Source organism: Shewanella sp. M-Br (assembly GCF_036245925.1).
Lineage (GTDB): Bacteria > Pseudomonadota > Gammaproteobacteria > Enterobacterales > Shewanellaceae > Shewanella > Shewanella oncorhynchi.
Map to the genome: position 1 here is coordinate 57,672 of NZ_BJBV01000010.1, position 113,753 is coordinate 171,424.

General features: G+C 46.0%; 125 protein-coding genes and 1 tRNA gene (2 of these 126 cut by a window edge). 87 read left to right on the forward strand and 39 right to left on the reverse strand.

Annotation, left to right across the window (positions count from 1 at the left end):
* The 5 genes in view from lptB to AAA952_RS10200 are tightly spaced (each overlapping or abutting the next) and all read right to left on the reverse strand, a layout consistent with a single transcriptional unit that may run on beyond the window.
* Positions 1-525 carry the 5' portion of an LPS export ABC transporter ATP-binding protein gene (gene lptB, locus AAA952_RS10180; RefSeq protein ID WP_105251392.1) on the reverse strand. It extends 207 nt beyond the left edge of the window, so 525 of the gene's 732 nt are visible here — the first part of the coding sequence; its start codon is at positions 523-525; its stop codon lies off the left edge, out of view.
* A complete protein-coding gene (lptA, locus tag AAA952_RS10185) occupies positions 522-1,076 on the reverse strand; it encodes a lipopolysaccharide transport periplasmic protein LptA (protein WP_105251393.1) in 555 nt (184 codons plus the stop codon). The genes lptB and lptA overlap by 4 nt, the downstream gene beginning before the upstream one ends.
* Complete coding sequence (gene lptC, locus AAA952_RS10190) at positions 1,063-1,623, reverse strand: LPS export ABC transporter periplasmic protein LptC (protein WP_338256681.1); 561 nt, start codon at positions 1,621-1,623, stop codon at positions 1,063-1,065. The genes lptA and lptC overlap by 14 nt, the downstream gene beginning before the upstream one ends.
* Positions 1,620-2,171, reverse strand: coding sequence for a 3-deoxy-manno-octulosonate-8-phosphatase KdsC (kdsC, locus tag AAA952_RS10195; RefSeq protein WP_338256682.1), 552 nt, complete (start codon positions 2,169-2,171; stop codon positions 1,620-1,622). Before kdsC ends, lptC begins: the two co-directional genes overlap by 4 nt.
* A complete protein-coding gene (locus AAA952_RS10200) occupies positions 2,171-3,148 on the reverse strand; it encodes a KpsF/GutQ family sugar-phosphate isomerase (protein WP_107946538.1) in 978 nt (325 codons plus the stop codon). The genes kdsC and AAA952_RS10200 overlap by 1 nt, the downstream gene beginning before the upstream one ends.
* Before the next feature lie 643 nt (positions 3,149-3,791).
* On the opposite strand from AAA952_RS10200, the gene mlaF reads away from it, so the two are divergent.
* Genes mlaF through murA form a run of 7 tightly spaced genes read left to right on the forward strand, consistent with a single transcriptional unit; the run spans position 3,792 to position 8,423 of the window.
* Positions 3,792-4,610, forward strand: a complete 819-nt coding sequence (mlaF, locus tag AAA952_RS10205; RefSeq protein WP_063882287.1) for a phospholipid ABC transporter ATP-binding protein MlaF — start codon at positions 3,792-3,794, stop codon at positions 4,608-4,610.
* Positions 4,607-5,392, forward strand: a complete 786-nt coding sequence (gene mlaE / locus AAA952_RS10210; RefSeq protein ID WP_105251396.1) for a lipid asymmetry maintenance ABC transporter permease subunit MlaE — start codon at positions 4,607-4,609, stop codon at positions 5,390-5,392. Before mlaF ends, mlaE begins: the two co-directional genes overlap by 4 nt.
* Positions 5,393-5,448: 56 nt before the next feature.
* Positions 5,449-5,922, forward strand: a complete 474-nt coding sequence (gene mlaD / locus AAA952_RS10215) for an outer membrane lipid asymmetry maintenance protein MlaD (protein WP_028759401.1) — start codon at positions 5,449-5,451, stop codon at positions 5,920-5,922.
* Between the two features lie 11 nt (positions 5,923-5,933).
* A complete protein-coding gene (locus AAA952_RS10220) occupies positions 5,934-6,596 on the forward strand; it encodes an MlaC/ttg2D family ABC transporter substrate-binding protein (RefSeq protein WP_105251397.1) in 663 nt (220 codons plus the stop codon).
* On the forward strand, positions 6,593-6,877 hold the full coding sequence (locus AAA952_RS10225) for an STAS domain-containing protein (protein ID WP_338256690.1): 285 nt from the start codon (positions 6,593-6,595) through the stop codon (positions 6,875-6,877). The genes AAA952_RS10220 and AAA952_RS10225 overlap by 4 nt, the downstream gene beginning before the upstream one ends.
* Before the next feature lie 19 nt (positions 6,878-6,896).
* Positions 6,897-7,154, forward strand: a complete 258-nt coding sequence (locus AAA952_RS10230) for a BolA family protein (RefSeq protein ID WP_338256693.1) — start codon at positions 6,897-6,899, stop codon at positions 7,152-7,154.
* A gap of 9 nt (positions 7,155-7,163) precedes the next feature.
* Positions 7,164-8,423 carry a UDP-N-acetylglucosamine 1-carboxyvinyltransferase gene (gene murA, locus AAA952_RS10235; protein ID WP_105251399.1) on the forward strand — a complete coding sequence of 420 codons (1,260 nt, stop codon included), beginning with the start codon at positions 7,164-7,166 and terminating at the stop codon, positions 8,421-8,423.
* Positions 8,424-8,521: 98 nt separating this feature from the next.
* Here the strand turns inward: murA and degS are convergent, their stop codons facing one another.
* Both degS and degQ read right to left on the reverse strand, forming a co-directional pair.
* On the reverse strand, positions 8,522-9,604 hold the full coding sequence (gene degS / locus AAA952_RS10240; protein WP_105251400.1) for an outer membrane-stress sensor serine endopeptidase DegS: 1,083 nt from the start codon (positions 9,602-9,604) through the stop codon (positions 8,522-8,524).
* A gap of 115 nt (positions 9,605-9,719) precedes the next feature.
* A complete protein-coding gene (degQ, locus tag AAA952_RS10245) occupies positions 9,720-11,072 on the reverse strand; it encodes a Do family serine endopeptidase DegQ (RefSeq protein WP_131524126.1) in 1,353 nt (450 codons plus the stop codon).
* A gap of 412 nt (positions 11,073-11,484) precedes the next feature.
* Between degQ and zapE the strand changes: the two genes are divergently transcribed.
* The 8 genes from zapE to rlmB all read left to right on the forward strand — a co-directional run bounded on the left by zapE (position 11,485) and on the right by rlmB (position 19,387).
* Positions 11,485-12,597, forward strand: a complete 1,113-nt coding sequence (gene zapE, locus AAA952_RS10250; protein ID WP_338256698.1) for a cell division protein ZapE — start codon at positions 11,485-11,487, stop codon at positions 12,595-12,597.
* 290 nt (positions 12,598-12,887) lie between these two features.
* Positions 12,888-13,316: a 50S ribosomal protein L13 gene (gene rplM / locus AAA952_RS10255; protein WP_105251403.1), complete on the forward strand. Its 429-nt coding sequence runs from the start codon at positions 12,888-12,890 to the stop codon at positions 13,314-13,316.
* A gap of 14 nt (positions 13,317-13,330) precedes the next feature.
* A complete protein-coding gene (gene rpsI / locus AAA952_RS10260) occupies positions 13,331-13,723 on the forward strand; it encodes a 30S ribosomal protein S9 (RefSeq protein WP_006083052.1) in 393 nt (130 codons plus the stop codon).
* 138 nt (positions 13,724-13,861) lie between these two features.
* Complete coding sequence (locus AAA952_RS10265; protein WP_198573776.1) at positions 13,862-14,050, forward strand: DUF2065 domain-containing protein; 189 nt, start codon at positions 13,862-13,864, stop codon at positions 14,048-14,050.
* Between the two features lie 72 nt (positions 14,051-14,122).
* A complete protein-coding gene (locus AAA952_RS10270) occupies positions 14,123-15,418 on the forward strand; it encodes an adenylosuccinate synthase (protein ID WP_028759421.1) in 1,296 nt (431 codons plus the stop codon).
* A 112-nt stretch (positions 15,419-15,530) separates the two neighbouring features.
* Positions 15,531-16,187 (forward strand): flagellar protein MotX, encoded by a 657-nt coding sequence (gene motX, locus AAA952_RS10275; protein WP_105251405.1) that lies wholly within the window; start codon positions 15,531-15,533, stop codon positions 16,185-16,187.
* Positions 16,188-16,226: 39 nt separating this feature from the next.
* Positions 16,227-18,650 (forward strand): ribonuclease R, encoded by a 2,424-nt coding sequence (rnr, locus tag AAA952_RS10280; protein WP_338256708.1) that lies wholly within the window; start codon positions 16,227-16,229, stop codon positions 18,648-18,650.
* Positions 18,647-19,387, forward strand: coding sequence for a 23S rRNA (guanosine(2251)-2'-O)-methyltransferase RlmB (gene rlmB / locus AAA952_RS10285; RefSeq protein WP_028759536.1), 741 nt, complete (start codon positions 18,647-18,649; stop codon positions 19,385-19,387). The genes rnr and rlmB overlap by 4 nt, the downstream gene beginning before the upstream one ends.
* 126 nt (positions 19,388-19,513) lie before the next feature.
* Here rlmB and AAA952_RS10290 read toward each other — a convergent pair whose 3' ends face one another.
* Together AAA952_RS10290 and AAA952_RS10295 are read right to left on the reverse strand one after the other, a co-directional pair.
* A complete protein-coding gene (locus AAA952_RS10290) occupies positions 19,514-20,956 on the reverse strand; it encodes an MFS transporter (RefSeq protein WP_338256712.1) in 1,443 nt (480 codons plus the stop codon).
* A gap of 242 nt (positions 20,957-21,198) precedes the next feature.
* Positions 21,199-21,942: a DUF481 domain-containing protein gene (locus tag AAA952_RS10295; RefSeq protein ID WP_338256715.1), complete on the reverse strand. Its 744-nt coding sequence runs from the start codon at positions 21,940-21,942 to the stop codon at positions 21,199-21,201.
* A 213-nt stretch (positions 21,943-22,155) separates the two neighbouring features.
* Here AAA952_RS10295 and rpsF point away from each other — a divergent pair, with 213 nt between their 5' ends.
* The 4 genes from rpsF to rplI are packed head-to-tail and all read left to right on the forward strand — an operon-like array spanning position 22,156 to position 23,594.
* A complete protein-coding gene (rpsF, locus tag AAA952_RS10300; protein WP_105251410.1) occupies positions 22,156-22,551 on the forward strand; it encodes a 30S ribosomal protein S6 in 396 nt (131 codons plus the stop codon).
* A gap of 8 nt (positions 22,552-22,559) precedes the next feature.
* Entirely contained in the window at positions 22,560-22,865 is a 306-nt protein-coding gene (gene priB / locus AAA952_RS10305) for a primosomal replication protein N (protein WP_105251411.1), read from the forward strand.
* A gap of 12 nt (positions 22,866-22,877) precedes the next feature.
* The gene (gene rpsR, locus AAA952_RS10310) at positions 22,878-23,105 is read left to right on the forward strand and encodes a 30S ribosomal protein S18 (RefSeq protein ID WP_006083042.1); all 228 of its coding nucleotides are present in this window, start codon (positions 22,878-22,880) and stop codon (positions 23,103-23,105) included.
* Between the two features lie 36 nt (positions 23,106-23,141).
* Complete coding sequence (rplI, locus tag AAA952_RS10315; protein WP_113939970.1) at positions 23,142-23,594, forward strand: 50S ribosomal protein L9; 453 nt, start codon at positions 23,142-23,144, stop codon at positions 23,592-23,594.
* 533 nt (positions 23,595-24,127) lie between these two features.
* On the opposite strand, the gene AAA952_RS10320 is transcribed toward rplI, so the two are convergent.
* Complete coding sequence (locus tag AAA952_RS10320; protein ID WP_338256720.1) at positions 24,128-26,326, reverse strand: S46 family peptidase; 2,199 nt, start codon at positions 26,324-26,326, stop codon at positions 24,128-24,130.
* Between the two features lie 125 nt (positions 26,327-26,451).
* On the opposite strand from AAA952_RS10320, the gene dnaB reads away from it, so the two are divergent.
* Both dnaB and alr read left to right on the forward strand, forming a co-directional pair.
* Positions 26,452-27,858, forward strand: coding sequence for a replicative DNA helicase (gene dnaB, locus AAA952_RS10325; RefSeq protein ID WP_105251415.1), 1,407 nt, complete (start codon positions 26,452-26,454; stop codon positions 27,856-27,858).
* Positions 27,859-27,961: 103 nt separating this feature from the next.
* Positions 27,962-29,038 carry an alanine racemase gene (gene alr, locus AAA952_RS10330; protein WP_219250590.1) on the forward strand — a complete coding sequence of 359 codons (1,077 nt, stop codon included), beginning with the start codon at positions 27,962-27,964 and terminating at the stop codon, positions 29,036-29,038.
* Positions 29,039-29,462: 424 nt separating this feature from the next.
* Here alr and AAA952_RS10335 read toward each other — a convergent pair whose 3' ends face one another.
* Entirely contained in the window at positions 29,463-29,927 is a 465-nt protein-coding gene (locus tag AAA952_RS10335; RefSeq protein ID WP_105251417.1) for a chemotaxis protein CheX, read from the reverse strand.
* A 989-nt stretch (positions 29,928-30,916) separates the two neighbouring features.
* Positions 30,917-31,054 carry a hypothetical protein gene (locus AAA952_RS10340; RefSeq protein ID WP_338256725.1) on the reverse strand — a complete coding sequence of 46 codons (138 nt, stop codon included), beginning with the start codon at positions 31,052-31,054 and terminating at the stop codon, positions 30,917-30,919.
* Positions 31,055-31,467: 413 nt separating this feature from the next.
* On the opposite strand from AAA952_RS10340, the gene AAA952_RS10345 reads away from it, so the two are divergent.
* From AAA952_RS10345 to AAA952_RS10360, 4 genes are all read left to right on the forward strand, one after another.
* Positions 31,468-32,316: a putative phage abortive infection protein gene (locus AAA952_RS10345; RefSeq protein WP_338256727.1), complete on the forward strand. Its 849-nt coding sequence runs from the start codon at positions 31,468-31,470 to the stop codon at positions 32,314-32,316.
* Between the two features lie 88 nt (positions 32,317-32,404).
* Positions 32,405-32,638, forward strand: a complete 234-nt coding sequence (locus tag AAA952_RS10350) for a hypothetical protein (RefSeq protein WP_338256729.1) — start codon at positions 32,405-32,407, stop codon at positions 32,636-32,638.
* A gap of 123 nt (positions 32,639-32,761) precedes the next feature.
* On the forward strand, positions 32,762-33,736 hold the full coding sequence (locus tag AAA952_RS10355) for a hypothetical protein (RefSeq protein ID WP_338256731.1): 975 nt from the start codon (positions 32,762-32,764) through the stop codon (positions 33,734-33,736).
* Between the two features lie 64 nt (positions 33,737-33,800).
* Positions 33,801-34,760: a hypothetical protein gene (locus AAA952_RS10360; RefSeq protein WP_338256733.1), complete on the forward strand. Its 960-nt coding sequence runs from the start codon at positions 33,801-33,803 to the stop codon at positions 34,758-34,760.
* Positions 34,761-35,019: 259 nt separating this feature from the next.
* Here AAA952_RS10360 and AAA952_RS10365 read toward each other — a convergent pair whose 3' ends face one another.
* Both AAA952_RS10365 and AAA952_RS10370 read right to left on the reverse strand, forming a co-directional pair.
* Positions 35,020-35,229 carry a hypothetical protein gene (locus AAA952_RS10365; protein ID WP_037459281.1) on the reverse strand — a complete coding sequence of 70 codons (210 nt, stop codon included), beginning with the start codon at positions 35,227-35,229 and terminating at the stop codon, positions 35,020-35,022.
* Positions 35,230-35,271: 42 nt separating this feature from the next.
* Positions 35,272-35,886, reverse strand: coding sequence for a LexA family protein (locus tag AAA952_RS10370; protein WP_259590743.1), 615 nt, complete (start codon positions 35,884-35,886; stop codon positions 35,272-35,274).
* 155 nt (positions 35,887-36,041) lie between these two features.
* On the opposite strand from AAA952_RS10370, the gene AAA952_RS10375 reads away from it, so the two are divergent.
* From AAA952_RS10375 to AAA952_RS10430, 12 genes are all read left to right on the forward strand, one after another.
* Entirely contained in the window at positions 36,042-36,278 is a 237-nt protein-coding gene (locus AAA952_RS10375) for a transcriptional regulator (protein ID WP_259590742.1), read from the forward strand.
* Entirely contained in the window at positions 36,275-36,538 is a 264-nt protein-coding gene (locus AAA952_RS10380) for a pyocin activator PrtN family protein (RefSeq protein ID WP_113939957.1), read from the forward strand. The genes AAA952_RS10375 and AAA952_RS10380 overlap by 4 nt, the downstream gene beginning before the upstream one ends.
* A gap of 37 nt (positions 36,539-36,575) precedes the next feature.
* Positions 36,576-36,773 (forward strand): hypothetical protein, encoded by a 198-nt coding sequence (locus AAA952_RS10385; protein WP_259515472.1) that lies wholly within the window; start codon positions 36,576-36,578, stop codon positions 36,771-36,773.
* A gap of 37 nt (positions 36,774-36,810) precedes the next feature.
* A complete protein-coding gene (locus AAA952_RS10390; protein WP_338256746.1) occupies positions 36,811-37,167 on the forward strand; it encodes a hypothetical protein in 357 nt (118 codons plus the stop codon).
* A 14-nt stretch (positions 37,168-37,181) separates the two neighbouring features.
* A complete protein-coding gene (locus tag AAA952_RS10395; protein WP_338256748.1) occupies positions 37,182-37,421 on the forward strand; it encodes a hypothetical protein in 240 nt (79 codons plus the stop codon).
* A gap of 2 nt (positions 37,422-37,423) precedes the next feature.
* Positions 37,424-37,693 carry a hypothetical protein gene (locus AAA952_RS10400; protein ID WP_012197347.1) on the forward strand — a complete coding sequence of 90 codons (270 nt, stop codon included), beginning with the start codon at positions 37,424-37,426 and terminating at the stop codon, positions 37,691-37,693.
* A complete protein-coding gene (locus AAA952_RS10405; RefSeq protein WP_338256754.1) occupies positions 37,690-37,917 on the forward strand; it encodes a hypothetical protein in 228 nt (75 codons plus the stop codon). The genes AAA952_RS10400 and AAA952_RS10405 overlap by 4 nt, the downstream gene beginning before the upstream one ends.
* 62 nt (positions 37,918-37,979) lie before the next feature.
* A complete protein-coding gene (locus AAA952_RS10410) occupies positions 37,980-38,294 on the forward strand; it encodes a hypothetical protein (RefSeq protein ID WP_338256756.1) in 315 nt (104 codons plus the stop codon).
* Positions 38,291-40,555, forward strand: a complete 2,265-nt coding sequence (locus AAA952_RS10415) for a replication endonuclease (protein WP_338256758.1) — start codon at positions 38,291-38,293, stop codon at positions 40,553-40,555. The genes AAA952_RS10410 and AAA952_RS10415 overlap by 4 nt, the downstream gene beginning before the upstream one ends.
* Before the next feature lie 54 nt (positions 40,556-40,609).
* Positions 40,610-40,801, forward strand: coding sequence for a hypothetical protein (locus AAA952_RS10420; protein WP_338256760.1), 192 nt, complete (start codon positions 40,610-40,612; stop codon positions 40,799-40,801).
* Entirely contained in the window at positions 40,798-41,163 is a 366-nt protein-coding gene (locus AAA952_RS10425; RefSeq protein ID WP_338256762.1) for a PapB/FocB family fimbrial expression transcriptional regulator, read from the forward strand. Before AAA952_RS10420 ends, AAA952_RS10425 begins: the two co-directional genes overlap by 4 nt.
* 57 nt (positions 41,164-41,220) lie before the next feature.
* Entirely contained in the window at positions 41,221-41,598 is a 378-nt protein-coding gene (locus AAA952_RS10430; RefSeq protein WP_338256767.1) for an Ltp family lipoprotein, read from the forward strand.
* Positions 41,599-41,943: 345 nt separating this feature from the next.
* On the opposite strand, the gene AAA952_RS10435 is transcribed toward AAA952_RS10430, so the two are convergent.
* Together AAA952_RS10435 and AAA952_RS10440 are read right to left on the reverse strand one after the other, a co-directional pair.
* Positions 41,944-42,990, reverse strand: a complete 1,047-nt coding sequence (locus tag AAA952_RS10435) for a phage portal protein (protein ID WP_338256769.1) — start codon at positions 42,988-42,990, stop codon at positions 41,944-41,946.
* Complete coding sequence (locus tag AAA952_RS10440) at positions 42,990-44,759, reverse strand: terminase ATPase subunit family protein (RefSeq protein WP_445190375.1); 1,770 nt, start codon at positions 44,757-44,759, stop codon at positions 42,990-42,992. Before AAA952_RS10440 ends, AAA952_RS10435 begins: the two co-directional genes overlap by 1 nt.
* 152 nt (positions 44,760-44,911) lie before the next feature.
* Here AAA952_RS10440 and AAA952_RS10445 point away from each other — a divergent pair, with 152 nt between their 5' ends.
* The 12 genes from AAA952_RS10445 to AAA952_RS10500 all read left to right on the forward strand — a co-directional run bounded on the left by AAA952_RS10445 (position 44,912) and on the right by AAA952_RS10500 (position 51,249).
* The gene (locus AAA952_RS10445) at positions 44,912-45,721 is read left to right on the forward strand and encodes a GPO family capsid scaffolding protein (protein WP_338256771.1); all 810 of its coding nucleotides are present in this window, start codon (positions 44,912-44,914) and stop codon (positions 45,719-45,721) included.
* 9 nt (positions 45,722-45,730) lie between these two features.
* Positions 45,731-46,735, forward strand: a complete 1,005-nt coding sequence (locus tag AAA952_RS10450; RefSeq protein ID WP_014358041.1) for a phage major capsid protein, P2 family — start codon at positions 45,731-45,733, stop codon at positions 46,733-46,735.
* A 2-nt stretch (positions 46,736-46,737) separates the two neighbouring features.
* Entirely contained in the window at positions 46,738-47,442 is a 705-nt protein-coding gene (gene gpM, locus AAA952_RS10455) for a phage terminase small subunit (RefSeq protein ID WP_338256775.1), read from the forward strand.
* Positions 47,443-47,543: 101 nt separating this feature from the next.
* The gene (locus AAA952_RS10460) at positions 47,544-48,005 is read left to right on the forward strand and encodes a head completion/stabilization protein (protein WP_113941701.1); all 462 of its coding nucleotides are present in this window, start codon (positions 47,544-47,546) and stop codon (positions 48,003-48,005) included.
* Entirely contained in the window at positions 48,005-48,223 is a 219-nt protein-coding gene (locus AAA952_RS10465; protein WP_113941700.1) for a tail protein X, read from the forward strand. Before AAA952_RS10460 ends, AAA952_RS10465 begins: the two co-directional genes overlap by 1 nt.
* A 2-nt stretch (positions 48,224-48,225) precedes the next feature.
* On the forward strand, positions 48,226-48,603 hold the full coding sequence (locus AAA952_RS10470) for a putative holin (protein ID WP_012197334.1): 378 nt from the start codon (positions 48,226-48,228) through the stop codon (positions 48,601-48,603).
* Positions 48,600-48,923, forward strand: coding sequence for a phage holin family protein (locus tag AAA952_RS10475; RefSeq protein ID WP_338256787.1), 324 nt, complete (start codon positions 48,600-48,602; stop codon positions 48,921-48,923). The genes AAA952_RS10470 and AAA952_RS10475 overlap by 4 nt, the downstream gene beginning before the upstream one ends.
* A gap of 5 nt (positions 48,924-48,928) precedes the next feature.
* Positions 48,929-49,750 (forward strand): N-acetylmuramidase family protein, encoded by an 822-nt coding sequence (locus tag AAA952_RS10480; protein WP_338256788.1) that lies wholly within the window; start codon positions 48,929-48,931, stop codon positions 49,748-49,750.
* Entirely contained in the window at positions 49,734-50,174 is a 441-nt protein-coding gene (gene lysB, locus AAA952_RS10485) for an Rz-like lysis system protein LysB (protein WP_338256790.1), read from the forward strand. Before AAA952_RS10480 ends, lysB begins: the two co-directional genes overlap by 17 nt.
* A complete protein-coding gene (gene lysC / locus AAA952_RS10490; RefSeq protein ID WP_338256792.1) occupies positions 50,074-50,337 on the forward strand; it encodes an Rz1-like lysis system protein LysC in 264 nt (87 codons plus the stop codon). Before lysB ends, lysC begins: the two co-directional genes overlap by 101 nt.
* Positions 50,330-50,803: a phage tail protein gene (locus tag AAA952_RS10495; protein ID WP_338256796.1), complete on the forward strand. Its 474-nt coding sequence runs from the start codon at positions 50,330-50,332 to the stop codon at positions 50,801-50,803. The genes lysC and AAA952_RS10495 overlap by 8 nt, the downstream gene beginning before the upstream one ends.
* Positions 50,785-51,249, forward strand: coding sequence for a phage virion morphogenesis protein (locus tag AAA952_RS10500; RefSeq protein ID WP_338256798.1), 465 nt, complete (start codon positions 50,785-50,787; stop codon positions 51,247-51,249). The genes AAA952_RS10495 and AAA952_RS10500 overlap by 19 nt, the downstream gene beginning before the upstream one ends.
* A gap of 213 nt (positions 51,250-51,462) precedes the next feature.
* Here AAA952_RS10500 and AAA952_RS10505 read toward each other — a convergent pair whose 3' ends face one another.
* Both AAA952_RS10505 and AAA952_RS10510 read right to left on the reverse strand, forming a co-directional pair.
* Positions 51,463-52,293, reverse strand: coding sequence for a hypothetical protein (locus AAA952_RS10505; RefSeq protein WP_338256801.1), 831 nt, complete (start codon positions 52,291-52,293; stop codon positions 51,463-51,465).
* Positions 52,277-53,632, reverse strand: coding sequence for an AAA family ATPase (locus AAA952_RS10510; protein ID WP_338256803.1), 1,356 nt, complete (start codon positions 53,630-53,632; stop codon positions 52,277-52,279). The genes AAA952_RS10505 and AAA952_RS10510 overlap by 17 nt, the downstream gene beginning before the upstream one ends.
* Positions 53,633-53,970: 338 nt before the next feature.
* Here AAA952_RS10510 and AAA952_RS10515 point away from each other — a divergent pair, with 338 nt between their 5' ends.
* The 15 genes from AAA952_RS10515 to AAA952_RS10585 all read left to right on the forward strand — a co-directional run bounded on the left by AAA952_RS10515 (position 53,971) and on the right by AAA952_RS10585 (position 66,027).
* Positions 53,971-54,597 carry a phage baseplate assembly protein V gene (locus AAA952_RS10515; RefSeq protein WP_338256806.1) on the forward strand — a complete coding sequence of 209 codons (627 nt, stop codon included), beginning with the start codon at positions 53,971-53,973 and terminating at the stop codon, positions 54,595-54,597.
* Entirely contained in the window at positions 54,594-54,950 is a 357-nt protein-coding gene (locus AAA952_RS10520; protein ID WP_338256808.1) for a GPW/gp25 family protein, read from the forward strand. The genes AAA952_RS10515 and AAA952_RS10520 overlap by 4 nt, the downstream gene beginning before the upstream one ends.
* Positions 54,943-55,872, forward strand: coding sequence for a baseplate assembly protein (locus tag AAA952_RS10525; RefSeq protein ID WP_338256810.1), 930 nt, complete (start codon positions 54,943-54,945; stop codon positions 55,870-55,872). The genes AAA952_RS10520 and AAA952_RS10525 overlap by 8 nt, the downstream gene beginning before the upstream one ends.
* Positions 55,865-56,617 carry a phage tail protein I gene (locus AAA952_RS10530; RefSeq protein WP_338256812.1) on the forward strand — a complete coding sequence of 251 codons (753 nt, stop codon included), beginning with the start codon at positions 55,865-55,867 and terminating at the stop codon, positions 56,615-56,617. Before AAA952_RS10525 ends, AAA952_RS10530 begins: the two co-directional genes overlap by 8 nt.
* Positions 56,617-57,147 (forward strand): hypothetical protein, encoded by a 531-nt coding sequence (locus AAA952_RS10535; RefSeq protein WP_310187346.1) that lies wholly within the window; start codon positions 56,617-56,619, stop codon positions 57,145-57,147. The genes AAA952_RS10530 and AAA952_RS10535 overlap by 1 nt, the downstream gene beginning before the upstream one ends.
* 2 nt (positions 57,148-57,149) lie before the next feature.
* Positions 57,150-58,382 (forward strand): SUMF1/EgtB/PvdO family nonheme iron enzyme, encoded by a 1,233-nt coding sequence (locus AAA952_RS10540; protein WP_338256818.1) that lies wholly within the window; start codon positions 57,150-57,152, stop codon positions 58,380-58,382.
* 28 nt (positions 58,383-58,410) lie between these two features.
* On the forward strand, positions 58,411-58,695 hold the full coding sequence (locus AAA952_RS10545; protein WP_113941715.1) for a hypothetical protein: 285 nt from the start codon (positions 58,411-58,413) through the stop codon (positions 58,693-58,695).
* 128 nt (positions 58,696-58,823) lie between these two features.
* Entirely contained in the window at positions 58,824-59,993 is a 1,170-nt protein-coding gene (locus AAA952_RS10550) for a phage tail sheath protein (RefSeq protein ID WP_445190376.1), read from the forward strand.
* Positions 59,994-60,002: 9 nt separating this feature from the next.
* Positions 60,003-60,521, forward strand: coding sequence for a phage major tail tube protein (locus AAA952_RS10555; RefSeq protein WP_338256824.1), 519 nt, complete (start codon positions 60,003-60,005; stop codon positions 60,519-60,521).
* Between the two features lie 123 nt (positions 60,522-60,644).
* Entirely contained in the window at positions 60,645-60,974 is a 330-nt protein-coding gene (locus tag AAA952_RS10560) for a phage tail assembly protein (protein ID WP_219235425.1), read from the forward strand.
* 8 nt (positions 60,975-60,982) lie between these two features.
* Entirely contained in the window at positions 60,983-61,114 is a 132-nt protein-coding gene (locus AAA952_RS10565) for a GpE family phage tail protein (RefSeq protein ID WP_338256829.1), read from the forward strand.
* A complete protein-coding gene (locus AAA952_RS10570; RefSeq protein WP_338256834.1) occupies positions 61,107-63,947 on the forward strand; it encodes a phage tail tape measure protein in 2,841 nt (946 codons plus the stop codon). Before AAA952_RS10565 ends, AAA952_RS10570 begins: the two co-directional genes overlap by 8 nt.
* Before the next feature lie 18 nt (positions 63,948-63,965).
* Positions 63,966-64,409 carry a phage tail protein gene (locus AAA952_RS10575; protein WP_445190378.1) on the forward strand — a complete coding sequence of 148 codons (444 nt, stop codon included), beginning with the start codon at positions 63,966-63,968 and terminating at the stop codon, positions 64,407-64,409.
* Positions 64,406-65,623, forward strand: coding sequence for a phage late control D family protein (locus AAA952_RS10580; RefSeq protein ID WP_338256837.1), 1,218 nt, complete (start codon positions 64,406-64,408; stop codon positions 65,621-65,623). The genes AAA952_RS10575 and AAA952_RS10580 overlap by 4 nt, the downstream gene beginning before the upstream one ends.
* A gap of 140 nt (positions 65,624-65,763) precedes the next feature.
* Positions 65,764-66,027 (forward strand): ogr/Delta-like zinc finger family protein, encoded by a 264-nt coding sequence (locus AAA952_RS10585; protein ID WP_338256840.1) that lies wholly within the window; start codon positions 65,764-65,766, stop codon positions 66,025-66,027.
* Between the two features lie 51 nt (positions 66,028-66,078).
* Here the strand turns inward: AAA952_RS10585 and AAA952_RS10590 are convergent, their stop codons facing one another.
* Positions 66,079-67,152 (reverse strand): site-specific integrase, encoded by a 1,074-nt coding sequence (locus AAA952_RS10590; protein ID WP_338256842.1) that lies wholly within the window; start codon positions 67,150-67,152, stop codon positions 66,079-66,081.
* Positions 67,153-67,262: 110 nt separating this feature from the next.
* On the opposite strand from AAA952_RS10590, the gene dusA reads away from it, so the two are divergent.
* The 3 genes from dusA to AAA952_RS10605 all read left to right on the forward strand — a co-directional run bounded on the left by dusA (position 67,263) and on the right by AAA952_RS10605 (position 69,135).
* Positions 67,263-68,282 (forward strand): tRNA dihydrouridine(20/20a) synthase DusA, encoded by a 1,020-nt coding sequence (dusA, locus tag AAA952_RS10595; protein WP_338256845.1) that lies wholly within the window; start codon positions 67,263-67,265, stop codon positions 68,280-68,282.
* Positions 68,283-68,492: 210 nt separating this feature from the next.
* Positions 68,493-68,783: a hypothetical protein gene (locus AAA952_RS10600; RefSeq protein ID WP_131524117.1), complete on the forward strand. Its 291-nt coding sequence runs from the start codon at positions 68,493-68,495 to the stop codon at positions 68,781-68,783.
* A 151-nt stretch (positions 68,784-68,934) separates the two neighbouring features.
* Positions 68,935-69,135: a PspC domain-containing protein gene (locus AAA952_RS10605; protein WP_131524116.1), complete on the forward strand. Its 201-nt coding sequence runs from the start codon at positions 68,935-68,937 to the stop codon at positions 69,133-69,135.
* 131 nt (positions 69,136-69,266) lie between these two features.
* Here the strand turns inward: AAA952_RS10605 and AAA952_RS10610 are convergent, their stop codons facing one another.
* Positions 69,267-70,004 carry an enoyl-CoA hydratase gene (locus AAA952_RS10610; RefSeq protein WP_028761866.1) on the reverse strand — a complete coding sequence of 246 codons (738 nt, stop codon included), beginning with the start codon at positions 70,002-70,004 and terminating at the stop codon, positions 69,267-69,269.
* A 33-nt stretch (positions 70,005-70,037) separates the two neighbouring features.
* Here AAA952_RS10610 and AAA952_RS10615 point away from each other — a divergent pair, with 33 nt between their 5' ends.
* The 3 genes from AAA952_RS10615 to AAA952_RS10625 are packed head-to-tail and all read left to right on the forward strand — an operon-like array spanning position 70,038 to position 72,240.
* Complete coding sequence (locus AAA952_RS10615; protein ID WP_028761867.1) at positions 70,038-70,520, forward strand: copper chaperone PCu(A)C; 483 nt, start codon at positions 70,038-70,040, stop codon at positions 70,518-70,520.
* An 11-nt stretch (positions 70,521-70,531) separates the two neighbouring features.
* A complete protein-coding gene (locus tag AAA952_RS10620) occupies positions 70,532-71,500 on the forward strand; it encodes a DUF2333 family protein (RefSeq protein ID WP_105251468.1) in 969 nt (322 codons plus the stop codon).
* A 2-nt stretch (positions 71,501-71,502) separates the two neighbouring features.
* Entirely contained in the window at positions 71,503-72,240 is a 738-nt protein-coding gene (locus AAA952_RS10625) for a TIGR04219 family outer membrane beta-barrel protein (RefSeq protein ID WP_173497181.1), read from the forward strand.
* 75 nt (positions 72,241-72,315) lie between these two features.
* Here AAA952_RS10625 and tolC read toward each other — a convergent pair whose 3' ends face one another.
* Positions 72,316-73,623 carry an outer membrane channel protein TolC gene (tolC, locus tag AAA952_RS10630; RefSeq protein WP_105251469.1) on the reverse strand — a complete coding sequence of 436 codons (1,308 nt, stop codon included), beginning with the start codon at positions 73,621-73,623 and terminating at the stop codon, positions 72,316-72,318.
* Between the two features lie 244 nt (positions 73,624-73,867).
* On the opposite strand from tolC, the gene nudF reads away from it, so the two are divergent.
* From nudF to parC, 7 genes are read left to right on the forward strand one after another with little or no spacing between them, the layout of a single operon-like run.
* Positions 73,868-74,470 carry an ADP-ribose diphosphatase gene (gene nudF / locus AAA952_RS10635; protein ID WP_028759445.1) on the forward strand — a complete coding sequence of 201 codons (603 nt, stop codon included), beginning with the start codon at positions 73,868-73,870 and terminating at the stop codon, positions 74,468-74,470.
* A gap of 6 nt (positions 74,471-74,476) precedes the next feature.
* The gene (locus AAA952_RS10640) at positions 74,477-74,917 is read left to right on the forward strand and encodes a DUF1249 domain-containing protein (protein ID WP_105251470.1); all 441 of its coding nucleotides are present in this window, start codon (positions 74,477-74,479) and stop codon (positions 74,915-74,917) included.
* Positions 74,918-74,932: 15 nt separating this feature from the next.
* Entirely contained in the window at positions 74,933-75,772 is an 840-nt protein-coding gene (gene cpdA, locus AAA952_RS10645; RefSeq protein ID WP_338256859.1) for a 3',5'-cyclic-AMP phosphodiesterase, read from the forward strand.
* A 26-nt stretch (positions 75,773-75,798) separates the two neighbouring features.
* Positions 75,799-76,374 carry a YqiA/YcfP family alpha/beta fold hydrolase gene (locus tag AAA952_RS10650; RefSeq protein ID WP_263142818.1) on the forward strand — a complete coding sequence of 192 codons (576 nt, stop codon included), beginning with the start codon at positions 75,799-75,801 and terminating at the stop codon, positions 76,372-76,374.
* A 56-nt stretch (positions 76,375-76,430) separates the two neighbouring features.
* Entirely contained in the window at positions 76,431-78,317 is a 1,887-nt protein-coding gene (gene parE, locus AAA952_RS10655; protein ID WP_219255122.1) for a DNA topoisomerase IV subunit B, read from the forward strand.
* Positions 78,318-78,369: 52 nt separating this feature from the next.
* Positions 78,370-79,542: a PQQ-dependent sugar dehydrogenase gene (locus AAA952_RS10660; RefSeq protein WP_105251474.1), complete on the forward strand. Its 1,173-nt coding sequence runs from the start codon at positions 78,370-78,372 to the stop codon at positions 79,540-79,542.
* A complete protein-coding gene (gene parC / locus AAA952_RS10665; RefSeq protein WP_105251475.1) occupies positions 79,535-81,811 on the forward strand; it encodes a DNA topoisomerase IV subunit A in 2,277 nt (758 codons plus the stop codon). The genes AAA952_RS10660 and parC overlap by 8 nt, the downstream gene beginning before the upstream one ends.
* A 166-nt stretch (positions 81,812-81,977) precedes the next feature.
* Here the strand turns inward: parC and AAA952_RS10670 are convergent, their stop codons facing one another.
* Both AAA952_RS10670 and AAA952_RS10675 read right to left on the reverse strand, forming a co-directional pair.
* A complete protein-coding gene (locus tag AAA952_RS10670) occupies positions 81,978-83,036 on the reverse strand; it encodes a porin (RefSeq protein WP_105251476.1) in 1,059 nt (352 codons plus the stop codon).
* A 435-nt stretch (positions 83,037-83,471) separates the two neighbouring features.
* Positions 83,472-84,536, reverse strand: coding sequence for a porin (locus AAA952_RS10675; protein WP_338256875.1), 1,065 nt, complete (start codon positions 84,534-84,536; stop codon positions 83,472-83,474).
* A gap of 426 nt (positions 84,537-84,962) precedes the next feature.
* Here AAA952_RS10675 and tcdA point away from each other — a divergent pair, with 426 nt between their 5' ends.
* Entirely contained in the window at positions 84,963-85,772 is an 810-nt protein-coding gene (gene tcdA, locus AAA952_RS10680) for a tRNA cyclic N6-threonylcarbamoyladenosine(37) synthase TcdA (protein WP_263142810.1), read from the forward strand.
* A gap of 86 nt (positions 85,773-85,858) precedes the next feature.
* Here the strand turns inward: tcdA and AAA952_RS10685 are convergent, their stop codons facing one another.
* Entirely contained in the window at positions 85,859-87,484 is a 1,626-nt protein-coding gene (locus AAA952_RS10685; RefSeq protein WP_105251479.1) for a sensor histidine kinase, read from the reverse strand.
* A 168-nt stretch (positions 87,485-87,652) separates the two neighbouring features.
* Between AAA952_RS10685 and AAA952_RS10690 the strand changes: the two genes are divergently transcribed.
* Positions 87,653-88,264, forward strand: a complete 612-nt coding sequence (locus tag AAA952_RS10690; RefSeq protein WP_105251480.1) for a superinfection exclusion B family protein — start codon at positions 87,653-87,655, stop codon at positions 88,262-88,264.
* Between the two features lie 141 nt (positions 88,265-88,405).
* Here AAA952_RS10690 and AAA952_RS10695 read toward each other — a convergent pair whose 3' ends face one another.
* Positions 88,406-88,537, reverse strand: a complete 132-nt coding sequence (locus AAA952_RS10695; protein WP_105251481.1) for a DUF3149 domain-containing protein — start codon at positions 88,535-88,537, stop codon at positions 88,406-88,408.
* Between the two features lie 311 nt (positions 88,538-88,848).
* Here AAA952_RS10695 and AAA952_RS10700 point away from each other — a divergent pair, with 311 nt between their 5' ends.
* Positions 88,849-90,438, forward strand: coding sequence for a bacteriohemerythrin (locus AAA952_RS10700; RefSeq protein ID WP_338256881.1), 1,590 nt, complete (start codon positions 88,849-88,851; stop codon positions 90,436-90,438).
* A gap of 146 nt (positions 90,439-90,584) precedes the next feature.
* Positions 90,585-90,671, forward strand: a tRNA-Leu gene (locus tag AAA952_RS10705).
* A gap of 87 nt (positions 90,672-90,758) precedes the next feature.
* Here AAA952_RS10705 and modC read toward each other — a convergent pair.
* The 3 genes from modC to modA are packed head-to-tail and all read right to left on the reverse strand — an operon-like array spanning position 90,759 to position 93,383.
* Entirely contained in the window at positions 90,759-91,844 is a 1,086-nt protein-coding gene (gene modC / locus AAA952_RS10710) for a molybdenum ABC transporter ATP-binding protein ModC (RefSeq protein WP_113941538.1), read from the reverse strand.
* Entirely contained in the window at positions 91,838-92,545 is a 708-nt protein-coding gene (gene modB / locus AAA952_RS10715; RefSeq protein ID WP_373317015.1) for a molybdate ABC transporter permease subunit, read from the reverse strand. Before modB ends, modC begins: the two co-directional genes overlap by 7 nt.
* A 46-nt stretch (positions 92,546-92,591) precedes the next feature.
* Entirely contained in the window at positions 92,592-93,383 is a 792-nt protein-coding gene (modA, locus tag AAA952_RS10720; protein WP_338256886.1) for a molybdate ABC transporter substrate-binding protein, read from the reverse strand.
* Positions 93,384-93,588: 205 nt separating this feature from the next.
* Between modA and AAA952_RS10725 the strand changes: the two genes are divergently transcribed.
* From AAA952_RS10725 to AAA952_RS10740, 4 genes are all read left to right on the forward strand, one after another.
* Positions 93,589-94,368 (forward strand): TOBE domain-containing protein, encoded by a 780-nt coding sequence (locus AAA952_RS10725; protein WP_198573545.1) that lies wholly within the window; start codon positions 93,589-93,591, stop codon positions 94,366-94,368.
* 513 nt (positions 94,369-94,881) lie between these two features.
* The gene (locus AAA952_RS10730) at positions 94,882-96,114 is read left to right on the forward strand and encodes an efflux RND transporter periplasmic adaptor subunit (RefSeq protein WP_212601354.1); all 1,233 of its coding nucleotides are present in this window, start codon (positions 94,882-94,884) and stop codon (positions 96,112-96,114) included.
* 2 nt (positions 96,115-96,116) lie between these two features.
* On the forward strand, positions 96,117-98,150 hold the full coding sequence (locus tag AAA952_RS10735) for a MacB family efflux pump subunit (protein ID WP_338256892.1): 2,034 nt from the start codon (positions 96,117-96,119) through the stop codon (positions 98,148-98,150).
* A 7-nt stretch (positions 98,151-98,157) separates the two neighbouring features.
* Positions 98,158-99,621 (forward strand): efflux transporter outer membrane subunit, encoded by a 1,464-nt coding sequence (locus AAA952_RS10740; protein ID WP_263201791.1) that lies wholly within the window; start codon positions 98,158-98,160, stop codon positions 99,619-99,621.
* 133 nt (positions 99,622-99,754) lie between these two features.
* On the opposite strand, the gene AAA952_RS10745 is transcribed toward AAA952_RS10740, so the two are convergent.
* From AAA952_RS10745 to AAA952_RS10790, 10 genes are all read right to left on the reverse strand, one after another.
* Positions 99,755-100,897, reverse strand: coding sequence for a site-2 protease family protein (locus tag AAA952_RS10745; RefSeq protein ID WP_173913176.1), 1,143 nt, complete (start codon positions 100,895-100,897; stop codon positions 99,755-99,757).
* A 231-nt stretch (positions 100,898-101,128) separates the two neighbouring features.
* Entirely contained in the window at positions 101,129-101,506 is a 378-nt protein-coding gene (locus tag AAA952_RS10750) for a DUF4144 family protein (RefSeq protein ID WP_028759298.1), read from the reverse strand.
* Between the two features lie 233 nt (positions 101,507-101,739).
* Positions 101,740-103,428 (reverse strand): DUF342 domain-containing protein, encoded by a 1,689-nt coding sequence (locus AAA952_RS10755; protein WP_338256899.1) that lies wholly within the window; start codon positions 103,426-103,428, stop codon positions 101,740-101,742.
* Positions 103,429-103,907: 479 nt separating this feature from the next.
* The gene (locus AAA952_RS10760; RefSeq protein WP_338256902.1) at positions 103,908-104,951 is read right to left on the reverse strand and encodes a methyltransferase; all 1,044 of its coding nucleotides are present in this window, start codon (positions 104,949-104,951) and stop codon (positions 103,908-103,910) included.
* Between the two features lie 183 nt (positions 104,952-105,134).
* The gene (locus AAA952_RS10765) at positions 105,135-106,457 is read right to left on the reverse strand and encodes an alkaline phosphatase (RefSeq protein ID WP_028759459.1); all 1,323 of its coding nucleotides are present in this window, start codon (positions 106,455-106,457) and stop codon (positions 105,135-105,137) included.
* A 74-nt stretch (positions 106,458-106,531) separates the two neighbouring features.
* A complete protein-coding gene (gene gshB, locus AAA952_RS10770) occupies positions 106,532-107,485 on the reverse strand; it encodes a glutathione synthase (protein ID WP_168826802.1) in 954 nt (317 codons plus the stop codon).
* Between the two features lie 93 nt (positions 107,486-107,578).
* A complete protein-coding gene (gene rsmE / locus AAA952_RS10775; RefSeq protein WP_263208292.1) occupies positions 107,579-108,310 on the reverse strand; it encodes a 16S rRNA (uracil(1498)-N(3))-methyltransferase in 732 nt (243 codons plus the stop codon).
* 8 nt (positions 108,311-108,318) lie between these two features.
* A complete protein-coding gene (gene endA / locus AAA952_RS10780) occupies positions 108,319-109,095 on the reverse strand; it encodes an endonuclease EndA (RefSeq protein WP_173913177.1) in 777 nt (258 codons plus the stop codon).
* A 173-nt stretch (positions 109,096-109,268) separates the two neighbouring features.
* Positions 109,269-109,928, reverse strand: coding sequence for a SprT family zinc-dependent metalloprotease (locus tag AAA952_RS10785; RefSeq protein WP_338256907.1), 660 nt, complete (start codon positions 109,926-109,928; stop codon positions 109,269-109,271).
* Positions 109,929-110,174: 246 nt separating this feature from the next.
* A complete protein-coding gene (locus AAA952_RS10790; protein WP_338256909.1) occupies positions 110,175-111,329 on the reverse strand; it encodes a hypothetical protein in 1,155 nt (384 codons plus the stop codon).
* 329 nt (positions 111,330-111,658) lie between these two features.
* On the opposite strand from AAA952_RS10790, the gene blaOXA reads away from it, so the two are divergent.
* The gene (gene blaOXA, locus AAA952_RS10795) at positions 111,659-112,483 is read left to right on the forward strand and encodes a class D beta-lactamase (RefSeq protein WP_338256911.1); all 825 of its coding nucleotides are present in this window, start codon (positions 111,659-111,661) and stop codon (positions 112,481-112,483) included.
* Between the two features lie 164 nt (positions 112,484-112,647).
* On the opposite strand, the gene AAA952_RS10800 is transcribed toward blaOXA, so the two are convergent.
* Positions 112,648-113,559 carry a LysR family transcriptional regulator gene (locus AAA952_RS10800; protein ID WP_105251501.1) on the reverse strand — a complete coding sequence of 304 codons (912 nt, stop codon included), beginning with the start codon at positions 113,557-113,559 and terminating at the stop codon, positions 112,648-112,650.
* Between the two features lie 121 nt (positions 113,560-113,680).
* Between AAA952_RS10800 and AAA952_RS10805 the strand changes: the two genes are divergently transcribed.
* Positions 113,681-113,753, forward strand: partial view of an ATP-binding protein gene (locus AAA952_RS10805; protein WP_338256914.1) — the 5' portion only. 4,481 nt of this gene lie beyond the right edge of the window; the window shows 73 of its 4,554 coding nt (coding positions 1-73); the start codon lies at positions 113,681-113,683; its stop codon lies beyond the right edge, outside the window.

Sequence of the window (113,753 nt, forward strand, 5' to 3'; positions counted from 1 at the left end):
AACTGAAATAGGATCGACGCCGGCAAACGGTTCATCGAGCAAAATGAACTTAGGATTAGCGGCTAAAGCCCGCGCAATTTCGACGCGACGACGTTCGCCACCCGACAATGACATGCCTTGGCTGTCACGGATGTGGGTGATATGAAACTCTTCGAGCAGATGTTCTAGTTCTTCTTCTCGTTCTTCGTTTTTAAGTTCTTTACGAGTTTGCAGTACGGCCATGATGTTGTCATGAACAGTTAGCTTACGAAAGATACTGGCTTCCTGCGGTAAGTAACCTATGCCTTTGCGGGCACGCAGATGCATAGGATCTGCGGTTAAATCATCATCGTCGATAAAGATATGTCCCTTATCGCTCTTCACTAGCCCGACAACCATGTAAAAGGTCGTGGTTTTACCTGCACCGTTTGGACCGAGTAGGCCAACGACTTGACCGGTTTTTACCGTCAGACTGACGTCTTTAACCACTTGGCGACTCTTGTAACTTTTCGCCAGATTTTGTGCTCTTAAGGTGATTTGGGTCATTTAGAGTCCTGCTTTTTCACAGGTTTATCCGCTGGAGCATCTGATTTAGCATCATCTTGATAGTTTTCTGGCTGAATAATAGTGATCACGCGATCGTCACCACTGCCAGTACTCTCGGCCATCAATTTCTGTTGAATCATGTTATAGCGGATTAAATTGCCTGTAACTTGGCTACCCGCTTGATCTAATGACGCCATACCTTTCAGTGTTAAGGTGCGGCTTGCCATATCGTAACGAATTTCTTTCGCGCTGGCCGATGCAGGACGGCCATCGTCTAATATCTGGCTATACGTAGCAGGGTTGCCTGTGGCGACTAAAGTTTTGCTATTTTCACCTTCAGCGGAAAATGCACGCAGTTCATTTGCTTGGATTTTTATTGAGCCTTGGGTAACTTCAACCGGACCAAAGAAGATGATCTGGTTGTTTTTGATATCCGCAGTTTGGCTCACAGCTTTAATTTTGACTTCTTGCTTTAAGTCGCCCACTTTCGCGAAAGCACTCATGCTCATAATTAGCATTAGGCTGGCAAGTAATACGTTATTTTGCTTCATATGTTCCTACTACCTGACTGGTCAATTGCACTTCTTGCGCGTTGAGGTCGGCATAAAGGCCTTGGCCTTGAATATTAAAATCTTTCCCTGTGACGTAAATGGTGCGGTCAGAGGTCATTATCATCGTATTGAGATCGAGTTCCAGATAACTGGTGGACAAGGTCTGGATCGGTTCTTCTGGGCTAATGGCATCAATAATAACATTGTTTTCTAATACAACCTTGCCCGTTTCCTTGTTTAGCTTGCCCTGATCTGCTCTGAGTTGCCATTGTGCTTTACCTTGGTCTGGATAAACAAGATAAACAGGTTGAGTAAAGTAAGTTTGATTCGTTGAATCATAATGTTCCATGTGTTTCGCCGTCACACGGCTATTGACTAGCCCTTGTTCATTGAACTCAACACTGCGCAGATCTTCAACGATGAAATCTGGGGTATTTTGATCTTTTACTCTGTTATCGGTATCACCGCTGTGTTTGTTCTGGACCTGCCAGTAAAGCGCTAGTGCAGTTCCAAAAAAAGCGATAATCGCGAGTGTCACACGACTCATATACTCATTCCATGGGCCGAAGTGAATTTATTTTGACTTAGGAGTAACAGATCTGTGAGTTCACGCAGTGCACCGTGGCCACCATTGAGCGTAGTCACAAAATGGGCGTATTGGCGTACATAGGGGTGGCCGTCAGCAACACTGACCGCTAAACCGACGACATTCATCACTGGCAGATCGACAATATCATCACCGATATAAGCCACTTCTTCTGGGGTAACACCATAGAGTGCGAGCAATGCTTCATAGGGCTCGAACTTATTGTCTACGCCTTGGTAGATATGGGTAACCCCAAGCGCCGTCATACGGTTTTCAACGATTTTGGATTGACGTCCAGTGATAACCGCAAGATTAAAACCGCTGGTGAGTATCGAGCGCACGCCATAGCCATCGCGAGTGTGGAAGGCTTTTAGCTCTTCGCCGCTATTGCTTAGGTAAATACGACCGTCGGAAAACACCCCGTCGACGTCACAGATCAACAGTTTAATCTTTTGCGCGCGTTGCCACACATCATCACTGATTGGGCCGTAAAATCCTTGCTGTGGCATTAAATGACTCCTGCTTTAACCATGTCTAGCATGTTAAGAGCGCCGATTGGATGGCGGTCTTTATCGATAACAATTAATCCGTTGATGTTTTTTGAGTCCATCACTTGCAGCGCTTGAGCGGCCAACACACCGTCTGTGATGGTCACGCAGTTACGGGTCATCACATCGGCGATGGGTGTAGTGCGTAGATTTACTTCGGCATCGATAACGCGGCGTAAATCACCATCGGTGAAGATACCAACCAGCTTGCGCTGATCATCGATAATCGCCGTCATGCCTAAGCCTTTTTTGGAGATTTCGTACAGGGCTTCTGTGATGCAAATATCGTGGTTAACGAGCGGTAAGTCATCACCGCTATGCATGACATCGCAGACTTTTAACAATAACTTACGCCCTAAAGCGCCGCCAGGATGGGACATAGCAAAGTCATCACGGGTAAAGCCTTTCGCTTGTAGTAGCGCAATGGCAATCGCATCGCCCATCACTAAGGTCGCGGTAGTGCTTGACGTTGGGGCGAGTCCCAGTGGGCAAGCCTCTTCTGGAACTTCAATACATAAATGCACTTTAGCTAAGCGCGCCATGTTCGATTCGGGTTTGCCTGTTACCGCAATAACGGGTACGCCCATACGTTGGATGACGGGCATTAAGGTGAGGATTTCGCTCGACTCACCAGAATTAGAAATCGCTAAAATCACATCGTTATCGGCTAATACACCGAGATCACCGTGGCTGGCTTCACCCGGATGCACAAAAAATGCGGGCGTTCCTGTGCTGGCGAGGGTGGCAGAAATCTTATTGCCGATATGGCCCGATTTGCCCATTCCCATGACAATCACTTTGCCTGTGCAGTTAAGGATCAACTCGCAAGCTTCTGCAAATTCAGCCGAATCAACATATTGATAAAGATTGTCTAGGGCTGACTTTTCAATGTCGATAACTTTACAGCCCCATTGGCGCAGTTGTGATTTGTCTACCATGTCTATCTCTCTTTTTGCATTGTCTTTGTCGCCCCATTGATGGGATTGGAATAGCACAATTTGGTACGCGATAAAGATGATATGTAATAGGCTTTCTGCCAAGTTTTAGTTTGTTTTCAGACGATTTAGCTTATGTTTCGTTGTGGTGAATTCCCTAAAACAACAAAACAATTGCGGCAGGCTAGAGCGATTGATCCGACTCGTCAAGTTCAGCTGCGGCAGCTATGCATGCACAATACCCTGTTTAGCGGTATAAGGTCTTGAGCAATATCATCGTCTTTGTCGTTTATTTCAATGGATTTATCCCATATCGCAGCGGGTATTACCCTATAGGATGCCTCTTTTGCGCAATTGCGGATCGACTCTCCCCGATAAAAGTGGGCGAAGAGTGAGCTAAGTGCGAACGAATTAGCCAATACTGCCAATTCTGCAACTAGGTTGAAAACATTAAGTAACATTTTACCTGTGCAGAGTGAAAACTTAGGGCGCATTTTCGCTGTAAATGAGGCAAATTGAAAGTATCGCAGGGCGATAGTGTCGATTCGGTTGTAGGTTAAAGCGCAATTACGTACAATTTGCGGCTCTTCGATTGGTCAGTCTCGGAAGACTAGGATCACCTCATTTGCAAATGTCGGAATCAAGCATGACTCAAGAACAAACGCCGTTGGTTGAGATCCGTAATTTGGGGTTTAGCCGCGGTCAGCGTGTGATATATGAAGATATTAGCCTGTCTATTCCAAGGGGCAAGGTGACGGCGATCATGGGGCCGAGCGGCATAGGCAAAACGACCCTGTTAAAGTTGATCGGCGGCCAATTAACGCCTGACCACGGACAAGTGCTATTTGATGGCCACGATATCCATGGCGTGAGTCGCAATGAATTATTTAGTCTGCGTAAGCGGATGAGCATGCTGTTTCAAAGTGGCGCGCTGTTTACCGACATTAATGTGTTCGATAACGTGGCGTTTGCGCTGCGCGAACATTCTGGTCTGCCAGAAGACATTATTCGCACTATCGTGCTGATGAAGCTTGAAGCCGTAGGCTTGCGTGGCGCCGCCCAGATGATGCCAAGTGAGTTATCCGGTGGTATGCAACGCCGCGCAGCATTGGCTAGAGCCATCGCGCTTGAGCCTGAAATGGTGATGTACGATGAGCCTTTTGCCGGCCAAGATCCAATCTCTATGGGCGTGTTAGTGAAGCTTATTCGTGAGTTATCGGATGCGCTCAATTTGACCTCCATCGTAGTGTCCCACGATGTGGATGAAGTCCTCGGCATTGCCGATTATGTATATGTGGTGGCTGACAAAAAAGTCATCGCCCACGGTACCCCTGAAGAATTAAAGTACGCTGATAATCCGCAGCTGAAACAGTTTATTCAAGGTGCTCCGGACGGCCCTGTGCCGTTCCATTATCCGGCAAATGATTACCAGCAAGAATTAATGGCAAAAGGAGTTGGCAAGTGAAGTTAATCGACAGTATTGCCGACTTAGGCCGCAGCGCGATTGAGCTAGTGCTCGGTTTTGGCCGTGCAGGCCTTATGCTGTGGGGGGCGATTTTTCGCTGGCCACGCGTGCGTAAAGGTTTTCCATTATTAGTGCGCCAGATTTATGTGGTCGGTGTGCAATCCATGGTGATTATTTTAGTCTCAGGACTCTTTATCGGCATGGTGCTCGCACTGCAAGGCTATAACATCTTAGTTGGTTTTGGCACCGAAGAAAGCTTAGGTCCTATGGTGGCGCTTAGTTTACTGCGTGAGTTGGGGCCAGTTGTTACCGCGTTATTGTTTGCGGGACGGGCGGGTTCAGCATTAACCGCTGAAATTGGTTTAATGAAAAGTACTGAGCAGCTTTCCAGTTTAGAAATGATGGCGATTGACCCATTAAGGCAGATTATTGCACCGCGCTTTTGGGCTGGAGTGATCAGTATGCCATTGCTGGCGTTGATGTTTACCGCTGTAGGTATTTATGGCGGGCACCTTGTTGGTGTGGAATGGAAAGGGATCGACAGTGGTGCGTTTTGGTCGATTCTGCAGGCGTCTGTCGAATGGCGTCAGGACATAGTTAACTGCTTGATCAAAAGTGGTGTGTTTGCCGTAGTGGTCACTTGGATTGCGTTATATCGCGGTTATCAAGTGATCCCAAATCCGGAAGGCATCAGCCGTGCAACGACCCAGACTGTCGTTCAGTCGAGCCTCGCTGTATTGGCATTGGATTTTTTACTGACAGCCCTGATGTTTGGCCGCTAACGGAACACTGCGGATTTCGACACAGGTTAGATGGATTAACAGAGTGGTAGCTGAACATGTTGACACGAAAAATTGAATTATTAGTGGGTGTGTTTCTTTTAACAGGATTGGCCGCTTTTTTGGTCTTAGTCTTTAACGTCGCCAATATTGAAGTGAAAAGCAGCGATAGCACTTATACCATACAAGCCAATTTTACCAACATTGGTGGTTTGAAGGTGCGTTCGCCAGTCAAGGTTGGCGGTGTTGTCGTTGGCCGAGTGAGCAGCATAGATTTAGACCCAGTTAAGTTAGTGGCTGTGGTCACATTAGTGATGGACAAGCGTTACGATAAATTCCCTGAAACCAGTAGTTTAGCCATTTTGACTTCGGGGTTGTTGGGCGAACAATTCTTAGGGTTAACACCGGGTTTTGTCGACGATGATGTCAGTATGCTGAAAGATGGCGATAAGATTGACGACACTCGCTCGGCATTAGTGTTGGAGGAGCTGATTGGTCAGTTCTTATATAGTATGGGTTCGAAGGATAAATAGGGGTTACCGCTATGTTTAAAAACTTATCTCGTTTTTTATTGCCGTTAGTGATGGTTTTAGGGGCAACGAGCGCAGTCGCCGCTGATGTGGTTGTCGATACGACAGATCCGTATGCCATGGTGAAAGCCGTTGCCAATAAAACCTTCGATCGTTTTCACAAAGATAAAGCATTAATCGATGCAAATTCAGACCATTTAAAGGTGATTGTTCGTGAAGAACTCATGCCTTATGTCGATTATAAATACGCTTCTTATAAGGTATTAGGCCAATATCTTAAGGATTCAACCGAAGAGCAACGCAATCGTTTCGTCAATGCTTTTGAAGGTTATTTAATCTCTACTTATGCTCAAGCCTTTACTGAATATACTAATCAAAAAGTGGAATTCTCACCTGGGATTGATTTCAGCAAAGAGAAAATGGTCGATGTAAACGTGCAGATCATCGAAGCCGGTCGCCCACCGATTAAACTGTTGTTTAAGGCGCGCCGTTTAAAGGATGACTCATGGAAGGCATTTGATTTAGTTGCCGAAGGTGTGAGCTTACTGTCTTCTAAGCAGTCGGAAATCTCTAATCTAATTCGCCAACAGGGTATCGATCCCGTGATTAAGATGCTCGAAGATCGCACAAAAGAGAAAGTGGTCATGAAGGCTAAATCAGGGAAGTCACAGTCGTGATTGAATTTGTGCAACAGGGGACAGTTTGTCATCTTAAAGGGCGCATAACCCAAGCCGATGTCATTACACTTTGGCCACAGCGGCAACAACTGCTACATGAGTCAACCCAGATATTGTCTCTGTCTGGGCTCGAATACAGTGATAGCGCTGGCATGGCATTTTTGCTGGCGTTAGTGCGTGAACATCGCAGCCAACTTGTATTGAGTTCTGCTTCACCACAACTTAAAAAACTAATTGATTTATATGATTTAGATGCCTTCTTTACCGAAGAAGCGCATTGAGAATAGGGTAATAGATTTCATGGAATGCAGCTTAATCGAACAGATTTTACGTGATGCGTTAGGGCTTGAAGAAGTTCACGCTAGCTCGGATGGTAGCCATTATAAAGTGATCGCCGTAGGTGAATGCTTCGATGGTATGAGCCCAGTCAAACAGCAACAAGCCATTTATGCACCGTTGACGGCACACATTGCCAGCGGTGAATTACATGCATTAACGATCAAAACTTTCACGCCGACTCAATGGAAACGCGAAAAAGTTTTCAACATGCCTAGCTAGTGAGGAAAAGTGGATAAACTAACAATTCAGGCAAGCCCCCCGCTTGCCGGTGATGTGATTATTTCGGGTGCTAAAAATGCAGCTTTGCCTATTCTGATGGCGGGTGTATTGGCTGAAACCGATTTTGTGGTTTCTAACGTGCCCAATCTGCGTGATGTGAGTACGAGCTGTAAATTATTACGCTGTCTCGGCGCTGAAGTGACTGAACTCGGTGACGGACAGATCCGCATTTCTACCACTAATCTGAATGAGTTTTGCGCTCCCTATGATCTAGTGAAAACCATGCGTGCTTCTATCTTGATCTTAGGGCCGTTATTGGCTCGTTATGGTACTGCTGACGTGTCATTGCCTGGTGGCTGTGCCATTGGCGCAAGACCAGTGAACTTGCACTTACATGGCCTCGAAATGATGGGCGCCAAGATTGAAGTGAAAGAAGGTTATATCAAGGCCCGTGTTGATGGTCGTCTTAAAGGCGCACATATCTTTATGGACATGGTGAGTGTTGGTGCCACCGAAAACTTACTGATGGCCGCAGCATTGGCCGATGGCGAAACCGTGATTGAAAACGCGGCCCGTGAACCTGAAGTGATCGATCTCGCTAATTGCTTAATTGCCATGGGTGCAAAAATCACTGGTGTAGGCAGTGCGACATTGCGTATTCAAGGGGTTGAGCGTTTACAGGGCTGTAATTACCGAGTGATGCCAGATCGTATCGAAACCGGTTCCTTCCTCGTTGCTGCCGCGGTAACTCGTGGCCGTATTCGTTGCTTAAAAGCAGATCCTGCATCACTTGAGTCGGTTATCGCAAAACTTGAAGATGCAGGCGCGACGATTACTACGGGCGAAGATTGGATTGAGCTCGATATGCAGGGTAAACGTCCGAAGGCAGTGAATATCAAGACGGCACCTTATCCTGGTTTCCCAACCGATATGCAGGCGCAGTTTTGTGTACTCAATGCCTTAGCGCAAGGCACGGCAACCATAACTGAGACTATCTTCGAAAATCGTTTTATGCATGTGCCTGAACTTATCCGTATGGGCGCTACCATGGAGCTTGAAGGCAACACCTGTATTATCCAAGGGATTGAATCTTTAAGTGGTGCTCAGGTAATGGCGACGGATTTACGTGCGTCAGCGAGTCTAGTGATTGCGGGCTTAGTGGCCGATGGTAAGACGATTGTCGATCGTATCTATCACTTAGATCGTGGCTATGAGCATATTGAGAATAAGTTTCAAGGTTTAGGCGCACAGGTTGTGCGTATTCAGTGATCTGTTACTGATTTAAGCTAATTTTGAATCATTAAAAAAACCAGCTAAAAGCTGGTTTTTTGTTTTCTGCAGTTGAGCTTGTAATACTGAGTGGCGCTCTAGTTATCGATCACAACCTTCTCATCGATAATCACAGGTAACTCTTGTTGTTTACCTTGGCGTATCACAGTCATCATCACTTTTTTACCCGGTGTGGTTTCAGCGATGCGGTCCATTAGCATTTCAACGCCTGGCACATCTTCACCATCGTATTTAATAATCACATCCCTTGGCATTAGCAGGGCTCGGGCCGCAGGGCCATTAGGATCGACACCCGTAACGAGCACACCTTTTAGATCGGGTAGATTAAGGATTTGTGCTACCACAGGATTAATCGGCTCGCCAGAAATTCCTAAGGCACCACGGATCACGCGACCATTTTTAATCAATTTACCCATAATGCTGTGGGCTAATTTAATCGGGATAGCGAAGTTAATCCCGTGGCCGCCGCCTTCTTCACCCACTTGGAATGCTGCGGTATTAATACCTATGAGGCTGCCGTTAGTGTCAATGAGTGCGCCACCCGAGTTACCCGCATTAATCGCTGCATCGGTTTGTAGGAAGTCTAAGTAACCTGAACTTAAGCCGTTACGCCCCGTGGCACTGATGATGCCTTGGGTAATGGTCTGGCCTAAATTGTAGGGATTACCAATAGCGAGTACGACATCACCGACTTGAGGCGGACTGTCGAGATTAACGGGGACAATTGGTAAGTTATCGCCTTCAATTTTAAGTACCGATAAATCGGTTTCAGGATCGAAACCAACCACTTCAGAGGTAAATTTGCGTCCATCTTGCAGGGCGACAACAATCTCATCGGCTTTCTTAATGACATGATAATTAGTGAGAATATAACCTTCTTTACTCATTATCACCCCAGAACCTAGACCTTGAAGTGAGCCTGAATTAAGTGGCCGATTCTGATCTATGCTGAGGCTATAAATATTCACAACGGCAGGAGCTGCACGGCGTACCGCCTTGGCAAAGGATAGCTCGACTGTGTTGTTGGCACGGGTTTGTAGCAGACTACTACCGAGGGATTGGTTATCGAAATAACGTGTCACCAATAAAAACATGGCCGCCATGATAAGGCCGAAAAGGGTGGCTTTACCGAGATATAACAGAGTGTCTTTTATAGTCATGGCAGGATGGATCTAGAAAAAGGTGAGTTAGATTAACATGTTTAATCGATGTAAGCATAGGGAACCTAAGCTCCCTATGCTTATCTATGGCAGAAAAAATGGCCTATTTTGTCGATTAACGTAGGACTAAATACAACATGCTCTTATCACGCATTATCTTCAGTGCAACGGCACCTTCTTGATCTTTAAGTTGTGCTTTAAGTGTCTTAAGATCTTTAATCGCAGTACGGTTAATACCGACAATCACATCTCCTTTTTGTAAGCCACTCATGGCCGCGGGTGAGCCTTGCGCTACATCGGTAATTTCAATGCCCTTAGATGAGTTTTCTAAGGACGCACCTTGCAGCATAGGATGCACGGCACCAGCCGCTGTTTCACTGGTTTGGCTCGCTTCACCTAAGGTCACTTTAACTGTTTTCTTATCACCGTCACGGATGAGTCCTAACTCAACGTTAGCACCTGCACCCATAGTGGCGACTTTAGCCCGCAGTTCTTGGAATGACTTAATACCACGGCCATCAACGCTGATGATGATATCACCTGCTTTTATACCGGCCTTCTCTGCGGCACTGCCCTTGGCTACTTCATTCACGAAGCCACCGTGTTGAGTGTCTAAACCGAAACCTTGGGCGAGTTGGCTATCGAGATCACGTCCCGAAATACCTAATACACCGCGGCGTACTTCTCCGTGTTCGGCAATTTGTGCCACGAGGTTTTTCACCATATTAGCAGGGATGGCAAAGCCAATACCGACGTTACCGCCGCCCGGTGCTACGATTGCGGTGTTAATCCCAATTAACTCGCCGTTAAGATTGACGAGTGCGCCGCCCGAGTTACCACTGTTAATCGCGGCATCGGTTTGAATAAAGTTTTCTAGCATTTCAATGCCTAAGCCGCTACGGCCTAAAGCACTAACAATGCCCGAGGTGACGGTTTGACCTAAACCGAAGGGGTTACCAATGGCAACGGCAAAGTCACCTACGCGTAAATCATCGGAATCAGAGGATTTGATTGCGATGAGATTTTTCGCTTCAATTTGCAATAATGCGATATCTGACTCTGAGTCAGTACCAATCAGTTTTGCTTTTACTTCACGGCCATCGTGAAGACCAACTTGAATATCATCAGCACCGTCAATCACATGGTTGTTCGTGACGATATAGCCTTTTTCTGCGTCAATAATGACGCCTGAGCCTAAGCCTCTAAAAGGACGTTCTTGCACTTGCTCTTGTGGCGCATTAGGGCCGAAAAAGTAACGGAAAACATCAGGTACTCTTTGCTTAGAAACATGAGTCCCCGTTACCGCTACTGATACGACTGCGGGCGTCGTACGCTCAAGCATAGGCGCAAGACTTGGAATGGATTGTCCCTCAACCGTCTGTGGAATGGCGGCCTGTGAGACGACAGGCATTATAGTCAGGGTCGCGGCTAACATTGCGGCTGAAAGTACAGATAATTTTGTTTTCATCTATTCATAACTCCAAATAAGGGTTGAAAGATCTGGATGTAATGCATCAGCAATCGTGCGAGTGCCAGATCAAATCTGTATCGGTACCGGCTATTTGCCTAGGTAATCACTCTGACTCGCACCTTATTGAAAAAGTTCATTATATTAATAAATGTTAATTTTTTTAGCCTATTTTGTCGGCTGTTTCATACTTGTTTCTGAACAGAAATCTGTGGGCGAGATTAGGATTTTTCAAGCCCCAATATTAGCGGATTTTGCCGATTAAAATGACCTACAGCATAGATGCTTATTAGACGTTTGTATGCAGTTTAGCGTTAAGGTAAAAGTCGTATTCTGCATTAATATATCCTGCGTCATATTGGGCGTGCTAATATCGTCACAGTTTTAATAAAGGACATAAGAGAATTTAAACGTGCCTCAGTTAAGCCCTTGGCAGCATTATCAAAAAGATCTTACCCGCGACGGTTTTTCCCATGATCCGGCTCAAGAAATTGCCGTTAAGGCTTTACAACGCGTCTATGAAGACTTAACTACGGCAGAAGAACCGAGTTCTATTGTGGGGAAATTGTTTAGCGCATTAGGCTTAAAATCGGCACCAGCATCACCTAAAGGTCTGTATCTTTGGGGCGGAGTTGGGCGCGGTAAAACCTACCTGATGGATACTTTTTTTGATGCCTTGCCTGGTGAACAAAAATTGCGGGCTCACTTCCATCGCTTTATGCATAAATTGCATTTAGATTTGGACGAGTTAAAAGGCGTTCGCGATCCCTTGTTGGTGATTGCGAAAAAGATGGCTGCAAAATATCGCGTTATCTGTTTCGATGAATTCTTTGTCTCTGATATTACCGATGCCATGCTATTAGGTACGCTGTTTCAAGCGTTATTTAAAGAAGGTGTTGTGCTGGTTGCAACTTCGAATATTATCCCCGACGACTTATATAAAAATGGCTTACAGCGCGCACGTTTCTTACCTGCGATAGCCTTAATTAATCAACATTGTGAAGTACTCAATGTGGATTCTGGCATTGACTATCGATTGCGTACCCTTGAGCAAGCAGAGATTTATCATCATCCGTTAGATGCACACGCTGATGCCAATCTGATACGTTATTTTAGTCAGTTAGCGCCTGAGTCTGAGGTGCTTACTGGTGACATCGAAATAGAAGGCCGCAGTATTAGTATTCGGCAGCAGGCGCAGGGCGTATTGTTGGCCGATTTTAGAGCGCTCTGTGATGGTCCACGAAGCCAGCGTGATTACATGGAACTTGCGCGGATTTATCACACTGTTCTCGTGAGTGGCATAGAACAAATGGGTGCCTTTTTGACTGGCGATGACATCGCTAGACGTTTTTTAGCTATGGTCGACGAATTTTACGAGCGCAATGTAAAGCTGATTGTATCGGCTCAAGTGCCACTCGAAGATATTTATGCCGATGGTTTGCTTAACTTCGAATTTAGGCGTTGCCGTTCACGCTTAATTGAGATGCAATCCCACGATTATTTAAAAACCGAACACCTGCCGTAACCCAGTAGTGTAAGAGTTTTGCATTAGCTGCGGCCTTAAATCACCAGAGGCTTGTTAATCCTTAGGATGACAAGTCCGATTGGTCGATATTTTATAATTTTTATCAAAATATCAGGTGATTTTTAACTCAGCTTTGTCTATACTCCGCCACCTGCCCACGTTACTCCGCCAATTGGGCGGAAGTTGTAAGCCGAAGTCGGTGCTCGAAGGGGTACTAAAAGGCAATTTTGTGTTGTTTGCAAATGCAGGCAGCATGTGAGACAGAAAATTAACTTTGGGTTTTTGTAATAATGAAGACTTTTACTGCTACACCAGAAACTGTAACTCGTGACTGGTTCGTCGTCGACGCAGACGGCAAAACTTTAGGTCGTATCGCTACTGAAATCGCTGTCCGTTTACGCGGTAAGCATAAGCCAGAATACACTCCACACGTTGATACCGGTGATTACATCATCGTTGTTAATGCTGAAAAAGTGACTGTTACTGGTAACAAAGCGAAAGGCAAAACGTACTACTCGCATTCAGGCTTCCCTGGTGGCATTAAGCAAATCAGCTTTGAAAAGCTGCAAGCGCAAAAGCCAGAAATGATCATCGAGAAAGCAGTTAAGGGTATGTTACCAAAAGGTCCTCTGGGCCGTGCCATGTTCCGTAAACTGAAAGTTTACGCTGGCGCAGAACATAACCACACTGCACAACAACCTCAAGTTCTTGATATCTAAACGGGATTAAGCAAATGGCTGCAACTCAGTACTACGGCACTGGCCGTCGCAAAACCTCTACAGCTCGCGTTTTCGCTAAAGCAGGTAGTGGCAACATCGTTGTAAATCAACGTCCTTTGGATCAGTATTTTGGTCGTGAAACTGCTCGTATGGTTGTTCGTCAACCTTTAGAGTTAGTTGAAATGACTGACAAGCTGGACATCTATGTAACTGTTAAAGGCGGTGGTATCACTGGCCAAGCAGGCGCAATCCGTCACGGTATTACCCGTGCTCTGATGCAATTAGATGAAGCACTGCGTCCATCACTTCGTTCTGCTGGTTTCGTTACCCGTGACGCTCGTAAAGTTGAGCGTAAGAAAGTGGGTCTACGTAAAGCACGTCGTAAGCCACAATTCTCTAAGCGTTAATTCGTTTTTGGAATATCAAAAAACCCAGCCTGTGCTGGGTTTTTTATTGGCTAAAAATTGACGGTATAAGAAAACTCTTTGGTTGGAGTATGCTGATATACAATAAATTTATATTAAGCGAGTGAGTTTGAGGTAAGCATGACTTTTCAGATTTTTATGCTAGCAGTGGCACTTGTGTTGGTTTTGGAAGGCCTTGGGCCATTATTATTCCCAAATAAATGGCGTCGTTATTTAAATGAACTCTCCCATCAAAATCAGCAAGTTATCCAGCGACTTGGTGGGGCATTAGTCACGGCTGGAGTCGTTCTTTGGGTTATTTTTGCATGAAAAACAGCCTGCTTGCCCTTATTAACTAAGATCTGTTAAAATTCTTTTTTAACCGCAACCTTGCAGCAAATAATGGGCAAAAACGTAGTTGTTCTCGGCACCCAATGGGGTGACGAAGGAAAAGGTAAGATTGTCGACCTTCTAACAGAACAGGCAAAATATGTAGTTCGCTATCAAGGCGGCCACAATGCTGGTCATACCTTGGTTATCGACGGTGAAAAAACCGTTCTTCATCTGATCCCATCGGGTATCCTGCGCGATAATGTGAAATGCATTATTGGCAACGGTGTGGTGCTTGCACCTGACGCCCTGATGAAAGAGATCAACATGCTGAAAGATCGTGGAGTTCCTGTTGAGGAACGTCTGTTGATCTCTGAAGCGTGTCCGCTGATCCTTCCCTTCCACTGTGCCCTTGATATTGCCCGTGAAAAAGCGCGCGGTAATAAAGCTATTGGTACAACTGGCCGTGGTATTGGACCTGCGTATGAAGACAAGATCTCTCGTCGCGGTCTGCGAGTAGGCGACCTGTTCAATGCTGAACTGTTTGCTGAAAAGCTGAAAGAAGTTATGAAATACCATAACTTTATGCTGACAGAGTACTATCAAGTCGAAGCGGTTGATTACGAGCAAACGCTAGCAGATGCTTTGGCTATGGCCGATTATCTGAAGAGCATGTGTGTTGATGTGACTGAACTATTGGATACTGCGCGTAAAGCGGGTGAGCCAATTCTGTTCGAAGGCGCTCAAGGTACATTACTCGACATCGACCACGGAACATACCCATTTGTAACCTCTTCAAATACCACTGCCGGTGGTGTTGCGACGGGTTCAGGTTTTGGTCCGCGTCACTTAGACTATGTCTTAGGTATCATGAAGGCTTACACCACTCGCGTAGGTGCAGGTCCATTCCCAACTGAACTATTATGTGAAGTCGGCGATCATTTAGGTACTAAAGGTCATGAGTTTGGTGCAACAACGGGTCGTAAGCGTCGTCCAGGTTGGTTGGATGCTGTGGCAATGCGCCGCGCAGTTCAAATCAACAGTGTTAGCGGCTTCTGCTTGACTAAGTTAGATGTACTTGATGGTCTGAAAGAAGTGAAGATTTGTGTCGGTTATCAGAATCCTGATGGCACTATCTCTAAAGTCACTCCGCTGGCCGCTGAAGGTTATGAACTGGTTACGCCGGTTTATGAAACTATGCCGGGTTGGAGCGAGTCGACTTTTGGCGCGACATCAATTGAGCAACTGCCTCAAGCAGCGATCAATTATATCAAGCGTCTTGAAGAGTTATTAGAAACACCTATCGACATTATCTCTACGGGTCCTGATCGTAACGAAACCATGATTTTGGTTAATCCGTTCAATTAAGATCTGTTAAGGCCGTGTTTCACGGCCTTTTTCTCTGCTTCTTTATGCCTTTCTCTGTTTTATTCTGCGGTTAGAAATTCAGCTCAAGCTCAAGAAATAGGTTATACTGCCGATGCAAGTATTCATCCTACTGTCATTGAGAGTCGTTATGCTACGTACAGCACTCGTTGCGCTACTGCCTTTAGTATCTTCAATGTGCTTTGCTGAAACGCAGGCGGTGGATATTTATAGTCAAGATCAATTGCTTGATTTGATCCGTAGCAATCAATACTTAGCGAAAGTGAAACGTGATGATTGCCAGTTAGTCCAAGACATTGAGGCGCGAGCCCAAGTCTTAAAACAGCCTTTATATCAATTTCTTTGGGGCGAAATGCTCAATCATGGAACGTGTGTGAAGGCTAACCCTGTGAAGGGTATTGCTTTGTTACGTGACTCGGCCGAACAAGGTAGCTCAGAAGCGATGTTAAAGCTTGCCGAGTATTATCAGAGTGGGAAATTTGTCATCCGCAATAAAGACAGAGCAGTGCATTATTTACTGCCTGCGGCTGCAAGTGGCAGTTTATCCGCTCGTATGATGTTAGTTCGTTTATTCGGTGAAGGTTATGGTAGTCCTAGGGATTACGAGATGGCCTATCATTGGTTATATAACGATGTATTTGCGGACGAGGCGACTAAGAAAAAAGCCTTGTCTTTACTGCAGGTGTTAGCAGCTAAAATGCCCCCCAGTGCAGTGGCGCGGGCCCAGCAAGAACAGTTGCGAACCCGTTAAGTGGTCTCTTAATCTAGAGACACATTATTTGGATATTGAATGATCAAAGACCCTCATTTTGAGCGTGAACAGGATAAGTACGAAAACCCTATCCCAAGCCGTGAGTATATTCTCGATTACTTACGTTCTCAAAAATCACCTATCACCCGTGACAGCATTGCCGCGGCGTTAAACATCCAAGAGGAAGAACAACTTGAGGCCTTGCGCCGTCGCCTACGTGCGATGGAACGCGATGGCGAACTGGTGTTCACTCGTGGGCAGAGCTATGGCTTACCCGAGAAAATGGATCTGATCCCCGGCACTGTGCTCGGACACAGAGAAGGCTTCGGCTTTTTCAAACCAGATGAAGGCGGTGATGACTTATTTATTTCGAACCGCGACATGCTGATGTATTTCCACGGTGATAAAGTGCTGGCGCAAAAAGCGGGCACAGATCGTCGTGGCCGTCGCGAAGCGCGTTTGGTGCGTCTGATCCAGTCGCGCAGTGCCGCGATTGTTGGCCGTTATCATGTTGATAGCGGTATGGCATTTGTCATTGCCGATGATAAGCGTATTACCCAAGAAATCTTAGTCGCGAATGAAGATCGCAACGGCGCCCGTCAAGGTGATGTGGTTGTGGTTGAATTAACGCGTCGCCCAGGCCGTTTTGTTAAGGCTGCGGGTAAAGTGACTGAAGTGCTCGGTAAGCAAATGGCGCCGGGGATGGAAATCGAAATTGCCCTGCGTAATTATGATTTACCCCATACTTGGTCACCTGTGATTGAGAAGAAACTGCGCCGTATTCCCGATGAAGTAACCGACGCCGATAAAGTCGGTCGTGTGGATTTACGTCATCTGCCATTAGTGACTATCGACGGTGAAGACGCCCGCGATTTTGACGATGCCGTGTACGCGGAGAAAAAAGCCGGTGGCGGCTGGCGTTTATGGGTTGCGATTGCGGACGTTAGTTATTATGTCCGCACTGATTCTGCCTTAGATACCGAAGCACGTGCCCGTGGTAACTCTGTGTATTTCCCATCGCAAGTGATCCCTATGCTGCCGGAGAAAATCTCCAATGGCCTATGTTCGCTTAATCCTCACGTCGACCGTTTATGTATGGTCGCCGAGATGACCGTATCTGCTAAAGGTAAGTTGTCGGGTTATAAGTTTTATCCGGCTGTAATGTATTCCCATGCCCGTTTCACTTATACCCAAGTGGCAGCAATGTTAGAAGGCGGCCCAATTGCGCCTGAGCATGAAGTCTTGTTCCCGCATTTGCAGTGTTTACAGTCATTGTATTTAGCACTAGATGAGCAAAGAGCCGAGCGTGGTGCGATTGCGTTTGAAACCATGGAAACGCAGTTCATTTTCAATGAGCAGCGCAAGATTGATAAAATCGTGCCGTGTGGCCGTAATCAAGCCCATAAAATCATTGAAGAATGCATGATTTTAGCCAACGTATCTGCGGCTAAATTTGTGAAGAAACACAAAGGCGACGTGCTGTACCGAGTGCATGAAGCGCCATCTGAGCAAAAGTTGGCGAACTTTAAAGAGTTCCTTGCTGAGCGTGGTTTGACTATGCCTGGCGGACTTGAGCCAACGCCGTCAGATTACCAGAACGTGATGCTGCAAATTGCCGACCGCCCTGATGCTGAACTTATCCAAGTGATGTTACTGCGCTCTATGCGTCAGGCAATTTACACTCCGGATAACGAAGGTCACTTCGGTTTAGCCTTAGAAGAATATGCGCATTTTACCTCGCCCATTCGCCGTTATCCGGATTTAGTGTTACATCGTGTGATCCGTTATTTACTGGCGAAGGAAAGAGGTGAAGCTACTGAGAAGTGGACGCAGGATGGTGGTTATCACTATCAGCTCGATGAGCTCGACCAATTGGGCGAAGAGTGTTCGACCACAGAACGTCGTGCCGATGAAGCGACTCGCGATGTTAGCGATTGGCTGAAATGTGAGTTTATGCAAGATCACGTCGGCGATACCTTTGAAGCTGTAATTGCCTCAGTGACCAGTTTTGGTTTGTTTGTGCGCTTAAATGAACTGTTTATCGATGGCTTAGTGCATATCTCAAGTCTTGGTAGCGATTACTACCAATTCGACCCTATGCGTCAACGTCTTATCGGTGAGCACACAGGTCAAGTTTATCAAGTCGGCGATCCTGTGACGGTTAAGGTCGCTGCAGTTAACCTAGATGACAGACAGATTGATTTGGTTATGCTGGGTGATGACGGCAAAGGTGGTAAGCGTAAAGCATCTGCCAGCCGTGATAAGCCGATGACAGCCCGTGAGCGCGTTAATCGTGAAGGCGCTAAGCAAGGTAAAGCAGGCAAAACCGCGGCATCTAGCGCCAAGGCTGAAACAGGCAAAACCAAACCTAAGGCCAAAGCTGGCACTAAAGCTAAAAAAGCAGCAGTAAAAGATCCGGCTAAAAAGCCAAAAGCCGCTAAGCGGAGCACGAGAAATAAATGAAAAAACAAGATATTATTTTTGGGATCCACGCAGTTGAAGCCCTGTTAAAACACAGCCCTGAGCGCATTATCGAGTTATGGCTGTTACAAGGCCGTGACGATGAGCGCTTAACTGTGCTGGCCGATCAGGCTAAAGCCTTTGGCACGACGATTCAAGTCGCTTCTCGTAAAGCCTTAGATGACAAAGCGGAAAGCAGCCAACATCAAGGCATAGTCGCGCGCGTTAAAGCGGCGAAAGTATTGAATGAGCAAGATTTAGATGTGCTGCTTGCTAACACTGAGCAAGCATTCCTGTTGATCTTGGATGGTGTGACGGATCCCCATAACTTAGGCGCTTGCCTACGTAATGCTGATGCGGCTGGCGTACAAGGTATTATCGTGCCTAAAGACAATTCAGTTGGCTTAACGGCGACTGTGAGTAAAGTGGCATGTGGCGCTGCGGAAACAGTGCCTTTATTCCAAGTGACTAATCTTGCGCGCACTATGCGTCACCTGCAGGATAAAGGTGTGTGGATTGTGGGCACTGCAGGCGAGGCAGATTGCGAGCTTTATCAAGCCGATCTCAAGGGGTCATTGGCGATTGCCATGGGAGCTGAAGACAAAGGCTTACGCCGATTAAGCCGTGAGTCTTGCGATTCACTGATCTCTATCCCTATGGCCGGTAGTGTGTCTAGCTTGAACGTATCGGTTGCAACGGGTATTTGCTTATTTGAAGCGGTGCGTCAGCGTCGTAGCTAATACGCTCACGTTTGCCTGATCTCACACATGCAGTATCAGGCTTTTAGTCACAACCTTCAGTAACAACTGGTCGTAATAAAAAGGCGGATTAACGATATAAAGTTAATCCGTTTTTTATTGGCCTTTTTACGTCAGCGCTTTGTCTAGGTTAACCTGCTTGCTATCAGTTTCATCAATTTGAGCGGCTTCAGGCTCTGCTTGCTCAATATCGAAACTAAAGGCGAGTTGCTCCTCATCACTCTCATTATCATCGATAATATCGTCATCGACGCCATCGGCCCCTAAATCATGCTCCGATTCATCTAAGTTAGCGCTTGGCGTCATATGCTCTTGAATTGATTCAACATCAACCCGTGGGTCCAACGCTGCCGCTAGTGGTGACGAGACTAAATCGCCCGTCGCCATTATGTAGTCTTGGGTGACATTGGTTTCGACTTTTTGCTGTGAATGTACATAACGTAAACGCACAAAGAGTATTAAGGTACAGGCTGACATAAAGCCATATAACATGTTATTGCCAAACCATTGCATTAATGTCGATGCGATAAGCGGACCGATACTGGCGCCTAAGCCGAAGGTTAATAATATTGTTGCTGATAAGCCTACTCGCTCATTTTGCTCTACTCGAGAGTTGGCAAGCGCTGTGGCGAGTGGATAGAAAGTGAAACCTAAAATACCAAATAGGAAAGTCATCACCAGCGAAATCACCGGATGATAGGGCGTTAAGGCGATAGCTAAGGCTAAGATACCGAGCAATATACAGTTGATACGGATAAGGCGACTGCGGGACATAATGTCGGACAATTTTCCCATTGGCCACTGTGCCAGTAATCCCGCTAAAATCGTTGCCGTCATATACGTGGCGACTTTTTCAGGCGGTAAACCTAAGTTACTGGCGTAGGCGGGAGCGAGACCATAAAACGAACCCACTATCATGCTACCAATCGCGATTGTCGTGAGTGCTTGTGGTGCTTTTTTCCAGTAATAGGCAATTTTGAGTGGGGCAGGGACTAAGGGCGCAGGGTGAAGACGACGCGTGAGTGAAATCGGTACGATACAGAGTGAAAAACAAATTGCGATAAGCAGTAGTGGCTCTAGTCCTAATTCGGGGAAAATACTGATCGCACCTTGGCCCAAGATTAAGCCGAAGTAAGATACGATCATATAACTCGCAAACACTGTGCCCCTTTGATTACTTTCAGCTTGTTCGTTAAGCCAACTTTCTAACACCATGTATTGGCACATCATCCCCATGCCGACCACGAGTCTGAGGAGCAGCCAAACCGCTAGCTCATCCACGAGTGCATGGCCTAATGCCGATGCAGCGACTATGCCAGCACTGGCGACAAAGGCGCGGATATGACCCACTTGAGCGATAAGTCGATGACCAATCTTAGAGCCTGCCACTAGGCCAACATAGTAGGCCGACATCATGCCGCCAATCCATATTTGTGGCACATTCATCACTGAGAGCCTGAGCCCAAGATAGGTGGTAAGCAAGCCGCCGGCTAATACCATTAATAACGTGGTGCTATATAAAGAGGCGAAAGTGCGCAGCGGATTAGACATATACAACTCCGAAAACACAAACTAGATTGATAATGAGGAGTGAGTATATCAGGGGTTAGTGTTTATGTTGTGTTGCAAATTGTTGGTAAATCTTGATTAATTGCGCATTTCTGCTCAAAAAATCACTGAATTATGTCGGGACAACTCAAGGGGATGCTTGTAAAGCATTCACATAGACGCCAGCAGAGTAGGCTGTGAGCGTCATGTTAGTCTATGTATTTTTTCGTATTTTTTAAAAGGAGTTATCTAAAAGTGTAAAGCAAGTTGAAGGTGGTGATGGTATCCATGGGTTGGCTTCCTTCTGGTACCACTTCAGTGTATTTGATGTTCATACCGATCTTAAATGCCCAATCTTGGAACACCAGATTTTTATAGTTCATATCTAAGGTGAGGGTGTTGTTGTTCTCGCCCACTTCCGCGGTGAGATCGGCATTGAGACTGCTGTATTCCTGTAGTTTTTGAGAGAATTTGGCAGCGGTACGAAGAATGACATCTTTTTCGGCATCAGGGCTGGGGATGGTTACCGATTCTGCAGGTAAGTTATATCGATAACCTGGGCCGAACTCGAGACTGAGTTTTGTTTTATAACTACTGATAGCATTGAAACCGTAACCACTCGAAAGCGTTGATATTTGCGTGTAACTACCGAATTGATCCCAAGTAAAATCACCACGTCCGAAGATATAACCCTTAGTGAGTTTATAGTTCGACTGGAGTTGGAGTTCGTATTTTTCGGAAGTCGTCTTGCTTTTTTCTGAGGCAAAATAGGCTTTTAGTGTGGCTTCTTGCTTGGTTTGCTTTGTATCGTAAATCAGTTGGGTTCGACCATTAAAACTGCTGGATTCGGTATTGCCTGTGTTCAGTTGCAAGCCAGCTTCGATTTCCGCCGTAAAATCGCTGGGCGGTTCCTGATAATCAGGTGGAACAAGCGCAAGCGCAGGAAATGAAAGGAAAAACAAACTGATTGGCGCAATAACTTTTAGCATTATGTTTTATTCTTGGTTAGCTGATTTCAGACGTCCGAATGTAGGCGAACTGCCATCATACCTGTATTGATTGGCGAGGCAAAGTTATTGCTTGAGTTTCTGGCTTGCTTTCTGTACTATCTCGCGCTCAAATCAGTCACTATTTTTCGTTCCTTGCCTCCATTTGGTTTGACTGAGCCAATACCGAGGCTACATAACCGTAAGGAGCAATAAATGCGTCATTACGAAATCGTATTTATGGTTCACCCAGATCAAAGTGAACAAGTACCAGGTATGATTGAGCGTTACACAGGTGTTATCACCGAAGCTAACGGCACAATCCACCGTTTAGAAGATTGGGGCCGTCGTCAACTGGCTTACCCAATCCTTGACCTGCATAAAGCTCACTACGTTCTGATGAACGTTGAAGCTAAAGCAGAGACGATCGAAGAGCTAGAAACAGCTTTCCGTTTCAACGACGCAGTTCTGCGTAACATGGTAATGCGTACTAAAGTTGCCGTTACTGAAGCATCTCCAATGGCTAGAGCTAGAGATGAGCGCGATTCACGTCGTGGCCCAGCTGGCGAACGCTCATATGATGAAGCTCACGCTGAAGAAATCGCTGAGTAAGGTAATCTGTGACCACCAATAACTTGGTGTTGTCAGGAACGATAACTCGTTCAAGACGCTTTAAAAGCCCTGCAGGTATTGCACACAGTGTAATTATGTTGGAACACAAATCGCAGCGTTATGAAGCCGAAATGCTCCGCAACGTCTATGTACAAATTCAAGTGATATTGAGTGGCCCACGCTTTGAAAGCGTCGCAGAAGATCTGAAAGCAGGTGTGGAAGTACAAGTGCAAGGCTTTATGACGCTTCAACAGGGGCGTAATGGTCAGAACCGCTTAGTCATCCATGCCGAAAATGTCGAATTGAAAACTTAGGAGACTGTCAACATGGCACGTTATTTCCGTCGTCGCAAGTTCTGCCGTTTCACCGCTGAAGGTGTTGCAGAAATTGATTACAAAGATATCGTTACTTTAAAGAACTACATCACTGAAAGCGGCAAGATTGTTCCTAGCCGTATCACTGGTACTAGTGCTAAATATCAGCGCCAACTAGCTCGCGCTATCAAGCGTGCTCGTTATCTTTCTCTACTGCCATACACTGATTTACATCAGTAATTGCAGTATTCCTAATCGAATATAGAGGATTTGATAATGAACGTTATTCTGCTTGATAAAATCGCTAACCTAGGCAACTTGGGTGACCAAGTTACTGTTAAAGCTGGTTACGCTCGTAACTACCTTTTGCCACAAGGTAAAGCTGTTGTTGCTAACGAAAGCAACGTTAAAGTATTTGAAGCTCGTCGCGCTGAATTAGAAGCTAAATTAGCTGCTGAATTAGCTGCTGCTAACCTACGTGCTGAGAAAATCACTGCACTGGAAGCTGTTGTTATTGCTTCTAAAGCGGGTGATGAAGGCAAACTGTTTGGTTCAGTTGGCAACCGTGACATCGCTGATGCAGTGACTGCTGCTGGTGTTGAGCTGGCTAAATCAGAAGTTCGTTTACCATTAGGCGCTCTGCGTACTACTGGCGACTTCGAAGTTGAAGTTCAGTTACACACTGAAGTTAAAGCTGTTGTTAAAGTTTCTATCGTTGCAGAAGCTTAATTACTCCTTGCTTTAATCTTAAGAGAAACACCGCTTCGGCGGTGTTTTTTTATGGCTGAAATTCAGTATTTAGCTGTGGTCAATATGGTTTGATATTGGTTTGCGATGGATTAATACCAATCACATTAAATATCTAATCAGTTCAGAGCCTCACAGGCATCTCAATCCAAGGCGCATTGACGCAGAAATGGTTATTTCCTTTTAAGTCAATGTAACACGGGAGTGGGATGCCTGTGAGGCTCCCGAAGGGCGGCTGATGTTAACGGCATGGCAAAGCGCTTTATACTGCGTTTAAGGCTTTCGACAGAGCACCACTATGCCTTCAAGCCTTCGCCTTGTCTAAAGCGCGTTGAACTCCCGCTGAATGAACAGATATTTAATACGATTGGTATAATGCGGCAAGTGATATGTCTACTCATTCAGTCTCAAAGCGTATCCGCGTTTAAAATACTAGCCCAAATAAAAGCCGCTTACTGTCATGACAGTGAGCGGCTTTTGACTAGATGGGTTAAATCCGTGTTTGGCTCAGAGTATTAATTTCTCACTAAATCCAATTCTTGGATTAAGTTATCGGCATGATCCACTTCATCCATCATCCACAGGATATAGCGAATATCCACGTGCACTGCACGGGTGATGGTTGGGTTAAAGAACCAATCTTTAGTGATAGCTTCATAGGTTGAGTCGAAGTTAAGGCCCACTAACTCACCTTTTCCGTTGAAGACTGGTGAGCCGGAGTTACCACCTGTGGTGTCCACGCTGGATAAGAAATTAACCGGTACTGAGTTAAATTCCTCTGGTTTATCTAAACAAGAGAAGAGTCTGCAAATCCAGCCACGGGGATCTTGATACACCGACTTCACCAGATGATCGCCAAAACGTTGTTCGCTAATCGCATCGAGGAGTTTTTTCGGGGCATTATAGGGCTCAACGCCGGTATGCTTAGCCACTATCCCATCAAGACGTGTAAATGGCTGTTTGTACAGCGCATCGCGGGATTGATAACCATCGACCATACCGTAGCTGATGCGTAGCGTACCGTTGGCGTCAGGATAGACTGGCCAGTTGTTTGCTTTGTAGTATTCGATCACGGCCGCCATATAATCAGGGCGAGCACTAGACAGCTTGCCGTCTAAGATTTTTTCTGACTTTTCCTGTGCCATATTCGTGTCATAAAGTGCTACGGCTAAACGAATAAAGGGATCGGCACTGGTTTCGAAAGCGCTAGCATCGGCATTCATCCACGCGAGGCGCTTAGCTTGGTCTGTGAGCGTAGTGAGTGAGTACAAACCATCGAGTTTAGCTGCGAGATCGGCATCTTTAGTGTTCGCACTTAGCATTTCATCGAGTGCAGCTACGCGATTTGATTGGCTAAGGTAAGCATTTAAATCCTGTAGCCACAAAGTCTTATCAACAGTGACATCAAAACTTGAATCGATACGTTTAAGACGTGAGCTTAGCATAGCAATATCACGTTCTTGGTAGCCTTGCTCACGCTCGGCATCGGGCTTTTGTTTTTCTTTAGCAAGACGGTAGAGGCTGTTTGCTGCGGTTAACAATGTGCTAGATTGGGCATTGGTAAAGTAGTAATTACTTTGGAATGCTTGTTGTTGCTCGGCGAGTAACACTTCTAACTCAGCAATGAGATTTTGATTTAGCTTAGGGTTTTGTTTAAGCCAAGCTAAAAAATTATCTTCACGGCTTTGCTTAATGCCAATGATATCCGTTGCTTTAAAACCCGCTAGTAGGCCGTTGAGTTTCTTCATCCGGTTGGCCATTGAGGCCATATTACCTGCGTACTTAATGGCGATATCGGCATCTTTTTGTCCCATAGCCTCGATAGTATCAATCTGTAATTGATAACGCTTAGCTTGAGTTGGGTACAACCAATCACTGGCAAATTTAAGTTCACTGGTCAGGTTGTAACGGCTAGTCGTGCCTGGGTAACCCGCCACAAACACGCCGTCACCGGCTTTTACGCCATCGGCATTGACCTTAAGGTAACTCTTTGGCTGGTAAGGAATATTATCGTCGCTATACACGGCGGGTTTGCCATCTTTTCCGACGTAAGCCCGTAGGAAGGCAAAATCACCCGAATGGCGTGGATATTCATAGTTATCAATATCGCCACCATAGCCCCCAACACTTTCAGGTGGTGCGTAGACTAAGCGCACATCGCGGATCATCAATTGCTTGATTAAGTAGTATTCTAAGCCGTTATGGAAACTGCGCACATTACAACGATAGTTAGCATCGGCTTCACAGCTTTTGATGAGCGCTTTACTGTGATTTTGGATGTCTTCGTAACGACTTAGCGGGTCTTGGCTGAGGTCTTTATTGATTTGCGCGGTGACATTGGTCACTGCTTCTGTGATGTATAAACGTTCGTTAGGACCGGCAGAGGGCTCCTTGTCCATCGATGTTGCTAAAAAGCCTTGTTCTAGGTAGTTATGCTCTTGCTTAGTGTTATATTGTATCGCCTTGTAGGCACAATGGTGGTTTGTCACAACTAGCCCTTGGGGGGAGACAAAACTGGCGGTACAATAGCCCAGCCCAACCACAGCGTTCATTGGATAACTTGTCAGATCTGCCAGTTTTTCTGCCGGAATATCAATTCCGCGTTCACTGAGTTTGTCTGCAATTGAAGGCATTTGATAAGGTTGCCATTGTCCTTCGTCGGCAGTTGCTATGCCGGATGTCAGTACTAAGGCTGCAACCAATGCAATACGCATGTTCTTTCCTTATTGATTGTTAGAGTGTCCGTTGGAATGAAATAACAGGCGAGTGTAAACATCCTGTTTGCTTGACGCGGGTTTTATATCATATTTTGTTAAGTTGTTGGAAATCGGGAGCGTTAATGTCACAACAAGGTGCTTTTAAGCCTAAAAGTAAGCCAAGAGATTTGCAGCTTGATGGACTCAAGCTGCCACCGCATTCAATTGAGGCTGAACAATCGGTATTAGGCGGCTTGATGTTAGATGCCGAAGCGTGGGACAGGGTCGCAGAGGCTGTCGTAAAAGAGGATTTTTACTCTCGCTCACATAAGATGATCTTTTCTGCCATGCACAGATTGGTCGATTTAGGGCAACCGATCGATTTGATCACGGTTTCTGAACAGCTCGAAGTTGAAAATCAATTAGAAGATGCCGGTGGTTTTGCCTATTTAGGTGAGATTGCGAAAAATACCCCAAGTGCGGGTAACATTTTATCTTACGCTGAAATCGTCCGTGAGCGGGCCGTGGTCCGTGACATGATCCGCGTCGCACATGAGATTGCCGATGCGGGCTATAACCCAGAAGGTCGGGACTCGGGTGAATTACTCGACTTGGCTGAGAGTAAAGTCTTTAAGATCGCCGAGATGCGAACTAATGCTAATGAAGGTCCAGAAGGCATTAAAACCATTCTGGAAAAAACCGTTGATAAGATTGAGCAGCTTTACAATAACCCCCACAACGGTGTGACTGGAGTGTCGAGCGGCTTTAACGATCTCGATAAAATGACCGCTGGTTTCCAGTCTGGCGACTTGATTATCGTTGCGGCGCGTCCTTCTATGGGTAAAACCACCTTTGCGATGAACTTGTGCGAACAGGCCGCAATGAATGAAGATAAACCCGTACTTATTTTCAGTCTCGAGATGCCGTCAGAACAGATTATGATGCGTATGCTGGCCTCCTTGGGCCGTGTTGATCAAACTAAGATCCGTACTGGTCAACTCGATGACGAAGATTGGGCGCGGGTTTCATCGACCATGGGTATCATGCTCGAACAAGGTAAAATGTATATCGATGACGGTTCGGGGTTAACGCCGACCGAAGTCCGTAGCCGCGCGCGTCGTATCGCCCGTGAGTACGGTGGTTTATCTATGATCATGATAGATTACCTGCAGTTAATGCAGGTGCCCGCCTTAAAAGATAACCGTACCTTAGAAATTTCTGAAATTTCACGCTCGCTGAAAGCATTAGCCAAAGAGTTGGAAATCCCGATTATTGCCCTGTCGCAGCTTAACCGCTCGCTCGAACAAAGGGCCGATAAACGTCCTGTCAACTCGGATTTACGTGAATCGGGTGCTATCGAGCAAGATGCGGATCTCATCATGTTTATTTATCGCGATGAAGTGTATAACAACGATTCTCAAGATAAAGGCACGGCAGAAATCATCATTGGTAAGCAACGTAACGGCCCCATTGGTCGGGTGCGGCTCACTTTCCAAGGCCAATTTTCGCGTTTCGATAATTATGCTGGGCCGCAGTTTGAAGAAGATTAATTGACGTTTAAAAACAGTCAGTTTGCGTTTGCAGAAGATGAGCTGTATTGATGTATTTTTTTATATCCGTGACTTTTTATTTCCTGAGTAAACAAGGTAAATTTTGAACCCTTTTCCCCGTGCAGAAATTAGCAGTAGTGCACTGCAAACCAATCTCGCTGCGTTGCGTCAACAGGCACCAGCGAGTCGTGTGATGGCCGTCGTTAAAGCGAACGGTTATGGTCATGGATTATTGAATGTCGCCAATTGTTTAGTCAATGCCGATGGTTTTGGCCTAGCGCGATTGGATGAAGCCTTAGAATTACGAGCGGGCGGCGTGACAGCGCGTTTGTTATTACTAGAAGGTTTTTTCCGTGCCACCGATCTTCCGTTACTCGTCGGGCATGATATCGACACTGTAGTGCACCACAGTTCTCAGCTTGAAATGTTAGAGCAAACTGTGTTGTCAAAACCTGTCACTGTCTGGCTTAAAGTGGATTCAGGCATGCATCGTTTAGGTTTTACGCCCGAACAATTTTCAACGGTTTACGCAAGGTTAATGGCCTGTCCAAATGTGGCAAAACCGATCCATTTGATGACACATTTTGCCTGTGCGGACGAGCCTGAAAACACCTATACCTCAGTACAGATGGCGGCTTTTAATACGTTAACGGCAGGCTTGCCCGGATTTAGAACCTTAGCAAACTCTGCTGGTGCCTTGTATTGGCCTCAGAGCCAAGGCGATTGGATCCGTCCTGGTATTGCACTCTATGGCGTATCTCCTGTTACTGGTGATTGCGGTGCGAATCACGGGCTAGTTCCTGCGATGGAATTGGTATCACAGTTGATTGCGGTACGGGATCATAAAGCCAATCAGCCAGTGGGCTATGGTTGTTTCTGGACCGCGAAGCAAGATACTCGTTTAGGTGTAGTGGCGATTGGTTATGGTGATGGTTATCCTCGCAATGCACCGGAAGGCACACCCGTGTGGGTCAATGGTCGCCGCGTACCCATAGTCGGCCGTGTTTCTATGGACATGTTGACTGTTGACTTAGGCCAAGGGGCGCAAGATAAAGTTGGTGATAGTGCATTGCTGTGGGGTAAGGCATTACCCGTGGAGGAAGTCGCTGAACATATCGGCACTATCGCTTACGAATTAGTCACTAAGCTTACGCCAAGGGTTGCTGTTTGCTTAGCTTAACCCTGACAGATAGAATTATTCTGGGACACTTTTTAGCAAGAAAACGGTGATTAAACACCGTTTTCTTTTATGTAAAGTGTCAGGATGAATAATTGCCACTACACGAATGGTTACTGCAAATAACACTATGAATTATAGTTATTTGTTAGCGGGAGAAGTGTCGAACCTGTAGGGCTGAGATAAGCAAAATAGTGGTTTGCAGTTCACAGTTGGCGACGCAATATGTTTTGGACCTGAGGATGAAGCTGTGCTGAACTGGTGTTAGGTGGCAAAATGGACGATAAAAATACCTCAATTCAGGCTACGTTAAACCAGCCGTTCTGATCTTTGTTATCTGGCTTTAAATAAGCGAATGAAACATAAGATCCAGAGCGACAGGATAGTTAATGTATTTTGAGCTGACTGGCTTGATGCATTTTAGCTATTAGTTTTCAAAACATATTTCAATATAAGCAGTACCATGCGGGCTTGTAAATGGCATGATAATCTTAGTGCCATTAGCTTTATGGGAAATAGTATGGCCTTTTCCTGATACGACCATAGGAGTGGCCATTTCAAATTCATAGCCTTTTTGACCCAAAAGATTTTTTGCGCCACCAGTCACCATGTTCGTGATTTCGCCTACTAAATCAGTCACTTCCTCGTTAATTTTACCCGGGTTTTCGCCCAGCATATTCTGCATTATCTGCAAAACAAGCTTTTGTTCGAAGGTAATCGACAGTGATCCTTTTGTTTGGGGTCCAACAAGACCTATTAGGCCGGATACATCACCCTTTGCTAAGTTATCTACTTTGATTTGGGGTTTGCCCGGCGTCAAATCCATGCTCGCCATCGTAGATATGACATTGAGCAAAGATTGGAGGAAAGGATTAATAAAATTAACGTTCATGCCTAAGTTTGTCCTCTTTTGAGCCTAAACCATGGAGTAATGGCATTGCTTAAGGCTATTAGAAAAGTTGCTTATCGACAGCAATCTTGATCACACTCTATCAGCTTAGATGAGACAGCTATAAATGTGAGGCTAATTTAAAGATATTCTTATCATTTATCTGAGTTATAGGCAGTTAAAGCTCCATATAACCGTGTCCTTTATTGTTTAGACCGTTTTGTATGATGGTTCATAAGTTTGCTTGGAAGACGCTTATCGTCAAATAGCGTTGTTTTACGTCTCATACATACAAAAAATGGCAATATATCGGCTGCATTAGCCCCATTCATAGTGGCTCATGAGTGCCGATGCTGCAAAGTTTTTTAGCCTTTTTATGGAGTAACTCGACTTTTATTAGTACTTGAACTTGTGAGAAGGCGTTGCTACTCAACTCTCTATCCCATCGCGTCTTACTTAATCCAATTTTATATGGCTATTTTCGGCATTGTGGAGTGCTATCAAAAAGGCGTCTTGGCCTTGAGTGTCTTAGCTGACTTTGTAAAAGTACGATGTTCGCTGTAAACTGTCTCACTTTTTGCTTCACCCTAACGACGCATTTGTAGTGTGTTGTTCAGTACGTGTTCCCGAGTCAATTACTGGGAACACCATCTTGAGTACTCAATCTTATAATTTGGGATACCTCACAGGATGCCCAGCAATTAGACAAATGCACAGATGTGTGAAAACCGCTTAATAGAATGTGAGAGTGATGATTCAATCTAAAATGAGTAAACCCCCTGTTATATCAGCTATTCCAATCGATAGAACATTTTCCATTGCGCCCATGTTGGATTGGACTGATTTTATTGTTTCCAGCGGGCTGTGGGCTAGTATGGGAGCCATATGGGGGATTAGTGATTTGTTTTGTTATCAATGGGGCACCGTTAAATGATTGGGGCCCCATTAGGTTTAGGTCGGTTAGATTACAAATGCAGTTAAACAAATTTAGATTATAGGCTGAGCCAAGCACCTTCCCATTCATCAATACTCAGTAACTCGACAGTGTCCCACAAGATGATACGTCCACAAATATTGTCAAGCTTAAATATCCGCGTCACTTCTTCCGTCCTGATGCTGTAACCACGCATGCGCATTTCTTCTTGAACACTGCTTTAAAAGGAGCTTTCATACTCATGATAGTAACTTCTTTAGTGCTTTTTATATATGCAGCATTATCTACAAATCGCTGAGTTCAAGGAGGACGTAAAAATTTTTTTCGCGTTTGTACTTATGTTTATTTAAATATTGTATTAATTATCAATAAGTTATTTTTTGGCCGTGTGTGTTAATAGGTTTGGAAAACGCACATGCGCGTTTTTCGAATAGTCTATTTGATGAAAATCTGATAAGTTCTTCTAATACAAATAGTTAACTGTACTCGTTTTTACTGGTCTGACGACGTAAACGTGCATGCGGACTAATAAAATGTTCAAGCGATTTATGCCCTGCAAACAACGCAGCGCATAAATACTAAGACGTTAGACACCAAGTGAGGGATCACGTGAATCTACAGAAATACGCCGCCTTAGCAATCGGAGCCATTCTATTATGTATCGTAACCTACGGCTCTATTGTCATTTTCCTTATTTGGCCAATGTCTGAGTTTTCGATAAGCAACGCTGGGGCTTTTGGGGATACGTTTGGACTGACTAATTCCCTATTCTCGGGGTTAGCGTTTGCAGGAATTGTCATAACAATTTTGCATCAACGACAAGAACTGACAGAATCGAGAGAAATATTTAGAATTCAACGATTTGAAGGTTCATTTTACCGTCTTCTTGATCTATACCGCGAGAACCTTGCGAGTATACGTATTGTCGAAGAGGATTCCGTTTATGCCGGTATTGACGCTCTAAACCACACGTGTAAGCGACTCAACCGCACAATGCAAAAATATACGAGTTTTCTGGAGATCGAGGAAAAGCGGCCGCTGTATGAAGTTCAGTTATTTATAGAAGTGCAAAAGCAACTAACCCGTCAAGCCCGTTATCTGGGTACACTACGGGCGATTCTAGAGCTAGTTGAGCGCGACTTAAAAGATGATATTGAACGTGAGCCCTACTGGGACATTGTAGCAAGCCAAATAACATCAGCAGAAGCCAAATACATCTTCTATTGCTGCTTGGTCTCTACGAAGAACGATAAGCTCCGCGAGCTAATGCATTTATCTGGTCTAATTAAATTTCGAGTACGGTATTCTAATCTAAGCACAACGCATCGTGAACTTTATAAGCGCATCCATGGTGTTGAAATTATCAAAGTGCCAACTGCCCTAGTTATGCCTCATGATCGAAATGAGATGAAATTATTGAGAAAGAAACTAAAGGCTGCTGCCCGTGCAGGCGTCTAACAAGTGATTGAAATTGTTCGCTTCGCTCACAGGAACGGGCTAAAGCCCGTCCCTTAACCAAACGTAAAGCTTCAAAGAGGAAAATGTCATGTACGAACTAATAACAATAGATATTTCATCGGGTTCGCCTGAAGGGCTTGGATGTAAGAATTATAAAACGCACCCTCGAATTGGCGAGTGGGTAGAAATGGATGTTAACGAAAAAGGAACCATGTTTGAGGTTGTCATGGTTGCCCATTCGGATTGTGGAGCTGGCTCTGATATTTATGTGAAAAAATTAGGTATTACTTCAAAAGTAATTATGAGTCTTTGCAAGAAATAATGCCTAACAAGTTGCTGCATGCGGACTCGATACAGTTGTCGCCGGTTTTTCGCTAAAAAAAGCCGCAAAAACAGCACCAACTTACTCGCCGGTGAGCAAGGCGTTATGCCTTAGAGGGAATATATGGCAAGTAAATCTGAAATTGCTAAAGAAGCCTTAACATTAGCTGATGAAGCTCTTAGAGAATTAGAGCTATCAGAAGCCACTTTAACTTCTATTGCGCTAAAGGCTAGCCGAATAGCTCGAATCAGAGGCGACTTTGATATGCAAAATATTTTTCTTTATGAAGTTGGGGGATTCCCTTCGGAACCTGGCGGCGTATCTAAAGATGTATGGCGACTAGCTGATAAAGCTGGTCGCATTTACAGAAAAAATAAAGATGGTGAAGTTAAAAACTACGCAAAGCTAGAATCAATTGAAAATCTAGAAAGTAGAATTGAATCTCATAGAGAGAGCTTAAAACGCTCCGCACATGCAGGCGAAAGAATACAATTATCTCAAAAAATAAGTGATTCATCAGACTTAATTGGTCAGCGAAGAGCATTTATCTATAAATATCTCAGTGATATTTATTATGAGTTGAAATATTCTATCGCCACAGAAGATAGCTTCTCTCGAATTAGGTTGCTAGTTGACAACAATATTGCTGATCTAGTACCAGCATCACTACAAAAGTTTTCAGCTATTTACGATAATCTCGAATCAGAGAACTCTGAAGATTGGTCGAATGCTGTTCATAGCTGTCGCAGAGTCCTGCAAGAGTTAGCTGATGTCTTATACCCAGCAAGAGAAGATGCCAAAATAGATGTAAATGGTAAAGAAAAAGTTATTAAGCTTGGACCAGACTCATACATCAATCGATTGGTAGCTTATGCCGAAGAGCATTCAAATTCTGAGCGCTTTCAAGAGATCGTTGGCTCTCATATGAAGTTTCTAGGTGAGCGGCTGGATGCAGTTTTTAAAGCAGCTCAAAAAGGTTCTCACTCTGAGATTGTTACAAAAATGGAGGCCGATCGTTACGTGGTATATACCTACATGATAGTTGGGGATCTTATGTCATTAAAACAAGAAGTAGAACTTCAACTGACAACAGCATAACAAGGCCAGGTTTCGGACAAGCAAAGCTTGCCGCAACTGGCGGCGTTAGCTCCAAGGAGAGATTGTGAGCATAATCAAGAATGCGATAGACTCGATTCAAGTTGGAATTGAAGACTATCAGGATACAGATGATAGAAGAAGTGTCTCAGCAGTAAGAAATATTTCTGCTGGAATCCTTCTTTTGTACAAAGAAAAGTTGTGTCAGCTATCTCCTGAAGACAATAAAGAGCTTTTGATTAAACAAAATATTCGACCTGTTCAGAATGAAGACGGTGAAATTTCTTTCGAAGGAAAAGGCCATAAAACAGTAGATGTTCAGTCGATAAAAGAGCGCTTTAAGAGTCTAAAAGTAACCGTAGATTGGACTCGCTTCGATGAAATAAACAAATTAAGAAATGAATTAGAACACTACTATACTTCTCAGTCTCCAGATGCTGTTAGGGAAATTGTAGCCAAGTCCTTCCTATTAATACGAGATTTTCTCTCTGAAAATCTTGAATTAGACCCACAAGAAACCTTAGGGCAAGATGCTTGGTCAACTTTACTCGAAGTGAGCGATGTATACTCCGCAGAAGAGAAAGCCTGTCAATCAACAATTGAAGCAATAGATTGGAAATATGATTCTGTTAAAGATGCTTTAAAATATTTGAGATGTGAGAGTTGTCATTCTTCTCTAATAGAGGCTCCTGATTCTGGTGATTCTTATCCTTCAATCAATCTACATTGTAAGTCATGTGATAATAATTTCAGCTTTGATGAAGTAGTTGAGCAATGTATTGATGACTCTCTCGCTGGTGAAGCAATTTATAATGCGATGAATGGTGGTGAGTCACCATACGATACATGCTTAAGTTGTGATCAAGCTACGTTTATACATGAAGAAGGAAAGTGTGTTGCTTGTGAATATGAGTTGGAATACACAAGCTGTGAAATGTGTGGGGAAGGATTAGGTCTTGAAGACCAATACAATGAAGGAAAGTGTGGCTATTGTCAGTATCGCTGGGAAAAAGTCATGGCGGAATGAGCTAACAAGCAGCAACGGACTGTCAAACCTATCACTCAAATTGCTGCGTAATTACGTGCCAGCTTTGCCAGCCGCTGTGCTGGGCGTTAATCCATAGAAATTTTAATCTGTTCTCCACCTGTGCCTCGGGATCTACATCAATCAAATCGCCCGGTTTAAAGTCGGGCGATTTGCTCTCGCCTTCCACCCTCACAATAAACGAGCGCTTACTGCATTTGATCGGGTAGGGTAAAGCTTTACATCGAGGGGAGAGGGTTATTTACTTTTTAGGCAAGCGCCCACCGCTGGCTAAGCACTCTTTGATTGTTTCGTATGGGGTATAGTTTTTAGTGCGTTTATAAGAGCGACTGGATTTGTCGTGGCAAATATCATTTTTGCTCTTTTTTACATTGGGTTCACTGGCATCTTCATTGGCAAAGGTGGCGGGGGCAAATAAACACAACATTAAGCAAGCTGATATCCATCTCATCCATTAATTCCTTTTAATTACTACTCACTATTTAAAAAATCATTACAGCGCTTTGCCTGTGAATACCACTTTGCCAACGATGGTGCAGTTACCATTGATTTCGACAAATTTATTCGGCCAGTCGGGGTTTAGGGCTTTGAGGTATTTTTTATTGCCATCGATGATCAGCTGCTTGAAGGTGGCTTGGTTTTCATCATCCAGGCGCGCCACTACGTAACTGCCGTTCTCCACCTGTGCGTCGGGGTCGACATAAATCAAATCGCCTTCTTCGAACTTCGGCAGCATGCTCTCGCCTTCAACCCTCACAATAAACGATCGTTTGCTGCATTTGATCGGGCAGGGGTAAAGCTCAACATCGAGAGGGGCCACTTCGTGAATATCTGTCCACACACCTGCTTGTACCATGCTTATCAGTGGTAAATAGTTGCCCGCACTGGCGACCACGGTCGCGTTATCCATTTCTCCAACACCAAACTGTAAGTACTCAGGCGTTGTTTGTAGTGCTTCCGCTAGTTCTTTGATTTTTCTTGGTTTTTCTATTTTCCCAGACTCTACAGACTGTAAAGATTGTTGAGCCATTCCAACTAATTCGGCTAGCGCCGCCTGAGTTAAGTTTAGTTTCGTTCTTCTTTTTTTTATTCGTTCACCAATACACATCAAAGATTCCTTTTTAATTGAAAAAACAAAATCTTAAAACAGCAGAGAAAGCAAAGTCTACAGTTAAAAACTATTTTTACAGTTTTAACTGGTATTGACAATAATGTTTAAGCGGTATTAAATACAGTTTAAAGAGGTAAGTAGGGTTTATTTAGATGAATTACATAACTAAAGCTGTAGCTGTCATCGGCGGCCAAACAAAGACAGGGAAACTGTTGGGTGGTGTAAAACAAGCATCGGTTTGGGATTGGATGAATAAATATGGCCAAGCCCCAGCCAAGTACATCAAACAAATCTCTGAGTTAACGAATAACGAAGTCACGGTTGAGCAGTTGCTTGCCGACCATGAGAAAAACCTAGTCAAGGGCAGCAAGGAAGGAATGCAGCAATGAACATGGCTTTTGCATTACTGGCGCGGTTTGAGTCACCAGTGGTAGCGCTTAAGGATATTAGCGACGAGTTTTTAGGCTTAACCCCTAAAACCGCAGAGCAAAAGGCAAAGGCGCAAGATTTGCCGTTCCCGACCTTTAAGTTGCGCGACTCTGAGCGCTCACCCTCGCTGGTGAATGTGCAGGATTTGGCGGCGTACATGGACAGCCAGTATGCGTTATCGCGTAAAGACTGGGACACGATTCAGCAAGCCAAGCGCTAATACAACAGCTTATAGGCACGGCAACGCAGGAGGATTTATGAGTTATCGGCAAATAAAAGGCACCACGATTGAAGTACCAGATTGGGTACAAGTACCGGCTTTTGCAGAGTTTAGTGAAGCAAAGTTGGAGAAGAGCCGCCGCGCGATTGCGTATCTACGCAGCAAGTATTTTGGGAATGGAGTTGGTAAACGAAAAACCAGAGTAGCAGAAAAAACAAAGCCACAACTGCGCTAACAGTTATGGCCGATATCACTTAATGAGGACACACCAAATGATGGCAAGAAGCATAGCAGTAACTTCCCCTTTAATTCAAGCACCCGCCCTAATTTTGTCGGCGCTGACCACAGCGCAGGAGGCTAATGCCTTTATGAACCAATTTAATTTTGATCTTAACAATCATTACCACAGCAGCATGCGCCGGCTAATGGTGGATGTGCATACCCGCCATGGTGATGCGCTCGCGGAAGCAAACCCTATCAGCGCTGCACGTTATCGCGGTATGGCCCAAGGGCTTGAGCGCGTTGCGTTATTGGTGCTGAACGATTCCATTTTGTACCACGCGTGTAGCGAGCTGGGTGATGAGCTTGAGCGGCTACATGAAGAAATGATGGCTGAGCCTGAACACTAAAAATGGGGGGATGTATGAAATTAGCCAATGTCGATTTATCAGAAATCAGAGTTGTCTCGCTTTATGTGATCACCTGTTTCATGTGTGAAAAACAACTCCATCTAGCAGCGAGTGAAATTGATGCCAGCGTTGGTGATGCAGCAGCAATGGCAGCATCACAGGGCTGGCATTGCTACGAAACCAGCGATGAAAGCTGTTCTGTTGCCTGCCCAAGCTGCATTAAAGAAGCGCAGGAAAACGAAGGGGAGGATTAAGCATGTGTACGTTAGCCGCAGCAGAACGAATGTTAGCTACTGGCAAGTTTTACAGCGCCGGTACGTTAGCCGCCGAGTTGGGAATTTCGGCCACGAGTGCGTCGGGCAAGTTATCGAACATTCGATCTTCAAAAAAATATCAGTGCGTGGTGACGCCTTTGCCTAATCGCAAGGTCAAGGTCGTAGCCATTAACGGTAAGTCTGTTTCTAAACAATCGATGTGGGATTTAGTGCTGTTCAAACGGCCATTACCGCAGGGAGTGCACGCATGAGCCAGCATTGCCAAATACTCGCCGAACTCGGCTCAGCACCGCGCCCTGTTTTTAATGGTCGCCACCCAGCAGGTTTGCGCAGTGATGGTTTGCCTTATGCCAGCCGCTGCAAGGTGAGCGATGCAAAACGTGCAGAACGCGCGCGGACTCGTCGTATTGAAGATATGGCGTTAGCCAAAGAACTGGGCATTAGCCTAGAAGAATTACAGGGCGGTGAGCTATGAATGATCACCAATCCGTCACTGAATTTAGTCGTCCCACTCACTCTAAAAATGGTGGCTGAGTCATGGCTAAAAAGTCCCATTTGTTTGCGCATTTACTCAGGCACTTTCGTTCCCGTCGGGAAGACCTGCTTACTCTGTTTAGGCAGCATCACGAGGACCCAAACGATCTGAGCTTAATCAAACTTGCAGAGGTATTTGGCGCGCTTGATTGCCTTTACTGGCAGTCGCTTGGCTGTGGTGAAGTGTTGCTGGCTAAAAAAATAGCCCGCACGATTAAGGATCCGTTCGAGGTTTTTTTGGTAGCTGGTCACGTTTCAACCGTTACTTCACATCGCAACTTCAGTAAGACAACGAGTGAGAGCTGTAACCCTCAATGAGCGCGCGCACCACTTCTAATCCACTTCCTTTTAAGCGGCGTTTGCAGCATTTGCCAACGCCGCTTGCTGATGACGTACTGGCAGCATTTGCTGTTGCAGCTGAGCGCTTGCCTGCCGCACCGGTGGACTTGTGGGAGGATGAGGTTGCTAGCGTGCGGGAAAAGATTGATACCGCTCGTTTGTATCAGCCTATTTTCGATAAGCCAGCAGAGCGTTTTACCGCGGTAAAAGGCTTTGAAATGCTTGCGCCGCTGTCATTCCATGTGCGCAATAAAGTACAAAATACCTATCAGCAACGTGTTAATAGTGGCGGCATTGCTGCTGGCTCGGCGTATTTACGCGAAACCATTCAAAAGTTAATAGTGGTTTGGCATAAGTACCCATTTCATAAAATATCGGGCATGAAGTTTGTTAAGCAACCAGAGCCAGTTGAGCAAGATGATGTTGTTGATAAGGATGAGATTGAAAGCAGATTATTAGCTAAAGCTTCGCCCTTCAGCGCTTTTAGACTATTACGCCATCGCAAGTCAACTGAACTAAAAAAGGCTTCAGCAATCATTGCGGATACTTGTATGCAGCAGGTTAAAGAGATTGCTGCTAGTGCAGACAAGGATGCTGCTTATTTTGATGCCTATGACGCTGCCGCCAAAATATGCCAAACATGGGGTGTTATTCCGCCCTACTGGAACGCAGTAAAACGTGATCATATCGAAGATGCTGCCGAGTGCGCCATATTGCGCATGACTTGTGCAAAGTGGTGGGGCAGGCAGTTGCTAAAGTTGCGTGACCAATGCTGTGAGCATTTATGTATTGTTGTCGGCTTAGTTAATCAACACACGCCTTTTGTGAGTGACGAGTGCTTTAGCGAGTGGACCTCGCAGCAACGTACTGCGATGCAATGGCTTGAAAGCACAATGATTGAAAACGAAGCGGGGGTGATATTGCCGCTGATTGAAGCGGCGATGGCCGGTAATGCGAACCCTTCTAACCGCTTAGTTGAGTTAATTGTGCGTGCTCGTGGCTTAGATGAAATGGCTGAAGAGTCGGGCAAAATTGGCTTTATGGTCACGCTTACTTGCCCAAGTAAGTTTCACATGAAATCCCACAAATGGGATTTGAACAACGCCAAAACCGCCCAACAATATCTGGTAAACGTGTTTGCTAAAATCCGCGCTGCATTAAGTTACCGCAATATTCCCTTTACTGGCTGCCGCGTCACTGAGCCGCATAAGGACTCAACCCCACACTGGCACATGCTGTGTATGGTCAAGCCTGAGCATGAGCTGGCAGTAAAAGCCATTATCAAAAAATACGCCTATGAAGTTGACGGCGACGAGCCAGGCGCAAAAGAGCACCGCTTATTAATCGAAGCGATTGATAAGCAAAAGGGTTGCGCTGTGGGTTACATCATTAAGTACCTTTCAAAAAACATCATGGGCGAGCACATGCAAGGCGAGTTAGACCTTGAGACGGGCAAGCCTGTTAATGAGGTTGCGCCACGCGCCACAGCTTGGGCAAACCGCCATCGGATCCGCCAGTTTCAATTTTACGGCACATCATCAGTGCAGGTTTGGCGTGAGCTACGTCGGCTAAAAGTCGGGCCACAATCGCCAGAGATTGAGGCCGCTAAGGCCGCTGCATGTAACTCGGACTGGAAAGCTTTTGAATATGCGATGAAAAACGCCCAGCTATCACTCAATTATGAAGTCACGCCGCAAGGCAATGAATACGGTGAGGTGACTAAGCGGGTGCAAGGTATTAGCGGCATTGCCTTTGGCGAAAAGCGCTTAATTATCACCCGTGGCGAGCGCTGGAAACTGCGCAAGGCCAATGATGATGAACTGGAGGCATACAAGATTTTAAAGCAGCGCCGCAAAGACTTATTCACCGTTAATCGTGCCATGAATGCTGAAAGCCGGTTTTCAAGAAAAGAACTCAAAGACGCCATGCCGAAGTGGAGCATGGCGCTGTTGCCGTTGCCTTTTGGCTCTCCTTGGACTTGTAGGAATAACTGTACAGACCCTGTTTTGGAGGAGGTTGATAGCCGAATTATCAGGCACCTTGCGCAGGTGGGTATTACTGACCCTGCCAACATTGAACGGTTATTGTTCGATGGTTGCAGGGTGATGGATGCTGATGGCGGTGAGTGGTGGGTTGATGATGGCCAGCTGCGTAACGAACCGTATCGATATCATGAAATTAGGGATCTTCCGCTTGATGAGCTTGTCTCAGAAATGCAGTCGTGGGGGAAAACGGTATAGACGAACTTAACTTTAATACGCCCAACACTAGCTAGTAGAACGGAGAGATAAACCATGAAACTTACCCTAGAAGATTTAACCCAAGAAGACCACAACACCATTTTGGCATATGTCACCGCTAAGCACCGGGCAAATGGTTACAGAGGGCCATGCTTTATTTTCTTGCCACGCCTAGCAGAACTTCACCTTGTTAACAGCATCGTTTGTGCTGAATTGGCTATCGACATCATGCGGGCAAGCGTATGAAAACTCTGATTCAAGGTTGTGAAAGCGATGAGCAGTTTGAGGTATTGCTTAAGCTAACGGGCATCAGTAGCGAAGATAAAAAAAATGCGCTGCGCGCTCACTTAGTTGAAGGTCTACCAGCTAAGCGTGCGTATGCCCGCTTTCATGTTACCCAGCAGCATTTTAGCCAGGCATTAATGTTGCTAAACAAAAAAGCAGACTTGGCCATGCAGTATGCGGCGTTACAAAAAAGCAAAGGTGAGCAGAACTTTAACGAGCTGCGACAGCGAATCATTGAAGCAAAGCAAGCTGGCGGATATCAGCCGCTATTGACAGACGGTCATAGAAATCCGTCAAATGATGAATTGCTAAAATCACACTAAATAAGTAGTGTAAAAATTGAGTGAAAGCTTTTTATACTTACACATGGAGAAATGAGTATGGATGTTTTTAAAATAACAATAATTGCTGCTTTTTTTGCTGCCGCGCCTGTATTAGCCGATAGCCTAACTGGGCCTCAAAAAAATGCCGTAAGGTCTGCAAAGTCATACCTCAGCATGCAAGGTTTTTCACGTGACGGACTGATTGATCAACTCTCGTCAGAGTATGGTGAAGGTTATAGTGTTTCTGATGCAACGATAGCGGTTGATAGCCTGAACGTTGATTGGAATAAAAATGCAGTAAAATCTGCGAAGCAATACCTTAATATGCAAGGTTTCTCCTGCAAAGGTCTCATTGAACAGCTTTCATCTGATGCTGGAGATAAGTACACCGAAAGTCAGGCAACTTACGGCGCAGAACAAGCAGGTGCTTGCTAAACAGCAAAGCGTGATAAAGGCCGCTAAGGAGCTGGAACGCCGATCCTTAGTGGCTTATTGCACCAAGCTTTACTCATACAGAAACATATCTAACTTTTTAATTGATCGCGGGATCGCTAAATGATCGCTAATGCGTTTTTTTGCGTTTTTGGTAACTGGGTTACATTACTGAAAGCCGCCAGCGCTGGCGAGGTTTTAGGGGATCGCGCTATTGCGTTTTTTTCACCCGATAAAGCGCGCAGGCGTGGCGTGGGTCTGACGGCGCGCGCTGGGTTGAAAGTGGGGGTAAACTGCAGGCAATAAAAAACCGCCCGAGGGCGGTTGATGGGAATGGGGTTCCGATCGTTACTTGGTTTCGGTTGCGACTGCCAGTTGGTAAGGCTTGAAGCGGACTATCTCTTCGCCGGCCCATTCGTTGATGGCCAGTAGTGATTGGCGAATGCAATCCAGCTCGTTAGCATCAAATACCTGTGCTGCCTTGCCGGCATCACCAAAGCCGCCGGTGTTGTTGGGCACAATCCCCATGAGTTGAGGCGGTACGCGGTGCGATGCCAGCTGGTCGTCACGGCTGACGTTCTTAATACTCAAAAACTCATCATTCGCTGCAACTTCTGCCACTGGGATTAATTTGATCCCATCCTTATTGCCACCTGGTGCATGCAGAAATAGATTGCGGAAGTTGCCAGGGCCTTTGCTGTTTCTAAGCGATTCACGCAATTTACTAACATCTTTCTCGTTCACTGTTGAGTCGGTAAGGTACATGATAAATCCAGCGTGACTGCCGTTCTCGTAGTACCGACGCCTAAACAGTGTCGCACTCTCATTCAGCAATGACGAGTTCATGCTGGCGACATAGTCGGGAATGCCATAAACCTCTTGGTTTAAGTCTGGATCCTTTACGTGAAAAATTGATGATTCAGAAAACTCCATCTCTTCGTGAAAGTTAGGCACCCACCAAAATTGATTAGGTTTAACACCTACCCGCGTGTATTTAGCCGGCGAGGCTTGATACTTCAATGCACCGCCAAGGCGATTCTTAATGACCTGCACATAAGCATTATTAAAAACCAGATAATCGAGAACAATGGCGCTGAACTCGTACAGGCTAAGCTTAGGGTGTGGAATAAAACAACTTTTTAGAATATTGCGCTTTACCTGAATCGCGCTTGCATGATGCACAGAAGCACGATAAATGCGGCTAAGGCCAGTCAATGAAAGCGGCGGCTCGTAGTATTTACCGTTAGACATGGCCTCAAGATAGTCGAAGATCTCCCGTTGGCTCAGTACTGGCATGGGGTCGCCAAAGGTAAAGGTCTCAATTCGTTGCTCTTGCGGCCCTTGCTGCTCTTGCGGTTTGGCTGCCATGGTTCGAGCCTTTCTATATTTTGCCATTAGTCGTAAATCTCCAACGTCGATGTACTGGTGCCGCTGGTATCCAGTGGCTCATTGTAAAGCGCATGCATTGCCGCCCACGCGATATCTGCGTGGCTAATTTCTTCGCTGCGAGCGGATTCATAGGTAACTTGTTTGCCGTTGGCTGTCAGGGTTTTACGAATGCTCATAAATGCCTGGGCTAGGTCGGTCCAGCCTGCGTCATATTCCAAGCGGCCTTTACTGATCACGTCATAAGCCTTGATCACCATCTGACTTTTCAGCACAGGGTTGTAGAGGAATGGCGTGACTTGAGGGAAAAACTTCTTCACCAGTTGATACACCGCCTCACCAAGGCCTGTGGTATCGATTCCGATAAAAGTCACATTGTATTTATTGCAGATATCCTGAATTGCTTTGGCCTGTGCCTCAAAGTCCATCCCGTTCCAACGGTGTTTTTCAATGACGCGGAACTTACCGCCTGGCACAGCAGGAGGGCAGATCACAATGCAACCTGCGCTATCACCTTTGCCGCCTTTGTTAGGGTCGTAACCAATCCACACTTCACGGTGCGCCAGCGGTCTTGGCGCAAAGGGCTTGTAGTCTGTCCACACTTCCCATGAGTCAACCATGCAGCGCTGCATCATCACCATAGGGAACACCGACATAGTGTCGTCGATGAATTCGCACATTAGCAGGTTTGAATATTCGTCAGGGCTGTACTCTAAGTGCAGGGTATCGGGGTCGAATAAGTTGCAACCTTTGCGGATAGCATCATCGACCGTAACCACTTGCCGCCACTGGCCGTCTTCACACCTGCGGCCGTTCGCTAGGGCGCGATGACTCACATCAATCTCCATGCGATCGGCCTTAGGTCGGCCACGGTTAAACAACGCGCCAGTCCAAAACGGGTAGGCGTCGTGGGTAATCGATGACGGGGTAGATATGTAGGTTTGGCGCCATTTGGCATGGATAGCCATACCTGAGGCGACCTTGCGGAACTCTTGGAACTTGTGGATCCAGAAGTACTCATCCAAATACAGGTTGCCGTGATAAGACTGGGCTGTTCTGGCATTGGTGCCCAAAAAGTACAGAATGGCACCGTTGAAAAGCACAATAGGGTCGCCCTTGAGTTCAATACCGGTGACATCCTTCACGAACTGAATGATGTACTGCTTAAACACATGGGCCTGCGCTTTACTGGCCGATAAAAAGATTTGGTTACGGCCCGTTACTAGCGCATCAATAATGGCTTCATGGGCAAAAAAGTACGTCGCGCCAATTTGGCGAGACTTTAAGATGTTGCGTATACGCTGAGTGAGTCCTGCTGTGTACCATTCCTTTTGATAGGCAAACATCGAGCCTTGGAACGCCTCAATCAGCTTTTCCAAATCCTCTTCGCTAACATGGTTCTTCACCGGCGGCTTTTTAGGTCCTGCATTGCGGTTTTGTACGTTTGGATTGAGGTCTGCCTCATTGCCGCCATTGTGATAGCGAGTGATGCGGGCAATTCGCTCCAGCTGCCGACCGAGTAGGTCTATCTCCTTAAAATCCTTGCCGTCTTTATCCTCTTTGTTGATGAGCTGCAGCATGCGCATTTCAAGCGCAGAGTCCACTCTGTCAATGGGTTTTGCATCTTCCCAGGCATCGCGTTTTTTCCAACTCGACACGGTACTTTCGGGCAGTTGTAAATGCTGGCTAATCTCGCGGACAGCCCAGCCTTGCCAAAAAAGGTTTTTGGCAGATTGGCGTTGATTCTTATCTGTAGAAATTGGGGGATTCAGTTTCATGGCGCCAGTGTAAATAGCCCAATACCGAAAACCCTGCTGTTTAAGCGGTATCGGTTTCCTTATACCGCCCGAAGCCCTTGCCCATCATCGCCTTGCTCTTGACCATACAGGCAGCAGTTAACAGACCTAATTCAACCCCAAAGGGCGACAAAATGGCTAAGAAATCGAAATTTTTCCGTGTATTTACTGAAGGACATACGACCGACGGCCGAGTCGTTGAGCGTCAGTGGATCACCGATATTGTAGAAACCTATAACACGGCAAAGTATGGCGCCCGTATTTGGCTTGAGCATATTCGCGGTATTACTCCCGACAGCGCATTTAAAGCCTATGGCGATGTGACCGCGGTAAAAGCTGAAGAAGTCGATGGCAAATTAACTCTGTTCGCGCAAATCGAGCCAACAGACGAACTGATCGCCATGAACCAGAAAAAGCAGAAAGTGTATACCAGTGTTGAGATTGATCCCGACTTTGCCAAAACAGGCAAATGCTATCTCTCAGGTTTGGCAGTCACCGATTCCCCCGCATCACTTGGCACTGAAATGCTGGCGTTCTCCGCAACCTGCAAAGACAACCCGCTTAACTCGCGTAAGCAACGCCCCGAAAACCTATTTACCTCTGCAGTGGAAGTGGATTTTGAATTTGAAGAGGTCAGCGACGAGCCCGGGCTATTTGCCAAGGTTAAAGCGCTGCTCGGTAAAAACAAGGCAGAAGCCAAAACCGACTTTGCCGATGTGCATCAGGCTGTTGAAGAAATCGCCAAAACAGTAACCGCCGCGGGTGATGAGTTCACCAACAAGCTTGAGAAATCCGTTAACGACTTCAACAAGTTGCAGACGGATTTTAATGAGCTCAGCACGCAATTCAATGCACTCAAGACTCAGCTCGAAAAAGAAGAGCCACAAGGCCAACGACGTTCACCCGCAACCGGTGGCGACACCAACATGAAAACCGATTGCTAAGGAGCAACCATGCGCAATACCACCCGTACACTTTTTAACGGTTACCTAGGCCAAGTCGCCACGCTCAATGGCGTAGAAACAGCAACCGCCAAATTTACTGTTGAACCAACAATCCAGCAGACGTTAGAAACGCGAATGCAAGAAAGCTCGCAGTTCTTGACGATGATTAACGTGGTACCTGTCACCGAAAAGTCAGGCGAAAAGTTAGGCCTTGGCGTTAGCGGTACGATTGCCGGCACGACAGACACGACCCAAAGCGATCGCCAAGCCATTGACCCAACCGATTTAGATGCGCTGGGTTATGACTGTACCCAAACCAACTTCGATACGGCGCTTCGCTACGCCAAAATTGATATGTGGGCCAAGTTCCCTGATTTTCAGGCGCGCATTCGTGATGCCATTCTGAAACAGCAAGCACTCGACCGCATCATGATTGGCTTTAATGGTACCAGCCGTGCAGCTACCTCTAACCGCGCAAATAACCCATTGCTGCAAGATGTAAACATCGGCTGGCTGAAAAAAATTCGCCAGCATGCACCGCAGCGTCATATGGCAGAAGTGGTTGAAGGCTCTGGTAAAATTGTTATCGGCACCGATTACGCCAACCTCGATGCTTTGGTATTCGACATGGTTAACAACATGATTGACCCATGGCACCAAGACGATACTGAGCTGGTTGTAATTTGTGGACGTAAGCTGCTGGCTGATAAGTACTTCCCGATTATCAACAAAGACAACGTTCCCACTGAAACCATGGCCGCTGACATGATCATCAGCCAAAAACGCATTGGCGGATTAGGTGCCGTGCGTGTGCCGCATTTCCCTGCTAACGCCTTGCTGGTCACGCGCCTGGATAACTTAAGCCTGTATTGGCAAGAAGGCGCTCGCCGTCGCAGTGTGATTGACAACCCTAAACGTGACCAAATTGAAAACTACGAATCATCAAACGATGCCTATGTGGTTGAAGATTATGGCTGCACAGCGTTTGCCGAAAACATTGAGATGGGAGCATAGCCATGACATCACCCGCCCATAAACGCTTTCATGGCGTGTTAGCGGCAGCGCGGGGAACGGATTCCCCCTTAAGCGCTCGCTCCGAAAACACTTACGAGCTCATGCTCATGCAGCTTACCGAGCATCGCCGCATCTTAAAAACGGTGCAGGCGCTCGCACGTAAGCTGCAGGCAAAGTCGCAGTTCTTACCTGAATATGATGCCTATATCGATGGCACCATTAAGGGCGACAGTGGCGTGCAGGATGAAGTATTCGTCACTGTGCTGCTGTGGCATATTGACGTTGGCAACATCGACCGCGCGATAGAGCTGGCCGCATACGCGCTTAAACATGATCTGGTGATGCCAGACCGCTTTGAGCGCAATCTGGCTTGCACTATTGCCGAAGAAATTGCCGAAACCGCCGCGCGCGTGATTGAAACTGAAACCCCAGTAAAAAGTGAGCAATTAAAAGCTGTGCTTGAGCTTACGGCCGAGTGCGACATGTACGACGAAGCGCGCGCTAAGCTGTTACGTCAAATGGGGCAAGCATTTGAAGCTGAAGGCGAGTTAACCGCTGCGCTCGACGCCTATCAACAAGCATTGGCCCTAAACGATAAAGTGGGTGTGAAGAAGTTTATCGAGAAAGTCACTCGTGATCTTAAGAACGCCGACAGACAAACAACCGAAAGCACTGAGCCCTCAGAAACACAAGGCAGTGCAGGTTAACCGAGCGACCCTCGCAACCCGTGCGGCGCTGGCCAAGTAGCGTTATCCAATTTCACTACTTAAGCCAGCCCACCGCACAACCTAGCCGCAAGCAGGTAAACATGAGTTTTATCGCCCCAGCCACTAGCGCAGCACCAAGCACGATTACCAACAGCCCGTTTTGGCCTGATTTTCATTTAGCGACATTGCGCGATGCCATGCGCCTTGATGGCACAGTGACAAACGCACGACTTGAGCACGCAGTCATCAATGCAGCACTGCAGACAAACAGTGATCTCAAGGATTGGCGTATCGGGCAGCAAATCTTGGGCTTTGACGATTTAGAACAGGTGCCAGCCGAGCAAATCAATGGCCAGAGCATCTATTTGCAATTGTATTTACGCGCTGTTTACTGCCTCACCAAAGCCAATCTTATTGAGCGTTATAGCGATTTTGATAGCACGGCCAAGGGGCTAAAGGCGGGTGAAGTGCTCGGCGATAGCGTTGATGATCTTCGCCGTGATGCACGCTTTGCTATTCGCGACATCTTAGGCGAAAGCCATGTCACGGTGGAACTCATTTAATGAGTAGCTTGCAGGCAGTGCGCAGCATCGAGGGCGATACCGTCGATAAGATTTGTTATCGATACCTTGGGGCAACGGCTGGGATCACTGAGCAAGTGCTAGACGCTAACCCGCAGCTTGCCGCCATCGGCCCGATATTGCCAAACGGTACGCGAGTACTTCTTCCTGTGCAGGTGGCCGCGCCGACACAGCCAAACTTTATTCAACTATGGGATTAATGATGAGCGAGCCAATTTCAGCGACATCAGCGACATCTGCAGTCGTCACCGCCAGCGTGCTGACACTAGTGCCAGGGGCTGAGCCTGCAGTCATGATCGGCGCGTTTACCGGTGCCGTGTTGTTCATTATTTCGAATGACGCAGCGGGGAATTATCAGCGTATCGGACTGTTTATTGTGTCATTTTTGGGCGGTGTACTGTGCGCCAACTGGGCCGCCAATGCTTTGAGCGCATTACTGCCAGATGCCTTGCAGGTCAATGTGGGCATGGCGGCACTCATTTCATCCGCCTGTGTTGTGCGCATGCTGCAGTATTTTATGAAACTCACCAATAACCCAGAAAGTTGGCTCAATGCCCTACGCGGGCTTAGGGGGAAATGATGCTGATCATCAATGCCATTATTTGCAGTTTGATTGTGTTGCGCCTGGCGTTGTTTGTTCGAACAGGGCGGCATCGAATCTTCATCAGCATCTGCGCCTATCTCATCACCGTTGCCGCAGGCATTGAGGTCATTCTCACTGTGTATGGCGTCGCCACCGTGCCAAGTTATGCTGAGATTTTTTTAAAAGCCACGCTCTGCATCGCCATTTTCCAAGTGCGGGGTAATGTTGCGCATCTGCTGCAACTCAATACGAACAAAGCAGGCAGTAGGCTAGTGCGCATTCCCCGCCCACAAACATTCAAAACCAAACATAGGTAATCGAGATGACCCTAAAAAAAGGCAGCAATGGCACGGCAGTGCGTGATTTACAACAACGGCTTAATGCCGCTGGCGCATCATTAGTCGTGGATGGTTGGTTTGGTGATGCAACCCAAAAGGCCATCGATCAATTCCAAGACAAGCAAGACTTACCGCGCACCGGCTACGCAGGGGTAAGAACGTTGGCGTTACTCGCCGGTGAAAGCCGTAATAAGTTTATTCAGCACTCACAATTAGCTGACGCTGCAATGGTGCTGAGCGTCTCATTTGCCGCCATGGCCAGCGTGGCAGAAGTAGAATCCAACGGTTTTGGCTTTTTCGCCTGTGGTAGGCCCACGATTTTATTTGAGCGACACGTATTTTATCGCGAGCTATTAGAACAAGGCGCCGCAGCGGCAGAGCTAGCAGCGAAATATCCGAATATTTGCAACCCAGCCCGTGGCGGTTACACCGGCGGCAGTGGTGAATATCAGCGGTTTGCTGTCGCGTACCAGCTTAATCCAGAGGCTGCGATTTGCGCCTGCAGCTGGGGCATGTTTCAGATTATGGGCTTTCATTGGCAAGCCTTGGGCTATTCGTCGCCGCAGGCCTTCAAGCAAGCCATGGATATTTCAGAGGGGGAACAGCTCAATGCCTTAGTTAAATTTATCGAGGCGGATCCTGTGTTGCATAAGGCACTTAAAGCGCGTAAGTGGGCTGAGTTTGCCAAGCGATACAACGGCCCCGCCTATAAAGAAAATGACTACGACATTAAATTAGCGCGAGCGTATCAGCAGTTTACGGCCGCGAGTCAGCAGCAGGGCGCCGATAATGTTGTCGCTGCTTAGCCGGTTTATTCAGCCTTTTGCGGGCTATTTAATTGTCGCCGCCATCGGGATCGCGCTCACTATGGCGGGTGTTATCTATCAGCAACAAGAGCGACTTAGTCTGTTGCAACAGACGCAGGGCGCAATGTTGCAATCGCTAACGCAAACATCACAGTCCTATTTTGACTTAAAGCAGCTATCAGCCGAAAACCAGCAAGCGCAGGCAGAGCTGCGAACACAGCTTGCCAGCGTGAGCAGCACTAGCCAATACCGAAAAAACAAAATCGAGGAGCTAAAACGTGAACTTAACGATGTTAAAGCCTGGGCTGATGCTCAGTTGCCTGATGCTATTCGCCGGCTGCACCAGCGCCCCGCCATTAATGGCAGTGCAGAGTACCGTCGTTGGTTGTCCACTCGTGATCCCTTGCCAGTTGCCGGCGAGTAATCCCATCAGCAATCAAGGGATCAGCAGTGAGCTCGATACCTGCGAAACGGCATGGCATGACTGCGCCGCGCAAATCGATATGATTATCGAGTGCCAGAATAAGCAGAAAGCTAAGCAGCAAGCTAAAGACTTAAGTCAGAAAGAAGGGAAACGCCATGAATAAGCCGGCGCAGCTGCGTGAGCTGTTATCTAGCCACGTTCCCCACTTGCAACAAAACCCTGATTGCCTGCACGTCTTCATTGAGAACGGCAACATCATCGCCACCGGTGCGGGGCAAAACCTGAGTTTTGAGTATCAATTCAACTGCGTATTAATCGTGACGGACTACGCCGCCCATGCTGATACGCTTATCGTGCCGATTTTAGGCTGGCTGGTCACGCAGCAGCCCGAGCTGCTATTGAATCCGGACAAGCGCGAGACTGGCTTTAAATTCAAAGCCGAAATTATTAATCACAACACTGCTGACATCGAAATTGTGCTGGCATTAACAGAGCGAGTAAAAGTTGTTGCGGGTGAGGGGATGCAGCTTGAAGTGACACACTTACCTGAGCCCGTTTTCAATGACGAAGCGATTGATTGGACGCTTTACACCAATGGAATTGAAGTGCCATGGCCTCCGACGATTTAACCCGATTAAATGAACTGTTTGATGGGCTAATACAGCAATTATCCCCTGCAGCGCGCAAGCAACTAAGCCGAGATATTGCAAGACGACTGCGCGCCACCCAGGCACAGCGGATTAAACAAAACAAAGCGCCCGATGGCGCAGCGTTTGAGGCTAGAAAGCCCCAGCCTACATGGGCGAAAAGGCTTGGAGCTATTAAACGAAAACTGATGTTCCAGAAAATAATCAGGCAAAAATACTTTAAGCCTGAGTATTCAGCATCTGCAGCCAGTGTTGGGTTTACGGGGTTTATTTCCCGCGTAGCAACAGAGCATCAATACGGACTTAGAGGACGGATAAACGAGCGGATATCGGCTCAATATCCGCAGCGTGAGTTGTTGGGGTTCACCCTTGATGAGCAGAACATGATAGAAGAGGCTATCGTTAGGCATTTAGCAATGATGCATTAAATCTATCCACCAACTAATATCTCAAAAAGCTTTTGGACATAGCTTGTTAGTGCAGTTGCTCTCAGTTTTTTTATATCAGATTAGAAAAAGTATCTTTAAACCACAGATACTTGGTAGTTTTGGCTTTTGTTAGTCAGCCTTTAGAAATAATCACCACCGTCAGAGACGGTGGTTTAGGGAAGACAACAAAATGAGCTAATGGCCCCTTCAAGTTTACATACCGAGAATTTGCTTCATATGATTTTTTATCCTAACCAATTGATCATATGTAATCTTTAACGTTGGAAATAGTTGTACTCTAGTAGAAGTACTAAAAGGCGCTTTATCTGATAAGTACTCATTATCTGCATTTATAAGTCTTTGACAGATATTTTGATCTATCTCCAGCAGAACGGGGTCTTCTGGAGGTTGATAAGTATCGATAGTAACTTTAATTTCTCTTAGCCGATTTCGATGTTCAACGAGACTCTCGTTACAAAAACGAAGAAACCCAGAGCTCTTATTACTTCGTAAGTAGCAAAGCTCTTTTCCATAATCAGATTGGTAGTTACCATTTAAGTAATGAATCGTATTTATAGCCTTCGTAATCGCGATTGGATTTTTACCAATAATTACCCTTTCTGCCTTTGAATCGATATTGAAACAGATATATTCAGCGATATTATATACCACACTTGATGGATCTAGCAGTTTGATATCAGTTACTTTACCGTCGTCATCAGTAACGAAAAAGCTGTTATTCTCTTTTGCCAAATTGCAGCCAGTACACGCTTTGTGAAGATTTTCCCAAGTGTAACCTAGCTGCGGAAAATGCCTTTTAGGAAGATAGTGCTCTACGTCATAATCACCAGAACTGATATCGCCTTCACAGATATAGCACTTATCAAAATACAGCATTTGCAAGTTATTTTTGACGTCTTGATGACCGTAGATGCTACCGCTAATTTTTTTATAGCTTTCTAAGTGGGATAAATTTTTTGCTGTCAGATTTTGCGGTAATAGTCTATTTGGAAAAGGAACTGAGGCTCTATCTACTTTCCGCATTTGTCTTTCCCTTCACTGTATTAATTAACGCCTCATCAGCATATGAAGCGAGATACAACAACAACTCCTCTTTTGCTGAGTCTGATGAAGATAACTCACTGTACAACTTCTGCAACAACTGAACATCCGGGTCTTCTAACACTAGCGCATTCTTAAACTGACTTAGCTTCTCTTTTACTGCCTCAGAAAAACCACCATCGTAGCCAAAAATGATATTAGTAATGCTATCTATATCCATTGCTTCGAAGTTCTCGTCAAACACTCTGCCTGATGGTAAGTTGACAACTTTTGAATGCTTTGGAAGCCCTCTGATTACGAAAGGGCTATGAGTGGTAATAATAAATTGAATATTAGGAAAAAATTTTGTAAGTATTTTTATGTAAATTTCTTGGGCTCTTGGGTGAAGATGCAGATCTATCTCATCAATCAAAACAATACCGGGTATATCGAAAAATTTATTAAATCCTAAGTTATTTTTTTGGGACGGGGTGTATTGTTTAAAATGAAATAGTTGCCTAGAAATAATTGAAGCCACTGTAACAAGTAGATCTAGCTCACCTTGAGAGAAAGATCTTATTGGTCCAATAATCGAAGATATTATCTGTCTATAAGGTGAGTATGCGACTTGTAGTTGACCGAATTCCTTACCTGTAATCGCTTTCAATATGCGAGTAATATTTGAGTAGGCAATTTCCGCATCTTTATAACCAGTAAATCCATCGAAAATCATATCAAGAATGATTGACTGAATATTCTCCCCGGTATGTGATACTGTAAGTGGGAATGGCATTATGTAATTATATTGCTCACCGACAGAAAACGCAGGTATTTTGGTAACAGCTTCAAAAACTTCAAAGCTATCTTTCTCGTATCTTGTGCTCGGCCTAATAAGAAATATATTTGATACAAGATAATCCTCACTAGCCTTTAAGTTAGATAAATTCGAGTATTCTGAAAAAAAACCATTTGTTAAGGTTATCCCTTGAATTACATCCTGATATTCAGTTACAGGAATGTTTTCCTGCCGCCCTACAAGCTTTTTAAAGTGGTAAGACTGATTTTCAAAGTTTGAATAGTTTAGCTCTACCGAATAAAATTTGCTGTCCGGATTTATTTCAGAGTCATCCAGCATTCGATATCTTTTGCCACTGAGTGGATCAAAGTCGGGAAACTTTAGCCTTGTCTTAGATACAATCGCCTCTGCAATAAGACCCAAAATCGACGTCTTTGCACTACCATTCTCACCAACAAAACACACAACTCTGTTTTCAGTACTCAAGTTCAAGTCGAGCTTTGAGATACTTCTGAAATTGTGAATCTTCAAGTTTTGAATATTCATTATTGTTATCCATATAAATCAATTGATTGCACATTAGCAAAACAAAGTGGGTTTAGTCTAACTTTATAAATAAAATTGATACCTCCATGGCGATTTACTGCTGCTCAATCTCCTGATACTGTTTTGTGTTGATGCATGTATAAATCGGCGCCTATAACTCTGCTAGAGGTTAATATTACTGAAATTTGGCCAACATAAGTGAGCTAAGAAGCTTAGGCCAGTCGAGCTAAAACTCGCAATGGGGCAGAAATTATTTTAAATTTATATCTTGCGCTATAACTTCCCATATACCACCCAAATTGCTAGCGGCTAGCCATACAACTGGCAACCATAGCCGCATGAACACTGCCGCAGCTATCGCTGAACTCACTCGCCGTATCGATAACCTTTTACGCATTGGCACCGTTGCCGAAGTAAAGGGTGATTCGTGCCGCGTAAAAACCGGTGAGTTACTTACCCAGTTTCGCCCCTTTTTTACTCGTCGCGCCGGCACTGCAAAAACCAGTTGGCGCCCTACAGTAGGCGAGCAAGTGATGCTGCTATCGCTTAGTGGCGACCTTACCAACGCCTACATACTTCCCGCCCTTTATAGCGATGAAAACCCAGAGCCAGACGATAACGACAATCGCGATCGGACCGTATACCTAGACGGCGCAGTTGTTGAGTACGACCCAGCTACTAGCGCGCTTAGGGTGACCGGTATTAAAACTGCCAACGTACAGGCGAGCGAGCGAGTGACTATCGACTGCCAAAACTCTGAGTTTACGGGCAATGTGTTGGTTAAGAAAAAGCTCACTGTAGAACAGGGCGCTAAGGTTACTGGGGCAATTGATCATTCAGGCAAGCTGACCAACAACGGCGGTATGGCGATTACTGGTGGCGCAAATATCGACGGCATTAATTTTGGTACCCATAAACATGGTGGTGTCGATACTGGCCCCGGCACGTCGGGAGGCCCGCAATGAGCACCAATGAAAACTGGCAAGGTATGAATCGCTTTACCGGCCAAAGCATTAGTGAGTCGCAGCATATTAGCCAAAGTATCCAGGATATATTAACCACGCCATTAGGTTCGCGGGTGATGCGTCGTGACTATGGTAGCGCCATTTTTGAACTTATCGACCAACCCCAAAGTGCAGCGGTAAAGTTGCAGATTATGGCGGCGGCCGTTATCGCGCTAACCCGTTGGGAGCCGCGTATTCGCATTACTGAGATTGAAATTATCAGTGACGGCAGCGACGGCAAAGTGCAATTCAACTTAGTGACCGACCGCATCGACACTCAACGCGCCCAATTATTCGAGGCCACCTATGGCTGAGCTAATCGACTTATCTAAAGTTCCTGTGCCTGACATTATCCAGCCGCTGAGCTTTGAGCAGCGCTTTGCTGCGCTCAAGCAATTACTGATTGATATCGACCCCAGCTATGAAGCTGTGGTGGCGCTAGAATCCGACCCTGTTACCAAATTACTGCAGGTATTTGCTTATCGTGAAATGCACTTGGTTGCGCAAATTAATGATGCCACTCGCGGTAATATTTTAGCCTCATCAACGGGTAATAATTTGATTGCACTTGGCTCACGTTATGACCTCGCGCCATTAGTTATCCAAGCGGGCAATCCAACTGCAGTGCCGCCAATCCCCGAAATTTTAGAGGATGAACAATCCTTTAAGCGCCGCGTGCAAATGGCGTTTGATGGCTTAAATACGGCGGGCAGTATCGACGGTTATATCTTTTTTGCGCTGGGCGCCGATGGCCGCGTGGCTGATGCCAAAGCCGTGAGTCCTGAACCCTGTGAAATGGTGGTCACCATTCTGTCTATCGAGGGTAATGGCACAGTCAGTAATGAGCTGCTTATCAAGGTGCGTGACGTCTTTGGTATCAGTGCCGATGGCTTATCTCAATCAAATACCCCGTCAAAAGTACGGCCACAGGGCGATAGAGTCACCATCCAATCGGCAGAAATCATTAGCTATAACGTAGAGGCCCAATTGCAGATACTGCCTGGTCCTGATTCTCAAGTGGTGTTAGCTGCTGCTAATCAAGCGTTAGTACTCTACCAAAAAGAACAGCGCCGTTTGGGGGCTGATATTACCCGTTCAGGAATATTTAAAGCGCTGCACCAAAGTGGCGTCAATAACGTCAATCTGATTAGCCCAGCAGTAGATGTGACTGTGCTTGACCATCAGGCAGCGTATTGCACCAGCATTAACGTCTCAATAGGGGGCGTGGGTGAATAATCGGGTTTCATCATTACTGCCACCAAACGCTTCAAAACTTGAGCGCGATATTGAGCAAGTGATCGCCGGCTCGCTGGATTTGCCCCTGTCTATTGCTGACCTGTGGGACCCGTTCCGCTGCCCATTATCTTTACTGCCATGGCTGGCATGGGCTTACTCAGTTGACCAGTGGGCGGACAGTTGGCCTGAAAGTGTCAAGCGTCAGGTGGTTAACGATGCTTTTGGTATCCATCGCTTTAAAGGCACTCCCTACGCGGTGCAGCGAGCACTTAACAGCCTAGGTATTAAAACCAATATCCTCGAGTGGTGGGAAAGTGCCGGCAGCAATGTGCGCGGCACGATGAAAGTGCTCGCGTTAGTTAACGACAATATCACTGAAGAAAATGAAGGATTAATCACGGCTAAAATGCTCGCCATGGTGACAGAGGCTATTCGCGCCTCAAAGCGTGGCTCGATCCATTTTGATGTTGAGCTTGGTATCTCATTCGAAGAGTCGCTTACCGTTGCCGCGGGTATTAGCCCTAGCATTGGTATATCTGATATCGATGCCGATTCTAATGGCGTTCGCCCTGATGATGGTATCGCCTTAGCCGGCGTATTTGGCATTGAGCATCGTATCGACTGCATCGATACCGATTACCTGTTATCTCCTGTACTACCTGACGAATTGTTATTTACCCATAGGCTTGCGGCGGTGTCGCATCAACTAATCATCTCTGAACACGAATTAACGGGAGTTGTGTAATGGCACTCACACTGCAATTTACCGAGGCTGGCCTTGCCGCTTGTTTATCAGCAAAAGACAAAGGGCTCAAAGCCGAAATAACTCACATGGCGTTTGGCTCAAACGCCTATACGCCCTCTAAAACCCAGACCAGCTTGAGCGCCGAAAAAGAACGCATTGCCATTTCTGATTATCAAGATGGCGGTAAGAGTCTGCGGATGGCGGGTGTGTTTGATGGCGAGCTTGAATACGCCATCAAAGAGATAGGGTTTTACATTGGCACGACTTTGCTTGGCGTATACAGCGCACCGAACAAGACGCTGGGCTACCGAACCCCCGCTGTAAAAGTCGTGCAGTGGTTTACGTTAAATATTGAGGTGCTGCCAACCGACAGCATCACAGTGGTGGTGGGCGCTGAAAACCTTAACCTGATTTTAGACAAAGAGTTTATCGCGGGCTGTACGGCATTTTTACACAATGCGGCGGCAGTGATTAAAAATGCTCACTGGAACATGCAACTCAGTGAGCGCATTAGACAACTAGAGGGATAATTATGAGCTCGATTGCTGAAGAAATTGCGGGGCTAAAAGTCGCGTCCGCAACACAAACTGCCGCATCACAGGCGTTATCGCAAGAAGTCGCTGGCAAGATGGCGGCTATCGATAATAAAACCAACGACTCCATTGCTAAGGTCGAATCAACCTATGACCAAAAAGCGGCTGGGCTGACCATTATCGCCACCGACGGCTACAAAAAAGCCATTGAACACAATTCGGGTGGCCGCAATACCGTGGTGTATGACGCTCAGGGCAACCCTAATATTATGTGTGTTATCCCACGTTTCAATATTGAAGACCTAGGGCTGGTTGACTTAAATCTTGGCACCGGCGTTCATCCTGCATTCCAAACCAACGGTGTACCTCGTGGCGAAATATTAGTTGGTAAGTATTTAGCGTCATCAGCCAATAATGGCTGCGCAGTCATTGGTGGCATGCAGCCACTTAGCGCAGTTAATTACGATGCAGCTAAAGAGCTGTGCACGCGCAAAGGTGCAAATTGGCACATGATGTCTGTTCACGAATGGGCTGCAATTGCGCTGTGGTCTCTCGCTAACGGAACAGTACCGCGTGGTAATACAAACTACGGTCGCTCTCACGAGAAGAAATGGGAAACCGCGCGGCGCTTTGATAATGGCGCTCCAGGAGACGTGAGCGGTACGGGTAGGACAGACACAGGTAAAGGACCCGCCACTTGGAATCATGACCATACCCATTTTGGCGTGTGTGATTTAGTGGGCAACGTATGGGAATGGTTAGATCAAATGAAGCTGGACGATGGTCAGATTATTACCACTTTGGACAATAACCCTGCAGTGGCTGAAGCAAACTGGCACAAACACGCTGCTTATTTTGATTCACCTACTGAGAACCAAACCGGCACGGGCAGCGCTGGCGCGCCCATCCTCAGCAATGCAGTGACTGAGCGCAACGGTCCGATGAATGATGATTCAAACGATTACCCATACCTAACCGCATCGCACTTTGCGGCCATTACCAAAGCGGCGGGCTATGTGCCTAACGAGCTATTGCGCAAGCTGTTAATTGAGTCGGCCACTACGGCTACGGTCGGTGGTTACATTGGCGCGAGAAACTATGGCGACCGATTCCCTGTCCGCGGTGGCAGTCGGGGCGACGGCACGAGCGCAGGACTGGGTGCGATCGACTTGAACAGTCCGCGCTCGATTGCGCACAGCAGCATCGGTTTCCGTCCAGCTTTCTTTGTGTAGTGCAGTCTAAATTTTTGGAGAAACTACGATGAACATTACCTTCGCTTATTTATTTAGCGGCGTGTTACACACTGATGTGTCGCGTGAATACATGAACAATCTAGGCATGAGCACTGAGCAGGTTAACTCCGTACTCGCCCAGCGTGATTTTGAGTTGTCGCAAAACATCGAAAAACGTAAGGCAGCGTATCGAGAAGAGTCGGACCCGCTTTATATGGAATGGCAATATGATTTAACCGCTGAGAGTGAACAAGCGTGGCGGGACAAGGTGGCGCAGATAAAACAACGTTACCCAATTGCAGAGGCTGAATAATTTACAACACTCCTAGGTTTTTAGGTCAATAAACGACTCTTACCACTCAAACCAGTAGCACCGCTCCGGTGTGCTCTGCAAGCTTAACCCTGCTTAGTTTTGCAAAACCCACAGCACCGGAGCACATTATGGATTATCACCACGGGGTCCGCGTCATTGAAGTCAATGATGGCACCCGAACCATTCGCACAGTATCAACCTCAGTCATCGGCATTGTCTGCACCGCCAGCGATGCCGATGCAACGCTATTTCCGCTAAACACCCCAGTGTTGCTAACCAATGTCATGCAAGCCATTGGCAAGGCGGGCACCTTAGGTACGTTAAAACCCACACTCGAAGCCATTGCCGCTCAAGTCAATACGCTCACCGTTGTGGTGCGTGTTGAGCAGGGCGCGGATGAAACCGCCACAACGGCGAACATTATTGGCACTGTAACGCCACTGGGCCAATACACTGGCCTTAAAGCATTACTGGCGGCACAGTCTTTATTGGGCGTTAAGCCGCGCATTCTAGGCGTGCCAGGATTAGACACTTTACCCGTTGCCACAGCGCTTGCAGCAACCGCCAAAAAACTGCGCGCCTTTGCCTATATCAGCGCCTATGGCTGTGCCACCAAAGAAGAAGCCGTGGCTTATCGTGAAAACTTTGGCGACCGTGAGGTGATGATCATTTGGCCTGAGTTTGTTGCCTTTGATACCGTTGCGGCCGCTAGTGTTAACGCTACTGCGACCGCTCGCGCATTAGGTTTACGTGCACGTATCGACAAAGAAGTTGGTTGGCACAAAACGCTATCAAATGTCACGGTTAGCGGCGTTACCGGTTTAAGTCAGCCCGTGTTCTGGGACTTACAAGATCCGTCTACCGATGCAGGCTACCTAAACAGTAATGACATCACCACGCTGATTAATCAGTCAGGCTTTCGCTTTTGGGGCTCACGCACCTGTACAGAAGATCCCTTATTCCAGTTTGAAAACTACACCCGCACCGCGCAAGTGTTGGCTGACACCATTGCTGACGCGCACATGTGGGCCGTTGATAAGCCAATGACCCCAACATTGGTTAAAGACATTATCGAAGGCATTAACGCCAAGTTCCGCGAGTTAAAAGGCCTTGGCTATATCGTTGACGGCCAAGCCTGGTACAGCGAAGACGTTAACGACGTTAGCACGATTAAGGCCGGTAAGTTGTATATCGATTACGACTACACCCCAGTGCCTCCGCTGGAAGATTTAACCTTCCGTCAAAAAATTACCGACCGTTATTTGGTCGACTTCGCGTCCGCAGTTGCAGCGGCCTAAGGATAACCCATGGCGTTACCAAGAAAACTCAAGCAATTAAATTTGTTTGGAGATGGTGGAAATTGGATTGGTTTGGCGGAGGAATTTACCCCCGCCAAACTCACTCGCAAATTTGAGAAATATCGCGGTGGCGGCATGCCAGGAGCCGTAGATATTGATATGGGGCTAGATGATGATGCCCTAGGTGTCGAATTCACCTTAGGCGGCTATGAATCAGCGCTGGTCAAGAAGATGTCAACCAGCAAGATTGACGGCCTAATGCTGCGCTTTGCGGGTTCCATTCAGCGCGATGATACAGGCGAAATTCAGTCGGTCGAAATCGTTTGCCGTGGTCGTTACAAAGAACTCGACCGTGGCACCTTCAAAATAGGGGACAACACCCAAACCAAAGTCAGCATGACTTGTACTTATTACAAAGAAGTCGCGAACGGTGAGGTGCTGTGCGAAATCGACATCATCAACATGATTGAAATCGGGGCTGATGGTGTCGACCGCATGGCCGAACATCGCAAAGCCATTGGGTTATAAAGCTAACCACCAACCGTAGCCCGCATCGGAGAGCCGTTTGCGGGTATTTTTAATTAGGCGGCACTGGGCGTCCTGCCCTCAAGCCGCATACCGGCCATGCTGGCCATAACAGAGGGTCTAACAATGTCAGTCACTATTACCCATAAAAAAGTCACACTCGATCAAGCAATCAGCCGTGGTAAAGAGTCCGTTACTGAAGTCACTTTACGTAAACCCAGGGCGGGCGAACTGCGAGGATTATCGCTATCTGATTTACTCAATCTTGATGTTAATGCTATCTCCACTTTGTTGCCTCGTATTAGCACGCCGATGATCACCAAAGATGAAGTGCTCACTATGGACCCTGCAGACTTAGTTCAAATCGGCGGGGAAATCAGTAATTTTTTGGTGCCGAAGAAGTTACAGATGGACAGTCAGAGCGAGAGCGACAGTCAAGCCTCCCTGAGTGCATAGATGACACCATGGCGGATATCGCCATTATCTTTCATTGGCCGCTATCCGAGATGGCGGCAATGGACATCGATGAGCTTCTAGGCTGGCACGATAAAGCGCTGGATAGATGGGAAAGAATTAACAAGGTTCCACATGACTAAAAAATTAGAGATGCGCGTGTTATTGGCGACAGTGGATAAAATCACGGGGCCATTAAAAAAAATGCGCCAAGCCAGTGGCATAACCGCCACTCAATTAAAAGAGACGCAAGACAGAGTTAAGTCTCTTAATAAGCAGTCAGCTCAAATCGATGGTTATCGCAAGGTGAGCCGCAGCCTAGGTATTACCTCCAATGATTTGGCCAAGGCACAAAAGGAAGTGAAACGCCTAGCGATTGAGATGCAAAGCAGTCAGGCACCGGCTAAAGCGCTGGTTAAAGAGTACGAGCAAGCTAGGGCGGCAACGGTCAGGCTGAATACTCAGCATAAAAACTTAACCATTAGCCAGCACCGGCAGCGTGAAGCGCTTCGCTCTGCGGGGATTGATACCCGCAATCTTTCGCAGCATCAACGCACGTTGACTGCTGACCTTTCTCAGGCTAACAAACAACTCGACCAACAAAAGCGCCGCCTACAACAGGTTTCGGCCCAACAGAAACAGCTATCCGCAGCACAAGCCACTTACCACAAAACCAAAGCACTGCAGGGCAATATGGCAGGTGCGGGCGCAACAGCTGCAGCCTCAGGTGCGGCTGCGCTCTATGCTGGCTCGCAGGTGTTACAACCAGGTCTAGATTTTACCGCCGCACAATCCAAGGTCCAGGCATTAACTCGGCTGGATAAGAACGACCCGCAACTTATCGCACTGCGCAAACAAGCGCGTGAACTTGGTGCCTCAACCAGCTTTACCGCGAACGATGTATCACAGGGGCAGTCATTCTTAGCTATGGCGGGCTTTGATGCTAAGTCAATTAAACAAGCCATGCCTGGCATGCTCGACTTAGCCAAGGCCAACGATACCGATCTCGCGGTGACGTCCGATATTGCCTCAAACATATTGTCTGGCTTTGGTCTGGCTGCAGATCAAATGAATCGTCTTGGCGATGTGCTCACAGCAACCACAACTCGCGCCAACGTTGACTTAACCATGTTGGGTGAAACGATGAAATACGTTGCACCTGCCGCGCGTGATTTAGGTGTGAGTGTAGAGGAAGCCGCCGCTATGTCGGGGTTACTCGGCAACATTGGTATTCAAGCGAGCCAAGGCGGCACGGTAATGCGCGCCATGCTTAACCGCTTGGCAGGGCAAACTGGGCCTGCTGCCGACGCAATAGAATACTTAGGACTAAAAACCAAAGACAGTGCTGGCAATCTGCGCGCAATTCCCGACATCTTAGCGGATGTGGTCAAGGCCACTAAGACGATGGGTAACGCTGACCGTGCCGCAATACTTAAAACCATCTTTGGTGAAGAAGCTGGCACTGGCGTCAGCGAGCTAATTAAACAGCAGGGCGATGGTGCCATTACCTCATTTACCAATGTACTGCGTAAATCTGCTGGCGAGAACGCTAGGGTAGCTAAGACCATGGCTGATAATGCCAAGGGCGATATCGATACACTCAAATCGGCGTGGGAAGATGTCGGTATCGAAATATTCGAAGGTAACAACGGAGGCATTCGCAGTTTTATCCAGCAAATCACCGGAGTCGTTAACGGCATTGGTAATTGGATGAGGGTGAATCCTGAGTTAACCGGTACGCTTTTTAAAGCGGCTGCAGCTATGGCTATTGTCGCTGCCGTCGGCGGTTCGATCACCATCATGCTAGCGGGCATCCTAGGCCCAATGGCCATGCTTAAATACAGTACATCGATACTTGGCATTAAGTCATTGCCGCTGATGGGGAGCGCGCTCACTAAGCTGGGTGGTGCATTTAAGTGGGTAATTGGTGGATTGAGGGCGCTATCTTTGGCGCTTGTGTCGACGCCAATTGGTTGGGTGATCTTAGGTATTACTGCGTTAGTCGCTGCTGGGTATTTGCTGGTTACTCACTGGGACACGGTTAAGGCGTGGATGGTTGGATTCTGGCAGACAATCACCTCATTGGTCGATAGCGGCATTATTGCTGTTACTAACCTATTTAATAGCTTACCTGAGCCCATTAAAGCCGTGCTTTCTGGTATATGGGAAACCATGAAAACCGTTTTTTCATGGTCGCCACTCGGGCTGATTGTGAACAATTTTAGCGAAGTCATTACGTTCTTCACTGGATTGCCCGCTAAGTTTAGCAGCCTGGGCGAGATGACAATGGACGGCCTAGTTAAAGGGATCACCGGCAAGCTGACCGAAGTAAAAGAAACCATCACCAATGCTGCCAGCAATGCGATTGGTTGGTTTAAAGATGTACTCGGTATTGCTTCCCCCAGCAAAGTGTTTGCGGTAATGGGTGACCAAACGATGGACGGCTTAACCGTTGGCTTGAATCGAAGCCAGCAAGCGCCACTAAATGAAGTCAGCAAGCTCGGTAAGCAAATGGCAGGCACTGCCTTTGTGTTGGGCATCTCAGCACTTCCTGCCGCCGCAATGCCAAATTTGCAGGCAATCCCAGACCAAACCCGCACCATCAGAGATGAATACCAAGGCGCTGATTATTCGGTACCGGATGCAATCCGTTTGGTAAAAGAGGGCGAACTGCCAGCCAGAAAAGCGAAGAGTGACGACTTAACGCATAACGGCAGCGACTTAGTGCTTAACAGCAATGGCTTAACGCATAACGCATTGCCAGATAGATTAAGCGCCGGCAGTGCCTTTGCGCAGCGCCAAGCGCCACAGCCTCAAACCGTTCACATCGATGCGGGGATCCATGCGCCCATTACCATCCACGCTACCGCCAATATGGATGCGCAGGATGTTGCGCGCCTAGTCGCGATTGAACTAGAAAAGCGTGACCGTGCTCAGCAAGCACGTTTACGCAGCAGCCTTAAGGACCTGAACTAACATGAGTCAAACATTATGATGACACTCGGTTTTTTTGTATTTAGTAGGCTAACTGTGCCATACCAAACATCGCAGCATGACATGGTATGGCGTCACCCAACCAATAGCCGCGTAGGTGCGCGGCCATCAGCGCAGTTCTTAGGGGTTGGTGATGAAACGCTAACGCTATCTGGTGTGCTAATGCCCGAAATAACGGGCGGAGAGCTAAGCCTTGATGCGCTGCGTAAAATGGCAGACACAGGTAAAGCCTATCCGCTTATCGAAGGGCGCGGCACTGTGACAGGCTTTTTTGTGATCGAGAAAATCAGCAAAGGCCGCAGCGAGTTTTTTAGTGACGGCGCCGCGAGGAAGATTGAATTTACGATTGAGCTGAAACGGGTGGATGAAAAGAACACTAGCCTCATCGCTAACGAGAATCTGATCGGCATGGGCATCAGCAAATTGGTGAGGGGGATTTTGTGAACCTACTTGAGCAGTTTAACCCGTTTGCATCGAGCGACCAGCCCACGCCAGACTATCAAATATTGGTCAATGGCAACGACATCAGCCCCAAAGTGAAAACGCGGCTTATGTCGCTGCGCCTAACGGATAACCGTGGCTTTGAGGCCGATAGCATTGAAGTGCAACTTGATGACGCCGACGGTGAGCTGGCGATGCCCCCCAAGGGCGCAACCATGCAAGTACGTATAGGTTGGAAGGGTAGCGCACTGGTTGATAAAGGCACTTACACCATTGACGAACTTGAGCACAGCGGGCCGCCAGATTGCTTAACCATTCGCGGCAAATCCGCCGATATGCGCGGCACCTTACAGCAAAGCCGCGAGCAAAGCTTTCACCAGCAAAGCGTGAGCAGCATTATCGATGTCATCGCAGCTCGGCATCAGCTCAAGGCTAAAATTAGCGACAACTTGAAAATGGAGTTTATCGATCACATAGACCAAGCCAACGAGTCCGATGCCAATTTCCTAAGCCGCCTAGCCGAACAGTTTGATGCCATAGCGACGGTAAAAAATGGCAACCTGTTATTTTTACAAGCGGGTTTAGCCCATAACGCCAGCGGCATCGCGCTCGACCGTGTAGACATTACCCGTCAGTCCGGCGACAGCCATCACTTTGGCGTAGCCGATCGCGATGCTTACTCAGGCGTTATGGCCTACTGGCAAAACGATAAAGCCGCCAAGCGACAAACTGTTAAAGCAAAAAAGCCTTGGCAAAAAAGTAAACCCAAAGCTGAACTTGAGCAGCCTCTAGACCAAAATGGTGCACCAATAGCTGTGGGTGAAAAGGAGATCATGGTTGGCAGTAATGACAACGTCAAAACCCTGCGGCATACCTATGCCAACAAGCAGAACGCCGAGCGCGCAGCGCGTGCCATGTGGGATAAACTGCAACGCGGCGTAGCTACATTCACCATCACCTTAGCCATGGGGCGACCGGAGCTATTCCCTGAGCTGCCGGTTAGCGTCAGTGGTTTTAAACCGCAAATAGATAACAGTGACTGGCTACTTACCCGCGTTGAGCACAACATTACTGACACGGGTTACACCACAGGGATAGAGCTAGAAGTTAAAAACAGCGAAGTGGCCGAGGTGACCGGCGGCGAAGATGAGGCAGATTCACCGTTAAATGTATCGAGCACAGACGCCAATAACTATGCTGGCCACAGCGGAAAGTAAAAATTTTGCAACAACACACAATACGTTGTGTATATAACCCTATAGCCACCCTTTAGAATGGTTGTACGCAGTGACAATAAGGAGTTAACCATGACCTCGCATAAACCATATAAAACCAACACCCATAAAGAGGCTGTGTAATGGGGTGCGGTGCAGGCATGACCTGCCCACACTGTGACAGCCGCGCACTACAGCGCCGAACTCGCGCTATCACGCCGCTTACCCGTGAGAAAACCTACCGCTGCAATAACGACGAGTGTGGTCACATATTCGTTAGTATTGAAGAAATCCAGCGCACCGTAGTACCGCCACGCATTCGCCGTGAAGGGATAAACCTGCAAATGAGCAGAATATCCAAGCCACAAGTAGAGCCAAGTCGCACAGAAGCTAGCCCCGCTCAGTGATAATCAGCAGAAAAACCAAAACAAAAAGCCCACATCAAAGTGGGCTTTTGGCTATTCTTTAAACTTATCATGCAGTTTATGTGGGAACAGCTGTGTATAAACTTGCCATAAAATATTCAGGTTTCTATGCCCTGTAACCTGAGCGACTTCCTCAATTGCATATCCCTTTTCAAACAGTCTACTAGCCCCTTCGCGGCGGAGATCATGGTAACGCAAATCAGTAATACCTAGTTCATTACGAACACGCTGAAAGCCAGCGGTCACGGATGTTGCGTTATAGGGGAAAATTAAGTCATCAGAAACAGGTTGGCGCATAACAATGTCAAACGATCCGCCAAGCAAAGGCACAATCATATGGTTGCCTTCTTTTTTTCTTGGGTCCTTTCTATCTCGGACTAAAATCGTCTTATGGTCTTTGTTTAAGTCGACCCATTTTAATTTACATACTTCGCCAATGCGCATGCAGGTCAAAATACTGAAATCAAGCATGTCGATAAACGGGATGCGATTAGCCCCGTTTGGGCGGTAACTCATGCGTTGCTCAAGCCCTTCTTTTAATCGTTCAAGCTCATTCTCTGTCGGTCTACGGGTTCGCTTTTGGCTTTTACCCACTAACCCCATTTCAATAAGAACAGGCACGGCTTCTTCAAAAACCTGAAAGTTAGCATCAATATTCCAAACAGGGGCGGCTTTTTTCATCACACTACGCAGGTAAGCAATATCGTGATAAATCGTCGCGGGGCCTGCGCCAGCCATACGCCGATTTTTACAGTGCTCAATTAAATCGCTGGTCTTTAAATTGTTACTTCTTACTTTTGAAATATCGCAGTCAATCAGCATGCGAATAACATATTGCTTGGTGCGGCCTGTTCTTGACCACAGGTCAGCATCTTCAAAAAAACGGTTAAGTAACTCGCCGATTAAAATCGCTTTATTCTTTTGCAGTACAAAATCATTTTCAATTGCATCACATCGGGTTTTGCCCCAAGTTCTAGCAACTTCCTTTTTACTGAAAGTTTTAGACTCACGATGTATAATTTCCCCACTTTCTTTAACGCGTATAGTGCAACGGTAGCTAAAATCCCCGTTTGCCTTAGCACGTTTCTCAATAGTAAATGACGCCATAGAATGAGATTAACCTTAATTCGTCCTACCCCAAAAAGGGGCCTATATGGGGCACCATATAACGAAATTGACGGCAATTACAAGCAACTAGAAGTAACTCAAGATAAACAATGAAAATTGAAAACCACCACTTAAAGCCATGTACACCAACGAAATTGCTCGATAGGACCTTTTCCATTGCGCCCATGTTGGATTGGACAGACCGGCATTATCGTTATTTTGCACGTTTGATGTCGGCTAATGCTTTGTTGTATACGGAAATGGTGACAACAGGAGCGATATTGCATGGTCGCGGTGATTACTTGGCGTATAACCAAGAAGAACATCCTTTGGCGTTGCAGTTAGGTGGCTCTAATCCCTTAGATTTGGCTCGTTGCGCTAAACTCGCTGCTGAGCGTGGCTACGATGAAGTTAACCTCAATGTGGGTTGTCCTTCCGATCGAGTGCAGAATGGTCGCTTTGGCGCGTGTTTGATGGCAGAACCTGAGTTAGTGGCTGAGTGTGTTGACGCCATGAAACAAGTCGTTGATATTCCTGTGACTGTGAAAACGCGTATCGGAATTGATGAACAAGATAGTTATGCGTTTTTAACCCAGTTTATTGATGTGGTCAGTGAAAAAGGGTGTACGGATTTTACTATCCATGCGCGTAAGGCGTGGCTTCAAGGGTTAAGCCCAAAAGAGAATCGCGAGATCCCGCCGCTCGATTATGAGCGTGTGTATCAACTTAAGCGTGATTATCCTGCACTTAATATTGGTATTAATGGCGGCGTAACAACTCTCGAGCAAGCACAAGTTCATTTAGTGCAGCTCGATGGAGTAATGATGGGGCGCGAGGCTTATCAGAATCCTTATATTCTGGCGCAGGTGGATCAAATATTGTGTGGCAGTCAAAAAGCAGTGATCAGCCGCGAGGCTGTGATTGAGGCTATGTTGCCTTATATTGAAGCGCATTTGCAGTCTGGTGGCCGGCTCAATCATATTACTCGTCATATGATAGGTTTATTTCAAGGTTTACCAGGTGCCCGTGCTTGGCGTCGTTATTTGAGTGAAAATGCCCATAAAAACGGCGCTGGGATAGAAGTGGTAAAACAGGCTTTTCAGAATATTCAGGCTGAAGTCGCTGAGTGATTTCTAATCAACTTAAAAGATGGTGAAATTTACTAATTTGAGTAGTATTTTTCACCACTTGTTATTTTTCAATCCATCCCTATATCTCATCTTGTCCACATAAAATTTTTTAAAATGATTAAAATCATGCTGTTAAAAATATTTTTATAAGTTGGCACGCAGTTTGTAATACTCCTTTCGTCAAGTTAATTAATCGAAAGGGATGCCATCATGTTTATGTTAACCATTAAAAAATCAGTACAAATGAGTGTGTTATTAGGCGCGTTAGTCGGTAGCGTTGCAGCACACGCAGAAGCCGCACCAATATCAGATGTTGTGGGAACTATTGAGCAAACATTAACTGCGCAGACACAAGAATTGTTCGTCAGTGTAAAGCGTGAATTTGTGATGTCATTGCAAACACAACTGGCTGAAAGTATGTATGACTTCAACAGTCAACTTAGCTTAAACGCTGAAAATAAAGGTGAATCGGCAGGTGCCGATGAATATAGCGCTAAGTAAAGGATCTGCTTATGTGGTTTGTAGCACCTTTGATGACATTGCTACTGTTACCTGTAATTAGTCTTGCGTTGTTTTCAGGCATTATTTGCTGGTTTCAGTGGCATAGTGTTAATGATAAATAAGTTAGCGATCAACTGAGCCGAGGTTTTAGATGAAACGATTAAAAGTGCGTATGGAGAGTCCAGAGCGATTAGTGTGTGGTGTTGCCGCTGGTATGGCATGGAAATTTGATTGGTCTTGTTTTTGGACTCGTGCGGTGTGGACTGGTGCAGTTGTATTTATGCCGGGTGTGAGTTTGTTAATTTACTTTGTTTTAGCATTGTTAGTTGACCAATGGAAAAAACCAGCCTAAGCATGCAGTGATGGCTGGTGTTGATGAGCTAATAAGTGGCTTGTTTTGATTTAAAATGATGCAGTTAAACCTATCAACAAGAGGGCACTTTGACCCTCATGCGAAAATGTATGTGCATACTGCCTTGCAGACTACTTTTTCAAAAAAGCTTGAAATCTGCTTTTGGCTTCATCACTTTTTAGCCTAGCGCTAAATTGTTCAAGTTCTTGGTGCATTTGGTGTTGTACACGATTTTTATGCGGACGCATTAATTGACGTGTGATTTGTAGTGCTTGTGGCGGTTGATTGGCCAATTTTTTTGCCTGAGATAATGCATAACTGAGTAAATCTTCATGGGCCACAATTTCGTTGATCATATTGAGTCTATGGGCCGTCTCGGCATTAAAACTTTCACCAAGTAGCAGTAACTCAGCCGCTTTTTGATAACCAATGAGTTCTGGTAAGAGTAGGCTAGCCCCCGCTTCTGGCACGAGAGCCAAGTTGACGAAGGGAAGTTGAAATTTCGCCGTGTTGTCAGCGTATACCAGATCGCAATGTAGCAGTACGGTTGTACCTATACCGACGGCGGCACCAGAAACAGCAGCCACCAGAGGTTTTTTGAGTTCGAGCAGACAAAATAAGAAACGTACTGCGGGATGATTTGGCCCTAAGTCACTATTTTTCAAAAAGTCAGCAACATCATTGCCTGAGGTGAAACAATTATCTTGGCCATGGAGCATAAAGGCACGAATGTCGTTGTCTGCTTCACCTTCGATCAGGTATTCTGTCAGTTGTTTATACATATTAAGATCAAGTGCATTGCGTTTATCAGGGCGATTAAAGCTAATAATACGCACGCCCTGATCATCCTGAACCTGTATATGACTCATGGGTTGATTCCTTTACGACGACATTGGGTAGACATGGAGTTTAAGACATTGAAACCAATATTCAAACAGCTGTTTAATTGTCTAGTTTTATCTTGTGCATCATTTTCAGCGTTGGCGAACGTAGTCATGACTGAAGGTCATATACGCGCCATGCCTGAGACAGTACCAAATACTGCCGCTTACTTTACGCTTGAAAACCACACAGATAAAGCGATTCGTCTTATCGGTGTCAGTACGACTGTGGCAAAGGATGCCCAATTACACACGATTATCGAAGACCAAGGCATGGTGAAGATGCGCCATGTTGAAGGTTTTGACATCCCCTCCCATGGCACATTAACGTTAACGCCGTCAGGGGATCACGTCATGTTGCTTGGCTTAAAAGCGCCATTGGTGTTAGAGCAACAAGTTGAACTGCAATTAGAGTTTGACGGTGGCGAGAAAATGGCAATTACCCTGCCTGTTAGTAAAGCAGCAGAAAACGCCGCAGAGCAAGAGCATCATCACCATCATTAAGGAGTCGCTTGATGCAAATTACATGGAAAAAAGTTACCGGGGTCGGTTTATTTTTAGTATTAATCGGTTATGGCGTGAGTGTATGGTGGAGTATCGAACCGGATCCGATTAGCCCTCAACAATTAACAGCATCCAATAAGAATATTGTTGGATACGCTACTACTACATCGCTAATCCTCACAGTCGAAAATTTACTCGATAAACAAGGTGGTTGGTTATCAAACGATGTGATGCCACCTTCCATCTTCATGGATAACATGCCCGCATTTGAATATGGTGCTTTGGAGCAAGCCCGTGATTTAGCCTTGATTATGCGTAAAGAGTTTAGCCGCTCACAGTCACAATCTGCGGCGGACAAAGATTTAGGCGAAGCCCAATCTAAGCTCAATATTGACCACACTAGCTGGTTAGTACCCAGTGCCGAAAGCGAATATCGCGATGCAATCAAATTGCTGAAGCTTTATCGTGCTCGCATGATGGACCCTAATAATCAAGATGCACAGTTTTATGCCCGTGCTGACAACCTTAATGAATGGTTGAAAGAAGTGCAGAAACGTCTGGGCAGTATGTCGCAGCGTTTATCTGCCAGCGTTGGCCAAGAGCGCTTAAATACAGACCTAGCTGGTGACAATTCGGCGCGTCAATCAACCCCAAATTTGACCAGCCATCAGGTAAAAACCAGTTGGTGGAAAATTGATGATGTCTTCTATGAGAGCCGTGGTGCTTCATGGGCGTTGTTGAACTTTATGCGCGCAGTTGAAGTTGACTTTGCTGACGTATTGAAGAAGAAAAATGCTGAAGTGAGCCTAAGACAGATCATTCGTGAACTGGAAGCGACTCAGCAAACTGTCTGGAGCCCTGTTGTGCTGAATGGCAGCGGTTTTGGCTTAGTCGCTAATCATTCATTGGTTATGGCTAACTATGTATCCCGTGCGAATGCCGCGGTGATTGATTTAACGAACTTGCTATCTCAAGGTTAATTATGAAAAAAACTCTCCTCGCCAGTGCGGTATTAGGATTCTGTATGGCCTCATCTGCCCAAGCGGCCACTGTGGTCGGTTTCACAATTGGTGGTGACTACTGGCGCGCCGATACTAGTGGTACTTTTGCCGATAAAGGCCAACCACAACAAACATTTGATTATAGTTCATCGGCTCAAGGTAGCTACTGGATTGCGGTTGAGCATCCATTGCCATTTGTCCCTAACATTAAAATCCGTGAAAATAGCCTAGATCAGAAAGGCAGCATGTCGGATGCTGATTTCAACTTCAATGGGCATGATTTTAAAGGCAATGTTACTGCTTATACTGATTTGAGCAACACAGATTTCGTGCTGTATTACGAAATATTGGATAACGACATAGTGTCATTGGACCTTGGTGCTGCATACAAGTTAATGAATGGTTCACTGCGCGTGCAAGATCCTGGTCACCCTGAAGAGAAAGATGTCGATAGCGGTATTGTGATGGGTTACGCCAGTACGCATGTAGGTATGCCTGGCTTAGGCTTGTACGGTTTTGCTGATTTGATGCAGGGCGTCAATGAGTCAAGCGTGCACGACTATGCAATTGGTTTAGGTTGGCAATTTGATGGTTTGGCCGTCGATACGCGTGTACGTGTAGGCTACCGTGAATTTTTATTCGATGTGAGTAATTTCTCGGGTGTGAGTGCTGATACTAAATTTAAAGGTTATTTTGCGGGTGTTGAAATCAACTTCTAATTTTGTTGATTTTAACTTCTAAGCATAAAAAAACCGCCAAATGGCGGTTTTTATATTTAATGACTGAGAGCGTTGTTACTGTGCAATCAAGCCATTATTGATGGCGATAACATCATCTTCATTCAATGTACCCGCAGCTTGCTTTAGTGCAACAACTGAGTTGATGTAGCTATAGCGCGCATCGGATAATTTACGTTTTGAGTCGTACAAGTCACGGGTACGGTTCAAAACATCAACGATAGTACGAGTACCCACTTCGAAACCCGCTTGAGTTGCTTTTAGGGCACTTTCTGATGAAATAACAGATTGCTCATAAGCTTTGATTGAGCTGATAGAAGCACCTACGTTGTTGTAGTTATTACGAACGTTTTTCACTACACCACGGTAAATTTGCTCAAGCTTTTCACTTGCTTCAACATACTGGAATTGTGCTTCATTAACTTGTGAGCTGACTTTAAAACCTTCGAAAATCGGAATGCTTAAGTTGACACCAACGCTGACATTATCAAAATCAGGTTCGTTGAGATTACCCATTTTTTGCTCAAGACCTTTGTTGTAACCGGCATTTAAGCTTAAAGACGGCATGTGGCCTGCTTGATAAAGCTTAATAGTCTCTTGGGCAATATCTTTACCAATACGTTGAGTCATTAAATCAACACTATTGGTTTCAGCAATTTTTAACCATTCGCTAGATGACGTTGGCGCTGGCGTAACGGCTGAGAAACGGTTGGTATCTAGCACATTAATCGTCTTGTGATCGATGCCTGTGATTTCACGTAAGGCTTCATAACTATTGGCGAGCGTGTTTTCGGCTAAAATTTCAGTGGCTGAGGCTAAGTCATATTGCGCTTGAGCTTCATGCACATCGGTAATCGCGGTTAAACCCACTGCGAAACGTTGTTTAGTTTGTTCAAGTTGACGTTCGATTGCGCGTTTTTCTGCACCTTGGAACTCGTAGTTGTCTTTCGCCGTTAATACATCGAAATAGGCTTTAGTGATACGAGTAATCAAGTTTTGTAATGCGGAAGCATAAGCGGAATCAGCTTGAGAAGCGGCTTTCTCAGCAAGACTTAAACCAACCCAAGCACTGTGATCATAGATGACTTGATTTAATTTCAGGCTACCTACTAGACCACTTGCATCATCCTTCGGATCATTCCAAGCTTTGTCATAACCGACGTTTGCACTAATGGTTGGCAACAGCGGAGCGCGGTTTTGTTCGATTTTCTCAAACAAACCATTACGCTGGGCTTGGGCTTGCAATACGAGCGGGTCGCTGGTCAGTGCTTGCTGATAAATTTGCAACAAATCATCTGCTTGCACCGCTGAAGCGGAAGCCGCAAGTGTTAATGCTGCGCATAAATTATGGATCTTAAATTTCATTTGCTGTCCTTATTAGACAAAATCCCCCCACGGAGGAATATTTTAACTTCGTTTAGACTAAGTAATGCCTTTACCAAGGCGGTTTGCGCTTCCCGACGCTTCCCGATACAGCTAAAACTTAATGACCTAGAGTCTAAGAACTCTGACACTTTCAAGTCAAATTCGAAGTGTAACAGATTTTATTTTAAAAATGTGCTCAAATTGCCTTGATTATAGGCGCAAATTTAACTTTTAAGGATAGAGTATGAAACCCCCTGTTTTTTCGCAAACGGATATTGAGATCTTAGGAAAAAAATCCCTTTATCAAGGGTTTTTCTCAATGGACGAATACACTTTCAAGCATAAATTATTCGCTGGTGGCTGGAGTAAGCCTGTCACTCGCGAAGTGTTTGAACGGGGTCATGCTGTGGTCGTCCTTCCCTATGATGCCAAGCAAGATAAAGTCGTACTCATCGAACAGGTACGCTTTCCTGCATTAGCAACCGCTAAATCTCCTTGGCTTCTTGAGTTAGTCGCGGGTATGATTGCGCCCGCAGAAACTCCTCTGGATGTTGCACACCGAGAATTAATGGAAGAAACTGGCTTAATGGCTAAGCAAATACACAGTGTAAATAGCTATTTAGCGAGCCCTGGTGGTAGTACAGAACGTTTCTATTTCTATTGGGCTGATGTCGATTCAAACGACGCCCGTGGATTGCATGGATTAGCTGAAGAGCACGAAGATATTCGATTGCATGTCATGAGCCGCGAGCAAGCTTATGAGCGAGTGGTTGCGGGCGAGATTGATAATGCGTCGACCGTTATTGGATTACAATGGTTACAATTAAACTATCAGCAACTGGTTTAAATTGGGATGAATTTGGCTACTTCGAGTCTAAAACGGCGCTATAAACCCAACGTCAGTGATTTTTTAGCACTGTGCGGGCGTAATTATGGCTATATGTTGAAATGGTTACCGTTAGAGATAGCTATCGGTGAGTCATGGCGACTCGAAGGTGAGTTTGGTATATTAGTAGTGCGAATTTTAGAAAATACCAAATATACTCAGCTAGTTGAGATATCTCGTCCCATCGAAATCAAGGAGTTTATCAATACTCCCAAGGTGTTAGTGAGAATTTATCACGATGCTAAATTAGCAGAAGTGTTAACTGGCCAACAGATTTACCAATTACGCCCAGTGTATGATTATCCCAATGTACGCATGTATCAAAGTGATGAAAAGTACCAGGTGAATGCATTCCTGGAAGAGTTATTAAAGATTGGTTACCAACACAGTGTCGTGTGCCAGTCTTAGAATTGGGTATTCAATGTGCTGAAAGAGGCTGTCTCTTACTCCATAGCTGAAGGGGAAAGCGTGCGTATCGTGCAAGTCACAGATCCGCATCTTTTTGCCGATCCTGAAGCTCAGCTATTAGGAGTTAATACTAGCAAAAGTTTTGCTGCCGTATTAAATACGATTAGAGCTGTGGACTATCCTGCTCACTTGATGCTCGCCACGGGCGATTTGAGTCAAGACTATTCGGCTGAGTCCTATCAGCAATTTGTGAAAGCAGTCACCCCCGTTGGCTTACCTTGCCATTATCTTCCTGGAAATCATGACGATCCACGGATCATGTATCTGCACATGCAGGGTGAACAGATTTTTGGGCAGCAGCGTATTCTGGCGGGAAACTGGCAAATCCTCATGTTGGATTCAACCGTGCGGGGAAAGCCTGGCGGCAATATGGCCGAGACTCAGTTCGAATTAATTGATGAAGCCATTGCCGCACATCCTGAATGCCATACTTTACTGGTGATGCATCACAATCCCATCGTTGTGAATTGTACTTGGTTGGATCAGCACTGCATGGACAATGGCGCCGATTTTATCGCGCGAGTGGCAAAGTATCCGCAGGTCAAAGGATTGCTCTGGGGACATGTGCACCAATGTATTGATACCCATCATAATGGGCCCCATGGCACGTTGCAGTTGATGGCGACACCTTCCACTTGTATTCAATTTAAGCCGTTATCGCCTTATTTTGCCTTGGATGGCGTTCAACCGGGTTATCGTTTGCTGGAGTTGAAAGCCGATGGTAGCATCAACACTAAAGTGTATCGCGTACCGGGTAACCATTTTTCCCCCGACAACAACTCTAGCGGTTATTAACGCGAATAGCCGCAGCCTGAGGAAATATGCTGCTTTATATTCACGGTTTTAATAGCTCTCCATTTTCAGATAAAGCTGTGATGACGGCTAAGTACATGGCGCTGCATCACCCTAGTGTGGCCTTCCATCAGCCCCAATTGCCTAATACACCTAAGGCTGCGATGGTGCTCTTAACCGCTTATGTTGAGGCGGCGATTGATGCCAAAGAGCCATTAGCTTATATAGGCTCATCTTTAGGTGGGTATTTCGCCAGCTATTTAGCCGAAACCTATGGTGGCAAAGCGGTGTTAGTTAATCCTGCGGTAAAACCCTTTGAGTTGTTCGATGAGTTTATGGGGCCGCAATTCAATCCTTACACTGAACAGCATTATCTTGTCTTACCTGAGCATAAGTCTGAAGTCGCTGAATTTAATACGGCTGTGATCCGCAATCCGGATCGTTTTTTGGTATTATTGCAGACAGGTGATGATGTGCTGGATTATCGCGAAGCGGTCAATAAGTATCATCACTGTCAATTGCGAGTTGAAGCGGGTGGTGATCACAGCTTTGTTGGTTATGAGTCGCATCTGCAAACTGTAAGCCAATTTTTACACTTACCTTGACAAACTGACATGCCGAGCTGCAACATGGCCGGATATAACAACCTATAGCGTGCCCTATGACAAATCAATACACCTCTGACGCCATTGAAGTTCTCAACGGACTCGATCCTGTTAAACGCCGTCCAGGTATGTATACCGACACCTCCAGACCGAACCATTTGGGCCAAGAGGTCATAGATAACAGTGTCGATGAGGCATTGGCAGGTCACGCGACAAAAATTGAAGTTGTTCTACATACAGATAACTCCCTTGAAGTCACTGATGATGGCCGTGGTATGCCAGTGGATATCCACCCAGAAGAAGGTATTCCTGGGGTTGAGTTAATTCTGACCAAATTGCATGCCGGCGGTAAATTTTCGAATAAAAACTACCAGTTCTCCGGTGGTTTACACGGTGTTGGTATCTCGGTGGTTAACGCTTTGTCGCGCCGTGTCGAAGTCACGGTTCGCCGTGATGGCCAAGTGTATGACATCGCTTTTGAAAATGGCTTTAAAGTTGAAGATTTACGCCCAACAGGGACCTGTGGCCGTCGTAATACGGGGACTCGAGTGCATTTTTGGCCCGATGCGAGCTATTTTGATTCAGCTAACTTCTCAAATTCAAAACTGATTTATCTGCTTCGTGCTAAAGCGGTACTGTGCCCAGGTTTACGGATTAAATTCACCAATAAACAGACAAACGAAGTCCATGAATGGTTCTATGAAAGCGGCCTAACTGATTATTTGAAGGCAGCGATTGGCGACAATTTAAGGTTGCCAGATGAGCCGTTTGTCGGCTGTTTTAAGGGCCAGCTAGAAGCCGCAGATTGGGCGATTACTTGGTTGCCTGAAGGCGGCGAATCCATTGGCGAGAGTTATGTTAACTTAATTCCGACTCCGCTCGGTGGTACCCATGTGAATGGTTTCCGCCAAGGTTTATTGGAATCGATGCGCGAATTTTGTGAGTTCAGAAATTTAATTCCCCGTGGCATTAAACTTTCACCTGAAGACATTTGGGATCGCGCCGCGTTTATATTGTCGGTGAAGATGCAAGAACCGCAATTCGCTGGTCAAACAAAAGAAAAGCTTTCTAGTCGCCAATGCGCTGCTTTTGTGTCTGGCGTTGTGCGTGACGCATTCTCACTCTGGTTGAACTCAAATACCGAGTTAGCTGAATCCTTAGCCGAAATGTGCATTAATAATGCCCAGAGTCGTTTAAAGGCTGCCAAAAAAGTGGCCCGCAAAAAGGTGACTTCGGGACCTGCACTGCCGGGTAAGCTGACAGACTGTAGTGGCCAAGATCCGATGCGCGGAGAGTTATTCCTCGTGGAAGGGGATTCTGCGGGTGGTAGTGCTAAACAGGCCCGCGATCGTGAGTTTCAAGCCATCATGCCGCTGCGTGGCAAAATCTTGAATACCTGGGAAGTCGATGCTTCGCAGGTATTAGCTTCACAGGAAGTTCATGATATTTCGGTCGCGATTGGTTGCGATCCCGATAGCAGTGATATTTCTGAATTACGTTATGGCAAAATTTGTATCCTTGCTGATGCCGACTCAGACGGACTGCACATTGCTACCTTGTTATGCGCGCTATTTTTGAAGCATTACCGTATCTTAGTTGAGCAGGGTCATGTGTATATTGCTATGCCGCCGTTGTTCCGTATTGATATCGGCAAAGAGGTGTATTACGCCTTAGATGAGGCAGAAAGAGCGGGTATTTTAGACCGTATTGCCGCTGAGAATAAAAAGGGTAAGGTACAAGTCACCCGCTTTAAGGGCTTGGGTGAGATGAATCCTTTACAACTTCGTGAAACAACGATGGATCCAAACACTCGTCGTTTAGTACAGTTGACGATAGATGACATCGAAGAAACGGATGCTTTGATGGATATGTTGCTCGCTAAGAAGCGTTCGCCGGACCGTAAAAACTGGCTTGAAGATAAGGGTGACATGGCTTTACTTTAATGTTGTGCACTATTGCCGATAACAATAAAACATAGGCATAAAGAAAATTACAATGTTGTATATTAAAACTAATAATTATAATTGCTTAAAGGTGTTTTCTGCCGGTTTTACGCTCTTAGCGAGTGTGACGTTATTGCTCTGCAATAGCGCCTTTGCGGGTTCCCAATCGATCATGATTACCGTTGCTAAGGGGTTTGGTTTATCGCTTTATGCCTCGGATATTGGCGATGCTAAGCAGATGGCGATGGGGGCTAATGGCACTTTATTTGTCGGTTCCAATAAGAGCGGCACTATCCATGCTCTCGTTGATAGTAATCAAGATGGTCGTGTCGATAAGCGCTATGTGATAGCCAAAGGGCTTGAATCACCCGATGCGATTGCATTCCACAATGGTGACTTGTTTGTCGCCACTGAAAATCAAATCGTGCGCTTTGTTGATATTGAGCAAAGATTGCGCCGCCCGAGTCGACCCAAAGAGATTTACAGTGACTTGCCTTACTCAGAGAAGAAAAGTTCTCGGGCAATTAATTTTGGCCCAGATGGCCGTTTATATGTGTCTATTGGTGCGCCCTGTAACGTCTGTGAAGCGCCAGTGCCTTACAGTAGTATCATAGCGATCAATGTTGATACCGGTGCGAGTGAGCAGATTGCGGCTGGTGTGCGTGATGCAAGTGGATTTGATTGGTCGCCAATAGACAAAAAATTATGGTTTGCCGATCAAGGCCGTGATTGGATGGGGGACAACTTACCACCCGATGAGATTAACCGCATCGATGTGATAGGGAGTCATTATGGCTTCCCTTATTTACATGCCAGTAGTGTTGTCGAACCCGCCTATGAAAAACCGAAAAATTTAAAAATCACTCTGCCAATGTATGAGTTGCCAGCCCATGTTGCACCCACGGGACTTGCATTTTATCGCGGCAGTCAATTTCCCGATATTTACCATAATCAGTTGTTTGTCGCCGAAAATGGCTCGTGGAATCGTTCGAGTAAAGTTGGTTATCAAGTGGTGATGTTGAAGATTGAAGATCAAAAAGTGGTGAGTCGTGAAACGGTTGTTAGTTTCCTTGACGGTGAATTTCCCGTTGCTCGACCCTTTGCGCTGTTATCGGCATCCGATGGTGCTATGTACATCTCCGATGATTTAAAAGGTAACGTGTATCGCTTGTTTTATAAGGGCGATAGTACTGAAGAAACACAGGAACTAGAAGAAAATGAGTGACGCTATCAAGTTAAGTCTCGATGGGGTAGAGCAAATGCCATTGCGGCGCTTTACCGAAGAGGCTTATCTGAACTATTCCATGTACGTCATTATGGACCGAGCCCTGCCACACATTGGTGATGGACTTAAACCGGTACAGCGTCGAATTATCTATGCGATGAGTGAGTTAGGTTTATCGGCTCAATCTAAGCATAAAAAGTCGGCCCGTACGGTTGGTGACGTATTAGGTAAATACCATCCTCACGGCGATAGTGCCTGTTATGAGGCTATGGTATTGATGGCGCAGCCATTTTCATATCGCTACCCGTTAGTCGATGGCCAAGGTAACTGGGGTGCCCCCGATGATCCTAAGTCATTTGCGGCTATGCGTTATACCGAAGCACGTCTCTCTAAATTCTCTGAAGTGTTACTCAGTGAACTGGGACAAGGTACGGTTGAATGGGGTGCTAACTTCGATGGCACTTTGAAGGAACCTAAAGTACTGCCTGCACGTTTACCGCATATCTTACTCAATGGTATTACTGGTATTGCCGTAGGTATGGCGACGGATATTCCGCCGCATAACGTGAGAGAATTAGTCTCCGCCTGCGTAGCATTGCTCGATGATCCTAAGCTTGAACTCGAGCAATTGATGGCCTTTGTACCAGGCCCTGATTATCCAACTGAAGCCGAGATTATTACCCCGTCTGCCGATATTGCAAAAATTTATGAGTCGGGCCGTGGGTCATTAAGAGCACGTGCGGTTTACACTGTCGATGGCGGTGAAATCATTATAACGGCGCTGCCGCATCAAGCCAGTAGCGGTAAAATCTTAGAGCAAATCGCCGGTCAAATGCAGGCGAAGAAATTGCCTATGGTGGCCGATTTACGCGATGAGTCGGATCATGAAAACCCAGTGCGTCTTGTGGTGGTGCCGCGCTCCAATCGCGTCGATTGCGATCAACTGATGGCGCATTTGTTTGCCACCACAGATTTAGAAAAGAGCTTTAGAGTTAACTTAAATGTGCTAGGTCTCGATGGGCGTCCACGAGTTAAAGGGTTGAAAACCTTATTAACTGAGTGGTTAGAGTTCCGCGTTGATACGGTTAAACGTCGTTTAGAATATCGTTTAGACAAGGTGGTATCGCGGTTACATATACTCGAAGCCCTAATGATCGCTTTCCTCAACATTGATGAAGTGATCGAGATTATTCGTTTTCACGATGATCCTAAAGCCGAGTTGATGGCCCGTTTTTCACTCAGTGATAAACAAGCTGAATCGATCCTCGAGTTAAAGTTACGGCATTTAGCTAAGTTAGAAGAATTTAAGATCACGGCCGAACAAAATGAGCTTGAAGCCGAACGCGAAAAACTGGAGCAGTTATTGGGCTCAGAGCGTCGCTTGAAGACGTTGATCAAGAAAGAATTAATTCAAGATGCCGAAACCTATGGCGATAATCGTCGCTCGCCAATCGTATTGCGTAATGAGTCCAAAGCATTAACTGAACAAGAGTTAACGCCGACAGAAGCCGTGACTGTTGTCTTATCTGAAAAAGGTTGGGTGCGTTGTGCTAAGGGCCACGATATCGATCCTTTGTCGCTCTCCTATAAGTCTGGCGACCAATATCTATGTAGCGCGATGGGACGTAGCAATCAGGCTGCAGTGTTTATTGATTCGTCTGGGCGGGCTTTTGCGACGGATAGCCATACTCTGCCATCGGCCCGTAGCCAAGGTGAGCCTATTACAACTCGCTTCAATATGGCCCCTGGCGAAACCATGCAGCATGTGTTGATGGGTGAAGAAGACCAATGTTACTTGTTAGCAACGGATGCGGGTTACGGTTTTATTTGTTCATACAACGATATGGTGTCGCGCAATAAAGCGGGTAAAGCCTTGCTGAGTCTACCAACAAACGCTAAATCATTAACGCCTAAGTTGATCGACCGCACTAAAGAAATGTCATTGCTAGCGATTACAAACGAAGGGCGGATGTTACTGTTTTCGCTAGAAGCGTTACCGCAATTATCCAAGGGTAAAGGTAATAAAATTATTGGCATACCAACCGAAAGGGCCAAGAGTCGCGATGAACTTATGACGCATTTACAATTAGTGCCGAGTGATACGCCGGTTACCTTGTGGGCAGGTAAGCGCAAGCTCACACTGAAGCCAAGCGATCTTGAGCATTATAGAGGTGAACGTGGTCGTCGTGGTGCAAAATTGCCTAGAGGATTACAACGTGTCGATAGCGTTGAATTAGGTGACGGTGGTGATGCTTTAGCAAGCATCTAATGCTTTGTAATGGTTTCAATGCTGTAAAGAATTAAATGGGTTAACTAAAACCACCTCAGTTTGGCTTAGGTGGTTTTTTATTTTTGGCGCTTTTGGATTAGATTTGAGGCATAAAAAAACCTACTGTATTACTACAGTAGGTTTCTATTATCTCTTAGGTAAGAGATTAGAAGTCGTAACGTACGCCTACAGAGAATACGTTGTCATCTTGTAGATCTGTTTTAGCATTAGCAACAGTAAAATCACCACGGTACATAGCGTATTGACCATAGATCATAGTTGATTTCGCTAAGCGATAATCAGCACCAATGTTGAAGTTTTGGAAATTGATGTCATCAGCACCTTTTACGCCGCCCAGTTTAGTGTAAGCGCCACCCAAACCAGCTTCATCAATGCCGTATTCAGCCTTCAGGTTTACACCGTTTAGATCATAAGAAACGTTAACAAAGTAAGTGTTACCTTCGATGTCATTGTTCACAACATCTTCAGAGTTTTGGAATAAACCACCGACTTTGAATTGACCGAATTTTGCTTGGCCAACTAAACGGTACGCATCAACACCAGCAATGCCTTTGTTATAGGCTACTGCAGCATAGTAATTCTGTTCTTTAAACTTGCTGTCACCTAGAGTTGCGCTTAATGCATATAGGCTTTCAGAAGTCTTAGCTGTAGTGTCGTTATCATCAAATTGATAGTTAGCGTTTAATGTCACTAAGCCTGCAATTTTTGGTGAATAGTACCAAGCACCATCGGCAGTACGAGTTTGGGCACTGACTAAACGGTCGATATCGGCGTTAGTGTTACCGAAAATATCCACAGCACCTTCGGCTTGTTTGAATACTGAGTCATTACGACCCACTAACACAGTACCAGCGTTAGTTTTTAAACCTAAGAAAGTGTTACGTGCTTTGAAAACATCACCTGCACCAGAAGTGTTTTCAACTTGGAATTCCATTTGGTAGATAACATCAAAGCCATCAGCGATTTTTTCTGAGCCTTTAACACCTAATAGAGAGAAGTTGTTTTCTAAATAAGTACCTGCGTTATTCTCATCGGCATAGTTTGCTTCTAAGCCGTTAGTACCTGATTGTAGAGTGGCACCTGTGTCAGTATGGGTTAGAGCAAGCTCTAAACGACCATAGAAGCTTGGGCCTTCGGCTAGCGCACCGAATGAAGCCAATGCCAATACTGATGCAACTGATGCAGAGATGAATGTCTTTTTCATGTTTTGTGCTCCCTCGAACCTAAGTTCTTATCCATTTTTCATGGTTTTTGTGTGGTTTAACGCATTTGCTACCTGAGTCGGTAACAAAGTTGCCGCCGATTTTTACAGTTTTACGACTCGCAGGCTGTGGCGCAGATCATGTTTTTGGCTCTCCTTGCCTATATTCGGGCCATTTCTGGGATCTTTCCTTATATCTTGACTGCAAATTTACCTGAAAGGGGTAAAACTCTATTTTTCACTTACTACTTAAGTGGTAGGTAAGGCGGATTGCCTTAGATAGTGCGTCGGCGAGGGTAACTGTAGCATATACTAATGCTGTAGCAAGTCTGTCATATTGGTTATAGATTTGTGTTTGGGGGCGATATCTAAGCAGAAAAAGCGGCCGAAGCCGCTTTTTTATCAATAAATAACCTTGGGGTTAGTTGATTAATCTATTTAAAAATCAACGCGTAAACCGACAGTAAAGATGTTGTCATTCAGGTCTTGCTTTACATCGGCCAACATAAGATCACCATCGAAGCGCGTGTAGTGACCATAGACCATAGTCTTAGTGCTCAGGCGGTAATCTGCGCCCACACTGAACTGTTGCAGGTCAACATCACGGACCTGTTCTAGGGCACTGTTGTCTTGGTCACCAACATAACGGCTCACGTACTTGCCTAGACCTGAGTCATCTTTGCCGTACATCATCTTTAGTTTTAAGTCGCCAATTAAGTAGGCTGCGTTGACAAAATAGGTATCGCCTGAGAGATTGGCAAACTTATCATCTACATGCTCACTGTGTTGATATAAGGCACCTAAGATTACGTCACCGAATTTAGCTTGGGCCACACCACGGTAGGCTTCAACGTTATCAATACCATCACTATAGGCGGCAGCGACATAGTAGTTTTGTGCTTTAAAGGCTTTATCCCCTAAGGTGGCGCTCAGAGCATACATTTGATCTTTGCTATACACGTCGTTGCCATTGCTATCCACTTGGTCATAGTTATCACTCATCAGATAAGTGGCATTAAGCGTCACGAGATCGGCAATTTTAGGTGAATAGTAAGAAATGCCATCGGCGGAGCGTGTTTGGCCTGCAACCAGTAAGTCGATATCAGCATTGGTATTACCGAAAAGATCGAAGCTACCTTCAGCTGCTTTAAATACCGTATCGTTACGGCCTACTAAGGCCGTACCTGCGGCACTTCTGATACCTAGGAATGTATTACGGGCATTGAAGGTTTTATTTGAGTTGTCAAAGTTTTCGACACCAAATTCCATTTGATAAATGATGTCAAAGTAAGGGCTTACAGTTTCAGAACCCTTTACGCCTAACCAAGAGAAGTTGTTTTCAAGAACAGTGCCCTCCTTTTGGTTTTGAGTTGCATAACCTGTGTCTGAATTGGTAATGGCAAGATCAGCATGGCCATAGAATTCAGGGCCATCGGCGAGTGCTGTGAATGAATAGAGTGTGAGGCTAGAAATAATAGCCGTCGTCAGTAGATTCTTTTTCATCTTCATTTTCCTGTGCTTATCGCTGTTATATGCATTGATAACTTCAGTATCTATGCATGCTGTTGAGCTTTTATGCGGCAAAGTCTGCACAGACTTGAAATGATAAAGTGTGATCTTGATCAAGTTTCATATAAAGGATGGCTTATTCAACATATTGTTTTACAAGTGAAATACATGTTTTTATTAAGTCGATTACCAAATGACTCGGTGGTAAATGATGGTTTTTTGCTTTTATTACACTCATTTAGTATTCGTATCCCTTTGCATCTAGTGTTTGGTGGCTGAGGATCTGATTTCGGTTTATGTCGATATCGTTTAGAATCCACGGCATATTTCTGGTGTTGCTTTTAAGCTGTCCCAGCTGGTGTCTACTGGATGCTGGGGCAAGCGTTCCTGCTGTTATTGGGTAATATAAGGTAAGTATTTATGACTGAGGCCTATCAAAATCGATTTGGCGGAATTGGCCGTTTGTATGGACAAAAGGCGTTGGCTAAATTTGCCACATCCCATGTGATGGTAATTGGTATTGGTGGCGTCGGTACTTGGGCGGCTGAAGCCTTAGCGCGGAGCGGCATAGGGCAGATAAGTTTGATGGATTTAGATGATATCTGCGTCACTAATACTAACCGACAAATACATGCTCTTAGCTCCACCATCGGCGGTTCTAAAGTTGCTGTGATGGCACAACGGATCCGTGAAATTAATCCTGATTGCCAAGTGAATGAAATTGAAGATTTTATTACATTGGATAATCTAGGCGAGTATTTGCTTGGAGCTAAAGAGGGTGGCAATATTGATTATGTTATTGATTGTATTGATGCCGTTAAGCAGAAGGCTGCGTTAATTGCTTGGTGTAAACGTCAAAAAATTAAGATAGTGACAGTGGGCGGTGCGGGTGGACAGACAGATCCGACGCAAATTCAGTTAACTGATCTCGCTAAAACCTACCAAGATCCTTTGCTAGCCAAAGTGCGTAATATTTTGCGCCGCGAGTATAACTTCTCTAAAAACGTGCAACGCCGTTTTGCTATCGATGCTGTTTTTTCCAGTGAGCAGTTAGTGTATCCCCAAGCCGATGGCTCAGTGTGCGGTACTAAAGCGGCGGCTGATGGCAGCATGAGGATGGATTGTGCTTCTGGCTTTGGGGCTGTGACTATGGTCACTGGGACATTTGGTTTTGTGGCGGCAAGTCGCGTGTTAGCGCGATTGGCACAGCAGGCTCAAGAGGCGGTTTAAACTCTTAACCTAGATTCAGTCAAGATATCACCGCTTTCAAGGGCGGTGATGCCCCTTCAATATTATGTAATTTCATTAGGTTATACCTAGATATAAAAATCTTGTTGATTATTGACTGGTTCACATTGAGTGTATGGAAATTTAATATCAAATTGCGGGCCGCCTAGTTTTGAGTCTGCGCGATAACTCATAGTGCCTTTCAACAGTGTTGCGGCATTAAAGGCCGCTGATAATCCTAAGCCAGTACCACCTTTATTACGATTTGTAGTAAAGAAGGGTTCGAACATGTGCTCAGCAACATCGGCTGGAATGGCTAAGCCATTATTTTGAATGCTGATTTGAATTGATTCTTCATCCAAAGTCGCACTAATGTGGATAAGATTGTCTTCATGTCCTTGGAATGCATGGGTAAAGGCGTTCGAGAGAATATTACTAACAATTTGATTTAACAAACTGATATTGGTTTTGATATTGAGTGTAGGCTCCACGTTGATCTCCGTTGAGGCGTTAACATTGGGATGCATAATTAATGTCGACTCTAGGATTTCATGTAGCTGCTGGTTTAGATTACAGCATTGGTGTTCTTCGTGACTGCGATCGATGGCGATCGTTTTAAATTTTTGAATTAAACTACTGGCTTTAGTGATATTACGGACAATGAGTTCACAGCTTTCTTGGTACTCATTAAGTATTTCATTTATCTCATCTAATGTGGCTTGATCGCTGTGGATCAGGTCGATTAGTTCTTCAATATGGCTGAGCTGCGCACTCGCCGCCGTCAAACAAATGCCAATTGGGGTGTTTATCTCATGGGCAACCCCTGACACGAGTCCACCCAAGGCCGCCATTTTTTCTTGCTCAACTAAAACCTGTTGTGCTCGTTTTAGTGCGCTAAGGGATTGTTCTAACTCTAGTGTTCTTTCTTTAACTTGTCTTGCTAGCTCTTCTTTATAGCTACGTTCGAGCTTCAGTAGCCGCTCTCTATCTTCTAAGGCTATTTGCAGTTCCGTCTTAGAATTCTTTAAGGCGCTAAATGAGCTTCTAAGTTGTACTTGCATGCTATTGATGGAATCGGCGACTTGTTTGAATTCATCAATTTTTTCATGACGGTCAAATTGTAGTGGCTCGTATTCATGGTCTATGTCGATATTTTTGCAGTATTGGCTGAGTTTATCTAAGTGTTTAGTAATGTTGAACCACACTAAAAATAGAATAAACCCAGCCACTAAGAAGGTTTTAATGCCATTAGAAAGCAGAATGATAATGGCCTTATCATACAAGCGTTGATAGATAGCATCGACATCGACTTGTATTTCGAGTGTGCCGACATTGATGTTTTCAGTCGGTGATTTATAGACTAAGGGAAAGGTTTTATCTAAGGAGTGTTCTTGTTTTTGCTCGCCTGCATTCCATGCTTGGCCGCTGTCATCTTTAATCGAAATATAGTTAATATCGGGCAGCTGAATTAGCCCATTGAGCTGAGTGTTAATGAGTCGCTCGTCAATAACCCAAATACTGGCGGCGAGCACATCTAAGTTCACCTTTTCCATGTTGGAAAATACTCTATCGATACGCACTACATCATTGCGATAATCACTGATCAACTGATACGCAGTGGTGATTAAGGTGATAACAGAACTAAAAAGTACAATAGACAGGGTAAGGTGCCTGCCTATGGGGCTTTTGATAAGTTGGCTAAAGAATGTCAGCATCTTAAATTTTCTTTATGCAATAGCGGCTTGAGATGCTTATAAGCATAGACCTACAGATCCAGAAAGTGCATTTTCTCGCAGATAAAATCAACGAAATATGTCTTCATTTGTGGCATTAAATTTGCTTATTAGCCGATAAGTTCAATTTTTTGTCACTGGGATAGCACTATGTTTAAACTCAAGCTGGATTCAGTTAAGTTTTTTAGCCCGAAGAAAATGATGTTTAGAGTCATGCTGTGGCTTATGGTGAGTTGTTCTGTCTTACTTCTTATTCCCCCTAATGTGCTGGCAGTGCTGGCGCTCGATAAATTTGTACCAGAACATGCACAGTTTGTTGGATTAGGTCTAATCGTTTCTATCGCTTATTTTTTGAGTCAATTAATTAACTTAGGCTTAGATGAGTCTATCCGTCATTTAAGTGATAAGCGTGTTATTGAGACGATTGAAGCTAAAGTGAATCTACTTGATCCCGCCGAGCGAGCTTTAGTGAGGGAATTCTTTCTTCAAGGCGCCACGATTTTGACTCTGCCGCAAAATGAACCCGCTGTAAAAAGTTTAGTGAATGCCTGCATCTTAGAAAAGCTCGGTAACGAGCGCCATTATGCGATTCAGGGACCGACCGCTGACTATAAGATTGCCATGAAAGCGCGTATGTACCTCAACCGTGATGTGCTGCGTTTGCCAGCCGGTGAGCCGAGCCAAGAAGAAATGCAGTCGTTGATTAAGGCGCGTCCGCAATTTTTGAATGGATTAGTACAAAACAGAAAACACGCAGCATAGGCGTGTTCTACCTCACTCGGATGAGTGCTAGCTATGTTTTAGTTAGCATTTTTAACATGCGAGACAACAAAAAATGGGGGTGATAAGACCCCCTAGATTTTGCATTTATACAAGAAACATGAAGAACAACTGGAGCAAAAACTATGGTTTCGGTGCCGACTTCACAATGAACATCCAAGTGATATAAGACACTATCCCTATTGTGCTAAAGATAACGATCATTGAAAGTAAGCCTATGGGGTTACCAAACATTAGATCTAACCAAAATGCCATGACTGAAATCCTCTTTCCTGTGAAGTCCTCGCTAAATTAGCGGTATTCGATAGCTAAAATACTGATCTCGATCAATAAAAAATCGACATAGGAATACAAAGTCATAACGCTTAGTTAACTCTGTGATCTTGGTCAAATTTAAAGGTATGCTTAACAGCGACGAGTTCAAATAATTTAGCTTTGTTTCTTCTTCCGTTAGCGTCTAGGATTAACCTATTCAACTCGATCGATATTCAGTTAACGCGCTATTCCATTTATTCGTTCTTGTTTTTATATGAAGGCGCGATATCAGTTTTTTAAAGGAGTAAAAAATGGATTCTAAAAAAAGTCACAAGGATTCAATGGGATATAATTCTATCTTTGCGCCACTATTGTTGCTGATTTATCCCCTCTATTGTTTGGTGAGCACAGGGCACTTTGTTGCCATTTTGTGTTTAAGCGCGCTCGCCGCCATTTTAATGTTCAACATCAATAAATTAATTCGTAATTTGAGACAACTTGAGCGTGCAGCACACCACTTAGGCGAGGGAGATTTGAGTTATCAATTGGAAGAGAAAGATGCGGGTGTGTTCATTAAGGTAGTACATAACATTAATCGCATGGGTGAGGATGTCAGCCGTACGATTTTGTCTTTATCTGATACCTGTGAAGGGATGAAAAAAGTCGCCTCGGATATCAAGGTTATCAGTGAACAGGCAAAGCAAGGCGTGTTAGAGCAAGAGCATCAAACTGAACTGGCCGCCAGTGCGATGACGCAGATGGTTTCAAGCGTACAAGCCGTATCGCAAAATGCGGTGAGTGCTGCGCAGGCAGCTGATATTGCCCAAAGTTCTGCTAAGCGCGGCGATCAAATCATGAATGGCATAGTCACTAAAATTGGCGCTATGTCGCAACAGATCCATGATACTCGAACCGTGATCGAGCATTTGGCCGCCGATAGCAACAATATCAGTAGCATTATTGAAACCATTTCGCAGGTGGCCGAACAGACTAATTTACTCGCTTTAAATGCTGCCATTGAAAGTGCGAGAGCGGGTGAACATGGTCGCGGTTTTGCTGTAGTCGCCGATGAAGTGCGTAATCTCGCTAAACGAACATCCGAAGCCACGGTTGAGATCCAGCAGCAAATCGCCGCATTACAAAAAGGCGCACAACATGGTGTTGAAGTCATGTTGAAAAACGTGGCGATTGCCGACGAAACGGCTGATATGGTTGATCAAGCTCACAGTGCACTCGGGCAGATTGTCGCTCAGGTGGAGACCATTACCGATATGTCCCACCAAATCGCCACGGCATCGGGACAACAACATACAGTAGCAGAGGAAATTAATAAAAATATCAGTGTGATGGCTGAGCTAGCCCTCAGTAATGCCTCCCACACCAACAACACTAACTTATCGAGTTTGAAAGTGTATAACATGTCGCAGGAAATCGGCTCCTTGCTACATCGATTCCATGTGAATGCGGCATTTTTTAATTCGAGTCAGGCACAAAATAAACTCTTTGTGAAATGGGGGCCTGAGTTAGACATAGGGATGCCAGAGATCAATCGTCAACATCAGCGCTTAGTCTCATTGATCAATGAATTACACCGCACATTAAATGAAGAGTATGGACTCGAAGCCATCAAACGTATCGTGCAAGGGTTAGTGGATTACACCGCGAATCACTTTGCCTATGAAGAGGAACTCTTTGCGCGTTTTGGTTACCCTCAAACTGACAGCCACAAGGAAAAACACGGCAAGTTAGTTGGGCAAGTACTTGATTTTCAAAAGCGGGTTGTTAGAGGTGAAGATGTTGCCGACGAATTAATGGCTTTCTTGAAAGCTTGGTTGGTAAACCATATTCAAAAAAGTGATAAAGAATATACCGTTTTTTTATTATCCCATGGCGCAGAATAACCCCAAGAGCATGATTTTTGAGCGGTTAAATGCAATTTGTATTAAAGTCGCGGCAAAAGACTTGCCATTGTCATAAGCAAAGGTATAATTCCCAGCACTTAGAGACAGCCAGTTGTTTTGATTGCTTCTAAGTGCATATTTGATATGCCAGTGTGGTGAAATCGGTAGACACAGGGGATTCAAAATCCCCCGCCCTTAAAAGCGTGCCAGTTCGAGTCTGGCCACTGGTACCAAATCCTTCAGATGAAGGAACTAAAACCGACCTAGAGTCGGTTTTTTTGTGCCTGAAATTTGGTTTTCGCTCGGTGCTCTAGGTTGAGCTAGTGGGATTCGGCGATATCCATTTGTGTCATAGTCACACCTTTGATTTGCGCATAAATCGCTTTGCCATGAGTGAGTTGCAGTTCGTCGCAGGCCCAAGGGGTGATGTTGGCCCAAAGTTCATCGCGGCCTAGGGCGATTTTTAATTGGATTTGCTCGCCGTTATCGCTGGGGTATAACTCTTTAATTTCTCCTTTTAGCAGGTTACGGATACTTGAGCCTTTGGGGAGCTCAGTGCAAACCGAGACATGATTTGCCTGAATACGCACTTTGAGTTTCTTTGCCGTTTCAGCCAAATAGCCACTTACCCATAAATAGTTTCCATCATCCATCACGAGTCGCGTCATGGGGTAGTCGGGATGTCTGTCGGCGACCTTTGCACTGAGGAGTGAGCTGAGTTCCTGCAATGGCACCCAAGGCCGCATTTGCTCGCTATTCCACACTTCACTTAAGGCGCCTTGAGCAATCAATTTTCCCTGATGCAGCACTAGCATATAATCCGCCAGTTGTAAGATCTCATCTAGGCTGTGGCTCACATACACTATCGGCAGTTTTAGTTCCTGCGATAAGGTTTGCAAGTAGGGCAGTAACTCGCGTTTACGGGGTAAATCGAGTGATGCCAGCGGCTCATCCATTAGCAGCATGTCAGGTGATGTCAGCAGGGCACGGCCAATTGCAACCCGTTGTTTTTCACCGCCCGATAGCGTGCTGGGATAACGACTGAGGAGTTTTTCAATCCCTAGTAGTTGCACAATTCTATCGAATAACACTGGGTTAGCTTTACGCATACCATAGTTGAGATTGCCCTTCACGCTATAGTGCGGGAACAGTCGTGCTTCTTGAAATACATAGCCAATTTGGCGCTTCTCTGGGGGAAGGTTCACTTTGCCTTGTTGATAAAGCAGTTTGTCACCGAGGCGGATTTCACCGCTATCTGGGGTCGAAAGCCCGCCGAGCAGGTTCACTAGCGAGGTTTTACCCGCACCCGAGCGGCCAAAAACGGCTGTCACGCCTTGCAATGGCAATTGGGTATCGACTTTCAGTTGCAACTGTCCGAGCCGTTTTTCAATATTGATCCTTAGCATACGCTTGCTGTCCTCTGCAGGGCTTTTTTACTCAGCCATTGGGAGGCGAGTAAAGACGCGAGCGCGATAACGATCGAGATAATGCACAGACGCATGGCCTGATATTCTGCCCCAGGGGTTTCAATAAAAGAGTACATAGCGAGCGGAATTGTACGAGTTTCACCGGGAATATTAGAAACGAAGGTAATGGTCGAACCAAATTCCCCTAGGCTGCGAGCAAAGGCGATAATTATGCCTGACACTATCCCTGGAGAGGTGAGCGGCAGTGTGATGGTGAGAAATACCCGCCATCGACTGCTACCTAAAGTGCGTGCGGCCTGCTCGAGTCGAATATCAACAGTTTCAAAGGATTGGCGTATGGCTCTGACCATCAGCGGGAATGACACTATCGCCGCCGCGAGGGCCGCACCGCGCCAACTAAAGCTAAAACTGATGCCAAACCAATTAAATAACCACTGGCCGATAAAACCTTGGCGGCCCATGCTGATCAGCAAGAGGTAACCCACTACCACGGGCGGTAACACCAGTGGTAGATGGAGCACACTGTCAAATATAGCCTTGCCAGGAAACTCGACCCTTGCCAGCAACCAAGCGCACAAAATACCCAAGGGTAAACTGGCGATAACGGCAACGGATGACACCTTTATACTGAGTAGCAGTGCGGCAATTTCATAGTCGCTTAAAAGAGAGCCACTTAGCATAGAGCCGCTTAAAAATGAGCCGCTTAACAAAGAACCACTCAGCACCCTAATTCACTCCAAAGCCATATTTCTCAAACACATTTTTTGCGCTTGGGCCCTGCAGATACTCATTGAACGCTTTGGCGCTTGCGGTCGATTCTTGTTTGACTAAGGCGACAGGGTATTCAATTGGGCTGTAACTCGTTTCTGGGAAGGTGCCAACGATTTTGATCTTTTGAGCGACTTTCGCATCGGTTGAATACACTATGCCAAGCGGCGCTTCACCCTGTTCAACCAAAGCGAGGGCGGCACGGACATTGTTAGCACGGGCGAGTAAGGGCTCAGCGGCTTGCCACTGCTTGAGGTTTTCGAGGGCTTGCTTGGCATATTGTCCAGCGGGTACATGATCTGGATCGCCAACAGCCATACGACTGCCTTTTAATGCGGTTTTAATATCCCAATCGCCATTGAGCACGACTTCTGTGATGGGACTATTTTTCTCGGCAATCAAGACTAAGGTATTTTTTAACAAGGTTTTTCGGCTGTTAACATCGACCGCTTTAGCATCGACCAGATAATCCATCCACTTTTGATTCGCCGAGACAAACAGATCGGCGGGCGCACCATTGGCCACTTGTTTTGCCAGTGTTGAAGAAGAGGCGAAGGAGAATATCACCTTAGTATTGTGTTCTTTTTCATATTGCTGGCCGATTTCGTTAAGTGCATTGGTGAGCGATGCCGCTGCAAAAACAGTCACTTGCTCATTGTCTGCCGCAAAAATTGGGCTAGATGTCAGTACCATTGTGAATAACGAAGCCGTGGTAAAACGCAGTAATTGCTTAAGGTAAATGGATTTCATTGTGTTCCTCCGTGATAAAAAGTGATCGTTATATACCAATCTATATATCGATCATTCAAGTCCTAAGCAATCAATTAGTGATCTGTGTGCGGTTTCTTGCTGATTAATGGCATTAATCCGCTGAAATATCTCGGCAATCTTATTGGTATCCTCAAGACGATGAAGGACAATAGGACTCAAGTCAGACTTGGGTGCTGGATAAACGATGGATTTACATGCATTACTTACGCTTTCCCTCGGGGATAAGCCCTTCGCCAATCCTAGGCGGATAAGCCTGCTTGAGCAGGTTGCCAACACAGGCTCGATCAGCCAAGGCGCCAAGCTTGCGGGGATCAGTTATAAAGCGGCGTGGGACGCGATCAATGAGATGAACACCGCCATGCCCGAACCCGTAGTGTGTAGCGAAAAGGGCGGCAAAGGCGGTGGCGGCGCTAAACTCACCGAATTTGGCGAACGGTTGCTTAAGGTGTATTCCATCACCTCCCAAGTACAAGAAATGGCTTTGGCTGCCTTGCTCGATGAGTCCGTCGATATGCACAGTTTATTGGATGTGATGGCGCATTTCTCTCTCAACACCAGCGCCCGCAATCAGTTAACGGGGCGTATCAATAGCATTGATTCATTTGGATTAAATGACAAAATCAGCGTGACCTTAGCGGGCGGACAACAGATTCAGATTTCAGTGACCCATTCGAGCCGCGAACGCTTGCAGTTAGCCCTGGATAAATCTGTGTTGTTACTGTTTAAAGCCCCCGCTGTACTGGCGACGACTCATGCCTGTGAAGTTGATGGGCAAAATTGCCTAAGCGGTCGTTTGCTGAGCGTGACTGAACTTGGCGATAAGGCCGAATTAGCCATAGATATTGATGGCAAAGACATCATCTATTCAGTGATGCCACTCACCCAAATGCAGAGTTTGGCTGTCGGCGAATCATGTTTCGCCTGTTTTGATGCCACGCAGGTGATCCTCGCCAGCATGAATTAGTCGAATTGAATAATTAATTCGATTAATCATTGGGTTATTCACTGGGGATGGCCAGTGACTTGGCGTTATTGTTTTCGCAATGGGTTGGTGGGAAATCTAATGGTTTCTTTTATTTACGAACTTGATTTGTATTTTTCATTCTTTTAGAGAAGATCAACGTCGTGGGGCTTCACCTTACGACGTTGATTTTTCTTGAAAAAGAATCAAATGAAGTCTGTATCTAGATTCGTTTGAATGGCTGAACTACCACAAGTGGCACAGTCATAGAATGTAGACACCAACAATTTACCACCTAACGATTTGGTATCGTACTAAATCGGCATGGCAGTCTAAGCACCACTCAATCGTGCTTTCCTTGTCAATTTCTACACAGATATTTGCAAATCTTTACCTGTTAACGACACTTCCTTCGTCTACTGTCTTTGGCTAACTCTATATACTGTTGGAACAATTTCAGTTCCTTAGCAAGATGAATGCTTGCTGTCTTTAGCATTGATGGACACGACAATACCGATGAAAAAATCCTCAAAGCGTAAATTGCTGCTCGCGTTAAGCGGCTTAATACTCCTGAGTGGCGGTGCTTATTTTATGTGGCATAAGCCTGAAATGGCACCTACCTATGTAACTGAAGCTGTGCGCCGTGGCGATATCGAAAACTCAGTACTTGCCAATGGCATGTTGCAGGCATCCAAACTGGTGAGTGTAGGTGCGCAGGTATCGGGGCAAATCTTAAGTTTGCCGCTGGCACTGGGTGATGAAGTAAAGAAAGGCGATTTGATTGCTCAGATTGATAGCCTAGCGCAGCAGAATAATTTGAAGGATGCCCTCGCATCACTCAAGAGTATCAATGCTCAGTTCCGTGCTAAACAGGCGCAGATCCGCCAAGCCAAGTTGGAATTTAGCCGCCAGCAGCAAATGCTTGCCGATAAGGCCAGTTCCCGCGCCGATTATGAAGTGGCCGATGCTAATCTAACGGTTTATCAAGCCGAGCTTGAGCAATTAGAAGCGCAAAAACAACAGGCTGAGATTAACGTCGACAGTGCCAGAATCGATTTAGGTTATACCAAAATTACCGCGCCGATGGATGGCACTGTGGTGTATTCCGCGGTGGAAGTGGGGCAAACCGTTAACGCCAATCAAACGACACCGACCATAGTTGAAATGGCGCAGCTGGATACCATGACAGTTAAAGCGCAGATTTCTGAAGCGGATGTTGTCAATGTCCATCCGGGTCAAGCCGTGTATTTCACGGTTCTTGGAAAACCGAATCATCCCTACCGTGGCGTTTTGAGGGCGATTGAGCCTGGGCCGATTTCGATGGATGGCGACGATAGCAATATGAGCTCTAGCGACTCAGACGCCATTTATTACCATGGTCTGTTTGATGTAGAAAACCCTGACCGCACCTTGCGTATCGGCATGACGGCGCAGGTGTCTATAGTGTTAGCTAAGGCCGATGATGCGCTATTAGTGCCTGCGCAGATATTGCGTATAAAGCCGAGGGAGAAATCCGCGGTGCCAGAGGCTAAGTCTGTCGAGCGTAAAGCCCGCAGCGGCCCGCAATATCAAGTGCCTGTGTTAGTTGATAACCAAGTGCAATATGTGGATGTCACTGTGGGGATTAACAACAAAATCAATGCTGAAATCACCGCGGGTTTGAAGGAAGGCGATCAGGTTGTGCTTGGCATGCCGTCTTCCGATGATGGCAGCAGTAAATTACGTCGCCCACCTAGCGTGAGGTTTTAACAGTGACAACGGCATTACTTGAAATTTCAGGTTGTTATCGCACTTTTCAGGCGGGTGAGCAGCAACTCACTGTGCTGAAAGATGTGAACTTGTCGATTGGCCGTGGCGAGATGGTGGCGATAGTAGGTGCTTCTGGCTCGGGTAAATCGACCCTAATGAACATTCTTGGTTGTTTAGATAAGCCGTCAAAGGGCGCGTATTTTATCAACGGCCAAGATACCTCGACTATGGACGTTGATGAGTTAGCGCAGCTGCGCCGCGAGCACTTTGGTTTTATCTTTCAGCGTTATCATTTACTGGGTGATTTGACCGCCATAGGCAACGTCGAAGTGCCTGCTGTGTATGCGGGTAAAGAACGCACGGTTCGTAAAGACAGGGCCGAGCATTTGTTAACGCGTTTAGGCCTTGGCGACAGGTTTGACCATAAACCCAATCAGCTCAGTGGCGGACAGCAGCAGCGGGTCAGTGTGGCGCGCGCTTTGATGAATGGCGGTGATGTGATCCTTGCCGATGAGCCGACTGGTGCATTGGATAGTCACAGCGGCGAAGAAATGATGCAGTTGTTGCAGGAGCTTCACAGCGACGGTCATACCATCATTATCGTGACCCACGATATGCATGTGGCCCAATATGCCGACCGCATTATCGAAATCAAAGACGGCGTGATCATCAGCGATGAGCGCAGTCAGGATAAACAAACGGCTAAGCCACAAAGCTCGACGTCACAAACTTCGACGTCGCAAAGCTCAACATTACAAAATACGGCGTCACAAAAGCCTAACGGTGCAGTGGCAGCAAAAGATGGCTCGCGTGCGCGGGTGGCTTCGTGGGACAGATATGTCGAAGCGCTTAAAATGGCGCTGGTGGCAATGTCGACCCACAGGTTACGTACTTTCTTGACTATGCTCGGGATTATTATCGGTATCGCCTCTGTGGTTTCTGTGGTGGCCTTAGGTGAAGGCTCGCAGCAGGCCATTCTCAAAAGTATCAGTTCGATGGGAACTAACACGATTGATATTCGCCCTGGTTCAGGTTTTGGCGATAGACGCTCGGCGCGGGTGCGCACCTTAACCGCAACGGACGCCAATGCCCTTAAAAATCTGCCCTATGTTGATAGCGTGACACCAAGCATTGGTTCTACTGCAACGGTTCGTTTTGGTAATAAAGCGGTATCGGCATCGGTGAATGGTGTGGGGCCTGAGTTTTTCCGTGTAAGAGGGTACGAGTTAGCGCAGGGCCAATTTTGGGATGATGCAAGTGTCGCATCGCTCGCCCAAGATGCGGTGATTGATGACAACACCCGTAAGGAGCTTTTTCCTAACAGCGCTGCCGACAATAACTCGGCAATAGGGCAAGTGATTTTCCTTGGAGATTTACCCGTACGTATCATAGGTGTGACTCAACCTAAAGAAAGTGCTTTTGGTAACAGCGATGCGCTTAATGTGTGGGTGCCTTACACCACAGTTTCTGGCCGTATGGTGGGTAAAAATTATTTGGATGGTATTACCGTTCGACTCGATGAAACTGTGCCGAGTAACGCGGCGGAGCAGGGCATTATCGCGCTGCTTAAGATGCGCCACGGCACGCAAGATTTCTTCACCATTAATACCGATACCATTAGGCAGAACATTGAAAAAACCACGGCAACCATGACCTTACTGATCTCGGCTATCGCGGTGATTTCCCTTGTCGTTGGCGGAATTGGGGTGATGAATATTATGTTAGTGTCTGTGACTGAGCGAACCCGTGAAATCGGTGTTCGTATGGCCGTGGGTGCGCGCCAGAACGATATTTTGCGCCAGTTCCTTATCGAAGCCATTTTAGTGTGTTTGTGTGGTGGCACCTTAGGCATCGCCTTGTCCTACTTAATTGGCGTGGTGTTTGCTCAAACGGGGGGCAGTTTCCAAATGATTTATTCCACCACCTCCATCGTTGCTGCCTTTGCCTGCTCGACCTTAATTGGTGTGCTATTTGGTTTCTTACCCGCCCGCAATGCGGCGCAGTTAGATCCCGTTGATGCACTAGCCAGAGAATAATAACACCATGAATACTAAACTATTTAATCAACCATTTTCGCCTCGTAGCTGCGCTATTGCTGTTTGTACGGCTTTGGGACCAGCTCTGTGCATAGCCCTGTTGAGTGGTTGTGGCAGTGTTATGCGTTCAGACTTTGAACCGCCCGCACTGGCTATTCCCGAACAGTGGCAAAACACCACAGTGAATGAGCAAGTGAGAGTTGATCCTTGGTGGCAGCAGTTTCATCAGCCCGAGCTCGATAAGCTGGTCAGCCAAGTATTGAGCACTAACAATGACTTAACCCTAGCGACCTTAACGCTGCGTAAAGCACGCTTGCAGGCAGGGCTAACGCGGGATGATCTATACCCACAGTTATCGGCAAACCTTGACGCTTCCCGTAATCAGCCATTTGAGGGTGGCGATGCGACTAAGAGTTATCAAGCGAAATTGTCCGTGAGTTATGAGGTGGACTTGTGGGGCAAAGTGTCGGCCAATATCGACCAAGCTCAATGGGCTGCGCTGGCGAGCGCCGAAGATAGAGAAAGTACCACCCAAAGCCTAGTGGCGACCACCGCATCCTTGTATTGGCAGATAGGTTATTTAAATCAACGGATTGATTTAAGCCAAAAGAGTATCGAGTACAGTCAGCAAACGCTGGCATTAACCCAAAGGCAGTATGATTCTGGGGCCGTGACGCAAGTGAATGTGCTTGAAGCTCAGCGCAGTATGGCGGGACAAGAGGCTGCCCATAGCCAGCTTATTCAGCAATTAACTGTGGCTAAAAATGCCCTCGTGATATTACTGAATCAGGCACCTGCAGCTGTTCCTGCGCAGAGTTTAGCCTCAGGGGGAACTTGGGTTGAGATTAAGCAACTCCCCGACGTAGCAGTGCCGGACGTTAGCGTGGGTGTACCCGCAGATTTATTAGTGAGACGCCCAGATGTGAAGGCCTCCTTGTATCAACTGCGCTCCGCCTTGGCGAGTAAAGATGCGACCTATGCGAGTTATTTTCCAAGCCTGAGTTTAACCGGCGGTGTTGGGGAGTCGACCTCTGAGTTAAAAGAGTTGTTACGTAATCCCGTTGGCAGTTTAGGCGCGGGGCTAGTCTTGCCCTTTTTGCAGTGGAATCAAATGCAAATCAATAATGACATTGCCGATATCGATTATCAAACTGCAGTGGTGAATTATCGCAAGACGCTTTATTCCGCCTTTGAAGATGTCGATAACGCGATTTCGGCTAAGCAGCAATATCGCTATCAAGGGGAGAAATTGGCGCAGCAATTCAGTGCAGCGGCGGCCGTTGAAGCCATTTATGAGAGCCAGTACCGCAATGGCGCTATCGGTATTCAGAATTGGATTGATGCCCAAGAGAATCGTCGCAGCGCCGAGGCGGCTTTACTCGAGAATCGCTATAACCAACTCACCGCCCAAGCGACGCTTTATCAAGCCCTTGGCGGCAGCGATATTGCCCCGCCTTTGGCAAAGGAATAGCGCATTTTTGTAAAAGCATCACAGCGCGACAGAAAAATAAAAAACCGCTATTAATAGCGGTTTTTTGTTGGGCAAGTGCAAGTGTAGGCACTCGTGCTAGTGCCTTTGCGCTGCGTTTAGCCGTTAAGCCACATTAGCTGCGTAATATTTGCAGCGGCAGACTGAGCATATCATCGCCGGTTCCGGCTAAGTGCCAGATGATGCCGACTAAGGCGCCAACCGTGAGCAAATACCAAATAACCGAGAAGATTTGCCCGTATCTGTCTAATGGCAGCAAATGGCTTTGATGGCGAGTTCGCCACTCGAAGATGATTTCTAAGCTGCCGATCAACAACAAGAAGCCCAATAGCGCTAAGCCTAAGGTGTAGCTGATATACACTCCGAAAGCGGCACCGGCGGCGCAGGCGACCAGCCCCATGATGCTGTTCATCGAAAAACTAATGCTCTTTAAAATATGGCCGCCATCGAGTGGCAAAATAGGCAATAAATTAAATAGGTTAAGCAGCGCATTAAAGGCGGCAAGGCCAGCAAAAAACACATTGCCCGTTGCGTGGTAAGCAATCAAGGAAGCGATGGACATCAAGAGCCCAAAGGTCGGTCCCATGATAGAAATCACCACATCTTGCCAACGTGTATTAATTTTCTCATCGGAGAGCGCGAGTCCGCCCATAAAGGGAATAAGGTAAATCCCTTTGGTTTTCATCCCAAAATATTTCATTGCGCGAATATGGCCATATTCGTGGAATACCAAACAGGCGATAAGTGCGAGGGCGAATTGGAAGGAGAATAGCCAAGAGTAAGCGGCAACACTGGCGCCCGCTAACACTACCTTTATGACTTTAGCGCTTTTTAACAGCTTAAAGCCGAGGGAGGCGAGTCCTATCATGCTGATTTTTTGCTGCTTAACGATGGGCGTTTCTGGTGTTTGGCGTTCGATATCTTTCTCTGTCCGTCGCCCTTGGTCGATAATCTTGTCATCCATCAGCAAGCAGTAATCGAGGCGGAAAGGCTGCCAAACGAGATCGGTTTCGAGGCGAACTTGGATTTTAGCTTCTGTCATGGCGATGGCTTGCTCACCACTTTCTGTTACCAATGGGCTGCTGTGGTGGGTGAGCTCAAAGACATGGACTTTGAGGCCGCCATTATCGACGGAAGCTTCTTTTTGTGAGACTAAGGTGTTGTCCCAGTAGAGTTGTTGCCAGCCCGCGAGCGAGCCTTCTAAGCGCAGTTGTTTGCCTAAGCAGTCAATCTTAAGTAGTTCCAATTTCGGTTCCATCTGTTTGTATATTTAGTGCCAACTTAAACGTCATCCCTTGAGTCGACGCAGAAAACGGTTATTTTGGAGTGCATCTTAAGCGCTTTACCGTTTGGCTTAGCGCTGTTACACCGCGGCAAATTATGCCTGTGAATTGATTATGAGGATATTAGCTTTTAAGGTCATATTGTTTTTTATTGATTAACTGAGTCATTGATAGCCATTTATTATGGCTTATCATGTGTTTGCTGTTTATTCATCGAGGGTACGAACAATTTCGATTCCTTGGGCAATTGTCGTGAAAGCCAGTTTAGCAACACAACATTGTCCTAGTGCTTGGGCATGATTTTGAACCCATTTGATAAATTCATTGAGTGGTAAATCCTGCTTTTGGCGCAGTAATCGAGGTAATTCGCCAACAGGATCTTCATGGATTTTTTGTGGACAGGCACTGATAAGGTATCGCTGCCCTTTGGAGTCTAATAATTGATCGGTTTCGATGAAGTGATGCTGATAGAGACAGGCCAGTTCGAGCCAATCTCTTTGATGTTCTAGGTAAAGTAATTCGTCATTTTGAGTCAGTTTTACAATCGCTGGCCATTCAATACTAGACATCTTAACGCTAGTCATTTCAGATCCTTAGGAAGTTTAAAATGGGCTCTGAGGTATTCTCTGAGATCAATCGGCGGCAGTAGACAAGGATTAGGATTTTGCAAGAAGGTGACTTGGCATACTGCTGCGTGCGTTTATCTGTGAGCAGTATGCCACGCTTGGAGAAGATAGATAGAGGCCAGAACGAGTTCAGAGGTTTGGCTGCCGAGCGAAAGCCGCCTCAGCACTGGCGTTAAGAACCCTAGTGAACCTTATGTGCTCGGTGCAGCTTTGGCCTTGGCGTTATAGTCAAAGTTAATCTCTTGATTAACATTGGCAATACAACAAGTGCCGTGTTCACGTGCCGTACGGTGATTTGCTGGACCTATATGCAGCTCAACGTTAAGGAATACGTGTTTAAGCACTTCGATGCGGTATTTTTCGTAGTAGCCTTCGACTTCTTGTTTAAAGGTATCGAATTCAAGCTCTTCACGGGTACGTTCGTCCATGATGCGATTCTTCTCATCAAGCATCATCTTTATTTGCTCAATCATAACCGCGTCCGCTTGCCATTCTGACTTGGGGGGCAGTTTATTGAGGCGAGCCTCGATATCTAAACTGGCGACGACCATAGCTTTAACGCTCTCATCGAGTAACTTGAGATCTTGCTTGAGTTCAGCCTGTCCCATTGCGCAGTAAACGTCAGTTTTAGTCCCTGCCGTTGCACCTATGACAACCGCCGTGATGCCTTTTTCAGCGTGTGCGATTCCGCCAACCAGATCACCACGACGACCGCTAGGATCGCTGACCGTTAAACTGCCAGCGGTTTTGGTATTACTGTGCAGCAACTGTTTAGTGACTAAGATATTTCCTTTGGCAACTAATTGAGAATATTGCACAAATTGGGCGCTGATCTGCCCTTGAGAATAGATATTGGTAGAGTATTCATTGGCTTTAATCTGGCGGCCAATGATGCCTTTACTCACAGTGACATCGCCTTCCGCTTCAAGGGTGGCGGAGTCTACAAACCCCATCACGGTAATATCGCCTGAGCTTTTAACTATCATGCCCTCGTGGACATCACCTGTGATTAAAATACTGCCCTTGAAGGTGACATGGCCTGTACTGATGTCGACATCTTTAAGTTGCAGTACATCATCGACATTCATACCTGTACGGGTTTCGACGGGTTGCCCCGGCACTGTGGCGATCAGCTTATTGGGATCTCTGGGATGAAAAGCTGTGCCTGTACCTGCTTGAAGCACTGCATCCTTACCTGGTTTTTGTTTAAGAACTTCGCCCTTGATGTTGTAGCCCGGAGTGCCTTCGGTGGCTAAATGTTTAACCATTAAGAGATCATTGGCTTTAACAACGATCATTGCGCCTAAATTGCGCATATCGACACTGCCATCTTCGCGCTCTTGTGGCTGAAGCAAGCGCTCCCGCGCAAGGAATACTTTGCGTTCTAATACCGCATTGAGTCCATTAACAGGGGCTTTGCCTTGGGCTATTTCACTTTGGCAGATTTCCCCTGGCTTGAGTGTGCTGAGTTGCTTTAGTAGAGCTTGAATTTTAAGTTTGCTGAGCCCCATGCAGACGTTGTTTTTTTTGAGATGAGTGAGGATCTCTGGCAAATCTATCTGTTTACCACCCCATGCTGCGGTAAGTTTAAGACTGGCTTGCATTTTATCGGGACTAATCTCGATAGCTATGCTGCCATCGCGACGTTCGGCCAAAGTAGTATAGAGCTCAAATTTTCCATCGTCTTGATTACAAAGAGAGTTGATTTTAGTGACGGTTTTAGTAATGGCTGGCTCTAGCGGAAACAGGGCGGCGAATTCAGGTAAAGACAACAGGCGCATTATGTCTTCATGGGTGACTGGACCATGGACATTCGGGATCAGGCGCAATTCAGCTTTTGTCTTATCGCTGTTTAGCTCTATGAGTTCAGGGTCCAGCATAGGGGCATTCCTAGTAATTGCGTTTTATTCTTGTTAAGAAGCTGTTTTGAGTATAACAGTAGAAACTTAGGGTAAAGAAGCCTTTTTGGCTGCAAAATCAGCAAATGTTGTCATTTTGTTGTTAATGGTCTATGAGTGAATTTTAAAATAGTTTTTTATAAAAAATTGAGTCTTATAATCAGTGTTATCTCTGGTTTTATAACAAAAATTACTGAATAAACCACAACTTATATTGATTTTAGGTTTAATCATTATTTTGATGTTTTAAATCGAATCCCTATGTTAGGGACGGCTGTTGAGTGACTATAAGTGGGGGATTGTCAGAATTGCGGGCATGCGGCAGATCACAATATTGAATTTTGTAACAAAATAAAAGGGAGGTTTTATCTTAAAACAAACAGGGATTGGGATAAGAGTGAGTGGCTGGGTTGCCAATAACGCGCTTCTGCGAAAGCATCTGCGCGTTATTAATCAAACAGCTATTTGTGCTGGAAGTAATACAATTTGTACTTATTGTTGTCGGCAACCACTTTCAATTGGCCAAATTCGGCGGCGATAATATCGGAATAGGGCAGGTGGCGATTGGCGACTATTTGCCAAATACCATTATGTTGTAATTGCTTAGCACTATCGGTGACAAAGTTCTGCGCTATGCTGGTGGTGCTGGCGAGGCCATCATGAAACGGCGGATTAGAGATAATGCCGTTAAATTTTCCTGTGGTTTGCCTGAGCCCATCGGATGGATACACTTTTGCTGTCATGCCATTGGCCGCCAGGGTGAGTTCACAAGAAGCTAACGCCATGGCATTAATATCAACACATTCTAGGGATAGGCTCGGTTGTGCTTTTAGTAGAGCGGCGGTGATCACGCCAGCGCCGCAACCAAAATCGAGCACTCGACCCGAGAGTGTTGGTAGGTGTGACAATAATAATTCAGTGCCGAGATCTAACCGTTTTTCGCTAAATACCCCGACTAAATTACAGATACTGATCTCGCCTTGCGGCGTTGTGAGTTGATACTGACTGACCCAGTCGCTAAGTTTCATTGCCGGGGCGCTGCCCTCTAAATGGCTACCAAACAGTAGGCAGTGGCGGGCATTATCGAGCTTCATCCCCGTCGCAAAATACTCAGGCAAGAGTTTAACTAAAGACTTAATGCCGCCTTTGTTTTCCCCAACCACTAACAGTTGGCCGTTAGGCACAAGATGGCTGGCGGCGAGGTTAAACAGATAGGGTGCGAGGGGTTTAGCTTTGGGGAAATAAACGATAACCGTATCGTACTTTTCTGGTTTAATTGGGTCTTGATGTGGCAGTTCGTGGCCGAAGTAGCAACGCAGTTTTGAATTCGCGTGCGGCGCTAAGTGTAAATAATGGTGATAATCCAAGGCGAGGGCATCGACCGAGGCCGCGACATCGAGCAGGGCTTTTGGCAGTAGATCGGCTTCATGATTGAGCACTAACACCTTATGTTGGCTTAGGCTGTCTTGATTACGAATAATGACTTGCGATGGATTAGTTAACACAGTTACAGGCACCTATAAACTTAAGTGTGGGCATTATACCCGTTATTCACGCCCGAGCCAGTTTGCATCGAATCACTGCGCTAAGACCTAATAAAATCCCTAATAAAAGACCCAATAAAAAAGGCAACTGCATTATGCGGTTGCCTTATGTGATTGCCTTTAATGAAAGGAATCGATTAACGCTTAGCTCTTAGGTTTCTTCGGTTTTGGCAATAAGCTGAAAATCTTATTGGCGATATCAGTATTGTCTTGATGGCCGTTAAACAGCTCAGATGCGGGACCTGCGGCAAACACTTGTACGTCTGTGCCTGTGTGACCGTCGGTTGTCCAACCTGTATCAGTTCGCTTATCAATAACATGGCGAATTGCAACCGCGATGGTTTCTAATCCCTGCATTCTGGCGACCGTTAATTTTGCGATTTCTTCTTCGTTGAGCTCAAAACCTAAACCGCGGGCGAGATCGGCCTGCCATTGTTCACCGCTGATGGCGGCCAAGGCTAATGTGTCGGTACTGGCTGAAATGTTGCGTAGGATTTCAGGGTTCCAGTTGTACTTTCCATCGACGCCAATCGATAGGCCGCCGGTGTTATGGTCGGCGGTGATCACCATCAGGGTATCAGGATGTTCACGCACGAATTGCTCAACCACTTCAATGGCATTGGAGAATTCATCCATTTCACCCATGGCTGTAGCTATGTCGTTATTGTGACCCGCCCAGTCGATGAGGCTTCCTTCGACTAACAGTACAAAACCTTGGTCATTCTGCGACAGTAAACTGAGCGCTTTTTGGGTTAAAGTGCTGAGTTTTTTCGCATCTTTTTCATCAATTGCCCAAGGTAATTGGACTTCGGCAAACAGTCCCAGCACTTTAGGTTGGGTGATGCTGGCGAGATCTTCAAAACGAGTAATATGTTGATAACCCTTGGCTTTAAATTGTGCTAATAGTTCAGGGGTAAAGTATTTTTGACCACCGCCTAAGAATACATCGGCGTTGGTTTCTAGATAGCTGAGTGCTAAAGCGTCGTAGTTTTTACGGCTCTCGTTGTGGGCTAAAAAGGCTGCAGGCGTGGCGTGGTTTATCTGGGATGTGACAGCCACACCTGTGCTAAGGCCAAGGGATTTGGCTTTTTCGAGTATGGTCGGCAGCGGTTGCTTTTGGGTATCGACCGAAATCGCCCCATTGTAAGATTTAACGCCAGTGGCGAGCGCTGTTGCTGCCGCGGCTGAGTCGGTAACATAACCACTGACACTGGCGGGATAAGTGCTCGCCATACCTACAAGTAAACGGTCGAATACGGTTTGTTCGACTTCCTCTGTGTCAGGATTATCTTTGTAGTAACGGTAAGCGCTAGTGTAAGACGGTCCCATACCATCACCTATCATGATGACAATATTTTTGGGACGCGACGGTGCTTTCGTTGGACCTGTTTCTATGTTGGCCCAAGTCGGAGTCGATAGTAATAAACCTATGCCGAGTAACAAGAATGGCGCTTTGGTGAAACTCATATCACATCCCTAGAAAGTGGCTAGGCGCTTGTGATGTCAAAGCGCCTTAAATCAACAAACTCGTTGGTAAATTTTTATGCTTTGGTGTTAATGCGTGCTTCAATAGCATCCATTAACATGCCGGTGATGTCGACATCAAATGCTGCTTGGATCTCACGGATACAAGTTGGACTGGTTACGTTGATCTCAGTCAGCTTGTCACCAATGACATCGAGGCCGACAAAAATCAGTCCACGTTTTTTAAGTTCTGGACCAATGGCGCGGGCAATTGCCCAATCGCTGTCGGATAAAGGTTGAGCCACACCGCTTCCGCCTGCCGCTAAGTTACCACGGGTTTCGCCTTTCATTGGGATACGCGCCAAGGCGTAGGGCACAGGCTCACCATCGACCACTAAAATGCGTTTATCGCCTTTGGTTATCTCAGGGATAAAGGCTTGCGCCATGGCATATTGTTGGCCATAGCTGGTCAAGGTTTCTATGATGACCCCAAGGTTTGGGTCGTCCTGCTTCACGCGGAAAATCGAGGTGCCGCCCATACCATCAAGTGGCTTAAGAATAATATCGCCCTTCGCTTGGTGGAAAGCGCGGATACGTTTGGCATCACGGGTCACGATCGTTTCTGGGGTGAATTCGCTAAACCATGCGGTAAACAGTTTCTCGTTAGCATCACGTAAGCTTTGTGGCTTGTTAACGATCAACACGCCTTGTTCTTCGGCGCGTTCAAGCATGTAAGTTGCGTAGATAAATTCAGTATCGAATGGCGGGTCCTTACGCATTAAGATCACGTCCAGTTCGCTCATCGGCGTGTCTGTAGCTTCGCCGAGTTCAAACCATTTGCTCGCATCATTGAAAACAGTTAACGGACGCATATTGGCCATAGCCACACCGTTGACCATGGCAAGATCGGCCATTTCCATATAAAACAGCTGATAACCTCTTTCCTGCGCGGCCATTAACATGGCAAAACTGGAGTCTTTCTTAATGTTGATCTCACTGATGGGGTCCATCACTATGCCGAGTTTTATCATTAATCTGTTCCTTATTTGTCGCCGTTTGCAGGCAAAAAAGCATTTATTGGATAATGGGGTGCCATACCACCGCTGTGTGCGGTTGTGGACGGTCTAGCCTAAATCACCAAATCTGAGTTGCAGTGCAGTAATGGCGGTGAGCGAGGCGGTTTCGGTGCGTAGCACTCTGGGGCCAAGCAACACATCGGTAAACTGATAGGTTTCTGTCATGGCGATTTCTTCCGCCGACAAACCGCCTTCTGGGCCAATTAATAGTCGCACGCGGGTATGGGCTAAATCTAAGCCATTGATACCGTGTGCGGCACGTGGATGCAAATTGAGTTTAAGCGCCGAGGTCGGCTCACTGCACCAATCGTGCAAGTCCATCGCTGGGCGAACCATGGGCACTTGGCTGCGTCCCGATTGCTCACAGGCGCTCACGACGATCTTCTGCCATTGCTGAATTTTTTTCTCTAGGCGTTCACCGTTGAGTTTCACACCGCAGCGATCTGAAAACAGCGGCGTAATCGTATTCACGCCAAGCTCGACTGATTTTTGAATGGTGAACTCCATTCTATCGCCACGGGAAATCACTTGGCCTAAGTGCAAGTTGAGTGGCGACTCAGATAAATTGGCCTCACAGGAGAGCAGTTTTACTGTGACATGCTTCTTACCTGCATCGACAATTTCAGCAAGATAATCATTGCCATCGCCATTAAATAGACTGATATGTTCGCCGTTGCCCATGCGTAGCACCTTGCCGATATGGGCCGTGCCATCTTCGTCTAAGTTCAACTGTTGATTGATGGCTAATGGCTGAGGTTGATAAATTCTTGGGACTCTCATTGTCGACCTTATTCGGCTAATTGTTGACGCTGTGGTGGCGCATTACAGGCATTCTGTACAAAGGGGTTATGGTTACCTTGGGTTTGCGCTATGGCGTTATCACGTTTGCACTCAATAGTATCAACTGGATAGGTTTTATCCCATGCCTTAAACAATTTTAATTGGCTAGAGGCGATTTTAAGACCATAGGTCTGCTGCATATAGAGGTAGGTTCTGGCTATCTTACCGCGGGTATTCGCGGGAGGTTGTGCTTGACGATTCTTAAAGTCGACTACCATAGCACATTGGCCATATTGGTCGGCCTTACCGTTCCATTGGCTAAACCGGAAGTTGCTGCGATCGCCATTGACCTCACCAATTGCGGGTACCAAATTATGCATGTCCGATTCCATCTTATTAAATTCATTACTGTTATCGGCACAGTTTTTACGGCCGCCCTTTTGCCAGCATTGGAGTTGATGGCCAAATTCCCAGGCGGGGACTATGTGTTCCCACTCGATACGGTTGGCGCGGGTTTCCTGTTTACGGACTTGATAACCACAGCTGGCGAGATCGGGTTTCCACGATTTGCCTTTGATCTGAATTTCACAGCCACAGTAAAAGCTGACTGCGGGCAGAGTACCTTGGCGACTGCCTGCGTAGAGCGCCTGTGACTTGGTTTTCGCTTGGCTGAAACTGCTGGGATGTGACACTGAGGCACTTGCGGGCACAGATAAGGTCGCCGCCCAAGTGATTAGGCACAACAAAAGTCGCCGTGAATTAACGGTTAAAGAAGCTATGTTCAAAATTTATCCCAAAATAACAAACACTACGCGAGCCTTTGGCTCATCTTTTATGGCGTGATGGTAAGGGAAATATCGCTGTTTATGCAAATTGAGTCGTACTTTTTACTCACGTAATTCCCAAATGCTGAAATTCCAATTTTGGAGTGGTTGTGAGGATTGTGCGCGAAGAGTGCTTAGATTGCCGTTAAATGGGTCTTACAGCGTTTACAGATATAACGACTTTCACCACGCAACACTTTGTTATGGCGGCGAATACTCAGTCGAATCGGTCCACAGGCGCAGCGATACTCAACATCGCGACTCGTAACTGAAGTGGTATTAAAGCTATGTGTGGTACTCGGATTGACCTTAAATACCGTTAACATCAAAGATTGCCATTCTTTACCGTGGGGCTTGGTTTTGCCAAAAAGCTGAAAACACAGCAAATGACAAATTTCGTGGGGGACGACCTCAGTCAGAAATGCCTCGCTGTTTTCGCGTAGCAATACAGGATTGAATCGCAAGCGATTCTGTTGCAGATGAGCCGTACCCGCACTCTTACCCCTTAGACTAAATTGAGTGACTGGGCGTGGAAAAGTGCGCTTAAGCGATATCTCGGCCTCTTGATAACAGGCTTCAATTCGCTCTAGTACTTGAATTTGTAGTGACGAGAGTGGGCGTGATGAACCAGTGAAAATATGTGCCTGAGTCGGATTGGGTGCTGGTGGACTCATTATCCCCTGCGACTTATCTTGGCTTTGGCCCAAGACTGCGTACGTCGATTTTGTCAGCGGGGCAAGTGCTTCACTGCTGCGACGGCGTAAGGCATTGAGTAAGTCAGCGGGTTTCAGCATAGGGTTAGCGTTGGATCTCGTCGGTTAAAGATAAAATTGAGTGCTTAACACTCATTTGGTTATAGAAGCATCAGCTATGAAGCCAATCCTAAGTATGGCGCTTGGCTTCTGCATTCGAACGCTTGTTCTTGCAATCCGCTCTTATACTCAGCCTTCCAAATCAGCCCTTAAAATAAGAGTCAGGCCAAGCGTTCGCATCATAGCGAACGCTATCTGACAATGCCAGTTTCAGCCAGTGTGGCTTGGCTATAAACTCGCTGCCGCCTGCATCACCATAGTGCGTACTTGTTCGACTATGACTTGCTCAGTATCGGCGTCATAGCCTTTGACTCTTGGTGTGTGAATGTGGCCGACCTTGGCATGGCTATTAAACTTTTGCTGTAAGACTATGGCGCGATAGGAGATTTCATTAGAGAGATAACCGCCGCCAGAGCCTTCGACTGAGGTTTCGTTTTGCAGTTCGTTTAATGACGTCGCGTTAAATTCACCGCGGGCAAGGGTAGTGACAGTATGGTTATCATTGACTTTCCATTGACCATCTTTGACTTGCATCGCCGAAACAGGCAGTGAAAATTCCACAAATTCGGGGCCGATAAAATCTTTACCATTAAGCTTTGGGGCAACGGGTGCGGTTTTAGTGCCGCCAGTGAGTACGTTTTGGTTATCGGGCGCCGCTGCGCTGCGATTTCGTCCAGGGAAACGTTCGATATCAAAATCAGTTCGGCCCATGCTAACGGTGAATACAAATTGGGTTTTGGGATCGCGATAAATCGGGCTCAATAGCGACTCGATAAGTCCTTGATCAAAATCTGCAAAACGTACTGGCACCATAGCGGTTTCTATTTGCGCCGTTTTACCATTAATATCAAAGCGAAAACCATCCAAGGCGAGGGCAACTAGGCCGGAAGGATTACTCTGGGTGATATCTTTGTCGAGGAAGAAAGGATCGAAACCCGTGAGGAATATTTTGATTTGGACATCATCACCATATTGAATATCGCTAAAACCCCGTGAGGCCTTTTCAACCGCACTCATTAATATGTCTTGTTGCCAATCGGCCATTTTAAAGTTGGCGCTGGTGGTTTTTAGACTATTAAGCATGGCAAGGCGAGCCCAGTATAAAGGTCGGTCGTCAAAATGCCCTGACTGTACATCGCGGACAGCTTGTTGCCACAATCTGTGTCCTTGGCGCGCCGCTAATTGGGTGGCGTCAACTTCGTTTTTCTTTGAGCTCAGTTGAGCCAGACCATCGTCAAGTGCTTGATAGCGAGTGACTACGTCGCCTATGGTTTTTTCGGCTGCTGGTAGGCGGGAAACTTCAACGTCACCAAATAACTGCACGGCACTGGCTGTAGTCATTAAGCTGGTGGTGAGGATGAGTGTTAACACTGGCTTCAACATGTTTGGCTTCCCTGTAGTGATTAGACGTTATTCATTGGAAATAATGATTATTTTTTCGTGCGGATAGTCTCTTATGCCAAAAAGTATGCACTACAAGCTGAGGGTAATAAAGTTAAGCTCAGTGATCTTTGTCATCTTATGCCAATATCTTCTATCACAAATCATATGGCGCTGGCATTAACCCATCTGCAACAGTGCAATAGGGTCTAGTTTGCCTCTTTTTTGCCACAATTGGTCAGCAGTTTGCTAGGGCTTGCCAAAACCCTAAGTGATAGCCTTAATCACTTTTTTAGTTCATTGGATTGTGTGTTTTTCTACAAGGAGACTTTATGCGTTTGTTCACCATATCAGCTGTGCTGGTGATGTCGTCTATTTTAGTGTCGTCAAGCTTAGTGGCGCCGACTTTTGCATCTACTACAGCTAAGGAGTGGCAAGAAACCCGCAGTTGGGATGCTAGTTTTACTCAGCATCAAACTAAAGGCGTAGTGGTGTTATGGAATGAAAACAAGCAACAGGGATTCACTAATAATCTTAAACGTGCCAATCAAGGTTTTTTACCTGCATCGACGTTTAAAATTCCTAACAGTTTGATCGCGCTAGAGCTTGGCGTGGTAAAGGATGAACATCAAGTCTTTAAGTGGGATGGTAAAAGTCGAGATATCGCCACTTGGAATCGTGATCATAACTTTATTACTGCAATGAAGTATTCGGTTGTGCCTGTCTATCAAGAGTTTGCTCGCCAAATTGGTGAGGCGCGTATGTCGAAGATGATCGCCTCGTTTGATTATGGTAATGAGGATATTTCGGGAAATTTGGATAGCTTTTGGTTAGATGGTGGCATACGAATTTCGGCTACGGAGCAAATCGATTTCCTACGTAAGCTTTATCACAACAAGATACACGCTTCTGAGCGCAGTTTACGTATTGTTAAGCAAGCTATGCTGACTGAAGCGAATTCTGACTATATTATCCGTGCGAAAACCGGTTATGCAGTCAGAGCAGAACCAAGCATTGGCTGGTGGGTAGGTTGGGTTGAACTCGATGATAATGTATGGTTTTTTGCGATGAATATAGATATTCCCGACGCCGCAGGTTTACCATTGCGTCAAGCCATTACTAAGGAAATCTTAAAACGGGAACACGTTATTCCTTAGCCCATGCTAGGTCGCGTAAGCATAGCGTATCTAAACCTTGCGAGAATTGCGTATGAAGCTGCCTACTTGGCTGACATCAATCGTGATACTGAAAGCCTAGACTCAAATCTAGGCTTTTTTATTGGGCTTTCTTGAAACAGGTTTCCTTGATGCGACGGGAAACATTAACCCATTAGGGATTGCAGGCTTTCTTGGCTGCTGAAGCGTTTTACAAAGAAATCTAAGAAGACACTGATGTTGGTGGCCAGTTGGCGTCTGCTCGAATAAACCCCGTAAACCTTAAAAGGTTCAATCGGCCACTCCTGTAAAATCGGTACTAGCTGTCCATTAGCAAGTTCGGTCTTACAGGCTGAATTGGATAACATGGCGATGCCAAAATCATCTATGGCTAATTGCTTCACCATTATCGGGCTGTTGACCCTCACTTTACGCTGAAAGTTCGCCATGGTTTTACGCGAACCTTTACCCAATGGCCAAATTGGTGCTGAGCGAGAAGTCCCCAATAAAATCCCACTGTGCAGGCTGAGTTCCTTTGGGGTCGCGGGTGTGCCTTTGAGTTTTAAGTATGCAGGGCTTGCCACTAAAATTGGCTGGCGTTCAAACAGTAATCTTGCAACTAAGTCCGACGATTGAAGTGGACCATATTTGATGGCTATGTCATATCCTTCACCGACTAAACCAATATCGTTGTCGGTAAACTGGACATCCAATTCAACATTGGGATATAAACGCATAAATCCGCTACAGAGGTTAGCGATAAGTTCTTGGCTAAATGACACTGGGATTGCAATGCGTAATGATCCTGACACATCATCGTGAGTATTCTCGATAACTGCTTTGGCCGCTTCTACCTCATTGCGAATCGAATCACAGTGTTGATAAAAGAGTGCCCCGATTTGGGTCAAACTCAAATTACGGGTGTCTCGCTGTAGTAATCGCACGCCAAGTTGTTCTTCTAGCTGCGCGATTTTGCGACTTATGGTGGATTTTGGGTGGCCGGTTTCACGTGCAGCTTGGGAGAATCCCTTCGCTCTAACTACGGCTGCAAATAGCATCATACCGTTTAAATCTGGCATGTTATTCCCACTGTCTCATATTTGGAACAAAGCGTCCTATGCAGTTTAATGGCATTTGACGGGATAACAAAGTTATATTTATTGGCTAAAAATTTTCAGAGGCTAAGCAGAGGATCTTTTGATGACCAGCAATAATCAGCCCAAACACATGACTCAAGCCCAAACGCCCGATCCGCTTTTTTTACAGGCCGAGC

Bases quoted from the DNA above. Each gene is read 5' to 3' on its own strand.
- modC (WP_113941538.1), bottom strand. From the start codon at position 91,844: ATGCTAAGGATCAATATTGAAAAACGGCTCGGACAGTTGCAACTGAAA.
- AAA952_RS10445 (WP_338256771.1), top strand. From the start codon at position 44,912: ATGGCTAAGAAATCGAAATTTTTCCGTGTATTTACTGAAGGACATACG.
- AAA952_RS10320 (WP_338256720.1), bottom strand. From the start codon at position 26,326: ATGCGTATTGCATTGGTTGCAGCCTTAGTACTGACATCCGGCATAGCA.
- AAA952_RS10395 (WP_338256748.1), top strand. From the start codon at position 37,182: ATGAAATTAGCCAATGTCGATTTATCAGAAATCAGAGTTGTCTCGCTT.
- AAA952_RS10615 (WP_028761867.1), top strand. From the start codon at position 70,038: ATGGAGTTTAAGACATTGAAACCAATATTCAAACAGCTGTTTAATTGT.
- lptA (WP_105251393.1), bottom strand. From the start codon at position 1,076: ATGAAGCAAAATAACGTATTACTTGCCAGCCTAATGCTAATTATGAGC.
- dnaB (WP_105251415.1), top strand. From the start codon at position 26,452: ATGTCACAACAAGGTGCTTTTAAGCCTAAAAGTAAGCCAAGAGATTTG.
- AAA952_RS10425 (WP_338256762.1), top strand. From the start codon at position 40,798: ATGAAAACTCTGATTCAAGGTTGTGAAAGCGATGAGCAGTTTGAGGTA.
- AAA952_RS10370 (WP_259590743.1), bottom strand. From the start codon at position 35,886: ATGTGTATTGGTGAACGAATAAAAAAAAGAAGAACGAAACTAAACTTA.
- mlaD (WP_028759401.1), top strand. From the start codon at position 5,449: ATGTTGACACGAAAAATTGAATTATTAGTGGGTGTGTTTCTTTTAACA.
- AAA952_RS10800 (WP_105251501.1), bottom strand. From the start codon at position 113,559: ATGCCAGATTTAAACGGTATGATGCTATTTGCAGCCGTAGTTAGAGCG.
- AAA952_RS10640 (WP_105251470.1), top strand. From the start codon at position 74,477: ATGAATTTGGCTACTTCGAGTCTAAAACGGCGCTATAAACCCAACGTC.
- AAA952_RS10545 (WP_113941715.1), top strand. From the start codon at position 58,411: ATGAACATTACCTTCGCTTATTTATTTAGCGGCGTGTTACACACTGAT.
- AAA952_RS10690 (WP_105251480.1), top strand. From the start codon at position 87,653: ATGTTTAAACTCAAGCTGGATTCAGTTAAGTTTTTTAGCCCGAAGAAA.
- AAA952_RS10375 (WP_259590742.1), top strand. From the start codon at position 36,042: ATGAATTACATAACTAAAGCTGTAGCTGTCATCGGCGGCCAAACAAAG.
- AAA952_RS10605 (WP_131524116.1), top strand. From the start codon at position 68,935: ATGAAACGATTAAAAGTGCGTATGGAGAGTCCAGAGCGATTAGTGTGT.
- rplM (WP_105251403.1), top strand. From the start codon at position 12,888: ATGAAGACTTTTACTGCTACACCAGAAACTGTAACTCGTGACTGGTTC.
- AAA952_RS10435 (WP_338256769.1), bottom strand. From the start codon at position 42,990: ATGGCAAAATATAGAAAGGCTCGAACCATGGCAGCCAAACCGCAAGAG.
- AAA952_RS10465 (WP_113941700.1), top strand. From the start codon at position 48,005: ATGAGTAGCTTGCAGGCAGTGCGCAGCATCGAGGGCGATACCGTCGAT.
- AAA952_RS10295 (WP_338256715.1), bottom strand. From the start codon at position 21,942: ATGCTAAAAGTTATTGCGCCAATCAGTTTGTTTTTCCTTTCATTTCCT.
- AAA952_RS10675 (WP_338256875.1), bottom strand. From the start codon at position 84,536: ATGAAAAAGAATCTACTGACGACGGCTATTATTTCTAGCCTCACACTC.
- AAA952_RS10725 (WP_198573545.1), top strand. From the start codon at position 93,589: ATGGATTTACATGCATTACTTACGCTTTCCCTCGGGGATAAGCCCTTC.
- rpsF (WP_105251410.1), top strand. From the start codon at position 22,156: ATGCGTCATTACGAAATCGTATTTATGGTTCACCCAGATCAAAGTGAA.
- tcdA (WP_263142810.1), top strand. From the start codon at position 84,963: ATGACTGAGGCCTATCAAAATCGATTTGGCGGAATTGGCCGTTTGTAT.
- AAA952_RS10200 (WP_107946538.1), bottom strand. From the start codon at position 3,148: ATGGTAGACAAATCACAACTGCGCCAATGGGGCTGTAAAGTTATCGAC.
- AAA952_RS10420 (WP_338256760.1), top strand. From the start codon at position 40,610: ATGAAACTTACCCTAGAAGATTTAACCCAAGAAGACCACAACACCATT.
- degS (WP_105251400.1), bottom strand. From the start codon at position 9,604: ATGACTATAAAAGACACTCTGTTATATCTCGGTAAAGCCACCCTTTTC.
- AAA952_RS10475 (WP_338256787.1), top strand. From the start codon at position 48,600: ATGATGCTGATCATCAATGCCATTATTTGCAGTTTGATTGTGTTGCGC.
- tolC (WP_105251469.1), bottom strand. From the start codon at position 73,623: ATGAAATTTAAGATCCATAATTTATGCGCAGCATTAACACTTGCGGCT.
- AAA952_RS10745 (WP_173913176.1), bottom strand. From the start codon at position 100,897: ATGGAACCGAAATTGGAACTACTTAAGATTGACTGCTTAGGCAAACAA.
- AAA952_RS10660 (WP_105251474.1), top strand. From the start codon at position 78,370: ATGTTGTATATTAAAACTAATAATTATAATTGCTTAAAGGTGTTTTCT.
- AAA952_RS10415 (WP_338256758.1), top strand. From the start codon at position 38,291: ATGAGCGCGCGCACCACTTCTAATCCACTTCCTTTTAAGCGGCGTTTG.
- AAA952_RS10650 (WP_263142818.1), top strand. From the start codon at position 75,799: ATGCTGCTTTATATTCACGGTTTTAATAGCTCTCCATTTTCAGATAAA.
- lysC (WP_338256792.1), top strand. From the start codon at position 50,074: ATGCTATTCGCCGGCTGCACCAGCGCCCCGCCATTAATGGCAGTGCAG.
- blaOXA (WP_338256911.1), top strand. From the start codon at position 111,659: ATGCGTTTGTTCACCATATCAGCTGTGCTGGTGATGTCGTCTATTTTA.
- AAA952_RS10440 (WP_445190375.1), bottom strand. From the start codon at position 44,759: ATGAAACTGAATCCCCCAATTTCTACAGATAAGAATCAACGCCAATCT.
- degQ (WP_131524126.1), bottom strand. From the start codon at position 11,072: ATGAAAACAAAATTATCTGTACTTTCAGCCGCAATGTTAGCCGCGACC.
- AAA952_RS10695 (WP_105251481.1), bottom strand. From the start codon at position 88,537: ATGGCATTTTGGTTAGATCTAATGTTTGGTAACCCCATAGGCTTACTT.
- AAA952_RS10765 (WP_028759459.1), bottom strand. From the start codon at position 106,457: ATGAGTTTCACCAAAGCGCCATTCTTGTTACTCGGCATAGGTTTATTA.
- AAA952_RS10520 (WP_338256808.1), top strand. From the start codon at position 54,594: ATGAGCACCAATGAAAACTGGCAAGGTATGAATCGCTTTACCGGCCAA.
- AAA952_RS10450 (WP_014358041.1), top strand. From the start codon at position 45,731: ATGCGCAATACCACCCGTACACTTTTTAACGGTTACCTAGGCCAAGTC.
- AAA952_RS10540 (WP_338256818.1), top strand. From the start codon at position 57,150: ATGAGCTCGATTGCTGAAGAAATTGCGGGGCTAAAAGTCGCGTCCGCA.
- AAA952_RS10565 (WP_338256829.1), top strand. From the start codon at position 60,983: ATGGCGGATATCGCCATTATCTTTCATTGGCCGCTATCCGAGATGGCG.
- AAA952_RS10470 (WP_012197334.1), top strand. From the start codon at position 48,226: ATGAGCGAGCCAATTTCAGCGACATCAGCGACATCTGCAGTCGTCACC.
- AAA952_RS10620 (WP_105251468.1), top strand. From the start codon at position 70,532: ATGCAAATTACATGGAAAAAAGTTACCGGGGTCGGTTTATTTTTAGTA.
- AAA952_RS10480 (WP_338256788.1), top strand. From the start codon at position 48,929: ATGACCCTAAAAAAAGGCAGCAATGGCACGGCAGTGCGTGATTTACAA.
- modA (WP_338256886.1), bottom strand. From the start codon at position 93,383: ATGAAATCCATTTACCTTAAGCAATTACTGCGTTTTACCACGGCTTCG.
- mlaF (WP_063882287.1), top strand. From the start codon at position 3,792: ATGACTCAAGAACAAACGCCGTTGGTTGAGATCCGTAATTTGGGGTTT.
- lptC (WP_338256681.1), bottom strand. From the start codon at position 1,623: ATGAGTCGTGTGACACTCGCGATTATCGCTTTTTTTGGAACTGCACTA.
- AAA952_RS10400 (WP_012197347.1), top strand. From the start codon at position 37,424: ATGTGTACGTTAGCCGCAGCAGAACGAATGTTAGCTACTGGCAAGTTT.
- AAA952_RS10495 (WP_338256796.1), top strand. From the start codon at position 50,330: ATGAATAAGCCGGCGCAGCTGCGTGAGCTGTTATCTAGCCACGTTCCC.
- rlmB (WP_028759536.1), top strand. From the start codon at position 18,647: ATGAAAAAACAAGATATTATTTTTGGGATCCACGCAGTTGAAGCCCTG.
- parC (WP_105251475.1), top strand. From the start codon at position 79,535: ATGAGTGACGCTATCAAGTTAAGTCTCGATGGGGTAGAGCAAATGCCA.
- AAA952_RS10625 (WP_173497181.1), top strand. From the start codon at position 71,503: ATGAAAAAAACTCTCCTCGCCAGTGCGGTATTAGGATTCTGTATGGCC.
- AAA952_RS10220 (WP_105251397.1), top strand. From the start codon at position 5,934: ATGTTTAAAAACTTATCTCGTTTTTTATTGCCGTTAGTGATGGTTTTA.
- AAA952_RS10755 (WP_338256899.1), bottom strand. From the start codon at position 103,428: ATGCTGGACCCTGAACTCATAGAGCTAAACAGCGATAAGACAAAAGCT.
- AAA952_RS10405 (WP_338256754.1), top strand. From the start codon at position 37,690: ATGAGCCAGCATTGCCAAATACTCGCCGAACTCGGCTCAGCACCGCGC.
- AAA952_RS10730 (WP_212601354.1), top strand. From the start codon at position 94,882: ATGAAAAAATCCTCAAAGCGTAAATTGCTGCTCGCGTTAAGCGGCTTA.
- rsmE (WP_263208292.1), bottom strand. From the start codon at position 108,310: ATGAGAGTCCCAAGAATTTATCAACCTCAGCCATTAGCCATCAATCAA.
- AAA952_RS10685 (WP_105251479.1), bottom strand. From the start codon at position 87,484: ATGCTGACATTCTTTAGCCAACTTATCAAAAGCCCCATAGGCAGGCAC.
- AAA952_RS10570 (WP_338256834.1), top strand. From the start codon at position 61,107: ATGACTAAAAAATTAGAGATGCGCGTGTTATTGGCGACAGTGGATAAA.
- AAA952_RS10600 (WP_131524117.1), top strand. From the start codon at position 68,493: ATGTTTATGTTAACCATTAAAAAATCAGTACAAATGAGTGTGTTATTA.
- AAA952_RS10510 (WP_338256803.1), bottom strand. From the start codon at position 53,632: ATGAATATTCAAAACTTGAAGATTCACAATTTCAGAAGTATCTCAAAG.
- AAA952_RS10555 (WP_338256824.1), top strand. From the start codon at position 60,003: ATGGCGTTACCAAGAAAACTCAAGCAATTAAATTTGTTTGGAGATGGT.
- AAA952_RS10785 (WP_338256907.1), bottom strand. From the start codon at position 109,928: ATGCTGAAACCCGCTGACTTACTCAATGCCTTACGCCGTCGCAGCAGT.
- AAA952_RS10230 (WP_338256693.1), top strand. From the start codon at position 6,897: ATGGAATGCAGCTTAATCGAACAGATTTTACGTGATGCGTTAGGGCTT.
- kdsC (WP_338256682.1), bottom strand. From the start codon at position 2,171: ATGCCACAGCAAGGATTTTACGGCCCAATCAGTGATGATGTGTGGCAA.
- AAA952_RS10385 (WP_259515472.1), top strand. From the start codon at position 36,576: ATGAGTTATCGGCAAATAAAAGGCACCACGATTGAAGTACCAGATTGG.
- AAA952_RS10410 (WP_338256756.1), top strand. From the start codon at position 37,980: ATGGCTAAAAAGTCCCATTTGTTTGCGCATTTACTCAGGCACTTTCGT.
- AAA952_RS10500 (WP_338256798.1), top strand. From the start codon at position 50,785: ATGGCCTCCGACGATTTAACCCGATTAAATGAACTGTTTGATGGGCTA.
- AAA952_RS10740 (WP_263201791.1), top strand. From the start codon at position 98,158: ATGAATACTAAACTATTTAATCAACCATTTTCGCCTCGTAGCTGCGCT.
- AAA952_RS10350 (WP_338256729.1), top strand. From the start codon at position 32,405: ATGTACGAACTAATAACAATAGATATTTCATCGGGTTCGCCTGAAGGG.
- AAA952_RS10610 (WP_028761866.1), bottom strand. From the start codon at position 70,004: ATGAGTCATATACAGGTTCAGGATGATCAGGGCGTGCGTATTATTAGC.
- lysB (WP_338256790.1), top strand. From the start codon at position 49,734: ATGTTGTCGCTGCTTAGCCGGTTTATTCAGCCTTTTGCGGGCTATTTA.
- AAA952_RS10550 (WP_445190376.1), top strand. From the start codon at position 58,824: ATGGATTATCACCACGGGGTCCGCGTCATTGAAGTCAATGATGGCACC.
- AAA952_RS10265 (WP_198573776.1), top strand. From the start codon at position 13,862: ATGACTTTTCAGATTTTTATGCTAGCAGTGGCACTTGTGTTGGTTTTG.
- AAA952_RS10390 (WP_338256746.1), top strand. From the start codon at position 36,811: ATGATGGCAAGAAGCATAGCAGTAACTTCCCCTTTAATTCAAGCACCC.
- rpsI (WP_006083052.1), top strand. From the start codon at position 13,331: ATGGCTGCAACTCAGTACTACGGCACTGGCCGTCGCAAAACCTCTACA.
- AAA952_RS10505 (WP_338256801.1), bottom strand. From the start codon at position 52,293: ATGCGGAAAGTAGATAGAGCCTCAGTTCCTTTTCCAAATAGACTATTA.
- rpsR (WP_006083042.1), top strand. From the start codon at position 22,878: ATGGCACGTTATTTCCGTCGTCGCAAGTTCTGCCGTTTCACCGCTGAA.
- AAA952_RS10575 (WP_445190378.1), top strand. From the start codon at position 63,966: ATGACACTCGGTTTTTTTGTATTTAGTAGGCTAACTGTGCCATACCAA.
- rplI (WP_113939970.1), top strand. From the start codon at position 23,142: ATGAACGTTATTCTGCTTGATAAAATCGCTAACCTAGGCAACTTGGGT.
- rnr (WP_338256708.1), top strand. From the start codon at position 16,227: ATGATCAAAGACCCTCATTTTGAGCGTGAACAGGATAAGTACGAAAAC.
- AAA952_RS10535 (WP_310187346.1), top strand. From the start codon at position 56,617: ATGGCACTCACACTGCAATTTACCGAGGCTGGCCTTGCCGCTTGTTTA.
- AAA952_RS10790 (WP_338256909.1), bottom strand. From the start codon at position 111,329: ATGTTGAAGCCAGTGTTAACACTCATCCTCACCACCAGCTTAATGACT.
- AAA952_RS10430 (WP_338256767.1), top strand. From the start codon at position 41,221: ATGGATGTTTTTAAAATAACAATAATTGCTGCTTTTTTTGCTGCCGCG.
- motX (WP_105251405.1), top strand. From the start codon at position 15,531: ATGCAAGTATTCATCCTACTGTCATTGAGAGTCGTTATGCTACGTACA.
- AAA952_RS10290 (WP_338256712.1), bottom strand. From the start codon at position 20,956: ATGTCTAATCCGCTGCGCACTTTCGCCTCTTTATATAGCACCACGTTA.
- parE (WP_219255122.1), top strand. From the start codon at position 76,431: ATGACAAATCAATACACCTCTGACGCCATTGAAGTTCTCAACGGACTC.
- AAA952_RS10590 (WP_338256842.1), bottom strand. From the start codon at position 67,152: ATGGCGTCATTTACTATTGAGAAACGTGCTAAGGCAAACGGGGATTTT.
- AAA952_RS10335 (WP_105251417.1), bottom strand. From the start codon at position 29,927: ATGAACGTTAATTTTATTAATCCTTTCCTCCAATCTTTGCTCAATGTC.
- AAA952_RS10355 (WP_338256731.1), top strand. From the start codon at position 32,762: ATGGCAAGTAAATCTGAAATTGCTAAAGAAGCCTTAACATTAGCTGAT.
- AAA952_RS10365 (WP_037459281.1), bottom strand. From the start codon at position 35,229: ATGAGATGGATATCAGCTTGCTTAATGTTGTGTTTATTTGCCCCCGCC.
- AAA952_RS10515 (WP_338256806.1), top strand. From the start codon at position 53,971: ATGAACACTGCCGCAGCTATCGCTGAACTCACTCGCCGTATCGATAAC.
- AAA952_RS10460 (WP_113941701.1), top strand. From the start codon at position 47,544: ATGAGTTTTATCGCCCCAGCCACTAGCGCAGCACCAAGCACGATTACC.
- modB (WP_373317015.1), bottom strand. From the start codon at position 92,545: ATGCTAAGTGGCTCTCTTTTAAGCGACTATGAAATTGCCGCACTGCTA.
- gpM (WP_338256775.1), top strand. From the start codon at position 46,738: ATGACATCACCCGCCCATAAACGCTTTCATGGCGTGTTAGCGGCAGCG.
- AAA952_RS10380 (WP_113939957.1), top strand. From the start codon at position 36,275: ATGAACATGGCTTTTGCATTACTGGCGCGGTTTGAGTCACCAGTGGTA.
- nudF (WP_028759445.1), top strand. From the start codon at position 73,868: ATGAAACCCCCTGTTTTTTCGCAAACGGATATTGAGATCTTAGGAAAA.
- AAA952_RS10670 (WP_105251476.1), bottom strand. From the start codon at position 83,036: ATGAAAAAGACATTCATCTCTGCATCAGTTGCATCAGTATTGGCATTG.
- dusA (WP_338256845.1), top strand. From the start codon at position 67,263: ATGAAAATTGAAAACCACCACTTAAAGCCATGTACACCAACGAAATTG.
- AAA952_RS10525 (WP_338256810.1), top strand. From the start codon at position 54,943: ATGGCTGAGCTAATCGACTTATCTAAAGTTCCTGTGCCTGACATTATC.
- AAA952_RS10340 (WP_338256725.1), bottom strand. From the start codon at position 31,054: ATGCGTGGTTACAGCATCAGGACGGAAGAAGTGACGCGGATATTTAAG.
- AAA952_RS10585 (WP_338256840.1), top strand. From the start codon at position 65,764: ATGGGGTGCGGTGCAGGCATGACCTGCCCACACTGTGACAGCCGCGCA.
- AAA952_RS10750 (WP_028759298.1), bottom strand. From the start codon at position 101,506: ATGACTAGCGTTAAGATGTCTAGTATTGAATGGCCAGCGATTGTAAAA.
- gshB (WP_168826802.1), bottom strand. From the start codon at position 107,485: ATGATAAAACTCGGCATAGTGATGGACCCCATCAGTGAGATCAACATT.
- AAA952_RS10270 (WP_028759421.1), top strand. From the start codon at position 14,123: ATGGGCAAAAACGTAGTTGTTCTCGGCACCCAATGGGGTGACGAAGGA.
- AAA952_RS10560 (WP_219235425.1), top strand. From the start codon at position 60,645: ATGTCAGTCACTATTACCCATAAAAAAGTCACACTCGATCAAGCAATC.
- AAA952_RS10700 (WP_338256881.1), top strand. From the start codon at position 88,849: ATGGATTCTAAAAAAAGTCACAAGGATTCAATGGGATATAATTCTATC.